Origin of the sequence: Kosakonia sp. CFBP8986, from assembly GCF_034044935.1 — a bacterium.
Classification (GTDB): domain Bacteria; phylum Pseudomonadota; class Gammaproteobacteria; order Enterobacterales; family Enterobacteriaceae; genus Kosakonia; species Kosakonia cowanii.
In genome coordinates this window covers 171,183-286,525 of record NZ_JAXCXB010000005.1, presented here as the reverse complement: position 1 = coordinate 286,525, position 115,343 = coordinate 171,183, and the positions used below count along the sequence as shown (strand labels likewise).

General features: G+C 57.7%; 95 protein-coding genes and 3 pseudogenes (1 of these 98 only partly in view). 49 read left to right on the top strand and 49 right to left on the bottom strand.

Features of this window, described 5'->3' with window-relative positions; translation table 11 throughout:
• A protein-coding gene (locus SOM48_RS13570) for a tagaturonate reductase (RefSeq protein ID WP_320512156.1) crosses the window boundary here: on the top strand, nt 1–661 show its 3' portion. Its footprint begins 791 nt before the window's first position; the window shows 661 of its 1,452 coding nt (coding positions 792–1,452); its start codon lies off the left edge, out of view; it ends in the stop codon at nt 659–661.
• Nucleotides 662–1,182: 521 nt separating this feature from the next.
• Nucleotides 1,183–2,097, top strand: coding sequence for a bestrophin family protein (locus SOM48_RS13565; protein WP_320512155.1), 915 nt, complete (start codon nt 1,183–1,185; stop codon nt 2,095–2,097).
• A gap of 152 nt (nt 2,098–2,249) precedes the next feature.
• Here SOM48_RS13565 and pdxR read toward each other — a convergent pair whose 3' ends face one another.
• On the bottom strand, nt 2,250–3,671 hold the full coding sequence (gene pdxR, locus SOM48_RS13560; RefSeq protein ID WP_320512154.1) for a MocR-like pyridoxine biosynthesis transcription factor PdxR: 1,422 nt from the start codon (nt 3,669–3,671) through the stop codon (nt 2,250–2,252).
• A 91-nt stretch (nt 3,672–3,762) separates the two neighbouring features.
• Between pdxR and SOM48_RS13555 the strand changes: the two genes are divergently transcribed.
• Entirely contained in the window at nt 3,763–4,242 is a 480-nt protein-coding gene (locus SOM48_RS13555; RefSeq protein WP_313161653.1) for a carboxymuconolactone decarboxylase family protein, read from the top strand.
• 106 nt (nt 4,243–4,348) lie between these two features.
• Here SOM48_RS13555 and SOM48_RS13550 read toward each other — a convergent pair whose 3' ends face one another.
• The 3 genes from SOM48_RS13550 to ansP all read right to left on the bottom strand — a co-directional run bounded on the left by SOM48_RS13550 (nt 4,349) and on the right by ansP (nt 9,178).
• A complete protein-coding gene (locus SOM48_RS13550) occupies nt 4,349–5,914 on the bottom strand; it encodes a methyl-accepting chemotaxis protein (RefSeq protein WP_320512153.1) in 1,566 nt (521 codons plus the stop codon).
• Between the two features lie 247 nt (nt 5,915–6,161).
• Nucleotides 6,162–7,400: an EAL and HDOD domain-containing protein gene (locus SOM48_RS13545; RefSeq protein ID WP_128482997.1), complete on the bottom strand. Its 1,239-nt coding sequence runs from the start codon at nt 7,398–7,400 to the stop codon at nt 6,162–6,164.
• Nucleotides 7,401–7,714: 314 nt separating this feature from the next.
• A complete protein-coding gene (ansP, locus tag SOM48_RS13540) occupies nt 7,715–9,178 on the bottom strand; it encodes an L-asparagine permease (RefSeq protein ID WP_076769817.1) in 1,464 nt (487 codons plus the stop codon).
• 461 nt (nt 9,179–9,639) lie between these two features.
• On the opposite strand from ansP, the gene SOM48_RS13535 reads away from it, so the two are divergent.
• The 11 genes and pseudogenes from SOM48_RS13535 (at nt 9,640) to pptA (ending at nt 19,982) form a co-directional block, all read left to right on the top strand.
• Nucleotides 9,640–10,656 (top strand): MsnO8 family LLM class oxidoreductase, encoded by a 1,017-nt coding sequence (locus SOM48_RS13535; RefSeq protein ID WP_320512152.1) that lies wholly within the window; start codon nt 9,640–9,642, stop codon nt 10,654–10,656.
• Complete coding sequence (locus SOM48_RS13530; RefSeq protein WP_320512151.1) at nt 10,653–11,774, top strand: amidohydrolase; 1,122 nt, start codon at nt 10,653–10,655, stop codon at nt 11,772–11,774. Before SOM48_RS13535 ends, SOM48_RS13530 begins: the two co-directional genes overlap by 4 nt.
• Before the next feature lie 64 nt (nt 11,775–11,838).
• Nucleotides 11,839–14,102: pseudogene (locus SOM48_RS13525) on the top strand (NtaA/DmoA family FMN-dependent monooxygenase).
• 10 nt (nt 14,103–14,112) lie between these two features.
• Nucleotides 14,113–14,622: a GNAT family N-acetyltransferase gene (locus SOM48_RS13520; RefSeq protein ID WP_320512150.1), complete on the top strand. Its 510-nt coding sequence runs from the start codon at nt 14,113–14,115 to the stop codon at nt 14,620–14,622.
• 9 nt (nt 14,623–14,631) lie between these two features.
• Entirely contained in the window at nt 14,632–15,555 is a 924-nt protein-coding gene (locus tag SOM48_RS13515; protein WP_054803982.1) for an amino acid ABC transporter permease, read from the top strand.
• On the top strand, nt 15,539–16,312 hold the full coding sequence (locus tag SOM48_RS13510; protein WP_023478647.1) for an amino acid ABC transporter ATP-binding protein: 774 nt from the start codon (nt 15,539–15,541) through the stop codon (nt 16,310–16,312). Before SOM48_RS13515 ends, SOM48_RS13510 begins: the two co-directional genes overlap by 17 nt.
• Nucleotides 16,313–16,321: 9 nt before the next feature.
• Nucleotides 16,322–17,215 (top strand): transporter substrate-binding domain-containing protein, encoded by an 894-nt coding sequence (locus SOM48_RS13505; RefSeq protein WP_320512149.1) that lies wholly within the window; start codon nt 16,322–16,324, stop codon nt 17,213–17,215.
• Nucleotides 17,216–17,500: 285 nt separating this feature from the next.
• Complete coding sequence (locus SOM48_RS13500; RefSeq protein ID WP_313354053.1) at nt 17,501–18,514, top strand: LacI family DNA-binding transcriptional regulator; 1,014 nt, start codon at nt 17,501–17,503, stop codon at nt 18,512–18,514.
• 3 nt (nt 18,515–18,517) lie between these two features.
• The gene (locus SOM48_RS13495; protein ID WP_139568333.1) at nt 18,518–19,045 is read left to right on the top strand and encodes a shikimate kinase; all 528 of its coding nucleotides are present in this window, start codon (nt 18,518–18,520) and stop codon (nt 19,043–19,045) included.
• Between the two features lie 33 nt (nt 19,046–19,078).
• On the top strand, nt 19,079–19,699 hold the full coding sequence (locus tag SOM48_RS13490) for a glutathione S-transferase family protein (RefSeq protein ID WP_312199115.1): 621 nt from the start codon (nt 19,079–19,081) through the stop codon (nt 19,697–19,699).
• Between the two features lie 52 nt (nt 19,700–19,751).
• Nucleotides 19,752–19,982: a tautomerase PptA gene (gene pptA, locus SOM48_RS13485; RefSeq protein ID WP_289747181.1), complete on the top strand. Its 231-nt coding sequence runs from the start codon at nt 19,752–19,754 to the stop codon at nt 19,980–19,982.
• 18 nt (nt 19,983–20,000) lie between these two features.
• Here pptA and SOM48_RS13480 read toward each other — a convergent pair whose 3' ends face one another.
• Complete coding sequence (locus tag SOM48_RS13480; protein ID WP_320512148.1) at nt 20,001–20,573, bottom strand: flavin reductase family protein; 573 nt, start codon at nt 20,571–20,573, stop codon at nt 20,001–20,003.
• Between the two features lie 28 nt (nt 20,574–20,601).
• On the bottom strand, nt 20,602–22,380 hold the full coding sequence (locus tag SOM48_RS13475; protein WP_128482985.1) for a diguanylate cyclase: 1,779 nt from the start codon (nt 22,378–22,380) through the stop codon (nt 20,602–20,604).
• A 231-nt stretch (nt 22,381–22,611) separates the two neighbouring features.
• Here SOM48_RS13475 and SOM48_RS13470 point away from each other — a divergent pair, with 231 nt between their 5' ends.
• The 4 genes from SOM48_RS13470 to SOM48_RS13455 all read left to right on the top strand — a co-directional run bounded on the left by SOM48_RS13470 (nt 22,612) and on the right by SOM48_RS13455 (nt 26,893).
• Nucleotides 22,612–23,313, top strand: coding sequence for an ABC transporter ATP-binding protein (locus SOM48_RS13470; protein WP_320512147.1), 702 nt, complete (start codon nt 22,612–22,614; stop codon nt 23,311–23,313).
• On the top strand, nt 23,310–24,278 hold the full coding sequence (locus tag SOM48_RS13465; protein WP_200133495.1) for an ABC transporter substrate-binding protein: 969 nt from the start codon (nt 23,310–23,312) through the stop codon (nt 24,276–24,278). The genes SOM48_RS13470 and SOM48_RS13465 overlap by 4 nt, the downstream gene beginning before the upstream one ends.
• A gap of 41 nt (nt 24,279–24,319) precedes the next feature.
• Entirely contained in the window at nt 24,320–25,975 is a 1,656-nt protein-coding gene (locus tag SOM48_RS13460) for an ABC transporter permease (RefSeq protein WP_320512146.1), read from the top strand.
• A gap of 75 nt (nt 25,976–26,050) precedes the next feature.
• Entirely contained in the window at nt 26,051–26,893 is an 843-nt protein-coding gene (locus tag SOM48_RS13455) for an arylamine N-acetyltransferase (RefSeq protein ID WP_054803977.1), read from the top strand.
• Here SOM48_RS13455 and SOM48_RS13450 read toward each other — a convergent pair.
• A complete protein-coding gene (locus tag SOM48_RS13450; RefSeq protein ID WP_054803976.1) occupies nt 26,890–27,465 on the bottom strand; it encodes a TetR family transcriptional regulator in 576 nt (191 codons plus the stop codon). The genes SOM48_RS13455 and SOM48_RS13450 overlap by 4 nt on opposite strands.
• 119 nt (nt 27,466–27,584) lie before the next feature.
• On the opposite strand from SOM48_RS13450, the gene SOM48_RS13445 reads away from it, so the two are divergent.
• From SOM48_RS13445 to fdnI, 4 genes are all read left to right on the top strand, one after another.
• Nucleotides 27,585–29,072, top strand: a complete 1,488-nt coding sequence (locus SOM48_RS13445; RefSeq protein WP_320512145.1) for a SmvA family efflux MFS transporter — start codon at nt 27,585–27,587, stop codon at nt 29,070–29,072.
• Nucleotides 29,073–29,389: 317 nt separating this feature from the next.
• Nucleotides 29,390–32,437: a formate dehydrogenase-N subunit alpha gene (gene fdnG / locus SOM48_RS13440; protein WP_312478399.1), complete on the top strand. Its 3,048-nt coding sequence runs from the start codon at nt 29,390–29,392 to the stop codon at nt 32,435–32,437.
• Nucleotides 32,438–32,449: 12 nt separating this feature from the next.
• Complete coding sequence (gene fdxH / locus SOM48_RS13435; protein WP_320512144.1) at nt 32,450–33,334, top strand: formate dehydrogenase subunit beta; 885 nt, start codon at nt 32,450–32,452, stop codon at nt 33,332–33,334.
• Nucleotides 33,327–33,983, top strand: coding sequence for a formate dehydrogenase-N subunit gamma (fdnI, locus tag SOM48_RS13430; RefSeq protein ID WP_094419853.1), 657 nt, complete (start codon nt 33,327–33,329; stop codon nt 33,981–33,983). Before fdxH ends, fdnI begins: the two co-directional genes overlap by 8 nt.
• A gap of 365 nt (nt 33,984–34,348) precedes the next feature.
• Here fdnI and SOM48_RS13425 read toward each other — a convergent pair whose 3' ends face one another.
• Entirely contained in the window at nt 34,349–35,533 is a 1,185-nt protein-coding gene (locus SOM48_RS13425) for an MFS transporter (RefSeq protein ID WP_320512143.1), read from the bottom strand.
• Nucleotides 35,534–35,641: 108 nt separating this feature from the next.
• Here SOM48_RS13425 and SOM48_RS13420 point away from each other — a divergent pair, with 108 nt between their 5' ends.
• Together SOM48_RS13420 and araJ are read left to right on the top strand one after the other, a co-directional pair.
• The gene (locus tag SOM48_RS13420) at nt 35,642–36,553 is read left to right on the top strand and encodes a LysR family transcriptional regulator (RefSeq protein WP_139964783.1); all 912 of its coding nucleotides are present in this window, start codon (nt 35,642–35,644) and stop codon (nt 36,551–36,553) included.
• A 118-nt stretch (nt 36,554–36,671) separates the two neighbouring features.
• Nucleotides 36,672–37,841 (top strand): MFS transporter AraJ, encoded by a 1,170-nt coding sequence (araJ, locus tag SOM48_RS13415; protein ID WP_288882507.1) that lies wholly within the window; start codon nt 36,672–36,674, stop codon nt 37,839–37,841.
• A 589-nt stretch (nt 37,842–38,430) separates the two neighbouring features.
• On the opposite strand, the gene SOM48_RS13410 is transcribed toward araJ, so the two are convergent.
• The 9 genes from SOM48_RS13410 to SOM48_RS13370 form a co-directional block, all read right to left on the bottom strand.
• Entirely contained in the window at nt 38,431–39,522 is a 1,092-nt protein-coding gene (locus tag SOM48_RS13410; RefSeq protein WP_320512142.1) for an alkylhydroperoxidase domain protein, read from the bottom strand.
• A gap of 9 nt (nt 39,523–39,531) precedes the next feature.
• Complete coding sequence (locus SOM48_RS13405; RefSeq protein ID WP_320512141.1) at nt 39,532–40,521, bottom strand: putative FMN-dependent luciferase-like monooxygenase; 990 nt, start codon at nt 40,519–40,521, stop codon at nt 39,532–39,534.
• The gene (locus tag SOM48_RS13400) at nt 40,518–42,125 is read right to left on the bottom strand and encodes an ABC transporter ATP-binding protein (RefSeq protein WP_320512140.1); all 1,608 of its coding nucleotides are present in this window, start codon (nt 42,123–42,125) and stop codon (nt 40,518–40,520) included. The genes SOM48_RS13405 and SOM48_RS13400 overlap by 4 nt, the downstream gene beginning before the upstream one ends.
• On the bottom strand, nt 42,122–42,973 hold the full coding sequence (locus tag SOM48_RS13395; protein WP_320512139.1) for an ABC transporter permease: 852 nt from the start codon (nt 42,971–42,973) through the stop codon (nt 42,122–42,124). The genes SOM48_RS13400 and SOM48_RS13395 overlap by 4 nt, the downstream gene beginning before the upstream one ends.
• A complete protein-coding gene (locus SOM48_RS13390) occupies nt 42,970–43,914 on the bottom strand; it encodes an ABC transporter permease (RefSeq protein ID WP_023478638.1) in 945 nt (314 codons plus the stop codon). Before SOM48_RS13390 ends, SOM48_RS13395 begins: the two co-directional genes overlap by 4 nt.
• A 10-nt stretch (nt 43,915–43,924) precedes the next feature.
• On the bottom strand, nt 43,925–45,547 hold the full coding sequence (locus SOM48_RS13385) for a TIGR04028 family ABC transporter substrate-binding protein (RefSeq protein ID WP_054803970.1): 1,623 nt from the start codon (nt 45,545–45,547) through the stop codon (nt 43,925–43,927).
• A gap of 165 nt (nt 45,548–45,712) precedes the next feature.
• Nucleotides 45,713–46,723 (bottom strand): alcohol dehydrogenase AdhP, encoded by a 1,011-nt coding sequence (gene adhP, locus SOM48_RS13380; RefSeq protein ID WP_042713088.1) that lies wholly within the window; start codon nt 46,721–46,723, stop codon nt 45,713–45,715.
• A 267-nt stretch (nt 46,724–46,990) separates the two neighbouring features.
• Nucleotides 46,991–48,700, bottom strand: a complete 1,710-nt coding sequence (locus SOM48_RS13375) for an ABC-F family ATP-binding cassette domain-containing protein (protein WP_320512138.1) — start codon at nt 48,698–48,700, stop codon at nt 46,991–46,993.
• A gap of 305 nt (nt 48,701–49,005) precedes the next feature.
• Entirely contained in the window at nt 49,006–50,709 is a 1,704-nt protein-coding gene (locus SOM48_RS13370) for an NAD-dependent malic enzyme (RefSeq protein ID WP_054803968.1), read from the bottom strand.
• A gap of 284 nt (nt 50,710–50,993) precedes the next feature.
• Here SOM48_RS13370 and SOM48_RS13365 point away from each other — a divergent pair, with 284 nt between their 5' ends.
• Together SOM48_RS13365 and SOM48_RS13360 are read left to right on the top strand one after the other, a co-directional pair.
• Entirely contained in the window at nt 50,994–51,836 is an 843-nt protein-coding gene (locus SOM48_RS13365) for a DUF3289 family protein (RefSeq protein WP_313354040.1), read from the top strand.
• Complete coding sequence (locus tag SOM48_RS13360) at nt 51,833–52,288, top strand: DUF943 family protein (RefSeq protein ID WP_313354039.1); 456 nt, start codon at nt 51,833–51,835, stop codon at nt 52,286–52,288. The genes SOM48_RS13365 and SOM48_RS13360 overlap by 4 nt, the downstream gene beginning before the upstream one ends.
• Nucleotides 52,289–52,342: 54 nt before the next feature.
• Here SOM48_RS13360 and sra read toward each other — a convergent pair whose 3' ends face one another.
• The 3 genes from sra to SOM48_RS13345 form a co-directional block, all read right to left on the bottom strand.
• Entirely contained in the window at nt 52,343–52,480 is a 138-nt protein-coding gene (sra, locus tag SOM48_RS13355; RefSeq protein ID WP_023478646.1) for a stationary-phase-induced ribosome-associated protein, read from the bottom strand.
• Nucleotides 52,481–52,659: 179 nt separating this feature from the next.
• Nucleotides 52,660–53,736, bottom strand: a complete 1,077-nt coding sequence (locus SOM48_RS13350; protein ID WP_320512137.1) for a mannuronate-specific alginate lyase — start codon at nt 53,734–53,736, stop codon at nt 52,660–52,662.
• A gap of 54 nt (nt 53,737–53,790) precedes the next feature.
• The gene (locus SOM48_RS13345) at nt 53,791–55,329 is read right to left on the bottom strand and encodes a methyl-accepting chemotaxis protein (RefSeq protein WP_320512136.1); all 1,539 of its coding nucleotides are present in this window, start codon (nt 55,327–55,329) and stop codon (nt 53,791–53,793) included.
• A 478-nt stretch (nt 55,330–55,807) separates the two neighbouring features.
• Here SOM48_RS13345 and SOM48_RS13340 point away from each other — a divergent pair, with 478 nt between their 5' ends.
• The 3 genes from SOM48_RS13340 (at nt 55,808) to SOM48_RS13330 (ending at nt 60,652) form a co-directional block, all read left to right on the top strand.
• Complete coding sequence (locus tag SOM48_RS13340) at nt 55,808–57,037, top strand: diguanylate phosphodiesterase (RefSeq protein WP_288882519.1); 1,230 nt, start codon at nt 55,808–55,810, stop codon at nt 57,035–57,037.
• Between the two features lie 88 nt (nt 57,038–57,125).
• Nucleotides 57,126–58,676, top strand: a complete 1,551-nt coding sequence (locus tag SOM48_RS13335; protein ID WP_076769834.1) for a sensor domain-containing diguanylate cyclase — start codon at nt 57,126–57,128, stop codon at nt 58,674–58,676.
• Nucleotides 58,677–58,873: 197 nt separating this feature from the next.
• Nucleotides 58,874–60,652 (top strand): thiamine pyrophosphate-requiring protein, encoded by a 1,779-nt coding sequence (locus tag SOM48_RS13330; protein ID WP_320512135.1) that lies wholly within the window; start codon nt 58,874–58,876, stop codon nt 60,650–60,652.
• 166 nt (nt 60,653–60,818) lie between these two features.
• Here SOM48_RS13330 and SOM48_RS13325 read toward each other — a convergent pair whose 3' ends face one another.
• Nucleotides 60,819–61,640, bottom strand: a complete 822-nt coding sequence (locus SOM48_RS13325; RefSeq protein ID WP_076769836.1) for an alpha/beta fold hydrolase — start codon at nt 61,638–61,640, stop codon at nt 60,819–60,821.
• 168 nt (nt 61,641–61,808) lie between these two features.
• Here SOM48_RS13325 and SOM48_RS13320 point away from each other — a divergent pair, with 168 nt between their 5' ends.
• Nucleotides 61,809–62,300, top strand: a complete 492-nt coding sequence (locus SOM48_RS13320; protein ID WP_288882523.1) for a GNAT family N-acetyltransferase — start codon at nt 61,809–61,811, stop codon at nt 62,298–62,300.
• Nucleotides 62,301–62,336: 36 nt separating this feature from the next.
• Here the strand turns inward: SOM48_RS13320 and SOM48_RS13315 are convergent, their stop codons facing one another.
• Genes SOM48_RS13315 through SOM48_RS13305 form a run of 3 tightly spaced genes read right to left on the bottom strand, consistent with a single transcriptional unit; the run spans nt 62,337 to nt 65,816 of the window.
• Nucleotides 62,337–63,668 carry an MFS transporter gene (locus SOM48_RS13315; protein WP_288882525.1) on the bottom strand — a complete coding sequence of 444 codons (1,332 nt, stop codon included), beginning with the start codon at nt 63,666–63,668 and terminating at the stop codon, nt 62,337–62,339.
• Nucleotides 63,669–63,691: 23 nt separating this feature from the next.
• Nucleotides 63,692–64,609: a hydroxymethylglutaryl-CoA lyase gene (locus SOM48_RS13310; RefSeq protein ID WP_288882527.1), complete on the bottom strand. Its 918-nt coding sequence runs from the start codon at nt 64,607–64,609 to the stop codon at nt 63,692–63,694.
• Nucleotides 64,610–64,619: 10 nt separating this feature from the next.
• On the bottom strand, nt 64,620–65,816 hold the full coding sequence (locus SOM48_RS13305) for a CaiB/BaiF CoA transferase family protein (protein WP_288882529.1): 1,197 nt from the start codon (nt 65,814–65,816) through the stop codon (nt 64,620–64,622).
• Between the two features lie 234 nt (nt 65,817–66,050).
• Between SOM48_RS13305 and SOM48_RS13300 the strand changes: the two genes are divergently transcribed.
• The 3 genes from SOM48_RS13300 (at nt 66,051) to SOM48_RS13290 (ending at nt 69,876) form a co-directional block, all read left to right on the top strand.
• Nucleotides 66,051–67,961 (top strand): sigma 54-interacting transcriptional regulator, encoded by a 1,911-nt coding sequence (locus SOM48_RS13300; protein WP_320512133.1) that lies wholly within the window; start codon nt 66,051–66,053, stop codon nt 67,959–67,961.
• A gap of 371 nt (nt 67,962–68,332) precedes the next feature.
• Nucleotides 68,333–69,367: a hypothetical protein gene (locus SOM48_RS13295; RefSeq protein WP_320512131.1), complete on the top strand. Its 1,035-nt coding sequence runs from the start codon at nt 68,333–68,335 to the stop codon at nt 69,365–69,367.
• A gap of 113 nt (nt 69,368–69,480) precedes the next feature.
• Entirely contained in the window at nt 69,481–69,876 is a 396-nt protein-coding gene (locus tag SOM48_RS13290) for a nuclear transport factor 2 family protein (protein WP_320512129.1), read from the top strand.
• Between the two features lie 324 nt (nt 69,877–70,200).
• Here SOM48_RS13290 and SOM48_RS13285 read toward each other — a convergent pair whose 3' ends face one another.
• The 7 genes from SOM48_RS13285 to SOM48_RS13255 all read right to left on the bottom strand — a co-directional run bounded on the left by SOM48_RS13285 (nt 70,201) and on the right by SOM48_RS13255 (nt 76,214).
• Nucleotides 70,201–71,448 carry a vWA domain-containing protein gene (locus SOM48_RS13285; protein ID WP_128482954.1) on the bottom strand — a complete coding sequence of 416 codons (1,248 nt, stop codon included), beginning with the start codon at nt 71,446–71,448 and terminating at the stop codon, nt 70,201–70,203.
• 213 nt (nt 71,449–71,661) lie between these two features.
• A complete protein-coding gene (locus SOM48_RS13280) occupies nt 71,662–72,237 on the bottom strand; it encodes a TerD family protein (protein ID WP_023478842.1) in 576 nt (191 codons plus the stop codon).
• A gap of 55 nt (nt 72,238–72,292) precedes the next feature.
• Complete coding sequence (terD, locus tag SOM48_RS13275) at nt 72,293–72,871, bottom strand: tellurium resistance membrane protein TerD (protein ID WP_000116676.1); 579 nt, start codon at nt 72,869–72,871, stop codon at nt 72,293–72,295.
• Between the two features lie 48 nt (nt 72,872–72,919).
• On the bottom strand, nt 72,920–73,960 hold the full coding sequence (terC, locus tag SOM48_RS13270; RefSeq protein ID WP_023478822.1) for a tellurium resistance membrane protein TerC: 1,041 nt from the start codon (nt 73,958–73,960) through the stop codon (nt 72,920–72,922).
• A gap of 22 nt (nt 73,961–73,982) precedes the next feature.
• Nucleotides 73,983–74,438, bottom strand: coding sequence for a tellurite resistance TerB family protein (locus SOM48_RS13265; protein WP_042715814.1), 456 nt, complete (start codon nt 74,436–74,438; stop codon nt 73,983–73,985).
• Nucleotides 74,439–74,460: 22 nt separating this feature from the next.
• The gene (locus SOM48_RS13260; protein WP_289743973.1) at nt 74,461–75,633 is read right to left on the bottom strand and encodes a TerD family protein; all 1,173 of its coding nucleotides are present in this window, start codon (nt 75,631–75,633) and stop codon (nt 74,461–74,463) included.
• A complete protein-coding gene (locus tag SOM48_RS13255) occupies nt 75,633–76,214 on the bottom strand; it encodes a TerD family protein (RefSeq protein WP_054804155.1) in 582 nt (193 codons plus the stop codon). The genes SOM48_RS13260 and SOM48_RS13255 overlap by 1 nt, the downstream gene beginning before the upstream one ends.
• Nucleotides 76,215–76,534: 320 nt before the next feature.
• Between SOM48_RS13255 and SOM48_RS13250 the strand changes: the two genes are divergently transcribed.
• The 13 genes from SOM48_RS13250 to SOM48_RS13190 all read left to right on the top strand — a co-directional run bounded on the left by SOM48_RS13250 (nt 76,535) and on the right by SOM48_RS13190 (nt 89,150).
• Nucleotides 76,535–77,593 carry an ATP-grasp domain-containing protein gene (locus tag SOM48_RS13250; RefSeq protein WP_289743976.1) on the top strand — a complete coding sequence of 353 codons (1,059 nt, stop codon included), beginning with the start codon at nt 76,535–76,537 and terminating at the stop codon, nt 77,591–77,593.
• Between the two features lie 9 nt (nt 77,594–77,602).
• On the top strand, nt 77,603–78,745 hold the full coding sequence (locus SOM48_RS13245) for a phosphoribosyltransferase domain-containing protein (protein WP_320512118.1): 1,143 nt from the start codon (nt 77,603–77,605) through the stop codon (nt 78,743–78,745).
• A complete protein-coding gene (locus tag SOM48_RS13240; protein WP_054804158.1) occupies nt 78,738–79,511 on the top strand; it encodes an HAD family hydrolase in 774 nt (257 codons plus the stop codon). The genes SOM48_RS13245 and SOM48_RS13240 overlap by 8 nt, the downstream gene beginning before the upstream one ends.
• A 1-nt stretch (nt 79,512) precedes the next feature.
• Nucleotides 79,513–80,592, top strand: coding sequence for a cysteine protease StiP family protein (locus tag SOM48_RS13235; protein ID WP_320512116.1), 1,080 nt, complete (start codon nt 79,513–79,515; stop codon nt 80,590–80,592).
• Nucleotides 80,592–81,548 (top strand): HpcH/HpaI aldolase/citrate lyase family protein, encoded by a 957-nt coding sequence (locus tag SOM48_RS13230; protein WP_139568621.1) that lies wholly within the window; start codon nt 80,592–80,594, stop codon nt 81,546–81,548. Before SOM48_RS13235 ends, SOM48_RS13230 begins: the two co-directional genes overlap by 1 nt.
• 154 nt (nt 81,549–81,702) lie before the next feature.
• On the top strand, nt 81,703–82,176 hold the full coding sequence (locus SOM48_RS13225; RefSeq protein ID WP_023478861.1) for a hypothetical protein: 474 nt from the start codon (nt 81,703–81,705) through the stop codon (nt 82,174–82,176).
• A gap of 293 nt (nt 82,177–82,469) precedes the next feature.
• Nucleotides 82,470–83,108 carry a vWA domain-containing protein gene (locus SOM48_RS13220; protein ID WP_023478652.1) on the top strand — a complete coding sequence of 213 codons (639 nt, stop codon included), beginning with the start codon at nt 82,470–82,472 and terminating at the stop codon, nt 83,106–83,108.
• A 21-nt stretch (nt 83,109–83,129) separates the two neighbouring features.
• The gene (locus SOM48_RS13215) at nt 83,130–83,771 is read left to right on the top strand and encodes a TerD family protein (protein WP_288881140.1); all 642 of its coding nucleotides are present in this window, start codon (nt 83,130–83,132) and stop codon (nt 83,769–83,771) included.
• Entirely contained in the window at nt 83,771–84,409 is a 639-nt protein-coding gene (locus tag SOM48_RS13210; protein ID WP_320512114.1) for a vWA domain-containing protein, read from the top strand. The genes SOM48_RS13215 and SOM48_RS13210 overlap by 1 nt, the downstream gene beginning before the upstream one ends.
• An 87-nt stretch (nt 84,410–84,496) precedes the next feature.
• Nucleotides 84,497–85,537 (top strand): TerY-C metal binding domain-containing protein, encoded by a 1,041-nt coding sequence (locus SOM48_RS13205; RefSeq protein ID WP_076769847.1) that lies wholly within the window; start codon nt 84,497–84,499, stop codon nt 85,535–85,537.
• Nucleotides 85,537–87,093 carry a PP2C family serine/threonine-protein phosphatase gene (locus SOM48_RS13200; protein ID WP_320512113.1) on the top strand — a complete coding sequence of 519 codons (1,557 nt, stop codon included), beginning with the start codon at nt 85,537–85,539 and terminating at the stop codon, nt 87,091–87,093. Before SOM48_RS13205 ends, SOM48_RS13200 begins: the two co-directional genes overlap by 1 nt.
• Before the next feature lie 26 nt (nt 87,094–87,119).
• Nucleotides 87,120–88,619, top strand: a complete 1,500-nt coding sequence (locus SOM48_RS13195; protein ID WP_320512112.1) for a helix-hairpin-helix domain-containing protein — start codon at nt 87,120–87,122, stop codon at nt 88,617–88,619.
• A 51-nt stretch (nt 88,620–88,670) separates the two neighbouring features.
• Entirely contained in the window at nt 88,671–89,150 is a 480-nt protein-coding gene (locus SOM48_RS13190; RefSeq protein ID WP_128482944.1) for an RES family NAD+ phosphorylase, read from the top strand.
• A 278-nt stretch (nt 89,151–89,428) separates the two neighbouring features.
• Here SOM48_RS13190 and SOM48_RS13185 read toward each other — a convergent pair whose 3' ends face one another.
• From SOM48_RS13185 to SOM48_RS13150, 8 genes are all read right to left on the bottom strand, one after another.
• Nucleotides 89,429–89,941: a GNAT family N-acetyltransferase gene (locus tag SOM48_RS13185; RefSeq protein ID WP_320512111.1), complete on the bottom strand. Its 513-nt coding sequence runs from the start codon at nt 89,939–89,941 to the stop codon at nt 89,429–89,431.
• The gene (locus SOM48_RS13180) at nt 89,938–90,633 is read right to left on the bottom strand and encodes a transporter substrate-binding domain-containing protein (protein ID WP_320512110.1); all 696 of its coding nucleotides are present in this window, start codon (nt 90,631–90,633) and stop codon (nt 89,938–89,940) included. Before SOM48_RS13180 ends, SOM48_RS13185 begins: the two co-directional genes overlap by 4 nt.
• A gap of 50 nt (nt 90,634–90,683) precedes the next feature.
• Nucleotides 90,684–93,317 (bottom strand): nitrate reductase, encoded by a 2,634-nt coding sequence (locus SOM48_RS13175; RefSeq protein WP_320512109.1) that lies wholly within the window; start codon nt 93,315–93,317, stop codon nt 90,684–90,686.
• The gene (gene nirB / locus SOM48_RS13170; protein ID WP_320512108.1) at nt 93,314–97,471 is read right to left on the bottom strand and encodes a nitrite reductase large subunit NirB; all 4,158 of its coding nucleotides are present in this window, start codon (nt 97,469–97,471) and stop codon (nt 93,314–93,316) included. The genes SOM48_RS13175 and nirB overlap by 4 nt, the downstream gene beginning before the upstream one ends.
• Nucleotides 97,472–97,482: 11 nt before the next feature.
• Nucleotides 97,483–98,280, bottom strand: coding sequence for an ABC transporter ATP-binding protein (locus tag SOM48_RS13165; protein WP_320512107.1), 798 nt, complete (start codon nt 98,278–98,280; stop codon nt 97,483–97,485).
• A complete protein-coding gene (ntrB, locus tag SOM48_RS13160) occupies nt 98,281–99,201 on the bottom strand; it encodes a nitrate ABC transporter permease (RefSeq protein ID WP_289744000.1) in 921 nt (306 codons plus the stop codon).
• Between the two features lie 12 nt (nt 99,202–99,213).
• Nucleotides 99,214–100,476 (bottom strand): CmpA/NrtA family ABC transporter substrate-binding protein, encoded by a 1,263-nt coding sequence (locus SOM48_RS13155; protein WP_320512103.1) that lies wholly within the window; start codon nt 100,474–100,476, stop codon nt 99,214–99,216.
• Between the two features lie 255 nt (nt 100,477–100,731).
• On the bottom strand, nt 100,732–101,949 hold the full coding sequence (locus SOM48_RS13150; protein WP_320512101.1) for a nitrate- and nitrite sensing domain-containing protein: 1,218 nt from the start codon (nt 101,947–101,949) through the stop codon (nt 100,732–100,734).
• Nucleotides 101,950–102,067: 118 nt separating this feature from the next.
• Here SOM48_RS13150 and SOM48_RS13145 point away from each other — a divergent pair, with 118 nt between their 5' ends.
• Together SOM48_RS13145 and SOM48_RS13140 are read left to right on the top strand one after the other, a co-directional pair.
• Complete coding sequence (locus tag SOM48_RS13145; RefSeq protein ID WP_320512099.1) at nt 102,068–102,526, top strand: DUF943 family protein; 459 nt, start codon at nt 102,068–102,070, stop codon at nt 102,524–102,526.
• A gap of 86 nt (nt 102,527–102,612) precedes the next feature.
• A complete protein-coding gene (locus SOM48_RS13140; protein WP_312478467.1) occupies nt 102,613–103,941 on the top strand; it encodes a glycoside hydrolase family 10-like protein in 1,329 nt (442 codons plus the stop codon).
• Here SOM48_RS13140 and SOM48_RS13135 read toward each other — a convergent pair whose 3' ends face one another.
• The 9 genes and pseudogenes from SOM48_RS13135 to bla form a co-directional block, all read right to left on the bottom strand.
• Nucleotides 103,942–104,247 carry a hypothetical protein gene (locus tag SOM48_RS13135; RefSeq protein WP_315082392.1) on the bottom strand — a complete coding sequence of 102 codons (306 nt, stop codon included), beginning with the start codon at nt 104,245–104,247 and terminating at the stop codon, nt 103,942–103,944.
• A 27-nt stretch (nt 104,248–104,274) separates the two neighbouring features.
• Nucleotides 104,275–104,826: an RNA polymerase sigma factor gene (locus SOM48_RS13130; protein WP_288881174.1), complete on the bottom strand. Its 552-nt coding sequence runs from the start codon at nt 104,824–104,826 to the stop codon at nt 104,275–104,277.
• Nucleotides 104,816–105,247, bottom strand: coding sequence for a hypothetical protein (locus tag SOM48_RS13125; RefSeq protein ID WP_054803600.1), 432 nt, complete (start codon nt 105,245–105,247; stop codon nt 104,816–104,818). The genes SOM48_RS13130 and SOM48_RS13125 overlap by 11 nt, the downstream gene beginning before the upstream one ends.
• A gap of 141 nt (nt 105,248–105,388) precedes the next feature.
• A complete protein-coding gene (glgX, locus tag SOM48_RS13120) occupies nt 105,389–107,464 on the bottom strand; it encodes a glycogen debranching protein GlgX (RefSeq protein WP_054803601.1) in 2,076 nt (691 codons plus the stop codon).
• A gap of 63 nt (nt 107,465–107,527) precedes the next feature.
• A complete protein-coding gene (gene treY, locus SOM48_RS13115; protein WP_320512094.1) occupies nt 107,528–110,038 on the bottom strand; it encodes a malto-oligosyltrehalose synthase in 2,511 nt (836 codons plus the stop codon).
• The gene (gene treZ, locus SOM48_RS13110; protein WP_320512093.1) at nt 110,035–111,822 is read right to left on the bottom strand and encodes a malto-oligosyltrehalose trehalohydrolase; all 1,788 of its coding nucleotides are present in this window, start codon (nt 111,820–111,822) and stop codon (nt 110,035–110,037) included. The genes treY and treZ overlap by 4 nt, the downstream gene beginning before the upstream one ends.
• 117 nt (nt 111,823–111,939) lie before the next feature.
• A pseudogene (locus SOM48_RS13105) lies at nt 111,940–112,136 on the bottom strand (formate dehydrogenase cytochrome b556 subunit); the annotation flags it as partial.
• Between the two features lie 55 nt (nt 112,137–112,191).
• Nucleotides 112,192–112,395 (bottom strand): annotated as a pseudogene (locus tag SOM48_RS13100) (hypothetical protein); the annotation flags it as partial.
• Nucleotides 112,396–112,442: 47 nt separating this feature from the next.
• Nucleotides 112,443–113,312 carry a class A beta-lactamase gene (gene bla / locus SOM48_RS13095; RefSeq protein ID WP_320512091.1) on the bottom strand — a complete coding sequence of 290 codons (870 nt, stop codon included), beginning with the start codon at nt 113,310–113,312 and terminating at the stop codon, nt 112,443–112,445.
• Nucleotides 113,313–113,417: 105 nt separating this feature from the next.
• On the opposite strand from bla, the gene SOM48_RS13090 reads away from it, so the two are divergent.
• On the top strand, nt 113,418–114,164 hold the full coding sequence (locus SOM48_RS13090) for a metallophosphoesterase (protein ID WP_320512089.1): 747 nt from the start codon (nt 113,418–113,420) through the stop codon (nt 114,162–114,164).
• 40 nt (nt 114,165–114,204) lie between these two features.
• Here SOM48_RS13090 and yncE read toward each other — a convergent pair whose 3' ends face one another.
• A complete protein-coding gene (yncE, locus tag SOM48_RS13085; protein WP_320512088.1) occupies nt 114,205–115,266 on the bottom strand; it encodes a 7-bladed beta-propeller protein YncE in 1,062 nt (353 codons plus the stop codon).
• Nucleotides 115,267–115,343: the final 77 nt, after the last annotated feature.

Here is a 115,343-nt window from a genome sequence, read left to right as displayed (position 1 = left end):
CCCGCTGAACGTGCTGATTGTGGACGACATCAAGCCATACAAAGAGCGTAAGGTGGCGATCCTCAACGGGGCACATACGGCACTGGTGCCAGTCGCATTCCAGGCGGGTATCGATACGGTTGGCGAAGCGATGAGTGATACCGAGATCTGTGCGTTTGTCGAGAAAGCGATTTACGAAGAGATCATTCCGGTGCTGGATCTGCCGCGCGACGAACTGGAGTCTTTCGCCAGCGCAGTGACCGGGCGTTTCCGTAACCCCTATATCAAACACCAACTGCTCTCCATCGCCCTGAACGGCATGACCAAATACCGCACCCGCATTCTGCCGCAGCTGCTGGCAGGGCAGAAAGCCAGCGGTGAATTACCTGCGCGCCTGACGTTTGCACTGGCGGCGCTGATTGCGTTTTATCGCAGTGAGCGTGACGGGAAAAGTTATCCGGTGCAGGATGATGCGCACTGGATTGAGCGTTACCAACAGCTGTGGAGCCAGCATGGTGACCGTCAAATCAGCACCCGCGAGCTGGTGAGTGCGGTGCTGTCGGTGAGCGATCATTGGGAGCAGGATCTGAGCAAAGTGCCAGGCCTGGTAGAGCAGGTGACGCAAGATTTGGATGCGATTCTGCTGCGCGGCATGCGCGAAGCGGTAAAACCGCTCTGCTAATAGATGCCTGTAAAATGCCGGATGGCGCTGGCGCTTATCCGGCTTACATTTTTCACTCCCACACTCCACTCGATCCCGTAGGCCGGATAAGGTGTAGCCGCCATCCGGCAATTCCACACTCCACCCGATCCCGTAGGCCGGATAAGGCGCAGCCGCCATCCGGCAATTCCACACTCCACTCAATCCCGTAGGCCGGATAAGGCGCAGCCGCCATCCGGCAATTCCACTCTCCACTCGATCCCGTAGGCCGGATAAGGTATAGCCGCTATCCGCCAATTCCACTCTCTACTCAATCCCGTAGGCCGGATAAGGTGTAGCCGCCATCCGGCAAAACAGCGATAGCTGAAAGTACCCATCTAGTTACAACATACTATTACTAAGTTGTATAACAGGTTCCAGCGACCTCTGCGCCAATGCCTTGTCGAGCAGGGCGAAATTACGTCACAATCCGTTAGCAAACTTGCAACTGTGACATTGATCACGTTTAATAGCCGCTGCGCTCCTTTTTCCCCTGAATAATTATGATTGTCCGTCCTGAAAAACACTGGCTTGCTCGTCTCTTCGTCTGGCATGGCTCCGTACTGCCGAAAATCGCTTCACGCCTTACCATGAACTTCCTGCTCTCGGTCGCCGTCATCTGGATGCTGCCGTGGTACACCTCGCTGGGCATCAAGCTAACGGTCGCACCGTTCAGCATTCTCGGTGTGGCGATTGCTATCTTTCTCGGTTTTCGCAACAACGCCTGTTTCGCCCGCTACTCGGAAGCGCGTCTATTATGGGGGCAGTTGATGATCGCCTCGCGCTCGCTGCTGCGGGAAGTGAAAACCACGCTGCCAGACGAAAGTGACGTGCGCCACTTTATGCAGCTACAGTTCGCCTTTGCCCACGCGCTGCGCATGACGCTGCGACGCAAACCGCAGGGCGACGTGCTGTCAAAATATCTCTCGGCTGATGAGTTACGGCAGGTCTTAAATGCCCATTCGCCAGCAAACCGTATTCTGCTGTTGATGGGCCAGTGGCTGGGCGAGCGCAGGGCACAAGGAGCGCTGTCGGATATTATGTTCCACAGCATTACTCAGCGCTTACACGATATGTCCGCGGTGCAGGCCGGCTGCGAGCGTATCTTTAATACGCCGCTGCCTTTTGCCTATTCACTGATTTTGCACCGCACCGTCTATCTCTTCTGCATCATGCTGCCGTTTGCGCTGGTGGTGGATCTGCACTTTATGACGCCCTTTATCTCTGTGCTGATCTCCTACACCTTTATCTCGCTCGATACGCTGGCGGAAGAGCTGGAAGATCCGTTTGGCGAAGAGGATAACGATCTGCCGCTGGATGCCTACTGCAATGCGATTGAAATCGATCTGCTGCAAATGGAAGACGCCGAAGATCTGCCGGTCAAACTGACACCGGACAAAAATTACCAATTGACCTAAACTTACAGGGGCGTAAGCCGTAAGATTTTTTCACTCTCCTGGCTCAGGTCATCTAAAAAGAGGGACATGCGATGGAAAAGTCCGATAAAACCTTCTCGTTCGCGCTGACGTTTATCGTTGGCCTGTCACTGCTCGCCACGGCATGGGATATCTCACTCTTCAGTAGCCTGCCGTGAGCCATCTGCCAGCAGCGCCTGCGTCTCTTGCGCCGGGCGCTGCAATAGTGCAATCGCCTCTTCAGCTGACGTGACATTGGTGTAACCGATAATCAAACCGTAACGTGGCGAATCACCCCTGTACCATTCTGAAAGCGGGCTGACCTGCAACTGATGTTGTTGCCAGAGTTGCGCAAGCGCCACATCCTGCGTGCTATCACGCAAAAACGCGATGATGTGCATGCCGCCATCGCGCACCTCTACATCAAAAAGCTGCGGATAGATCTGCGCCAAAGCTGCCAGCACGAACCCGCGCCGTGCAGAGTAAAGATTGCGCATCTTCTTCAGATGCTTATAAAAGTGGCCTTCGCTGAGAAAGGCGGCGAGAATTTTTTGCGTTAACAGCGGCTGGCCGCTCTCGGTGAGTTCAGCTGTTTGCCTGAACTGCGCGAGTAGCGCACGCGGCAGCACCAGATAACTGGTGCGTAAGGAGGGCAACATGGTTTTGCTGAAGGTGCCCATATAGATAACCCGGTCATCACTATCGAGGCTTTTCAGCGCAGGCACCACTTTGCGGGTGTAGTGAAACTCGCCGTCATAATCATCCTCAACAATCCAGCTTTTGTGCTGCGTTGCCCATGCCAGCAGCTGCTGTCTGCGGGGCAGGGAGAGGGTGACCGCCAGTGGGCTTTGGTGTGACGGTGTCACAAATAGCAGGCGGGCGTCATGGTGATGGTGCAACAGCAACTGCATATCCAGACCGTCGTTATCGACCGGCACGCTATGCAGTTGTTGGCACGTATGCTCCAGAATGCGCTTGCCTAAAAAATAACCCGGCTCTTCAAACACCACTTTATGCTGTGAGCCTGCAAGCAGGGTAAGGATCACTCGCAAGTTATGTTGATACCCGCCGGTGATCATCACCTGTTCCGGGCTACAGGTGAGCCCGCGCGAAACATTCAGATAGTGGGCAATAGCGTCGCGCAGAGGAGCGTAGCCCATTAACGGTGGCGTAAGCATTTCGCTTGGATGTAGCGCGCGCACCGCTTTAGCACTGAGCAGCAGCCATTTTTTGCGCGGGAAGGCATCAAGCGCCGGAATGCCGAGGCGTAAGAAACCGCTCTGTTTACGTTCGGCATCGCCAAACGCTGACGCCGGGTTGGAAAGGGGCTTATCGCGAGCTCTATGCTTGACCGGCGACAGCACCAGTTCAGGGTTGACGCGCGTGCCGCGCGCGCCATCGCTGACCAGAAACCCTTCACCGATCAGAATCGACCACGCGGTTTCCACCGTTTTTCGCGCCACGCCCAGTTCGCTGGCCAGCACGCGCACCGAGGGGACTTTCTCGCCGGGCTTAAGCAAACCCTGCGTAATGCTCTCTCGATACTGCGAATAAATAGCTCTGTATCCTGGCTTCATGTCCTACCTGTTTTTCGCGTTTTTGCATCTTTTTCCTGCGACATTGATGCGTAATATAGCCCCCGTTGAAACAATAAACGAGGCAAATAATATGAGCACCCGCATCAATCTCTTCCAGCGCGTTCCTGACCTGATCAAAGCCCTTTCCGATGCCAGCCAGGCCTCGCACCACAGCGGTCTGGATAGCACGTTAAAAAATCTGGTGGATATTCGTGCTTCGCAGCTAAACGGCTGCGCCTTCTGTCTGGATATGCACATTAAACAGGCACGAATTCTGGGCGAGCGGGAGCTGCGGTTGCATCATGTCGCCATCTGGCGCGAATCGCCGTTATTCACCGCGAAAGAGAAGGCGGCACTGGCGTTGACCGAAGCCCTGACCCGGCCCGGTGCTGAAGGGGTAAGCGATGCTATTTATGACGCGGCGCGTGAACATTTTGATGAAGTGGCGTTATCAGAGCTGGCGTTTGCTATCTCGATTATCAATACCTGGAACCGTTTGATGATCGTCTCGCAAACCGCGCCGGGCGCGCTCGATAAAGCCTACGGCCTCGATCGCGCGAATCTCGAATAGTCGTGCGGTTTCGTAGGCCGGATAAGCGCCAGCGCCATCCGGCAATACTCCCCGGCTCAATGAACCGGGGTACTGTATTCGCATCCGGAAAGGGATGACCCAACCATTAATGCGCCAGCTGGAAGAAACGCACCGAGTTACGCAGCGCCTCGCTCTGCTCCGTCATTGACTGCGCGGCCACCGCGGCCTGTTCCACCAGCGTGGCGTTCTGCTGGGTCACCTGGTCCATTTGATCGATGGCGACGCTGATCTCTTTAATCCCCTGGTGCTGCTCGGTTGAAGCGGCGGAAATATCGGCGACAATTTCCGTCACCTTATTCACCGACGAGACAATCTCCTCCATCGCACGGCTGGCGGTATCGGCAAAACGTGAACCGTCGGTGATTTTTTCCACCGTCCCCTCAATCAACTGCTTAATCTCTTTTGCCGCATCGGCGCTCTTCTGCGCCAGGTTACGCACTTCGCCAGCGACCACCGCAAACCCTTTGCCCTGTTCACCGGCGCGCGCCGCTTCCACAGCGGCGTTGAGCGCCAGAATATTGGTCTGAAACGCGATCCCCTCAATTACCGAAATAATGTCGACAATCTTCTGCGAACTGTCAGAGATCTCATGCATGCGCGTCAGCATATCGTTAACCTCTTTGCCGCCTTTGAGTGCGGTTGCAGAGGTCTGGCGCGCCAGCTCGCTCGCTTTACGGGCGTTCTCCGCATTACTCTTCACGTTTTCCGTGATCTGCTGCATGTTGGATGACGTCTGCACCAGCGAAGCCGCCTGCTCCTCGGTGCGCTGCGACAAGTCATTATTACCCTCGGCGATCTCACCGGCGGCATGGGAGATCGATTCGCTACCATCAATAATGCCGCGAATAATCTCCGCCAGCTGGCTGTTCATATATTTAATCGTCGCCAGCAGACTGTTGTTATCACCTTCACGTAAATCGACTGCCGTCTCCAGCTTGCCGGCGGCCACCGCCTGCATAATCGACATCGCATAATCCGGCTCGCCGCCCAGTTGCCGCGCCAGGCTGCGTGAAATAAAGAGGGCGCTCACGCCTGTGGTAATCAGCGCCAGTAGCAGTAAGCCGATCAGCACATAGAGCGCGTGGTTGTAATTATCCTGCGTCGTTTCGCCCATCCGATCGCCGATAGCCACTTCCATATCGACCAGCGTCGCCAGGTCTTTCATCAACTGCGTGCGGTATTTCGCCGACACCACGCCGCTGATCTTCGCCGCTTCTGCCGCGTCGCCGTGGTTCATCGCCTCAATCACTTTCGCGTTGACGTCGATGAAGTTTTTGAAGTTATCAACCACCGTAACAAACAGCGCGTTCATCTCCGGCGTTGCATCGGCAGAGATTTTTGCGTACTGCCGCTGGGCATTGAGGAACGTCTCCTGGTTTTGCAGCAGTTCATTACGATGCTGATCGAGGGAAGCGGGGGTTGTCGAAGCGATGTACTGCACCTGCTGTAAGCGCATTTCCGCTAACACCCCGCGCATCTCAAGGGTGTAGCGAATGCCGGGCATGCGCAGCTGGCGGAATTTATCAATTTGTTGTTTGCTGCCGTTAAGCTGATAAATAGAGACAATGCCAACAATTAACATCATCACAATAAGAATAGAGAAACCAACGAGCAGTTTCGTTAATACCGTCGCGTGCGCAATTTTTTTCATGATCCTGAAGTTTTAAAAAAGAGTGGTACTAGTAATAACGGCAGAAACCGTAGAAAGATTGAGGTTAAAAGTCGATCTGTATCACATATCGCACTGATATTTGGGCAAATATCTCACAGGCGGCATTGGTTTTATTTAAGGGGAGAGGGAGTGTTAAATAATATCGGGAAGCTGTGTTAATTAATTGAAATAATATTTAACTTAAAGCGATAAATATTATTTGCGCACGCCTGACGTGCGCGAATAATTAACCTTTAAGACTCAGCGGCAGCTCATCTGCCCACTTGGTGGCTTGCGTCATTAATTCTGATACTGCGGAGTAAGGCAGGCCAATCTTGTCTGCAATCGCGCTGGTCTCATCCCATAAACGCTGTTCATAGACGCGGGCGAGGTGAACATAGGGGTAGAGTTCGCCGCTCTCTTTTTCCAGCGCTGTTGCCACATCCGGCGAGACGGAGATCTGCTCCATCAGCTCCTCAAGCGGCAGGCCGAGGATCACATCCAGCAGCGAGAAGAGCCCCACCAGGAAAGCGTCATTGGCGACATTATTGCTGGACGTGCGCGCCGCCACCAGTTCGCAAAACTTGGCGCGGATCAGGCTCAGATAGTAGATCTCGGTATTGGTCACGTGCTCAAACGACGTCAGACAGGCCACCAGTACAAAACGGCGCATCTCGTTGATGCCGAGGTAAACCACAATGTCGCGTAAGGACTGGTTACGAAAACCGCTGATCCCGCGTGTGTTATATAAGATGTTCTGCGCATAGCGCATGATCTTAAACGAGAGGGAGACATCGCGTTTCAACAGCTCTTCAATGCGGTTTAAGTTCGGCGACTCGACGTTAACCTCCTGCATCAACCGCAGTGCGAAGGCGCGGTTCTGCACCAGCTTGTTGCGCTTAGATACCACCGGTTTGCTGAAGAAGTAGCCCTGGAAGAGGCGAAAACCCAGTTTCTTATAGGCTTCGAACTCCTCATAGGTTTCCACTTTCTCCGCCAGCAGCACCGCGTGGCGCAGCGCATCGCGGTTGGCGTTGACCCAGGCGTCAATCTCTTCCAGTGAGCTTCGTCTGATATCAAACTTAATCACATCGATATAGGGCAGGAAAGCGTCCCACTGGTTGCCGGGTGCGAAATCGTCAAGGGCGACGCGAAAGCCGAGGTTCTGCAGGCGTTTTACCGTCTCCAGCAGTTGCTTGTCCGGCTGCGCATCTTCGAGGACTTCGATCACCACGCGGTTTTTCGGCAGCGTTTCGGCAAGGCCGTCAATCAGTAACTGGTAGGGGAAATTGACATATACCGTCGTCAGATCGTTCTTACGTCCGACAGGCGCACTGAGAAACTGCTCTTCGATCAGTTGGGTCGTGGCTTGCTCGGCAGAGATCTCCGGAAAACGGTTATCCATGCTATTGCGGAACAGCAGTTCGTAACCGACGGTGTTCAGTTGGTTATCAAAGATCGCCTGTCTGGCCACAAAAGAAAACATTCACCACCCCGTACACCGTGTACTTTTGTATAAGTATTACAAATATATAAGCTTATAACACACCCTGAATAGCTGAAGCGTGCGCCTGATACTAAAAAAGTGACCTTTAGCGCTAAAAATATAGGCCAGCAAAGCGGTAAGTGTACAGGTAATGAGGATATTCTTAAGCGTAACCGCTCAAAGTAGCAGCATCACGCTGTAAAAAACGGCAAATATGCAGGAAAGCGTAAGCGAGGCAGGGGATAAAACAGGCGCTGCGCCTGCGTGACAGTCAAAATCGCTGTCCGGCATGGCGCAGCGCCTAAGGCGCGGGATTAAGTACGCGGCGTCTGTTCAGCCGGCGCGGTGGCATGCACTTCGTTCACGCGCTTACGCACGCCAAACCAGCCAGCAATCAGCAGAACGGCGATCAGCGGAATAGAGCCGATAGTGAAGGTACCGTTCGGATAGTCGAACGCCATCAGCACCAGCACGCTGAGCAGGAACAGCAGCGTCAGCCAGGAAGTCACCGGCGCACCGGGCATCTTGAAGCTGACATCTTCTGCTTTGCCTTCGCGGATCGCTTTGCGCAGGCGCATCTGACACACCACGATAAAGCCCCAGGAGGCAATAATCCCCAGCGACGCGACGTTAAGCACAATCTCAAACACCTGCGACGGCACCAGGTAGTTCAGGAACACGCCCACAATGTAGACGCAGATTGTCGCCAGAATACCGGCATACGGCACCTGCTGGCGGCTCATCTTCGACATAAATTTCGGTGCGGAACCGCCCATCGACATTGAGCGCAGAATACGCCCGGTGCTGTAGAGGCCGGAGTTGAGGCTGGAGAGCGCGGCGGTCAACACCACGATATTCATCACGTCGCCAATATATGGCACGCCAAGCTTCGAGAAGAAGGTGACGAACGGGCTTTGCCCCGCCTGGTAAGCGTTCCACGGCAGCAGAAGCACCAGCAGCACCACCGAGCCAACGTAGAACAGGCCGATACGCCAGATCACGCTGTTGATCGCTTTCGGCACCATGGTCTTCGGCTCTTTACATTCGCCTGCGGCGGTACCGACCAGCTCAATAGAGGCGAAGGCGAATACCACGCCCTGCACCAGCACCAGTGCGGCCATCATGCCGTGGGGGAAGAAGCCGCCGTTATCGGTAATCAAATGGAAGCCGGTGCTGTTGCCATCAAGCGGTTTGCCGGTGCCGAGGAAAACCGTCCCGACCACCAGAAACAGCACAATCGCCAGCACTTTCAGCAGCGCAAACCAGAACTCCATCTCGGCGAACCACTTCACGCCGATCATGTTCATGGTGCCGACAATCGCCAGCGCGCCGAGGGCGAAAACCCACTGCGGCACGTCGCCAAAAGCACCCCAATAGTGCATATAAAGCGCGACGGCGGTGATATCGACAATGCCGGTCATCGCCCAGTTGATGAAGTACATCCAGCCGGCGACATAGGCGGCTTTTTCACCGAGGAACTCACGGGCGTAAGAGACGAAGCTGCCGCTGGAAGGGCGGTGTAACACCAGTTCGCCCAGCGCACGCAGAATAAAGAACGAGAAGATACCGCAAACGAGATAGACGATAGCCAGCGATGGCCCGGCCATTTGCAGTCGCGCGCCGGCACCGAGGAAAAGACCGGTACCGATTGCGCCGCCGATGGCGATCATTTGTACATGGCGGTTACCCATCGCCCGGCTGTAGCCCTCTTCATGAGAGTTCAGCCAGCGACGTTTCGCCGCGTGATGCTCCGTGGTGTTGTTGTTCTCTGTTTTCATTGCATTACCCTGTTGACCTGTCTGACCTTGCGGAATGTCTCAAGCCGCAGCACAAAAACCACACGATTTGCACCGTCGGCTACACGTTCTCTCTTTCCATTGTTTCTGTGTATGGATAAGGGAAAACATGGCGCAGCATCGTAACCGCAATCGTTTACTGACGCAAAACATACCCAGACGTAAACAGCACACTATTAGTCGAAATTGTGAAGTCAACTCCATCAAGCAGAGGAAATGATTCAGGATGGTGAAAAATGCAACAGAAAAAACCACAACCATAGAACGGTGTTTTACCCAGTCCGCACCTGCATTTGTCATCATTCATTTGCAGAACAAATAGCTTCAGCGCCTGGCAACGCTGACTTTGCGAATTTTTTGCTTACCAAATGTAAATTAATTGTTTCACAGCAGATTCCGCGCGCTCCAGTATTGGTCCATCTTCTCTGACACGAGAGCGTGCCATGTCTTACCGACTGAGTTTGCTGGACAAAAGCCCCATCGCGGAGCATGAAACCGCGCAGGACGCGCTCCTGCGCACGCTGCAACTGGCGCAGCAGGCGGAAAACTGGGGCTATCACCGCTTCTGGATAGCTGAACACCACAACACTTCACAGCTGGCGAGCCCGTCGCCAGAGCTGCTGATCGCCTGGATACTCGGCCAGACGCGGCGCATCCGCGTCGGCTCCGGCGGCGTGATGCTGCAACACTACAGCCCCTACAAAGTGGCGGAGAATTTTAACCTGCTGGCGAACCTTGCTCCGGGGCGTGTCGACCTGGGTGTGGGCAAAGCGCCCGGCGGTTTACCGCTCTCCACCCGCGCGTTGCAGCAGGGGGTGAACCCAGACGAGAAGGGGCGTTTTGCCGATCAGCTGGCGCAACTGGATAACTGGCTGTCGCTGACCCCGGACGAAAGCGCGGATGAGTCCTTACTGGCGACGCCGCTTGCGCCAGTGCAGGCGGAGCGTTTCCTGCTCGGTGCCAGCCTTGAGAGCGCAACGCTTGCGGCATCCCTCGACTGGCACTTTGTCTACGCCGCGCATCTGAATGGCGACAAAACCCTCTTGCGTGACGTTGTCACGAAATGGCATCAGCTAAGCCGCCGCGACACGCTGGTTGCTGTGCAGGTGATTGTGGCAGAAACCCAGGCGCAGGCTGACACGCTGGCGCAGCAGGTCGAAGTGTGGGGCGTTGAGCTGGCGAACGGGCAAAAAGTGAGCGTCGCGAGTGAAGCGCAGGGGCAGGCCTTTGCCCGCCAGGCTGGCAGCCCGGCAGTGCGTATTGCACGGCGCGAAAGCGCCATCATTGCCGGCACGCCAGAAAAGGTGCGCGCCGGGCTGGATGGGCTGCATCAGCACTTTGGCATTGACGAATTTATTATCGACACGCCGGTGGCGGAAGGACGCGCGCGCTTAACCTCGCTCCTGCTGCTGGCGCAGGCGGTCGCGCAGACGCAAACCCTACAGGAGGTGGCGGGATGAGCTTTACCGAGCAGTTAATTGCGTGGCGGCGCGAGCTGCATCAGCACCCGGAGCTTTCGCTCCAGGAGTTTGAAACCACGCGGCGCATTCGCCACTGGCTGGAGCATGCCGGGCTGCGCCTGTTGCCGCTCGATCTGCCGACCGGAGTGGTCGCGGAGGTCGGAAGCGGCGAGAAGGTGATCGCGCTGCGCGCCGATATCGATGCATTACCGATTGAGGAGGCGGTTGAATCGCCGTTTGCCTCGCGCAATCCCGGTGTGATGCACGCCTGCGGGCACGATATTCATACCAGCGTCATGCTCGGCGCGGCTTTGCTGTTAAAGGAGCGTGAGCAGCACCTGCCGGGCAGGGTGCGCATCCTGTTTCAGCCGGCGGAAGAGAATTTTGGCGGCGCGAAACGGCTGATTAAGGCCGGTGCGCTCGAGAGTGTGAGCGCGATATTTGGCATGCATAACGAACCCGGCCTGCCGGTCGGCGCATTTGCCACGCGCGGCGGCGCGTTTTACGCCAATGTCGATCGCTTCAGTCTGAAGGTGAGCGGTAAAGGGGCGCACGCGGCGCGGCCGCATGAGGGCAACGACGCCATTCTGCTCGCCAGCCAATTGGTTGTGGCGCTGCAAAGTATCGCCAGCCGCAACGTCAACACCCTCGAATCGGTGGTGTTAAGCGTGACGCGTATTCAGGGCGGCAATACCTGGAACGTGCTGCCAGAGCATGTCGAGCTGGAGGGAACTCTGCGCACCCACGATGCGGCTATTCGCGCGCAGGTGAAAAAACGCGTTGAGGCGATCGCCGCCGGGCTGGCGCAGGCCTTCGATGCCGCTATCGCCGTGACCTGGTTCGACGGCCCGGATGCGCTTGTCAATCACCCGCAGTGGGCAGACTTCGCCCGCGAGGTCGCCAACGAACACGGATACCGTACCGCAGAGGCGGATCTGCATATGGGCGGGGAGGATTTCGCCGTCTATCTCCAGCAGATACCCGGCGCGTTTGTCAGTATCGGCAGCGACAGCCCGAACGGCCTGCATCATCCCGCGTTTAATCCTGATGAAGGGTTGATTGATGAGGCGGCGCGCTACTTTGCCCGCCTGGCAGAAAAAGCCTTACAGCACCCTTAACAAACCTTTAAATGACCTGGGGCGGTGGCTCCGGGCCACCTGTTGCCTGAATTCCGGAGGGAGTATGTCTACAGCACGACAATTGCGGCTTGGCACTATCTTGCATGGCGCATCGGGAAATATGTCCGCCTGGCGACATCCTGCGGCGGTCGCCGACGCCAGTATTAATTTTGACTTTGTGCAGGAGACGGCGCGTATCGCTGAGCAGGGAAAACTCGATTTCTTATTTGTCGCTGACGGCTTATATATCAATGAAAAATCGATCCCGCACTTCTTAAATCGCTTTGAACCGTTGACGGTGTTGTCGGCGCTGGCAAGCGTCACCCGGCACCTTGGTCTGGTGGGCACGCTCTCAACCTCCTATAGCGAACCCTTTACCGTGGCGCGGCAGTTCGCCAGTCTCGATCACCTGAGCCATGGCCGGGCAGGCTGGAACGTCGTCACCTCACCGCTGGAGGGATCGGCGAAAAACTTCTCCCGTGAAAAGCACCCGGATCACGCCTTGCGTTACCGCATTGCCGATGAGTATCTCGATGTGGTGAAAGGGTTGTGGGACTCCTGGGAGGAGGACGCCTTTATTCGTGATAAAGCCAGCGGACAATTTTTCGACCCGGCAAAACTGCACACCCTCAACCACCACGGCGACTTTTTCCAGGTCGCAGGCCCGCTGAACATTGGCCGCACGCCGCAGGGCAGGCCGATTATTTTCCAGGCGGGCGCCTCGGAGGATGGCAAAAAACTGGCGGCGCGCCATGCCGATGCCATTTTTACTCACCATGAAACGTTAGCGGAGGCGCAGGCCTTCTACCGCGACGTGAAGCAGCAGCTGGAACAGCACGGGCGGCGTCACGACGAACTGCACATTTTCCAGGGCGTCAGCGTGATTGTCGGCGACAGCGAAGCGGATGCCGAGCAGCAGTATCAAACCACCGCCGCGCTGGTCTCCATCAATGACGCGCTCAACTACCTCGGACGCTACTTCGAGCACCACGACTTTAGCCAGTACCCCCTCGACGAACCCTTCCCGGAGATTGGCGATTTAGGGCAGAACAGCTTTCGCAGCACCACTGATGAGATCAAACGCAACGCCCGCGAACGCCAGCTGACGCTGCGCCAGGTGGCGCTGGAGAGCGCCTCGCCGCGCCCGCGTTTTTCCGGCACCGCTGAGCAGGTGGCCGACGGCTTGCAGGCATGGTTTGAGAGCCGCGCCGCCGACGGGTTCATCATCCAGGGCGGCACGCCGGATACCTTCCCGCGCTTCGTCGAAAAAGTGGTGCCGATCCTGCAAGCGCGCGGTCTGTTCCGCACCGACTACCCCGGCACAACCCTGCGCGAAAGTTTAGGCCTGGCGCTGCCCGCACATCCCCGGTCAACACAATAGAAGAAGAGAACGCTATGCAGAGACGCACCCTTTTACTGGCGGCAACGCTTGCATTGACGCCGCTGGCGCAGGCCAGCGAGGTGACCATCAACGGCACCGGCGTTAGCCTTGAGGCCAACTCCACGCCGATCCATACGGCGAAAAACCCGCAGGCGATAAGCCAGCTTCCGCAAGGGTACCGCTTTGTGCAGCCGGGTAAATTCACCGTGGCGGTTGCTGCGCTTAACTCACCGCCGCTGACGGTGTTTGCCGCCGATAACAAAACCCTGCTCGGCAGCGAAGTGGATATCGCCCGGCTGGTGGCCGACAGCCTCGGGCTTGAACTGAATGTGGTGCCGACCTCCTGGGAGGACTGGCCGCTGGGCGTGGCCTCCGGCAAATATGATGCCGCGATCAGCAATATCACCGTCACCCAGGCGCGCAAAGCGAAGTTTGATTTCGCTACCTATCGCAAAGACTCCCTCGGTTTTTATGTCAAAACCGCAAGCCCCATCAAACAGATTCAGCAGGCGTCGGATATCGCCGGGCTGCGCATCATTGTTGGCTCCGGCACCAATCAGGAGGCGATCCTGCTGGCCTGGAACGCGGAAAACCTGAAGAAGGGGCTTAAACCCTTTACGCCGGTCTACACCAAAGATGACGCTGCGCAGACGCTGGCGCTGCAATCCGGTCGCGCGGATGCCTTCTTTGGCCCCAATGTGATTGGTGCCTGGAAAGCGGCGCTGACCGGCAAAACCCGGCTGGTGGGTAGCGTCGACGGCGGCTGGCCAAAAGCGGCGCATATTGCCGTGACGTTGCGTAAAGGCAACGGGTTGGCACCGGCGGTACAGAGCGCGCTGAATGGTGCGATGGCGAGGGGCGATTACGACAAGGTGCTCAACCGCTGGGGCGAAGGGGTAGAGCGTATCGCGCAATCAGAAATTAACCCGCCAGGCCTTGGCGATTAAGGAGCAGAGGATGAACGAACGTTTCCGTGATGTCTCGCCCGACGCAGACGAGCTGCAACCGATCCTCGCCGGGCTGTTTGCCGAGTATGCCGCCCGCTACGGGGACTACTTCTCCCGCGACGCCGAAGTGGAGCTGAGCGAGTGGTATGTACCGCCGCAGGGGCTGTTTATCGTGCTCGAGCGCGACGGAAAGATCATCGCCACCGGCGCTTACAAACCTTTTGATCAGCGCACTGCCGAAATCAAACGCATCTGGACCGACGCCTCGCTGCGCCAGCAGGGGCTGGCGGCGCGCGTAGTGCAGGAGCTGGAGCGCCGCGCCGAGCTTGCCGGTTATAGCCAGATCTACCTGACTACCGGCTTTCGCCAGCCGGAAGCGGTACGGCTCTACCTGAGCCAGGGCTATCAGCCGCACTTCGACCTGACGCGCGATACGGAAGAGTACAGCCTGCCGCCGTTTGATGGCCGGCTGCGCTTCAGCAAAGTGCTGTCATCGGCCCGTCTGAGCAAAACCGCCTGAGGAGCGACCATGAAAAGTACCGAAACAATCAAAGTGGTGCCGGCCCGCTACCCGCTGCGCACCGTGGGGGCCATCGTCGCGCTGTTTGTGCTGGCGGCGGTGATCCAGTCCGTGGCTTTCAATCCGCGCTGGGAATGGGGCGTCTTTGCCCGCTGGTTTTTCGACCCGGTGATCCTCGAAGGATTAGGGCAAACGCTGCTGCTGACGCTGGTCGGCACGGTGTTGAGCGTCCTTCTCGGCGGGCTGCTGGCGCTGGCGAGGCTCTCCTCGTCGTGGCTGCTGAGCAGCCTCGCCTGGGGCTATATCTGGCTGTTCCGCTCGCTGCCGCTGATTGTGGTGCTGATCATTTTGTATAACTTCTCCTACCTCTATGACTCGCTCGCCATCGGCATTCCCTTTACCGGAATTGAGTGGGCGCGCTACGAGACGATTAATGTGCTCGGTCAGTTCGCCACGGCGGTAGTCGGGCTGACGCTGGTGCAGAGCGCCTATACCGCAGAGATCATTCGCGGCGGTTTTCTTGGCGTCGATCACGGTCAGTATGAAGCCGCTGCCGCGCTTGGGCTTCCCGCCTGGCGGCGCACGGTGCGCATTATTTTGCCGCAGGCGCTGCGCACCATTTTACCTTCGGGGTTCAACGAAATTATCAGCCTCGCCAAAGGCACGGCGATGGTTTACGTGCTGGCGATGCCGGAGCTTTTTTACACCATCCAGATGATCTACAACCGCACCCAGGAGGTGATCCCGCTGCTGATGGTTGGCGCCGCCTGGTATCTGGTGATCACCAGCGTGTTGTCGGCGATCCAGTATCTGGTTGAACGCTGGCTGGCGCGCAGTGAACGCCGCTCGGCTATCAATCCGTCCGTTTACCGCGCAGCGGCGACGACGCACACCACCCACGCCACGGAGCCTGCTCATGCCCATCTCTCCTGAAGGCCATATCTCGATTAGCGGCGTCAGCAAATATTTTGGCCGCCATAAAGCGCTGGATAATGTGTCGCTGGAGATCCCGCCCGGCACGGTGACGGTGATCCTCGGCCCCTCCGGCTCCGGCAAGTCGACGTTGCTGCGCACCATTAATCACCTTGAGCGCGTCGACGAGGGCTTTATTCGTATCGACGGCGAGTACATCGGCTACCGCCAGCAGGGGGACAAACTCTACGAGCTGAAAGAGAAGGAGATCCTGCGCCAGCGGGTCAACGTCGGGTACGTGTTTCAGAACTTCAATCTCTTTCCGCACCTGACGGTGCTGGAGAATCTGATTGAAGCGCCGATTGCCCATAAAAAGCTGAGCCGTAAAGCGGCGGTCGAGCAGGCTTTTGAACTGCTGGATGTGGTCGGGCTGCGTAACAAAGCCGATGCCTGGTCGCGTCATCTCTCCGGCGGCCAGCAGCAGCGTATCGCCATCGCCCGTGCGCTCTCGCTGCGCCCGCGCGTGATGCTGTTTGATGAGCCGACCTCCGCGCTCGATCCGGAACTGGTGGGCGAGGTGCTGGATGTGATCAAAAAGCTGGCGCGGGCCGGATCGACGCTGGTGGTGGTGACCCATGAGATCGGTTTTGCCCGCGAGGTCGCCGACCAGGTGGTGTTTATGGTCGACGGCAAAATTGTGGAGCAGGGGAGTAGTGAGGCGGTGCTGAATCAGCCGCAGCACGCCCGCACGCGCCAGTTTCTCTCCAAAGTGCTGTAGGGAGTGCGTATGAAAAAGGCATTACTGGCGCTGATATTGTGCAGCGCAGGCCCGGTTGTGGCCGGGCAGATCGATCTGCGCGCCAACGAGCAGCCGATTGTGGCGACGCGGGATGAGGAGGCAATCGCTAAAATCCCGGCGAATTACCGTTTTGTTGAGCCGGGCACGCTGACGGTTGCCATCTCCGCGCTTAACTCACCGCCGCTGGCTTTACTGGCGAGCGATAACCGCACGCGTATTGGCAGCGATCCGGATATCGCCAGGCTGCTGGCGAGCAGTCTTGGTCTCAAAATGAAACTGGTACCGACCGCCTGGGAGGACTGGCCGCTCGGCATCACCTCCGGGCGCTACGATGTGGCGCTGGTCAATATTGCCGTCACCGAGGCGCGTAAGCAGAAGTTTGACTTCGCTACTTATCGCGCCGACTCACTCGCTTTTTCAGTGAAAGCCACCAGCCCGATAAACGCGATTAGCGGCCCAGCCGACCTGGCCGGGCGCAGAGTGATTGTTGGCTCCGGCACCAACCAGGAGCGGATCTTGCTGCGCTGGAATGAGGAGAACCGCGCCGCCGGGCGCGAGGCGGCAAAACCGATCTACCTGACGGATGATGCCTCCGGCAATTTGTATATTCAGTCCGGGCGGGCGGACGTGGTGTTTGGTCCGCAGTCGGTCGCGGCATATAAAGCGGCGCTGAATGGTACAACAAAAGTGGTCGGGCTGGGGCCGAAGAAAACCTGGGTGGCGACCACCAGCAAAAAGGGTAACGGCCTGGTGCTGGCTTTGCAGGCGGCGATCAACGGCGCCATCGCCCGCGGCGAGTATCAACAGGTGCTGGCGCGCTGGGGTGAGCAGGGCGAAGGGGTTGACACTTCGCAGGTCAATCCGCCGGGCGTAAGCTGGTAAAAAATGATAGCGCTAACATGATTATGGTGGGCTTTTGCAGCTTGTTTAGTGCACCAAACTTGTACAAAAAGTGAAAATGCGATCGGCTGCAAAAACTTCCGTCAGGAGGGTGTCCGCTCAGCGGTAACTGGCGTGTTAGTTGATGTTAGCGCTAACATTTTTTAAGCAAAACGGTGAGGTAATGCACTGATTTAAAAGTGAACAGAGGTATTGATTGGAGTTATAGTTATACTACAAAATATAACGTAGCCAATGCTAACGCCTCTGCGGGCTCTGTGAGTGAAGATGGCAAGACCTTCTCGTGCTGTTATCTCCCGCGCGCCGACGCTGGATGACGTTGCCCGCGCCGCCGGGCTCTCCTCCATGACCGTCAGTCGGGCGCTTAACACGCCGGACCAGGTGCGAGCGGAAACCGTGAAAAAGGTGCTCGCCGCGGTTAAAGCGACGGGTTACATTCCCAACGCGTTGGCCGGTGGGCTGGCCTCACGGCGCAGCAAACTGGTTGCCGTGCTGGTGCCCCACATCAACGATCCGCTGTTTGCCGATACGCTTCAGGCAATGGGTGAAACACTCTCACAGCGCGGTTATCAGATGCTGCTGTGCAGCGCCGGTTACACGCCGCAAACGGAAACCGAGCTGGTATCGACCCTGATGTCGCGCCGCCCGGACGGCATTGTGCTCACCGGCATCCACCACGCTAATGACCTGAAAAAGATCATCTTCAACGCCAGTGTGCCGGTGGTGGAGACATGGGATATCACGCCAACACCCATCGACATGCTGGTCGGCTTCTCCCATGAGAAAGCGGGCCTGGCGACGGCAGAGTATCTGCTCGGCAAAGGATACCGGCGGCCGGGGCTGTTATGGACGACAGAGAGAACGGCTGCGCAGCGTAAAAACGGGCTGTACGAAGGGCTGGCGCGACACGGCATTACCGACGCACCTTATGTTGAGTCGCAACTGCCTGCCCGCTTTGCTGATGGTCGGGCGGGTGCGGCGCAATTGCTGGAAACAACAGAACTAGATGTGATTATCTGCGGCTCCGACACCCTTGCGCAGGGGGCGATTAGCGAGCTTCAGGCGCGCGGGCTGCGCGTGCCGCAGGACGTGGCGGTAATGGGCTTTGGCGATCTCGATTTTGCCGCAGCAAATGTGCCCGCCATCACCACGGTTGCTCTTGATCGTTACGCTATCGGCGCGCGGGCGGCGACACTGCTGGCTAATCGCATCGAGGGACGTAGCGACGGCGAGCAGATTATCGATATTGGCTTTCACCTGACTGAGCGGGAATCGGCGTAAAAGATGAGAATCAACATTATTGGTACCAGCGGCAGCGGCAAATCGACGCTGGGTAAGCGTCTCGCGCGCCAGCTTGACGTCCCTTATATCGATATGGACACCCTTTACTGGCGGCCCAACTGGCAGGGGACGCCGGACGAAGAGCTCTACGCGAAACTTGAACAGCTCCTGCAACAGCCGGGCTGGGTGCTGGACGGCAACTATAACCGCAGCCGCGACATCAAATGGCGTAACGTCGATCTGATTATCTGGATCGATTACGGCTTCTGGCGCACCCTGCGCCAGGCGGTGCTGCGGGCGATAAAACGCGCGTGGCACAAACAGGAGCTGTGGCCCGGCACCGGGAATTGCGAAAGCTTTCGCCGCTCCTTCCTGAGCCGCGAGTCGATCATTCTCTGGACCATCAAGACCTGGCGCAGCAACCGCGAGCGTTACGCGCGTGATATGGCCGATCCGCGCTACCAGCACCTGCGCTTTGTGCGCCTGACCTCGCCACAGCAGGCTGACGAATTTCTCGCCACTCTGACCTAAGCTTAAGCCTCTTGTGACGTGCGAGGTAACCCTATGATCACCGTTTATGGCGTACCCGGCTTTGGATCGGCCATCAGCGAAGCGATGCTTACGCTGGCTGATATCCCTTATCAGTTTCACGATGTTAAAGGCTTTGACCAGCCCGGCCCGCAGCAGGAGATGCTGCGCAAGCTCAACCCGCTCTGCCAGGTGCCTACGCTGCAACTGGAAGATGGCAGTGTGATGACCGAATCCGCTGCCGTGGCGCTGATGATCCTCGACAGTCGTCCTGATTTGGCTCCGCCAGAAGGGACGCCGGAGCGCCAGCAGTTCTGGCGGCTGCTGATATGGCTGGTGGCGAATGTCTACCCGACCTTTACCTATGCTGATTACCCGGAGCGCTGGGCGCCGGACGCGGCGGAGCAGTTGAAAGAGAGCTGCATCGCTTATCGCAAAACCCTCTATCTGTGGCTGGAGAGCCAGCTGCAAGCCGCCCCTTACGCCTTCGGTGAACAGCTTACGCTGCTGGACATCTATCTCTGCGTGATGCGGAGCTGGGGGCCGCGCCAGGCGTGGTTTGCCAGCAACACGCCGAAGATGAATGCCATTGCCGATGCCGTCTGCGCGCTGCCAAAACTGGAGGCGGTGCTGCGGCGCAACGACATTATCGGCTAGCGCGCGTGGCCCGCTGTGTTATCGTCATTTTTTATTAAAAAAGGAGCAGACCATGCCGCATATCGATATCAAATGTTTTCCCCGCGATCTGAACGACGAGCAGAAGAGCGCGCTGGCGGCGGATATCACCGAGGTGATTGTTCGCCATCTCAACAGCAAAGAGAGTTCCATCAGCGTGGCGCTCACCGAGATCGCACCGGAAGAGTGGCAGGTGAACGCCTGGGATAAAGAGATTGCGCCGCAGATGGAGAAGCTGATTAAAAAGCCCGGCTACAGTATGTAACGGCTGGCCGGGCAGGCCTTACTGCCCGGCCATCATCGTTTTGCCACTGGCGACAAAGGTACCGCCGCCGAGATGGTGGATAGTGTTCAACTGATCATCATCAAACTGCCAGCGCCCCTGCACAAAAGCGCGCTCATCGGCGGCGGCAGAGACCACTTCGCCAAACAGCGTGTCATATTTCTCCTGCGCGGCGGTCGGCGGCAGCAGGCGACACTCCATCCACGCCAGACACTTCTCTTCCACCACCGGCAGGCCCAGCACCGGCCCGGCAATCGCCGGAATGCCATAACAGTTGAACTTATCCTCATCGCGCCCGGTAATGCTGCCCACGGCGTAAGTCCAGTTCGCGGCGGCAACGCCGGGGATGACAATGCCGAACATGCCGCTGCGCTCAATTAGCTCGCGCGACCAGGTGCTTTTATCCACCACGATGGCGATGCGCGGCGGTGAAAACTCGACCGGCATCGACCAGGCGGCGCTCATCACATTGCGGCGGTCGATCTGCTCATCGCGGCTGGTGATCATCACGGTCGGGCCGTGGTTTAACAGGCGGCTGGCGTGCTCTAACGCCACCGGACGAAAATGGCTCATAACCTCTCCTTTAGCAAAATTTCCGCAACTACCCGGCGTGGCGGGCAACCACAATCTGCCCGCGGCCTTGCTCCTTCGCCATATAGAGCGCGAGGTCGGCGGCACGCACCAGGTTATCAGCCCTGGCGTGGCGCGGCCAAGTGGCGAGACCGATGGAGACCGACACCGGGCCTATATCCTGCGACTCGTAACGCATCGGGTGTTTAAGTATGGTATTTAGCAGCCGCTCGGCGAGCATTTTCGCTTCCGTTTCGCTCTTCCCCGGCAGGATCAGCAAAAACTCCTCGCCGCCGTAGCGGAAGGCGACGCCGCACTCGCCGAGCGTGTCGGTAATAATGCGCGACAGCTCGCGCAGCACTTTATCGCCTGCGTCATGTCCGTGCAGGTCGTTGAGTTTTTTGAAGTAGTCGACATCCAGCATCAGGCAGCTCAGCAGCGTATTGTCGACCATTGCCTGATCGATCATATTGCGCAGCGTCTCTTCAAGGCTGTGGCGGTTACGCAGGCCGGTCAGGGAATCATAGGTCGCTTTTTCGGTGAGCGTATCGCGCAGCATCTGGTTGGCTAACGCCAGCGCGAGGGTTTCCGCCAGCAGTTCAAGATAGATATAGGGCGGCTCTTTGCCCGGCGTGTAGTTATCAAAGGTCAGCAGGCCGATACTTTTGTTCTGGGCATTCAGCGGCACGCAGATCGCCCGGGCGGCGATCTCGGGCACGATGTGATCGCAGGGCATATCAACGTCGCCGTTACCGGGGCTGTGCAGCTGGCCGCGCTTCAGCGCCCAGCAGCTGTCCGGCGCGAAAGGGGAATCTTCACCGGGCGGCAGCGCCCAGCGGGCGACACACTTCATGCGATTAGCGTTGCTGTCCAGCAGATAGAGCCGCGCGCCCATATCGGGAATGATTTGCGGCGCAAAACGGCTCACCACCCGCACAATCGCCTGCAAAGAGTCGCACCCCTGCAAGCGCTGGGTCATGCGCGCCAGCAGGGTGCGCGTCGCCCATTCGGCATCGCGCTCCAGCTCGAGGCGCTGGCGGGCCAGCCCGTTCTCACGAAAAATGCGGATTGCCTGCGCCATATCGCCAATCTCATCGACCTGCGCCAGCACCGGCGCTTCGACGTTGTAATCCTGCGTCGCCAGCCGGTTCACCACGTCGCTTAGCGTCACCACCGGGCGCAGGATGCGGTGTTTAATAATAAAACCGAGCACAAACAGAAACAGCAGGGCGGTCAGGCCGACCATGATCTCAGAGAGGGTGCGCAGGCGCAGGGAGAGGTCGGTGGCGTTCGCAATAGCGCTTTGCGTGCGCTGATCGATCAGGCTGCGAAAGTGCGCGAAGCGATATTCGGTTTCTGAAAGGCGCTCTTCATAGCTGGTGCTAAAGAGCAGGTTCATCGCCTCATCGGTTTTTCCCGCCTCAACGTCGCTGATGGCGATCCGCTGCTCATCTTCCAGTTGATCGAGGGTTGAGAGACCGTCGCGCAGAATAAGCAACTCCTCATCGGAGGCACCATTATCCCGCAGCGCGGCGAGATGATTCTCCAGATCAATATCCTGTTCCGCGCGGGTCTTCCAGCTCTGGAGGATTTCCGGCTGTTTTTTGATCACCGCTTCGCGCGCCAGCTCGCTTAATGCCCAGGCCTCTTTTTCCAGCGCATCGGTGAGGGTGTCGAAGAGGCGACTTTGCGTCACCGCCTCGCGCTCATTGTGTTCCGCGCTGGAGGCCAGAAATAGCGCGACGCCGGAGCTGAGCGTTAACACCACCGTGGCGATATAGGCAAAATTGGTTATCGTGGCGATCCGCACGGGCATCCCTTTTAGGTTAAAAACAGCGTTCTTTTCAGTGTAGACATTCCTTAAAAATCAAGGCGCCATATAAGTGTCATTTCACCGTCACACTCCCTGCCTATAGTCAGCCGCAATCAAATCCCAAAGAGGATAACAAGATGTTTGCTCCCCTGACTTCTGCTCAGGTGGATGCGCCCTGCGGATGCAGACCGCGGGTTTCGCACGGCTTCCTGAAACAGGAGGGCGTCGATGAGCGCATTTACTGACATCCGGCTGCAAGGCGTTTCGTACGCTTTCGGCGCGCACACCGTTCTCAATCGAATCGACTTAGCCATTCCGGCGGGCACCATCGTCGCGCTGCTCGGCCCCTCCGGCTGCGGCAAAAGCACGCTGCTGCGCCTGCTGGCGGGGCTGGCGCAACCGGCTAATGGCGACATCTGGTTTGGCGATCGCTGCGTGGCGAAGGCGGGCTGGTCGTTGCCGCCCGAAGCGCGCGACATCGGCATGGTATTCCAGGATTACGCGCTGTGGCCGCACATGAGCGTGGCGCAAAACGTCGCCTTTCCGCTGAAGATGCGCGCTGTGCCGCGCGACGAGCGTGATGCACGAGTAATGCAGGCGCTGACGCGCGTCGGGCTGGCGGATTTCGCCGAGCGCAAACCCGCCGGGCTCTCTGGCGGCCAGCAGCAGCGCGTTGCGCTGGCGCGGGCCATTGTTGCTGAGCCGGGCGTGCTGCTATTTGATGAGCCGCTCTCCAATCTCGATACCGCGCTGCGCGAAGCGTTGTGCCATGAGATGGCGCGCCTGTTGCGCCAGCTTGGCACCACCGCCGTCTATGTCACCCACGATCGCCGTGAAGCAGAGCTGCTCGCCGACCGCATTGTTCATCTCGCTTCCGGCGAGGTGGAGTCTGTTCGCACCGTTACGTCAACCTCAGGGGAATCTGCATGAAAGGTTTACTGTCTGTGAAAAAAGGAGTCGCCCTCGCTATGGCGCTGTCATCGATGATCATATCCAGCGCGCATGCGCTGACGGTTTACACCGCCGGGCCGGGATCGCTGGCGAAAAACCTCGCCAGCGGCTTCGAGCAGCAGAGCGGGGTAAAAGTGAATATCTTCCAGGCCACCACCGGCAAAGTGATGGCGCGCCTGGAGGCGGAGCAGGCCAATCCGCAGGCGGATATTTTGATCTCCGCCTCGTGGGAGACGGCAGAGGATCTGCATAAGCGCGGCTGGCTGCTGCCGTTTACCAGCGCTAATGCCGAAAAAGTGCCGGGGACGCTGAAAAGTGCGGACTATGTAGCGCAGGGCATTTCGGCGCTCGGCATTGTCTGGAACAGCAAAAGCGGCACGCCGGAGCCGAAAGAGTGGCGCGATCTCACCGCGCCTGCGTTCAAGGATAAAGTCACCACGCCCGACCCGGCGCTCTCCGGCGCATCGCTCGATCTGCTGATCGGGCTGCAAAATGGCATGGGCAATAACGCCTGGCAGCTTTTTGACGATCTGAAAAAGAACGGCATGGTGGTGAGCGGCCCGAACGCGCAGGCGGTGACGCCGGTGATGCAGGGGGCGAAAGCGGCAGTCTTCGGCGCGGTGGATTACGTCACCTATGGCAATATCGCGCAGGGCGAATCGCTGAAGGTCATTTTCCCGGCCAGCGGCACGGTGATTGCGCCACGCCCGATGATGATCCTCAAATCCACCCAGCATGAGCAGGAGGCGAAAGCCTTTATCGACTATGTGCTGTCACCGGAAGGGCAGAAAATGGTCGCCGACGCCTGGCTGATGCCTGCCCGTACCGATGTTGCCGCTAAACGTCCGCTGTTAAGCGAGCTGAAACTGCTGCCGACTCAGAGCGACACCGGCAGTGAGCGCGGCGAGATCCTCAAGCGCTTCAACACGCTGTTCGCCCAGTAAAACCCACTGCGGGGGCAACCCCGCTTTCAGGATCCCTTGCCGTGAATCAGACCGTTATCGCCCGGATAACCACGGTGCTGCTGGTGATACTGGTGGCGCTGCCGTTACTCTTTATTGTGTTACAGGCACTCTTTCCCCACTTCAGCGCAGGCTCGCTGCGCGACCCCTTTTCGGCGATCCCGCACCTGCTCGCCGAGCCGCAGCTGCCGGCGATGTTCAGCGGCACGCTGCAAATCGCCCTTGGCGTTGCGCTGCTTAGCGCTTTGATTGGCCTGCCGCTGGGGGTCGCGCGTGGGCTGTTCGATCTGCCGTGCCCGAAGCTGTGGGATCTGCTGTTTCTGATCCCGTTTCTGACGCCGCCTTACATTGCCGCGCTGTCGTGGATGCTGGTGCTGCAAACCCAGGGCTACCTGATGCAGCTCACCGGGCTGGATCTCAATAATCTGCTGTTCAGCAAAAGCGGCATTGTGCTGGTGATGACGCTCAATATCTTCCCGGTGGTCTACTTTGCCGTCTCGCGCAGCCTGCTTGCCAGCGGTCAGCGGCTGGCGCTGGTCGCGCGGGTACATGGCGCCACACCATGGCGGGCGTTTTACCACATCACCTTGCCGCTGCTGTCACCCGCACTGGCGGCGGGGATGCTGCTGGCCTTCACGCTGGCGATTGAGGAGTATGGCGTGCCGGCGGCGCTGGGCACCCGCTCCGGGGTGGTGATGCTGACGGTCGGCATCGAGGAGAAGCTCGCCGACTGGCCGATCGATCTGCCCGGCGCTTCGCTGCTGTCGCTGGTGCTGATTGCGGTTGCGCTCGGCGGCTGGGCGCTGCAACGCAAACTGACCGGCGGCACCGATGTCACCAGCGTCTCCGGCAAACCCGCCGCGCACGTTGGCGCAAAACTGGGGCTGTTTACCACGCCGGTGGTACTGGCGATGGCGATGGTCGGTCTTATCGCGGTGGTGTTGCCGGGGCTGTCGATGGCGGTGACCGGTTTTAGCGCCACACTTTCTGGCGGGCTGGCGTGGGACAATCTCACGGGCGCTCACTTTGCGGCACTCTTTGCCCAGCGCGGTGATGCGCTGCCTGCGCTCGGCACCAGCGTTTCCCTCGCGTTTGCGGCGGCGCTAATTACCGGCCTGCTCGGGTTATGCGCCGCCTGGCTGGTGGTGATGCAGAGGATAAAAGGTCGCGCGCTTATCGATGCGCTCTCGCTTATGCCCGCCGCGCTGCCGGGCGTGGTGGTCGGGGTAGGGTTGATCCTGCTGTGGAACCGCGCGTTCTGGCCGGTTTCACCCTATAACACGTGGGCAATTTTGCTGCTCTCTTACTGCTGTCTGCTGCTCCCGTGGCCGGTGCGCTACATCGGCAGCGCCATGCGCCAGCTCGGCGGTAATCTTGAACCGGCGGCGCGGGTGCATGGTGCCAGTGCGTTTCAGGCGCTGCGCTTTATTGTGCTGCCGCTGATTTTCCCGGCAATGCTCGCGTCGATGTTGATGGTCTTCGCTATTGCTTCGCGCGAACTGGTCACCTCGCTGCTGCTGTCGCCTGCGGGCACGCAAACCGTGGCAGTCTTTATCTGGCGGCAGTTTGAGCAGGGTTCGGTGGGTCAGGGGATGGCGATGGCGACCCTGACGCTGATTACCGGGCTGGGCTTGATGCTGACGGCGCTGGCCATCATGCAGCGCAGCACAAAGGGATAAAGTGAGGGCACGAAAACGCCAGTGGCAGAAAAAATATGGGTTATAACCAAAGGACATCACACGCAAGGAGCCTGTATGACCCCGTTTTTAAGCGCTTATCTGGATCGCATCGACTGGCATCACACGCCGGATGCCACCCTTGAAACCTTACGCGCCGTGCATCTGCACCATAACGCCGCGATCCCGTTCGAAAACATCGACGTGGTGTTGCCGCGTGAAATCGATCTCAGCGATGAGGCGATTTTCGCCAAGCTGGTCGTGGGCCGGCGCGGCGGCTACTGTTTTGAGCAGAACGGCCTTTTTGAGCGCGCGCTGCGCGAGATGGGGTTTGAGGTGCGCAGCCTGCTGGCGCGCGTACTGCTCGCCAACCCGGAGCAGATGCCGCCGCGCACCCATCGCCTGCTGCTGGTGCAGCTCAACGGGGAGCCGTGGATCGCCGATGTCGGCTTCGGTGGTCAGAGCCTGACGGCGCCAATCCGCCTGCAGGAGGAGATTGAGCAGGCGACGCCGCACGGTCTCTATCGCTTGTTGCGCGCGGGTGAAAACTGGCAGTTGCAGTTCCGCCATCATGAGCACTGGCAGACGATGTATCAGTTTGAGATGGGGGAGCAGTATCAGGCAGATTACGTGCTGGGCAACTTCCACTCCGCACACTGGCCGACTTCCCATTTTCGCCACCACCTGTTGATGTGCCGCCATCTGCCGGACGGCGGCAAAATGACCCTCACCAACTTCCACTTTACCCACTGGCAGCAGGGCAAAGTGGTGGAGGAGACGCATCTGCCCGATGTTGCCGCGCTGTATGAGACGCTACAGCAGCGCTTCGGGCTGGGGGTGAGCGATGCGCAGTCGGGCTTTACCCTGCAACAGCTGCAAACCGTGATGGACGGCTTTGATCTGCAAAGCGGCAAGCGCTAGCAGAGCTCTTTCTCAATCATCCGTGCCAGATGGCGTTTGAAGGCTGATTCATCGACATCTGGCATGCCGAGGATGCAAATCCCGTCCATGCCGCAAACCATCGCGATCAGCCGCCAGGCGATATCCGCCGCCGGATCATGCAGGGTAAATTCGCCTGCCGCCACGCCCTGTTCAATAAGCCTGACAACTTTGACGTGCCACATCTCCATGGTCAGCAGATAGGCGCCTTTGATTTCCGGATCTTTACTCGCCAGCAGCAGCGCTTCGCGCCACAGATGAATATAGGGCTCCAGCCCGCCTTCATCGCTGCCGAGCATGGCAAACAGCTGCTCGCGCCACGGCGCGGTTTCCGGCACCAGTTCAACCTCCAGCAGTTCATCGATCAGCCGAATAAAGGCCTGCGATTTGAGTTCGTTTGACGAGATGAAATGGTGGTGCACCTGGCCCGTTGCCACCCCGGCTTCACTGGCGATGCGGCGCACCGTCATCGCGGAAAAGCCCTCCGCCAGCGCAACACGCATGGCGGCTTGCAGGATCACTTCCCGGCGATCGTCCCGATTTAAATAGCTCATGAAATATTTTCCCCTTAAAACGTGCCGCGGAGTGTAACAAAAAGCTGGACATGTGTTCAACAATCCGTAGGATCGCATTTCTGGACAGGCGTCCAGAACGGATAAAAGAGGAAGAAGTTATGTTTCGTCAGTGGTTAACGTTGGTCATCATTGTGCTGGTTTATATTCCGGTGGCGATTGATGCGACGGTGCTGCATGTTGCCGCGCCGACGCTCAGCACCGCGCTGGATGCCAGCGGGAATGAGCTGCTCTGGATCATCGATATCTATTCGCTGGTGATGGCAGGGATGGTGCTGCCGATGGGCGCGCTGGGCGACAAAATCGGCTTTAAGCGCCTGCTGCTGATTGGCAGCGGTTTGTTCGGCGGCGCATCGCTGCTGGCGGCATTTGCTCCCACCGCAGGCTGGCTGATTGTCACCCGTGCGCTGCTCGCCGTCGGCGCGGCGATGATTGTGCCCGCGACGCTTGCCGGGATCCGCACCACCTTTTCTCAGGCGCACCATCGCAACACCGCGCTCGGCGTCTGGGCGGCAATTGGCTCCGGCGGTGCGGCATTTGGCCCGCTGATTGGCGGTATGTTGCTTGAGCACTTTTACTGGGGCTCGGTATTTCTCATCAACGTGCCGATTGTGCTGGTCGTGATGACGCTTACCGCCCGGTATGTACCTCGCCAGCAGGGGCGTGCCGATCAGCCGCTGCATCTTAACCAGGCGCTGGCGCTGATTGCCGCCATCCTGTTGCTGGTGTGGAGTGCGAAAACCGCCATGAAAGGGACGCTGCCGCTGTGGCTGGTGGCCAGCACGCTGCTGATTGGCGGCCTGTTACTGACCGGTTTTGTGCGCATCCAGCTGGCGGCGAGCCGGCCGATGATCGACATGCGGCTCTTTACGCACCGTGTGATCCTCAGCGGCGCGCTGATGGCAATTATGGCCATGGTGACGCTGGTGGGCTTCGAGCTGCTGATGGCGCAGGAGCTGCAATTTGTGCACGGCTTTACGCCTTTCGCCGCCGGGGTATTTATGCTGCCGGTGATGATTGCCAGCGGTTTTAGTGGCCCAATTGCCGGGGTGCTGGTCTCAAAACTGGGGCTGCGTTACGTGGCGGCAGGCGGGATGGCGCTCAGCGCAATCAGCTTCTTTGGGCTGTCGCTGACCAACTTCTCGACCCAGCCGGTGCAGGCAGCGGTGCTGATGGCGCTGCTCGGCTTTAGCGCCGCCAGTGCGCTGCTCGCCTCGACGGCGGCCATTATGGCTGCTGCGCCGAAGGAGAAAGCGGCGGCGGCAGGGGCGATTGAAACCATGTCCTATGAGCTGGGCGCGGGTCTGGGAATTGCGGTCTTCGGCCTGATCTTAAGCCGCACATTCTCCGCAACCATCCACCTGCCACAGCAGCTGAGCGCCGAGGCGGCGGCACAGGCCTCATCGTCCATCGGCGAAGCGTTCCGGCTGGCGCGGGAGTCCGATCCGGCGCTGGCAGAGGGGATTATTGCCGCAGCGAAAACGGCGTTTACCCACTCGCACAGCGTCGCGCTCAGCACCGCCAGCATGCTGTTAGTGGTTCTGGCAATTGGGATGTGGTTTAGCCTCGCACGCGTTGAGAAAAGCTGATCCCATCATCGCAACAGGGCGCTCTGCCAGCAGTAAAAGCGCGGGGCGCCCATTCTCCTTTTTCCCCGAAATTGTTTCACCTTTCTTTGCCTGACGCCTGACGCCTGACGCCTGACGCCTGACGCCTGACACGGCTGCGAAATCGTCGTTTTCCTCAGCACGACGGGATCTGCGCTACCTCTTAGGAGGCACTAAAACGCAACGGCAGCGACTATTAGGTGTCAAGCACCCGGCGTTATTGATTTACCGCAATTAATTCATCCCGTGAAATGTTTAGTTTCCCCGCCGCAAGCGAAGATTGATTATTGAGGAAAGCAATGAACGTCAACCGCAGACAGTTTTTCCGTATCTGCGCGGGCGGGATGGCAGGAACCACAGCCGCTGTTTTAGGGTTCGCCCCGAAGATGGCGCTGGCTCAGACGCGAAATTATAAATTACTGCGCGCAAAAGAGACTCGAAACTCCTGTACGTACTGTTCCGTGGGTTGCGGGCTATTAATGTATAGCCTCGGCGATGGCGCAAAGAACGCCAGAGAAGCGATTTATCATATCGAAGGGGACCCGGATCATCCGGTCAGCCGGGGCGCGCTCTGCCCAAAAGGGGCGGGGCTGCTCGATTATGTTCACAGTGAAAACCGCCTGCGTTACCCTGAATACCGCGCGCCGGGCTCGGATAAATGGCAGCGCATCAGCTGGGATGAAGCCTTTGACCGTATCGCCCGCCTGATGAAAGCGGATCGTGATGCGCACTTTGTCGAAACCAACGACGCCGGGGTGAAGGTTAACCGCTGGCTCTCCACCGGCATGCTGTGTGCCTCGGCGGCAAGCAATGAAACGGGCATGCTGACGCAAAAATTTGTGCGCTCTCTCGGCATGCTGGCGGTAGATAACCAGGCGCGCGTCTGACACGGACCAACGGTAGCAAGTCTTGCTCCAACATTTGGTCGCGGTGCGATGACCAACCACTGGGTTGATATCAAAAACGCCAACGTGGTGATGGTAATGGGCGGCAACGCCGCTGAAGCCCACCCGGTCGGTTTCCGCTGGGCAATGGAAGCCAAAAACAACAATGACGCGACGCTTATCGTTGTCGACCCGCGCTTTACGCGCACGGCGTCGGTGGCGGATATCTATGCGCCGATCCGCTCCGGGACGGATATCACCTTCCTCTCCGGCGTGCTGCGCTATCTGATCGAAAACAATAAGATCAACGCGGAATACGTCAGGCACTACACCAACGCCAGCCTGCTGGTGCGGGATGACTTTGCCTTCGAAGAGGGTTTGTTCAGCGGCTACGATGCTGAAAAACGGCAGTACGATAAAACGACGTGGAACTACCAGTTTGATGACAACGGCTATGCGAAACGTGATGAGACGCTGACCCATCCGCGCTGTGTCTGGAACCTGCTCAAACAGCATGTCGATCGCTACACCCCGGAAACGGTAGAGAATATCTGCGGTACGCCAAAAGCGGACTTCCTGAAGGTGTGCGACGTGCTCGCGTCGACCAGTGCCGTAGACAGAACCACGACGTTCCTCTACGCGTTGGGCTGGACGCAGCATACGGTCGGTGCGCAGAACATCCGCACCATGGCGATGATCCAGCTGCTGCTCGGCAATATGGGCATGGCCGGCGGCGGGGTTAACGCCCTGCGTGGTCACTCCAATATTCAGGGGCTGACGGATCTGGGGCTGCTCTCGACCAGCCTGCCGGGTTACCTGACGCTGCCGTCGGAAAAACAGACCGATCTGCAACAGTACCTGGCGGCGAACACGCCGAAAGCGATGCTGCCCGATCAGGTGAATTACTGGAGCAACTATCCGAAGTTCTTCGTCAGCCTGATGAAATCGTTCTATGGCGATGCGGCGCAAAAAGAGAACGACTGGGGCTTCGACTGGCTGCCGAAGTGGGATCAATCCTACGACGTCATCAAATATTTCAACATGATGGCGAAGGGTGAAGTGACCGGCTACATCTGCCAGGGCTTTAACCCGGTGGCCTCGTTCCCGGATAAGAACACGGTTGTCAGCACCCTGAGCAAGCTTAAGTACATGGTGGTGATCGATCCGCTGGTCACCGAGACCTCCAGCTTCTGGCAGAACCACGGCGAGATGAACGACGTTGACCCGTCGGCGATTGCGACAGAAGTGTTCCGTCTGCCCTCCACCTGTTTTGCCGAGGAGGATGGTTCGATTGCCAACTCCGGGCGCTGGCTGCAGTGGCACTGGAAAGGGCAGGATGCGCCGGGCGAAGCGCTTAACGACGGTGAGATCCTGGCGGGTATTTACCACCGGATGCGCGAAATGTACCGCACTGAAGGGGGCAAAGGTGCAGAACCGCTGCTTAATATGTCCTGGCACTACAGCCAGCCGCATAATCCGCACTCCGAAGAGGTCGCAAAAGAGAACAACGGCTACGCGCTGGAAGATCTCTATGACACCAATGGTCAACTCCTGGCGAAGAGAGGCCAGTTGCTGAACAGCTTTGCGCTGCTGCGTGATGATGGCTCCACCGCCTCGTCGTGCTGGATCTATGCGGGCAGTTGGACCGAGCAGGGCAACCAGATGGCAAACCGTGATAACGCCGATCCATCGGGGCTGGGCAATACGCTCGGCTGGGCCTGGGCGTGGCCGATGAACCGCCGGGTGCTCTACAACCGCGCATCGGCGGATTTCATGGGTAAACCCTGGGATGCGAAACGGATGCTGATCCAGTGGAACGGTGCAAAGTGGGTCGGGAATGACATTCCGGACTACAACACCGCGCCGCCGGGAAGTAATACCGGGCCGTTTATCATGCAGCAGGAAGGGATGGGGCGTCTGTTTGCGCTCAATAAACTTGCCGAAGGGCCGTTCCCGGAGCACTACGAACCGGTGGAGACGCCGCTCGGCACCAACCCGCTGCACCCGAACGTGATCTCCAGCCCGGTGGTGCGTATTTACGCAGAGGATGTGAAGCGTATGGGGAAAAAAGAGCACTTCCCTTATGTCGGCACTACCTATCGTCTGACGGAGCACTTCCACACCTGGACCAAGCACGCGCGGCTTAACGCCATTGCCCAGCCGGAGCAGTTTGTTGAAATCAGCGAAACGCTGGCCGCAGCAAAAGGCATCCGCAATGGCGATCGCGTTAAGGTCAGCAGCCAGCGCGGTTTCATTCGCGCGGTGGCGGTGGTCACGCGGCGTCTGCAAACCCTGCAGGTGCACGGTCAGCAGGTTGAGACCGTGGGTATTCCGCTGCACTGGGGCTTTGAAGGCGTGGCGCAGAAGGGGTATATCGCCAACACGCTGACGCCTAACGTCGGCGATGCGAACTCGCAAACGCCGGAATATAAAGCGTTTTTGGTCAATATCGAGAAGGCGTAAGGGCGCGACATTATGGCTATGGAAACTCAGGACATTATTAAACGCTCTGCGACCAACCCCGTCACGCCGCCGCCAAAGGCGCGTGACTATAAAGCGGAGGTTGCCAAACTCATTGATGTCTCCACCTGTGTGGGCTGCAAAGCCTGCCAGGTGGCCTGCTCGGAGTGGAACGATATTCGCGACGAGGTAGGGCACTGCGTCGGGGTCTATGACAACCCCGTCGATCTCAGCGCCAAATCCTGGACGGTGATGCGCTTTAGCGAAACCGAGCAGAACGGCAAGCTGGAGTGGCTGATCCGCAAAGATGGCTGCATGCACTGCGCGGAGCCGGGCTGCCTGAAGGCGTGCCCCTCTGCCGGTGCAATCATTCAGTACGCGAACGGTATCGTCGACTTCCAGCAGGAGAACTGCATCGGCTGCGGCTACTGCATCGCCGGGTGTCCATTTAATGTCCCGCGCCTCAGTAAAGAGGATAACCGGGTCTATAAATGTACGCTCTGCGTCGATCGCGTCAGCGTCGGCCAGGAGCCCGCCTGCGTGAAGACCTGCCCGACTGGCGCTATTCATTTCGGCACCAAAAGGGAGATGCTGGAGCTTGGCGAGCAGCGCGTTGAGAAGCTGAAAGCGCGCGGTTACAGCAATGCGGGTATCTACAATCCGCAGGGCGTGGGCGGCACCCATGTGATGTATGTTTTGCATCATGCCGATAAGCCAGCGCTCTATCACGAGCTGCCCAACGATCCGCATATCGACACGGCGGTTGGGCTGTGGAAAGGGGTATTGAAACCGCTGTCGGCGGCGGGCTTCCTTGCCACGTTCGCCGGGCTGATTTACCACTACATTGGCATCGGCCCCAATAAAGAGGTGGATGACGAAGAGGACGATCATCATGAGTAAGTCGAAAATGATTGTACGGACGAAATTTATCGACCGCGCCTGCCACTGGACGGTGGTGATCTGCTTCTTCTTGGTGGCGCTCTCCGGCATCTCCTTCTTCTTTCCGACGCTGCAGTGGCTGACGGAGACCTTCGGCACACCACAGATGGGGCGCATTTTGCATCCTTTCTTCGGTGTGGTGATCTTCCTGGCGCTGATGTTTATGTTCGTGCGCTTCGTGCATCACAACATCCCGGACAAGAAGGACTGGCCGTGGGTGAAAAATATCGTTGAGGTACTGAAGGGCAACGAGCACAAAGTGGCGAAGGTCGGCAAGTACAATGCCGGGCAGAAGATGATGTTCTGGACCATTATGAGCATGATGACCGTACTGCTGGTGACCGGTGTGGTGATCTGGCGCCCGTACTTTGCCCACTACTTTCCGATTCAGGTCATTCGTTACAGTCTGCTGCTGCACGCGACCTCGGCGATTATTTTGATCCACGCCATCCTGATCCATATGTATATGGCTTTCTGGGTCAAAGGTTCGATCAAAGGCATGATCGAGGGCAAAGTGAGCCGCCGCTGGGCGATGAAACACCATCCGCGCTGGTATCGCGACGTCGAACGTCTCGAAGCGAAAAAAGAGAGTACGGAAGGCATTAAGTAATGCGTTTACCGCTCCGGCATCCTGGCCGGAGCGGTTTTTTAGCTGTACCTGATTACGCTGTATTCCGTCGTTGCCGCGTGTCTCAACGCAACGTAATCTTCGCTTTTCCCCATCCATTTCCATCATCTCCTCCCTGGTTCTGTGCAGCGAAAATTAGCAATCCGCCATCATGCAAACAACGTCCTTTCATCAGGCTTATGCAGAAATTGCGAGGTTGCTTCCTGAATAAAGCAACGCCATGCAAACGGTGAAAATCTTTGCGAGGCACCTTCCAGAATCCAGCATTCCCCTTGGTTTTCCTGGTGACGGCGCGCGGCGTTATGACGATGATGGCGCCCGGCGAAGAGCGTGCCGGGCGCTTTTTGTTATGGGTTTGACGCTGCGCTGCGCAAGGCCAGTTTCCTCTGCAATAGCGGCACCAGCAGAGGAAAGAGAAGGGCGCTGAGGGCGCAAATTATCAGTAATGGTTTAAGGGCGTCGAGGGTCAGCGCCCTGGCGGAGAGCAGCCACGAAGAGAGTGAAAATGCGGCGGTGGTGGCGAGGTGCATCAGCGCCGTTTGCAAAGAGCCAAATCCCGCGCGTTGCGCATTATCCGGGAACTGTAGGGTGAGCACCGATGAGGAGACCAGGCGGCTATAGGCCCCTGAGAGAAACAGCAGCATAAAAAGCCAGGCATTAGAGCAGTGCAGCGCGGGAATCAGCAGGCTGGCAACGAACAGGGCGCTGGAGGTCAGCGCCAGCGCAAGGGCGGTATAGCGTTGCGTCAGCAGGCCGGTAAACCGGGTCGCGAGATACCCAGCGATGCCACCGGCAAAAAAGAGCCAGGCAAGCTCCGTGACCGTTGCGCCAAGCAGCTGTAACAGCGGCACCAGTACAGGAATGAGCAGCATTGGGCTGAACTGCACCAGAGCATTACCGGCGGCGAAGAGCAGCGTTTGCGCATCAAGGGTGATCTTCTGCCGTGAGCCTGAGCCGCCCTGCTGCGCGGGAATGACGCACACAGTCAGCACCAGCGCCACAAGGCAGCAGGCGCTGATTGAGAGCAGTGAGGTTTTCCATCCCCAGCGGGAGCAGATAAACAGCACCGCTGGCATACCGACAATGCTGATCATGGAAAACGCGGCGATCACCGTCGACACCATCTTGCCGCGTAGCTGTGCTGGCGCGGCGTTGATCAGCAGGCTGGTTGCCACCCCCATAGTCGTGCCGCCGACCAGCCCGGCAAAAAAGCGCAGCGCCAGCAGCACGCCAAAGTGGGTGGTGAGTGTCGTCATGAGAGTCAATATGCACAGCAGCGCCATATTGCCGATCAAAAAACGCTGCTGATTAATTGCGCCGATAAAGTAGAACGCGATCACTCCGGAGAACATCGCGGCGAAGGTGTAGGCAGCAGAGACATAGCCGGAGAAGGCGAGCGGCACCGCAAAGGACGGGGCCATAAAGGCGAATATTGGATTGAAGGCCATATATTCCAGCGCATTAGCGAACTGGATAAAGGAGATAACGATGGCCATGCTGGTAAGCATCCGGGAGGCGTTTTGTTGTGACATAAGCAACGAGTAAACCTGTAAAAAAGAGGAGCAGGCACTCTAATACCTGGCAGTTTTGAGAATAAGACGGTAAAAGTGACCGTCATTGTTATCAAAAGTGGGATAAATATGCGGGCAGGGCTGGATTTTACCGCGTTGAAGATATTCTGTGCGGTGGTGGATAAAGGAAGTTTTGTGGCGGCGGCGAAGGCGCTGACCATGCCGACATCGAACGTCAGCCGGACGGTTGCCCGGCTTGAAGAGATGCTCAACGTGCAGCTTATTGAGCGCACAACGCGGCACCGGAAACTGACGCCATCCGGGCAGCTTCTCTATACGCGCTCAAAGCCGCTGCTTGAGTCGCTGGAGCAGACGGAGGCGGAGTTGATGTCGCGGCAGGTGCAGCTCAAAGGGCCGCTACGCATTTGCATTCCGAGCGAGATGGGGCCGGCGCTGCTCGGCGATCTGCTGGCGGATTTCGCCTGCCGTTACCCGGAACTGGAGATCAGCTGCATAACCAATCTCTCCGGCTTCGAATCCCTGCGCGAAGAGGTGGATGTCGCCGTTATCGTTACCCGTGGAGATCTGGATGACAGCGATTATATTGCCCGGCCACTGGCGACGTTTCCCTGCACCATTGTGGCTGCGCCTGTGTTAATTGAACGCTACGGCCTGCCGGTTTCCGTCCGCCAGTTTGAAACCTTACCCTGCATTACCACCGTCAGTGCGCTGAACGGCGCGGCCTGGCAATTTGTCGATGCCGCGGGTAAGCATGAGGTGGTCAATGTGAAAGGGCATTACCGCGTCAACAGTGGTGAGATGGCCTTCAAAGCTGCGCTGGCGGGAGTGGGATTTGCCATCCTGTCAAAACAGGCCTGCCAGCAGCCGATTAACGAGGGACGTCTGGTAGAGATCGTCTTCCCGCAGGCGGCAGCGCCGCTGCGTCTGGTTGCCATCTACTCCAGCCGCCGCTATCTGCCGGTCAAAACGCGGGCGTTGATTGATTTTCTGCAGCAGGGGCTGCAAAGCCCCGCAGATTAAGCAGGGGCAGAAAAACTGTATTCATGGATTAAAACGTCAGCGGGCAGGTTTCAACTGGTCTGCCTTACGCGAATGGTCAATAATGCCCGTCGCAAACTTTTAACAAGTGGTTAGTGGTATGAAAAAAACGGTTTTTTCGTTGGCACTTGCGACCTTTGGTCTTGGGATGGCTGAGTTCGGTATTATGGGCGTGTTGACCGAGCTTGCGAATAACGTCGGGATCTCGATTCCGTCTGCGGGGCATATGATCTCCGCCTATGCGGCGGGTGTGGTTATTGGCGCGCCGATAATGGCGATGTTCTCCAACCGCTTCTCGCTGAAAAATGTGCTGCTCTTTCTGGTGGCGCTCTGCTTTGTCGGTAATACGATTTTCACCTTCTCCAGCGCATATCCGATGCTGGTGATTGGTCGGCTGATCTCGGGTTTTCCACACGGCGCTATCTTTGGCGTCGGCGCCATTATCCTCTCTAAAATCGCGCCTCCGGGCAAAGTGACGATGGCGGTGGCCGGGATGATCGCCGGGATGACCGTCGCTAACCTGATCGGTATTCCTCTTGGTACGTGGATCGGCCATCTCTTTAGCTGGCGCTATACCTTTGTGCTGATCTCGCTCTTCTTTGTACTGGTGATGGTGTCGGTCATTTTCTGGGTGCCGAGCCTGTATGACACTGCGCCGACCCGCCTGAGCGAGCAGTTCCACTTTCTGAAGAAACCGGAGCCGTGGCTGATCTTCGCCGCTACGATGTTCGGCAATGCCGGGGTGTTTGCCTGGTTCAGCTACGTGAAGCCCTTTATGGTGAGCGTCTCCGGCTTTTCACAAAATGCCATGACGCTGATTATGATGCTGATGGGGCTGGGAATGGTGCTGGGGAACATGTTCAGCGGCAGAGTGTCGGCGCGCTTCAGCCCGATACGCATTGCGGCAGCGACCGAACTGGTGATCATGCTGGCGATGGTGGCGCTATTTTTCCTCGGCGACAGCAAAGCAGGCGCGCTCTCGTTGGGCTTCATCTGCTGCGCCGGGCTGTTTGCGCTCTCGGCGCCGCTGCAAATCATGCTGCTGCAAAATGCGAAGGGCGGCGAAATGCTGGGTGCCGCAGGTGGGCAGATGGCGTTTAATTTCGGTAATGCGGTGGGGGCATGGTTTGGCGGGCTGATTATCGCTTTTGGCTTTAGCTATAACTATCTGGCGCTGCCAGCGGCGGTGCTGACTTTTGCCGCGCTTACCTCGCTGCTGATTTATAACCGTCGCATCACCAGGCACCAGACAGAAGTGGTGACAGCGTAACGCAACGCCGGATGGCGGCTTCGCCTTATCCGGCCTACGGGTGCCGGTTTGACTGGGCGAGGCTCGATGATGAAATGCCCGATGGCGGCTTCGCCTTATCCGGCCTACGAATGCCGGTTTGACTGGGCGAGGCTCGGTGATGAAACGCCGGATGGCAGCTGCGCCTTATCCGGCCTACGAATGCCGGTTTGACTGAGTGAGGCGCGATGATGAAATGCCGGATGGCGGCTTTGCCTTATCCGGCCTACGGGTGCCGGTTTGACTGGGCGAGGCTCGGTGATGAAACGCCGGATGGCGGCTTCGCCTTATTCGGCCTACGGGTGCCGGTTTGACTGGGCGAGGCTCGGTGATGAAACGCCGGATGGCGGCTTCGCCTTATCCGGCCTACGGGTGCCGGTTTGACTGGGCGAGGCTCGGTGATGAAACGCCGGATGGCGGCTTCGCCTTATCCGGCCTACGGGTGCCGCTTTGACTGGGCGAGGCTCGATGATGAAATGCCGGATGACGGCTCCACCTTATCCGGCCTGCGGGAGATAAAAGGTTGCGGGGTTTTGTAGGTCGGATAAGCGCAGCGCCATCCGACACGAGGCTACGGCAGGAACGGTTCGCCCAGGGTTAACATCAACCGATTGGCCCAGGCAAAAAAGGCAGCGGACTGAATAAGGTCCAGCTGCTCAAGCGTATCCAGCCCCTCGCTTTCAAGGCGCGATATATGGTCTCTGGTCAGCGCTGGCGGGGTCACGGAGAGCGCGGCGGCGGCGTCAATTTCCGCCTGCCAGCGAGCTGATTGCCCCTCATGCAACGCGCCGCCTGGCGCCACCGCCAGCAACGTCTCTACGGCGTTATCCGCCTTTGATAACTGGCTGGTTTTGCGTGCGTGTACCGAGGCGCAGTAGATACAGCCATTCACCTTACTTGCGACCGTCGCGGCCAGTTCGCGCTCGGCACGCGGCAGCCCACCGGGCGTATAAAAGATCCCTTTATCCGTCAGCGTGCGCTGTTCCAGCACCGGCAGGTTGCGTCCCAGCAGACGAAAATAGTCAGAATTGCTGTGGCCAAACCTGGCGAGAACGGCTTGCTCATCCACACTGAACTCTTCCAGCGGTTTTGCGGCGATCCACGGCTCCCAGCCCAACTCCTGCTGCGTGAAACGCACCGGCGCCGCTTTGCCGCTTCGCGTTTGCGCGGTTGTGTGCCAGCTGCCTGCGACAACAGGGGCGTCATTATGCAATACCGGCTTGCCATTCAGGAGACGCAGCCCGGCAAGCAGGCGGCTCTGAAAACTGACAAAGGCGATCAGTTGCGCCAGCGTAACGATATTTTCTGCACTCCAGCCCGCGGCTTGCAGGCTGTTTAGCGCTTCCGGCGTCGCTTTAACCGGCGAGAAGGTGAGCAGGCGCGCAAACTCAATCGCGGGTGCCAGTTGTGCTGACGTCGGATCGGTCAGACCCAGTCCCGCATAGTGCGCGGCAAGATCGTCCGCGTTGTGCCATTTCGCCACCTTGGCCGCCACGCTAAAGCGCGCCTCGGCAGAGAAGGTTTCATCATGGGTGGTAAAAAGTGCGTCGTAACTGCCTTGCGCATGTCGCGTTGCTGCCTCGCGGGTCTGGCGAGCGGCGGCGAGAGCAGATGACGGGGCGATCCCGGCGAGATCGGTGAGAATATCGTGAAGTAAGCTCATGGTGACTCCTTATAAAATATGCGGCGCAATATGCCCGGCAATCAGTTCAATAGAACGCAGCGTGTCCGGATGGGAAGGCTCCACCGAATGCACCTGGAAAGAGATATCCGTGGCGCGAAGCAGCACGGAATCCTGCCGGAGCGAGGCGAGAACGGTCTGCGAATCGCCAATATGCGCGTCGAACTGCTGGATATAATCGGTGACGTTGTCACCGATGAGTGCATGACCTGCGGCGCGATGCTGCTCTGCCTGGCGGGTCAAACCCGGCGTGGCGACCTGAAGCGCATACGCGGTGGTATCAGCAACAAATGCGGTGCGGGAGGCGAGGATGCGCGGCGCAACGCCGGCTGGCAGGGCATCGAGATAGGCATCGATTATCGGATTCTGGATCTCATCCAGCCTTAAGCCGGGCTTATCAGCAGGGCGCGGCTGCGTACGCGAGAGCATCAAACCGTGTCCGGCCCGCGCGGCACGAACCGCGCCCTCAATGGAAAAGGTCGCGATCCAGACCCGCTCCGTTAGCTGCAGTGCCGGTGGGTAAAGGTGATTATCCGGATGGGCGAGCGAATCGCCGCGCCAGGCGCTCTGAATCAGATGCAGCGACTCCTCAAATACCGCGGCGCGCTGATCAATCGTCAGGCCGAACGGCAGAAACGATGTCGGCGTGCCGCCGGAACCAAAACCAATTTCCAGTCGCCCGTCCGCCAGCAAGTCCAGCACCGCCGCATCCTCCGCCACGCGCAGCGGATTTTCCAGCGGCAGAGTGATAATCGCCGTGCCGAGGCGAATGGTCTGGGTATGCGCCGCAGCATGGGCGAGGAAAAGCAGCGGCGAGGGTAATCCACCCTCATGCTCATGAAAGTGGTGCTGGGCGATCCACGCACTGTCAAAGCCGTGACGCTCAGCGTGGCGGATCTGCTCTGTCGCCAGGCGATAGCGCTCTTTGGGCGGCGCGTTATCCAGTAGACGGGTAAAAAAGCCCAGGCGTTTTCGCGTCATGCGAACTCCTCCGTAGCGGGTTGAAAATGGGGAATGGCGTCAATAAGCTCGCGGGTATAAGCATCCTGCGGCGCGGCAAACAGCGCCTCGACGCTGCCATGCTCAACCACGCGACCGTTGCGCAGTACCGTGACGCTGTGCCCGATACGCCGTACCGTCGCCAGGTCATGGGTGATAAACAGATAGGTCAGCCCCATTTGCTGCTGGAGTTGCTGAAGCAGGGCGAGGATTTGCGCCTGCACCGTGACATCCAGCGCGGAGGTGGCTTCATCCAGCACCAGAATGGAGGGCTCCAGAATCAAGGCGCGCGCAATCGCCACACGCTGGCGCTGCCCGCCAGAGAGTTCACGGGCGCGGCGGCTCAGCAGCTCAACGGGTAAGGCAACCCGACCGGCGACCGCCTCGACCCGCGTTCTGCGCGTCGCTTTATCCACCGGCGCGAAATTTTTAAGCGGCTCTTCAATGATTTCAAACAGCGTCTGGCGCGGATCGAGCGAGGCGAAGGGGTTCTGATAAACGAACTGGATCTCGCGTCGCAGCTGGCGTCGCGCCTCGCGGTTCAGGTGCGTCACGTCACTGCCGTTAATCACCACCGTTCCGCTGTCTGCCTGCTCGAAACCAAGCAGAATACGCGCCAGGGTGGTTTTTCCGGAGCCGGATTCGCCCACCAGCGCATGGGTGCTGCCGCGGCGTACCTCAAAACTTACCGCCTCCAGCGCCTGCAATGTGTGGCCTTTACCCAGCGAAAACTGTTTGGCGATCCCCTGCAGGCGAATCGCCGGGGGGGCGAGAGGATCGCCGGACACCGGGGCGATAGTCAGAGCCTCGCCGCGTACATCGCTAAGCAACTGTCGCGTATAGGGGTGGCGCGGCGCGCGAAGGATAGCGCTGGTATCCCCGTGCTCCTGGATCTCGCCATTTCGAAACACCAGTAGCCGGTCGGCGCGCTCGGCGGCCAGCGCCAGATCATGGGTGACAAACAGCACCGCAGTGCCCGATTCGCGCCGCAACGTGCCCAGCAGATCGAGGATCCGTTTTTGCACCGTGACGTCGAGGGCGCTGGTCGGCTCATCGGCAATAATCACTTCCGGTTGCAGCGCAATGGCGATGGCAATCAATACGCGCTGCTTCATACCACCGGAGAGCTGATGAGGATATTGCGCCATGCGCTGCTCCGGGTGACTCAGCCCCACTTTATGCAACAGCGAGAGCACCTGCGCGTTGCGCTCGGCAGCGCTCAGTTGGCGGTGCAGGCGCAGCACTTCGCCGACCTGCTCGCCAATGGTTTTTACCGGATTGAGGGCGTTACCCGGATCCTGCGGCACCAGGCTTATGCGCGCGCCGCGCAGGCTATCGAGACGCTTCGCCGACCAGTGGCTGATGGTTTCGCCATTGAGCACGATCTCGCCCCGATCGCGGCGGGCATTCTCTGCCAGCAGGCCAATGATCGCCTGCGCGGTGGTGGTTTTCCCTGAGCCGGATTCACCGACAAACGCCAGCATCTCGCCGCGCTTCAGGCTGAAGCTGACGTTATGTACCACTTCGCGCCACGCCTGCCCGGTGCGGTAGCTGAGGGTCAAATTTTCTACGGACAGAAGCGTCATGCGTGGCCTCCACTGAGCTGACGACTGATGCGGTTGACGGCCAGCACCACCATGATCACGACCAGCCCCGGGAAGGTCGTCAGCCACCAGGCGGTAGATAAGTAGTTGCGCCCTTCGGCGATCAGCAATCCCCACTCCGGTACCGGCGGCGGGGTACCGTAACCCAGAAAGCTGAGGGTCGAGAGCGCCAGGATGGCCTGACCAAACTGCAGGGTGGCAAAGGCCAACACGGCGGTAAGCGAATTGGGCAAAATATGCCGCCACACCACTGTCCAGAAGGTGCCACCGCTGCCCCAGGCCGCTTCGACATAATCGGTGTGGCGAACGCGCACCACTTCGCCGCGGGCGAGCCGTGCGAAGCTGGCAACAGAGGCGACGCCGACGGCGATGGCCGCATTCACCGTTCCGAAGCCCAGCAAAATAATCACCGTCAGGGATAAGAGCAGGGACGGGATGGCGAGCAGCACATCCACCAGACGCATCAGGATCGACTCCACCCGACCGGCAAACGCGCCGGCCAGCACACCGATCAGCGTGCCCACCACCAGCCCCATGGTGACGGCGGCCAGCGCGGCGGAGAGCGAGTGCCGGGCACCATAAACAATCCGGGCATAGAGATCGCGACCCAACTGGTCCGTGCCGAGCCAGTGCCCGGCCTGCGGCGCAAGCCGCTGCGCACCGGCAACGCCTTCTTCCGGGTTCCACCCGGTGAACAGTGCAGGGAAAAAGGCGGCCAGCAGCGCCGCAATGAGAACCAGCCACGCGAGCCATAAGCCCGGTTGCCAGCGCAACGGGCTGCGTAGCGGTGTGCGTTTTTGGGCCGCCGCCGCATAATCAACCAGACTCATGACGCGCCTCCGGTGACCGTTTGCAACCGCGGGTCAAACCACGGCATCAGTAAATCCACCAACAGATTGATCAGCACAAAGCCGAGTGCGGAGATCATCACTACCGCCTGTAGCACCGCAATATCCTGATTATTGACCGCCTGCTGCGTAAGCTGGCCCAGCCCGGCACGACCAAACACGGTTTCGGTGATCAACGCGCCAGCAATCAGTTCGCCGAGCAGCAAACCGGCGATATTGAGCACCGGCAGCAGGGCGTTGCCCAGCACATGCCGCCACAACACGCCGGTTTCGCTCATCCCTTTTGCCCGCGCCACGCCGACAAAGGGCTGAACCGATACCTGATCGATGCTGCGCATCAGGATCTGCGCCAGCGGCGCGGAGATCGGGATCGCCACGGTAATAATCGGCAGGATCAGCCCCTGCAACGGCGACGGGTTAATCACCGGAATCAGCCGCAGCTGGAAGGAGAAGAGCTGAATAAGTGCGATGCCGAGCCAGAAGGTCGGCAGCGAGATAAAGAGCACCGGCAGGGACTGGAACACGTTGCTCAGCCAGCGCAGCGCCGGCAAGCGCGAGGCGACCGCCAGGGTAAAGGCCAGCACCGCCGCCAGTAAGAAGGCGGGCAGTGCCAGTGTCAGGGTGTCGGGCAGGTTACTGGCGATCAGCTCGCTCACTGGCACCCCGGCCTGTACGGAGTAACCAACATCGCCGCGCAGCATGGCAAACAGCGTGTGGAAATATTGCTGCCACAGCGGGCTATCCGCGCCGTAAGCAACCCGCATCTCCTCGATTTGCGCCGGGCTAAGGCCCAGATCCGGGTTCTGAAATTTAATCAGTACCGCATCGCCGGGCAGCACCTGGAGCAGAAAAAAGGAGAGGGTAAAGGCGGCCCATAGCACCAGCAGCCCTTGCCCGACGCGTCGCAGAAGATAGTGGCTCATCACGATCCCCTTACTCTTTCTCGATCCAGGCGCCATAGAATGAGGGGCGTCCGACGGCTTCAAAGGCAACGCCTTTCACCGATGGCGCACCGGCAAACACCTGCGGCTCTTCAAAGATAGGGATCACATAGGCGTTATCGAGCAGGTAGCGCTGCGCATCGCCGGTGAGTTGCAGCCGTTTTTGCGGGTCAACTTCGGCTGAAATCGCCGTCAGCTTGTCATTAAGCTGGTCGTCGCGGAAATTCTTCACTTTGTCGCTGGAGCCGCCTTTTTGCAGCAGCGCATCGCGGTTTGCCGGGAAGAACATACTTTTCACCACGTCCGGATCGGCACGGCCTACTTCAGAAACGGTTAAGGGCGTTTTCAGCGGGTCGAGGTTATCCAGCGTGCGGCTGCCAGCATCGCCTGCTTTTACGCTCAGAGCCACGCCGACCTGTTTCCACTGTTGCGCCACCAGTTGCAGCACCTCTTTGTTTTGCGGTTGCGGCAGCGACTCATACACCGTCAGCGCCAGCCGCTGGCCCTCTTTTGCACGTACGCCGTCCGCGCCAGTTTTCCAGCCTGCTTCATCAAGCAACTGGTTAGCCTTTGCCGGGTCAAACGCCAGTTTGTCGCTGAGATTGACATACCCGGCAGCGGAGGCCGCGATCACCGAGGTGGCCTGCGGATAGTTGCGGGAGAAGAGGGTTTCAACCACCTGCTTTGCATTGGTGGCATGCAGCAGCGCCTGACGTACGCGCAGGTCGGCGACCAGCGGGTTATCCGGGCGGAAACTGAGGCTGTCATTAACGCCGCGCGTCGGCGCGGCATAGATGGTAAAGCCCTGGTCGGTGGCCTGCTTCTCGTCGTAGGCCTGAACCTGGCGGATAAACCCGGCCTGGCCCGCCAGCAGCGCGCCAATGCGCACGCTATCTTCCGGCGTGACAATGATTTTTATGCCGTCGAGATTGGCCGGGCCTTGCTGAGTGATATTTTTCGGCCCCCAGCGGTAATCTTTACGCGCCGTGAGGGTCACTTCACGGCCGAGTTTCTCATCGCTGACCACAAACGGTCCGGAGCCAATAATATGCCGGGCATCGCCCAGCGAATCGAAGCTGCGTTGCAGCGTGCTAAGGGAGACCAGGCCGGAGCCGATGGTCGCCGTTCCCTGCAGGAACCCCGGCGAGGGCTTTTTAAAGTAGAACTTCACGGTGTGCGCATCGATCACTTCACTGTGGTCGTAGTTGTTGATCACCTCTGAGACCGGCAGGCGCTGCGCTTTATTCCCCAGCCCGTAGGTATCGAAGTTTTTCGCCACTGCTGCCGCATCCAGCGGCGTGCCATCGGAGAAGGTCACGCCGGGGCGAATTTTGAAGGTGTACTCCGTTTTGTCGGCGTTGCTGCTCCAGCTTTCGGCGATCCACGGCTCCACCTCCAGTGTTTTGGGGTTCTGCCAGGTGAGTTTGTCGGTAATTTGATTGAGGATGCCGCCATTCGGGTAGAAACCCCCTGCCGGGGGGTAGAGGTTGGTGTGTGCCTGCTGCTCAAGATAGATCAGCGTGCCGCCTTTAACCGGCGTTTGTGCTGCCTGGCTCAGCAGCGGAGCAGCCGCGATCAACGCCGCTAACAGCGGTATACGAAAAGGGAAGCGCATGGTGAATTCCTTTGTTATCTCTTGTTTTAACGTCGCCTTCATCATCCGGGGAGCGTCAGAACAAGGGAACAAAGGAAATGAGATAAGCTTTTCAGGAAAGCGCAAAACAGCGGGGATGAAGCCGCAAGAGCGGTGCAGGGCGCGAACACCCTGCACCGTGCGCGATCAATGACGTAAATCGATCACCATACGGCCACGGATCTGGCCCTGCTCCATCTCTTTAAAGATGGCGTTGATATCTTCCAGCGGGCGCAGCGCCACTTTCGGCACCACTTTCCCTTCGGCGGCAAACTGGAAGGCTTCGGTAAGATCCTGACGGGTGCCGACCAGCGAACCCACCACCTGGATGCCGTCCAGCACCAGACGCGGAATATCGAGGCTCATCGCTTCCGGCGGCAGACCAACGGCGACCACGCGTCCACCGGCGCGCACGGCGTCGACCGCCGAGTTAAAGGCCGCTTTCGCCACAGCGGTCACCACGGCTGCATGCGCGCCGCCGGTTTTCTCCTGCACCACTTTCGCCGCATCTTCGCTGCGTGAGTTGATGGTCAGATCGGCGCCCATGCTGGCGGCAAGCTTAAGCTGCTCGTCATTCACATCAATGGCGATCACTTTGGCATTGAAGACATTTTTCGCGTACTGCAACGCCAGGTTGCCGAGGCCGCCCAGACCGTAAATCGCGATCCACTGGCCCGGCTTAATCTGCGACACTTTCACCGCTTTATAGGTGGTGACACCCGCGCAGGTGATGCTGCTGGCTTCCGCGGAACCAAGGCCGTCCGGCACTTTTACCGCGTAATCCGCTACCACAATGCACTCCTGCGCCATGCCGCCATCGGCGGTGTAACCGGCGTTGACCACTTCGCGGCACAGGGTTTCATTGCCGCTGTTGCAATATTCGCAGTGGCCGCAGCCCTGGAAGAACCATGCAACAGAGGCGCGATCGCCTGGTTTCAGCGAGGTGACGCCTTCGGCGATCTCCGTGACGATGCCAATCCCTTCATGACCGAGGATCACCCCGGTCTTGTCGCCAAAATCACCGTTTTTAACATGCAGATCGGTGTGGCATACGCCGCAACACTCCATTTTCAGCAGCGCTTCGCCATGTTTCAGCGGACGCAGCGTTTTCTCTGCAATAGCAACCTGGTGATCCTGAGTAACAACGGCAGCTTTCATCTTTAATCTCCTTGCTGGCAAAAGAACGGTGAAGCGCTATCGCCTCATCCCTCAATACCCCTTAAGAGTTAATGGTTTAGGAAAGGGATTCAATAGCCCGGCAACAGAATGACATACTTTGCCGCCATTACCCTTATATCAGGTAGGGTAAATGGCGAGTAATCAAACAGTTAATGTGGTTACAAAACGTGCTGCACAGATGTCATAGATATGTGGGAAATATGAAAAAAGGCACCTTGCGGTGCCTTTGAAGGAGAGATAAAACGGCTACAACAGCAAGCGAAGACGGGCGATCTCATCGCGCCACTGCGCCTGCAGCTGGGGTTTTTGATGCTTCTCTTTGCGCGCCAGATCCTCCTCCAGCCGCGTTTCCAGATCGATTAGCCGCTCAAGCAGAGCGTCATCATCGTCCGGTGGCGCAGCGGCGCAGGATTGCGTGTTAACCGCAGCAACCGGTGAGCCAGCGCGTTCGCGCAGACGGGCAAACACCGTGTCGGCATCATGCCACTCGCTCAGCTCGCCATCTTCCACCAGCCAGAAACGGTTGCAGCTCTGGCTTATCAACTGCCGGTCGTGACTCACCAGCAGCACGCCGCCGCTGAACTGCGTTAACGCCTGCGCCAGCGCCTCTTTACCCGCCATATCAAGGTGGTTGGTCGGCTCATCGAGCATCAGCAGGTTAAAGCGCGCCAGCGACAGCCCGACAAAGAGCAGCCGCGAGCGCTCGCCGCCGCTGAGTGTTGCCACGCGCTGGCCGTGGCGAGGAAAGACAAAACCGGCGCTGATTAAGGCCATTTTCCTGTCACCTGGTGCGGGGGCGAAAGGCTCGAGCGCGTCGAACAGGGTCGACTCGTCCGGCAACTGGTGCAGGCTCTGATCGTAATATCCAGCATGCAGCCGCGGATGCAGGCGCAGAGCGTCATGCTCCGGCTGGTGGTAAACCTGCCAGATAAGCCTCAGCAGGGAGGATTTCCCGCAGCCGTTACGCCCGAGCACCGCCACCCGATCGCCGCTTTTCAAGCGGGCAAGCGGGATGCGGAACAGCGCAGGCAACCCTGGAGCGGGAGAGACCGCCAGGTTCTCCATCTCCAGCAAGCGGTCAGCCGCTAGGGGTTCGCCATGCAGCGCCAGCCGCCACTGGCTGCCGTCGGTCAGTTCCGTCTGGCTCGCTTTCAGGCGATCCACCTGGCGTGCCATCTGTTTTGCTTTACGCGCCAGATCTTCGTTGTCGTAGACGCGACCCCAGGTCGCCAGCCGTTTGGCGCTGGCGGTCACACGGTCAATCTCCTTCTGCTCCGCTTTATGGCGCAGGGCATCGCTCTCATCCCGCTCCTCAAGCGCTTTGCGCGCAGCGGTGCACGGTAAGGCGAAACCGTGCAGCGTGTGGTCGCGCAGGATCCAGGTGCCGTTGGTGACGGCATCCAGCAGCGCGGCGTCGTGGGAGACCATCACAAAACTGCCGGACCAGCTTTGCAGAAACTGCTCCAGCCACAGCAGAGTGGGCAGATCGAGGTGGTTGCCTGGCTCATCCAGTAACAGCAGGTCGGGTTCGCGGATCAGCGCCCGCGCCAGCAGCAGGCGGGTGTGTTGCCCGCCGCTCAGCGTCGCCGCCGTGAGGGCAATCTCCTGTTCGTTCAGCCCCATCGTGGCGAGCAGCGTTTCTGCGCGCCAGCGCTGGGTTTCCCGTTCAGCAGAGGGGAGTTGCGCCAGCACCGCATCAAGCAGCGTCATTGACAGCAGTTCATCGGGGAGGTGTTGCTCCACGCGCGCCAGCAGGCAGTGATGCGCCTGTGTCACCGTACCGGAAAGCGGGGAGATTGTGCCATCAAGCACCTTCAGCAGGGTACTTTTGCCGCAGCCATTGTCGCCAATAAGCCCAAGGCGATCGCCCTTTTTCAGGGTAAAGGAGAGGTCAGAAAACAGCGGACCGAAGGCAGTCTCAACACGGATTGATTGTGCAGATAGTAGTGTGCTCATTGCTTACTCAAGAGTTACAGGCGTGAAAACGCCTCGTCAAACATCGCTGACGACAACCCGGTAAGCCCGAGGGAAGGGGGAGTTATGCTTCGCTCAAGCAGAGGTTATCGCAGCACGATACCGGTAACGCTTGAGCTGGCGCGATCGCCAAATGCATGTGAATAGTCAAACAATTCACAATACAGCATAGGTAGCCTCCTTTTTTATATTCAGTAAGTTGATGGGTGAAAAGGAGTTTAGCGAGGAAGTGAATGATTTACCAGCAACAAAAACCCGGAGCTGCGTGCTCCGGGTTGCGGGGAGAGTTAAATCGAAGTACGGCGATAGTTGCGGTACTGCGGCTCCCAGAAGTTGTCATCAATGGCCTGCTTCAGCGCTTCCGGGGAGGTTTTCACCGCCACACCTTGCTGCTGCGCCATTTTGCCAACCGCAAAGGCGATCGCGCGCGACACTATCTGAATATCTTTCAGTTCCGGCAGTACCAGCCCTTCTCCGTTCAGCAGCAGCGGCGAGTACTCAGCCAGCGTTTCACTCGCCGCCATCAGCATATCGTCAGTGATACGCGACGCGCCGGAGGAGATCACACCAAGGCCAATGCCCGGGAAGATATAGGCGTTGTTGCACTGGGCAATCGGGAAGACTTTATCCTGCCACTGCACCGGGGCAAACGGGCTGCCGGTGGCAACCAGCGCCATGCCGTTGGTCCAGCTGATGATGTCCTGCGGTGTTGCTTCCACACGGGAGGTCGGGTTAGAGAGCGGCATCACGATTGGACGCGGGCAGTGTTTGTGCATCTCACGGATGATCTCCTCCGTGAACAGCCCGGTCTGGCCGGAGACGCCGATCAGGATATCCGGCTTCACGTTGCGCACCACATCAAGCAGGGAGATCGCTTCATTCTGGACGTTGATATCCCAGTTTTGCAGGTTTTCGCGCTTCTGGACTAATCCGGTCTGGAACGGCAGCAGGTTCGGCATGCCGTCGGTCAGCAGACCGAAGCGGTCAACCATAAAGACTTTCTGGCGCGCGGCCTCTTCGCTAAGACCTTCACGCTGGGTCTGGGCAATGATCTGCTCGGCGATACCGCAGCCAGCGGAACCGGCCCCGAGGAAGACAATTTTCTGGTCGCTGAGCTGGCTGCCCGCCGCGCGGCTGGCGGCAATCAGCGTACCGACGGTGACGGCTGCCGTGCCCTGAATGTCATCGTTAAAGGAGCAGATCTCATCCCGGTAGCGGTTCAGCAGCGGCATGGCGTTCTTCTGGGCGAAATCTTCGAACTGCAACAGCACGTCCGGCCAGCGCTGTTTCACCGCCTGGATGAACTCATCCACAAAGGCGTAGTACTCATCGCCGGTAATGCGCGGATGGCGCGAGCCCATATAGAGCGGATCGTTGAGCAGTTGCTGGTTGTTGGTGCCGACATCCAGCACCACTGGCAGGGTGTAAGCCGGGCTGATGCCGCCGCAGGAGGTGTAGAGCGACAGCTTACCGATAGGAATGCCCATCCCGCCAATGCCCTGGTCGCCGAGACCGAGGATGCGCTCGCCGTCGGTGACCACAATCACTTTGATGTTATGGTTCGGTACGTTTTGCAGGATGTCATCCATGCTGCCGCGGTTTTGCCAGGAGATGAACACACCGCGCGCGCGGCGGTAGATATCTGAGAAGCGTTCGCACGCCCAGCCGACCGTCGGGGTGTAGATCACCGGCATCATCTCTTCAAGATGATTTTCGACGAGACGGTAGAAGAGGGTTTCGTTGGTGTCCTGAATGTTACGCAGGTAAATGTGTTTATCGATATCGGTCTTGAAGCCCTGATACTGCAACCAGGCGCGCTCGGCTTGCTCTTCAATGGTTTCCACCACTTCCGGCAGCAGGCCCAGCAGGTTGAAACTGCTGCGCTCTTCAACGCTGAAGGCGCTACCTTTGTTCAGCAGGGGAAACTCGAGCAACACGGGTCCTGCGTAGGGGATATACAGTGACCGATTCTTATTATGTTTGGCATTCATCTAACAGCTCCTTGAGAAACGAACGCGCGCACGGGGGGTGAGGTCGCACGCGGGTACAGCGGCGGGCGCAATTATAAAGCATTGAATGAGCAAATACTTCCCGATTGACCTATTCGTTGATTGAATTTTTATCAACTTTCCTGGTAAGCGGCACGTGGGGAGCTGAAATGTGATGCTGGCGGCATAAACAAAAATCTCCAGTATCCCTGCAACATGAATGGTCTTTGTCGTTATATGTTTGAAAAAATCGATAGCAAGGAACATTACGTTAAGGAGTAACGCTTATGGCTGCGCATTTCCCTCAAAATATTTATTCAACACGAAGGCATTTTGATGACTACGGCGCGGATGACATGCGCTATGGCGATATTACGCAAGAGCGGCTTAAAAATGAGTTTAAATTAATCAATATTTCTAATGTCGCTGATCCTTATACGCTTACACGGCAGACTTCATTCAATAATCCACAATCACGTTTTTCGGGTGTCTATGGTAATCGCCATGGCGGTTCTCTTACGGTGAATGAATGTGCGGCGCTGCTGTTCGATGAGATGCAGGTGACGTCTCTACCCTATGCCATGGTGGGACCGTCGCGGCAGCTTATCAATCATATGCTTGATCATCTTAAAAAAAATGCAGGAACGCCCTTTAAACACCCACAACTTGATCTTGCCTGGCGTCAGCGAATTACTCAGAACAAAGCGCCTAATAGCGCGCTGGCAAACATAAAAACCGCCATTAATCTCAATATTGATTACGAGAATAAATGTTACCCGCAACGCGCCATCCCTGAAATATCAAGACTTATAAATGGCGGAGTGCTTCCAAAATTCGATTCGATATTGCTCGACAAAATCAATGGGTTAGCCATAACCGTGCATGACATCCATGCAGTCAAAATCGACCTTTTGAACCTGGACGTTGGCGAAGCAAATTGGCACGCAACCGTAAGGTTCCAGGGGCAAGATCACTTTGGCCTTGATGTTGAAGATATTAAGAAAAAAATGTTCAACCAGTTTCAATTCTTCAGGATATGGTTTGTACTACAGCGCTATACCCGCTTCGGCTTTCGGCCTTTTTTAACTAATATGGAAGCCATTGTTGATATTGAAGGCGGTACACAATGAAAAAAGGATTTAGCTTGGCGGTGGCCTTTGTTGCGGCAGGTATTGCTACTTATTTTTATCTTAACAATCGCCCAACGCACATTATTGCCGTACATCAGAATGAATTCGTCGCCTCGGTATTGGTTGATCGCTTGCCGCTGTCTGATAGCAAGCGGATTGCCTGGTGGCTAAGGAACAAAGAGACCATCAGTACGCAATACCACATTACCTCTATCCATGAACGGGGTGCGAAAAGTGTTTATATCTATGCCTTTGGTGAGGGTTATCTTCCCGAAGAGGATAAAGACAGGCTCTGCTTTGAGGATATGCCGGGGCCGAAAAACTGTATCGATAAAAATATCCTGATGATGGTGCTGCGCACGCGCGATGGCGCACAAAAATTCATTTTTGATGATGCGGTTTACGTTAAGGGGCGGGACGGGAAGCTGGTGGAAAAAGCACAGAGTGAGTAGCGCGAAGCAAAGCTGGAATAAACACCACCCCGCAGGGTGGTGTGGGAGTGGGTCTTAACCCGCGCGGCGATGACGGCCGGAGCGGTGGGAGACAACGGTCTCCTCGTTGTTGTCTTTGGTGACAACCTTACGGGTGTTCGACACTTTGTAATCCAGTCCCATAAGATGACGTGCCTGACGGTTCGATTTCATGCTTACTCCTTAATCCAGTTGCGTGTTTCAAGGACAAGCCCGGTAAAGGGCCGGGCGAAATACAATCACATCATTGCAAGGTATGTTTCCATACCGAAAGATTATCCTCGGCTATCGCTGCGCAAATCTCAACCCTGATGGGCACTTTTAAGAACAGTCTCGCTGCCTTGTGCGCCGCATCACGCTTTTGGCCCGATTAGCAGCGTCAGCGGCCCACCGAGGCGCCTGTTTTGCAGCGGTCGCAGGCTGGCGAGCCGTGCGCGCAGATCGTTATTGCAGGTCGAGAGCTGGCACCAGGCCTCAAGCCAGGCGAGATTTGTCGGCTGCTGCAAAAAGGCCATATCCTGCTGAGCGCCGCTTCTGTCGGTGAAGGGCTGCGGATTATCCAGCCCGGCAATCACCTGCGTGGCAAGCCGCTGTAATGCAGCCTTATTCTCCTGAGGCATATTGACTCCATTAGCGCGTGCGAAAAGGGCGATCATCACCAGCGGTTGCAGGGCGTAATTGTGATAAGCCAGCGCCCGCTGGCGACGACGCAGCTCATTAGGCAGAAAGCCGTCGGCATCAATCTGCTGCATAGCGGTGCGGTAGATCGCCAGTGACTGGTCAAAGAGATCCTGCCGCCCGGTTGCTACTGAGGTTGCCATTAACGCCCAGGCCGCCCAGTAGCTGTGATTATTGACCTTGCTTTGCGGTAAATCCCGCCATTCGCTGGCGGTTAAATCCCCCATCTCGCCCAGCCAGCGGGTGATGTTTTGCGTCTGCTCAGGCCAGGCGTTCAGCGGATGGCTCGCTGAAAATTGCAGCTGAAGCCAGCCTGATGAGAAGGTAGCCAGCGCCCATTTGCGCATCGATTTGCCAGTGTGGTTTCGCGCCTCGCCGAGCAGCGCCCCGGCCGTAGCCCAGCGATTGAGCGCGGTGACAACACAGGTAACATCGCGGGCATCGCCGCTGCGGTGCCAGGCGGTGATTTGCGCACTGACGAATTTCTCCATATCGGCGATGGCGCGAGTTTGCTCATGGAAAGCCGCTTCTGCCTGCGGATTGAGCGTGGCGCGGGCGCTGTCTGAACCTTCATATTTACTGCGAAAATCGAGTGCGCCGGTAAAGGGCGGTGGCGCGTCGGGGCAGGAGACGGTTTTAGCCAGCGTGTGCGTTGCCGGGGGCTGGCTAAAGCCTGCGGGGGGAACAAGGGGGGCGGCGAGTGTTGCCGTGGTAAAGAGGATAAAGATCAGCCCTGCGCGCAGAAACATCATGCTACGTTCTCCTTCCGCTACTGGAAGGGGGACTATAGCATGGTCGTTTGCTGCTCAGCTGCCGCCAAAAACGTGCACCGCACGATGCAGGCGCGCGGCACGCGCAGAGAGGTTTTCCGCCGCCTGGGTGACATGGTCAACCATGCCGCTGTTGTTTTGCGTCATGCTGCCCACGCGGGAGACCGAGTCGTTAATCAGCGCCAGCGCCTGCGTCTGTTCATGGGTGGCGGTGCCGATCTCTTTAATCATCGTCGACATGGTGACCACATTCTCGATCATCGCCGTCAGGTGGCTCTCCGTGCTGGCAACCATACCGACGCCGCTTTTCACATTTGCCACGTTGAGTTCAATCAGCGTCTGGATCTGTCGCGCCGCCGAGGCGGAGTGCTGAGCCAGATTACGCACCTCGGCGGCCACCACGGCAAACCCGCGGCCCGCCTCACCGGCGCGTGCGGCTTCCACCGCCGCGTTGAGGGCGAGAATATTAGTCTGGAAGGCAATGCTGTCGATCACGCCGATAATATCGACGATTTTGCTGTTATCTGCCGAAACCGCCTGCATCATTTCGATCGCCTGTTTCATCGCCTCACCGCTCTTCACGGCGCCGGCGCTGGTTTCGTCTGCCCGGCTCATGGCCTCTGCCGCCGTTTCCGCCGTCTGTTTCACCGCGCTGGCAATCTCCTCAACCGCTGCCGCCGTCTGGTGCAGGTCAGCGGAGGTTTCTGCCGTGCGGCTGTGCAGCGCGTCGCCTTCGCGGGCAATTTGCTCGCTTACCCCGCGGATGCCGGCAATTTGCGCTGAGACATCGCCGACCAGCGAGTTGAGGTTGAGCCCGGACTGATTGACCAAACGCATCAGAAGCCCAATCTCATCGACGCGATTAAAGTGCTGGTAATCGGCTTTGCGCCCGGAAACGACGCGCTGCATTTGCGCGAGCACAATTTTCAGCGGTCGGGAAAATTGCTGCTGCAAAAAGAGCGTGAGCAGGGCGAAAATAATTAACACCGCTGCGGATTTTTCTACGGCATTAAAATAGATGAATTGCAATACCACTAACAGAGCAGCAGAGGGGATGATGCCGAAATAAATGCGTCCGGCTGCACTGATACGTTGAAATAAAGATAAAAATGAAAGTAAACCGCGGCGAACCAGTAATCCTTTATAAAATTTATAACCTTTAATTTTATTTTCATTAACACGCTGATAAAGCGCCGCGCTGGCGTCAATCTCTTCGCGTGCCGGAATATTACGCACTGAGATATAGCCGGTTAATTTCCCTTGCTGGTAGACCGGCGTGACGTTAGCGCGCACCCAGTAGTGATCGCCATTTTGACGGCGGTTCTTGACGATCCCGGTCCAGCTGTCGCCTTGCTGGAGGGTAAACCACATATCGCCGAAGGCGGCGGGTGGCATATCCGGGTGGCGAATAATATTGTGCGGCTGATCTTTCAGCTGCTCTTCCGTAAAACCGCTGGCCTCAATAAATGCTGTGTTGGCATAAGTGATATGGCTTTGCGTATCGGTTGTCGATAATAGTGTCGAGTCTTCGTTAAGTAAATATTCGTTTTGTGTAACGGGTGTGTTGCGTTTCATAATAACCCCACGGTGGATCGCGCCATCTATTGCCGCAGGCGCAAAGAGCATAGTTATTTTCTTCAGGAAATGTCGTTATTGTTATTGCCCGGGCATTTTCCATTAACTTAGGCGACACGAAAAGCGGTTGGGTTAATTATTTTTTAAGTGACGCTAAAAGAGTGAAACGCATAATTGTTATTATTCTGAAAAATAAAAATGCGCTGCGAAATATCAGCTAGCATTAAGTAAACCCTTAAGCCAAATTGATAGCTGGCGATGCAGGGAGGGGACAAAAAAGCGCAGCGGGGAAAAAGAGGTTTTAACATTGGGCTGCGAAGGGTGCGTGAAGGAATGTGTACCATAAAGTCACTTTAATCTGCGATCACGCTAACAGATTGGCCTCTGTTCAGCCAACGGGACGGGCAGGATCTTGCTAGACTCCCGCGATGGCACCATCCATTCGGGTTCTTTGTGGGCATTTTGAGGGTAGCATCGCGTGTTAGCGACTTTGATATACCGTAGCCGACTGAATCGGGCATTAATTCCCTCTCAACTGACTGCTATTGTCGAGCGAGCAAACCACAGCAACGCAGCGTTGCAGGTGACGGGTATCTTATTGTTCGACGGCGAGTACTTTTTGCAGGTTCTTGAAGGACCGCTGGAGTCGGTTAACAGCGTTTTTGAGCGCATCAACAGCGATATTCGCCACGGTAATATCGTCGAACTGCTGCGGGACTTTGCGCCGCGCCGCCGCTTTGTCGATCGCGGCATGGTGCTGTTTGATCTGCGAACGGTGCAACCTGCGACGGTGTTACGCGCGGTATTGCGCTTTGGCATGGTGCGCTACACCCAGGCGAGCAGCGATCGGGCCTACAAATTTATCCGCAATTTTATCTCTTCGGCAAACAACAACGGCGGCGTGCGCAATACCTCGCCTGACGAGTGGCGCTTTACCCGCAAAGCGTCGCCGTTTAGCCAGGGGACGCTGCCCGTGCTTGAAGGGCAGCCCTGTCAGTTTGCCTTTCAGCCGATTATCGAACCCCTGCGCGGCAAAATCTCCTCGCTGGAAGCGCTGATCCGCGGGCCAGACGGCGGCAGCCCGCAGGATTATTTCGCGACCATTGCGCCGGAGAAACTGCACGAAGCGGATCTCGCCTCCAAAGCGTGGGCGCTGGCGATGGCGCGACGCATTGGTATTGGCAATCACAAAATTGCCCTTAACCTGCTGCCGATGTCGCTGGTTAAGATCCCGGGCGCGGTGGATATGCTCCTTGGGCACGTTGCGCGCAATAAGCTCAGCCCCGGGCAGATTATTGTCGAAGTGACGGAAGATGAGGTGATCTCCAGCTATGACGAGTTCACCTGGGCGATTCGCCAGCTGCGCGCGGCGGGAATTGGCCTGGCGATTGATGACTTTGGTTCAGGGTTTGCCGGGCTGTCGCTGCTGGCGAAGTTTCAGCCCGATAAGCTGAAAATCGACCGCACCATCGTTACCGATATTCATCTTCATGGCCCGAAACAGGCGATTGTTAAGGCTATTCTCGACTGCTGCGCCGAGCTGCAAATCAGCGTTGTCGCGGAAGGGGTGGAGAAGGTAGAGGAGTGGTGCTGGCTTGAAGCCGTCGGCGTCGAGCGTTTTCAGGGCTTCCTGTTCGCCCGCCCGATGTTGAATGGCGTCCCGGCGATTAACTGGCCTGAGCGCGTTCCTCTTACTAAAAGAGCCTGACAGTACGAAACGCTTAACCGGTTTGGCTTATAGATCATCGTGCTTCTATGCTTAACGTATCGACAGTGGATGTGACAAAGGAGCGTGGATGAAATTTAGAAAGCAGCTCGCACGGAAACTGGCACTCGAATCTTCGCTTGGGCGCAGTATCACCTTTTTTATCGTGACATTGCTGCTGGCAGGGGTGGCGACCACCACCTGGACGCTGACCCGCTCCTGGGAGCGCGCGGTCGAGGATATTGAGCGCGATGCGGTTAACCTGTCGATCTCGCAGGCGCGGCAAGCGGAAGATACCTTTCTTCAGGCAGAGTTGGTGCTGCGCGACATTCGCCGTAATCTGCCGGTCGAGAACGTTGACCAGATCAATGCACCACAGTTTGATATCTATCTCGCCGATCTGAAATCCCGCCTGCCGCAACTGCATGGTCTGATGGTCTATGACGCTCAGGGCAATATGAAATCGACGTCGTTTGGCAAAATCCCGGTGATGTCAAACAACAGCGACCGCGAATATTTTATCTATCACCGCCGTAATGGGCACGGTAGCGTGCACATTGGTCATGTGATCCGTAGCCGCACAACCGGCGATTTAGTGATCCCGGTGTCGTTGCGCATCAGCGACAAAGCGGGCGGCTTTGAAGGCATCCTGCTGGCGACGGTGCGGATAGACTATTTCCGTCATTTTTACGCCTACTTTGAGCTCGGCAGCCGCGACATGCTGGCGTTGCTGAATATTGACGGCACCGCGCTCTATGTGCGCCCGTATGGTGACGAGATCATTAACCGCAATCTCTCTGCCAGCCCGCTCTTTACCCGGGAGCTGGCGCGAAAAGATCGCGGTAACGGTACCTGGGTCTCTGCCCTTGATCATGTTGAACGCACCTACGGCTTTGCCCGGCTTGAACGCTATCCGCTGGTGGTTGCTGCCGGTTATGACAGACCGGCGCTGTGGAACAGGTGGTTGCAGGAGAGCCTGCCGGATCTGGTGCTTAACGGCATGCTGCTGCTCGGCACCCTGTTGATGGGGTCGATTATCTTTCGCCAGGTGCGGCTTAATGTACGTAATCAGACCGAGCTTGCGGTGCTGCGTGATGAGCTGACCAGTATCAACCATACGCTGCAACTGATGGCGCTGGCGGATGGGCTGACGGGGCTTGCGAACCGTCGCCAGTTCGATCTCTTTTTAAATAAAAGCCTGAAGGCTTCAGCGCTGACGCAAAAACCGGTGGCGTTGATCATGATCGATATCGACTACTTCAAGCGCTATAACGATTTTTACGGCCATGTTGCCGGGGATAACTGTCTGCGGATGGTGGGCGAGATCCTGCAAAAGCTGAAACTGAGACCGAATGATTTGATTGCTCGCTACGGCGGGGAGGAGTTCGCGATTGTTCTGCCGGATACCGGGCCTGAAGCGGCGCTGTTTGTTGCCCGTCAGGCGGTGACTGCGGTGCGCAATGCGCAGATCCCGCACGTCAAGACCAGCGCGCAGCAGAGCATTGTGACCATCAGCGCCGGCTGTTATAGCCTGGTTGCCGATCAAAATTATGATGATGCCATTCGCCTGAAAGAGGGGGCGGATAAGGCGCTCTACCAGGCGAAAATTGACGGGCGCGACCGGGCGCTTTCCGCCTCCTGATATGCGCCCTTGCCGGGTGGCGCTGCGCTTACCCGGCCTGGGACTGCAAATCCTCGTAGGACTGATAAGACGACGTCGTCATCAGGCATTTTGCCGGATGGCGCTACGCTTATCCGGCCTACAACGACCAAATCCAATACCTGCATCATCATCGACTACCCTTAATGTTTCTAATGAAGCTGCAAGGAGAGAGCACGATGAGCATGAAGACCAGCGATTTCTTCGTCCAGCGCCTGAAAGAGTGGGGCGTGACACGTATTTATGGTTACCCCGGAGATGGCATCAACGGCGTGCTCGGGGCAATTCAGCGCGCGAATAAATCCGGCGACGGCATTGAGTTTATCCAGGTTCGCCATGAAGAGATGGCGGCGTTTATGGCGGTTGGCCATGCCAAATTTACCGGCGAACTGGGCGTCTGTCTCTCGACCGGCGGCCCGGGGGCGACCCATATGCTGACCGGCCTCTACGACGCCAAAATGGATCACGCTCCGGTGCTGGCGATTGCCGGCCAGGCAGAGACTACCGCGCGCGGGGCGAGCTACCAGCAGGAGATGAACCTCGATCGCGTCTTCTCTGACGTCGCCAACTTTGTCCAGGAGGCGGCAACGCCTACCCAGGTGCGCCATCTGGTGGATCGCGGTGTGCGCGTGGCGATGGCGCAGAACGGTGTCGGGGTGGTCATTATCCCGAAAGATGTGCAGGACGAACCCTGGCAGGCTCCGCAGCACGCCCACGGTTTTACCCACTCCGGCTCGGGCTATCAGCGCCCGCGCGTTATTCCTCATCAGGTCGATCTGCAACGCGCCGCGGATGTGCTGAATGCCGGTAAAAAAGTGGCCATCCTGATTGGTGCTGGCGCACGCAATGCGGCGGTGGAAGTGGTGCAGGCGGCGAATGTGCTGGGTGCTGGCGTGGCGAAAGCGCTGCTCGGTAAAGATGTCCTGCCTGATGATGCGCCGTTTGTTACCGGCTCGATTGGGCTGCTTGGCACCGAACCCTCGTGGAAACTGATGCAGGAGTGCGACACACTGCTGATGATTGGTAGCGGTTTCCCGTGGACCGAATTTTTGCCGGCGGAGGGCAGCGCCCGCGCCGTGCAGATTGATATCGACCCGGCGATGCTGGGGCTGCGCTATCCCTGCGAAGTCAATCTCCACGGTGACTCAGCAGAGGCGTTACGCGCCTTGCTGCCGCTGCTGGAGCAGAAAACCGATCGCAGCTGGCAGGAGTCGATTGCTAAAAATGTGCAGAGCTGGTGGGAGCTGATGGAGCAGCGCGCGATGGCACCGGCGAACCCGGTTAACCCGCAGCGCGTGGTGTGGGAGATGTCTCCGCTGTTGCCAGATGACGCGATAGTCACTTCCGATTCCGGTTCCTGCGCCAACTGGTTTGCCCGCGATTACCGCGTTAAGCAGGGACAACGCGCGTCGCTCTCCGGCGGGCTTGCCTGTATGGGTGCTGCCGTGCCATATGCGATTGCAGCGAAATTTGCCGCACCGGAGAAGGTGGTTGTCGCGCTGGTGGGTGATGGGGCAATGCAGATGAACAATATGGCAGAGCTGATTACCATTCAGAAGTACTGGCAGCAGTGGGCGAACCCGCGGCTGGTGATTTGCGTCTTCAATAACCAGGATCTTAACCAGGTAACCTGGGAGCAGCGGGTAATGGAGGGCAATCCGCGCTTTGAAGCAACCCAGCAACTGCCGGATGTGCGTTATGCCGAGTTTGCGCAATCGCTGGGGCTGGGCGGGATTTTTGTTGATAACCCGGACGCGCTCTCAACCGCCTGGCAGCAGGCGTTGCAGTCCGACCGCCCGGTGGTGCTGGAGGTGAAGACAGACCCGGAAGTGGCACCGTTGCCGCCGCATATTACCTTTAAGCAGGCGAAAGCCTTTATGGCCTCAATGGCGAAGGGAGATCGTGGTGCCGTGCAGGTGATTAGCGATACCGCCAGCCAGTTGTTCCATAAGAAGTGATGAAAAAGCCCGGTGAGAATGATCTCACCGGGCTTTTGTCAGACTGCCTGATGGCCGCTCCGCCTTATCAGGCCTACGCGGTGTTGCAGGCCGGGTAAGCGCAGTGCTATCCGGCAAGCAGCGCCTGATGATGGCTACGCCTTATCAGGCCTGGAGAGTGTGTAACTCAAATCTTCTGCAAAAAGGCCAGCAGATCGTTATTGAGCTGATCCTGGTGGGTAACGGCAAAGCCGTGCGGACCATTGTCATAAACCTTCAATTCGGCACCGGGGATCATCTCGGCTGAGAGCTTACCGGTCGCTTCGAACGGCACCACCTGGTCATTGCTGCCATGAATCACCAACGTCGGCACATCAACTTTTTTAATGTCTTCGCGGAAGTCGGTTTCCGAAAACGCGGTGACGCAATCAATCGTCCCTTTCAGCGACGCCAGCAGGGCGATATTCAGGGTCTGCGTCAGTACGCCGTCAGACACTTTCTGCCCGGCGTTAAGCCCATAAAACGGCGTGGCAAAGTCGCTAATAAACTGCGCGCGATCTTTACGCAGACCCTCTTTGATCTCATCAAATACGCTCTTATCAACGCCTTCTGGGTGGTCGTCCGTTTTGCCAAAAATAGGCGTAACGGCGCCCAGCAGCGCCAGACCAGCCACGCGCGAGGTGCCATAACGGCCAATGTAGCGCGCCACGTCGCCGCCGCCCATGGAGAAGCCGACCAGCGTGACATCATGCAGATCCAGCGCAGTGATCAGATCGTTGATGTCGGAGGCAAAGGTATCGTAGTCATAGCCGTTCCACGGCTGCTCGGAACGGCCAAAGCCGCGACGGTCAAAGGCGATAACCCGGTAACCGCGCTCGGCGAGGAAGTTGAGCTGGCTGTCCCACATATCACCATCCAGCGGCCAGCCGTGGCTGAACAGCACCGGTTTACCTGAACCCCAATCTTTGTAGTAGATCTGCGTTCCATCTTGCGTTTTGATAGTACTCATTGCCTTACCTCATCGTTGAGTGGTGACACATTCTTGCTGGTTATTCATAAACGTTCGTATCGCGGCTGATTCGCCTCGCGTTTCGAATCACTACCGTAAAACTGTAGCAGCCCATCGCGCGCGTGCAGAGCATGCGGAGGGAATCGGAGAATACGTAAGGAGATAAGGATGAAGATCAGGCTGGCACAACCCGATGAAGCACCGGCTATCTGGCGGGTACGCAATGCGGCGATCCGCCACGGCTGCAAAGGGGTCTATAGCGATGAGATTATTGCCGCCTGGACGCCGGAGACGATGCCGCAGGGGCAGGTAATGATGATTAACGAGAACCCTTTTTATATCGCGCTATCTGAAGAGGGGCAGCCGGTAGCGACCGGCTTTCTCGATATTGCCACTGGCAGCATCGAAGCAATTTTTACCCTGCCGGAGTGGGAAGGCCACGGACTGGCGACGCGCATTATGGATGCTCTGAAACAGGAGGCGCTCAGCCGTGGCTTTAGCCATCTGACGCTTGCGGCAACGCCCAATGCCTGCAACTTCTATCAAAAGCGCGGGTTCGCGGTGGTGCGGGAGAGTGTTTATCACTCGAAGCTGGCGGGTGCGGATCTGAAGTGCATTGATATGATCTGCTATTTGGCTGAAACCTCGTGTAAAACATAAGAGGGCGAAAAGGGGCGTTGCCGCCCCTGATCGTGCTTATCTGATGATTTTTATGCTCTTCGACAGGGGTTCAATTACCGTCGAGACCATAATAAAGCAGAGCGCGCAGAAGCCGGTCATTGCCATAAACACCGCGTCCCAGTTCCAGGTGTCGAGAATCACGCCAACCAGCAGCGGCATACACATCCCGCCGAGCTGCCCGCCCATGTTGATAACGCTGTAGGCCACCGGATAGATCTCTTTACTGGCGCGGCCCATGGCGTAAACGGAGTAGGCCGAGTAGCCCAGCGACAGCATTAACCCCAGCATAAAGAGCATCAGCGAGAGGACTATTTTGCTCTCTGGCGCATAGACCAGCGAATACATGGTGAAGATAGTGGCGCCAGCGCTTAGCAGCATCAGCGGTTTGCGGCGTTTATTTAACACCCGGTCCGACAGCACGCCGCCGAGAAAATTGCCTAATACCGTGCCGAGGAACGGTGCCGCCGCCAGCACGGCGGAGCTGGTTAAATCAAACCCACGTTCAGTGATCAGATATTTGGGCAGCCAGGACATCAACACGCTGACGATGCCGACCATCGAAAAGTAGCCCAGCGCCACGCCATAGATATCCCAGCAGCGAAACACCTGTTTCGAGGTGGTGAGTTCCTCCACCTGCTGTGTGCGAATCAGCTTATCCAGCCAGCCATATTTCAGCGTCTCCTGTTGCGCACTCTGGGTAACCGCCGTCGACTCTTCGCGAATATAGGCCACCTCCTGCGCATTCACGAAACGGCTCTCTTCCGGCTTGTTACGTACCATGAGATACCAGAACAGTGAGAGCAGGATGCCGGGAATGGCGAAGAAGACAAATATATATCGCCAGCCCCAGGTCATGATTATCCAGGCGCAGAGTGCGGGCACAATCAGTGGGCCAAACTTGGATCCCGCGAGAAACAACCCGGTTGCGGTGCCTTTCTCTTTCGCCGGGAACCACTGATTGATGGTGGCCGTGGAGCCAATCACCACCGGCGCTTCGCTGATTCCTACCAGGCAGCGCAGTAGCTTCAGCAACCAGACACTATTTACGACGCCCATAAAGCCGGTAAATATCGAGGTGAGCAGCATGCCGAGAGCGAAAATATTGCGCATGCCATAGCGTTTAATTAAATAGCCGGCGGGAATTTGAAAGAAGGCATAACCGGCAAAGAACAGGCTGATAAGCACGCCTGCCATGGTGTTGGAGAGGTTAAACTCCTCCTGAATAAAAGGGATAGCGAAGCCAATATTGGCGCGATCCGCATTGGCGACGGTGTAGATGACAAAAATAAAGCTCATCACCCACCATCTGTAGTGCGTCATTTTTGGTCTGACTGTTTTGTTATCCATAATAGGTAATTCCGTAGGGTTTATTATTTTTTATCGCCGCAAAAATCAAATTCGCTGTAAGGACGCGCGCGTGAAAGGGCGCTTAAAAGCTGCGGCTCAATGGTTTCCCGTATACCAGAGGCGACGGTTAACAGTGCTTCAAGAGAAATTCCGGTGTTGACGCCCATGCGGTTAAACATATTTACCGCATCTTCCGTGGCGCAATTCCCGGCCGCGCCCGGAGCGAAAGGACAACCGCCCAGCCCGCCCACCGCCGTTTCGAAACGCCTGATTCCGTTCTGATAACCGACCAACATATTGGCGAGCGCCATGCCGTGGGTGTTGTGCATATGCAGGGCGAAATCGACGTCCGGGAAGCGCAGCTGTACGCTTTGCAACACCCGCGCAGTCTGGCGCGGATTGGCAACGCCAATGGTGTCGCACAGGGTGACGCGGCGGATGCCCAGTTGCTGGGCGGAGTCGATGATCTCCAGCAGGGTGTTGCTATCTGTTGCGCCAATAAAGGGGCAACCGAACGCTGTCGCCAGCGACAGCGCGATCGTTAATTCCGGCCAGCGGTGGCGAATCGCACGCAGATCCTCCAGTGACTCCTGATGGCTGCGATTGATATTGGCCCGGTTATGCGCCGGGCTGACCGATATCACATAGTTGATGTGCTTAATCTGATGCTGGTGCGCTAACTGCGCGCCTTTACTGTTAGGCACTAATACCCAGGGTGTTATCTGCGGATGTTCAGCAAGTACGTGTTCAATAACCCTACCGGCGTCGGCCATTTGCGGGATCGCTTTTGGGCTGACCAGCGAGGTTATTTCGATCTGAGTTAAGCCTGCGTCAACGAGTTTATCGATAATCAACGTTTTTAAATCCGTGTCGATAAACGATTTAATATTTTGAAAGCCATCGCGCGGGCCTACTTCGGTAATCTGAATAGCTGTTGGCATCGTTATCTCCTTATAAAACGCCTGTCTGAATAAGCTCTGCGATCTTTTCATCGGAGTAGCCCAGCAGCTCTTTTAATACTTCGTGGTTGTGCTGGCCGAGAGTCGGGGCAGGGAAGCGAATCGAGGCTTTTTTATTGGTGAATTTGACCTGGTTTCCGGTCATGGTGATTTTTCCGGCGACCGGATGGTCAATATCGACGAACATCTCGCGCGCTTTGGCAATATGCGGATCTTGTGTGACGCGATCGATGGTATTAATCGGTGCGGCGGGAATACCGGCTTCCAGCAGGCGCTCGACGATGCGGTCAATAGGCAGCGTGCGCGTCCAGGTCTCAATGATAGGTTTCAGTTCTGCATGATGAGTGACGCGATCGATATTGGTGCGGAATTGTTCATCTTCCAGAGCCGGAATATTGAGCGTCTGTTTTAGCAGGCCATAGAGTTTGTCGTTGCCGCAGGCGATGATGACGTAGCCATCTTGCGCTTCGAAGGAGTCGTAGGGATAGATGGCTTCGTAACGGTTGCCGATACGTGTCGGAATACGCCCCGTATTCAGGTAGATGATATTGATGATCTCAAGGGAAGAGACCATCGAGTCAACCAGCGCAATATCGACTTTGTCTCCAACGCCGGTTTTCAGGCGGTTCGCATAGGCCGCCAGCACGCCGATGGCGCAGCTCATACCGCCGACGACATCCGCAATCGCCGTGCCGGTACGGGTTGGCGGCGTGTCTTGCCAGCCAGTGGTGCTCATCAGCCCGCTCATCGCCTGGCCGATAATGTCGTAACCTGCGCGCCTGGAGTAGGGGCCGGTATGGCCAAATCCAGAGACGGCGCCATAAATAATCGCCGGGTTAACTTTGCGCAAATCTTCGTAACCGAGACCCAGCTTTTCCATTACGCCGGGGCGATAATTCTCAAGAACAATATCGCTATTGCGCACCATATCGAGAAAAATAGCACGGCCTTCTTCTGATTTTAAATTAAGTGTGATGCCGCGCTTGTTTCTATTTAAGTTCATAAAGTAGGCGCTTTCGCCATTTATTTGCGGTGCATTAGCGCGTGAATCATCGCCTCTGCCCGGTAATTCAACTTTAATCACATCGGCACCAAAATCCGCCAGCATCATTCCGCAATAGGGACCTGCTAATACGCGTGTCAAATCGAGAACCCGCACGCCGGACAATACACCTGCCTGATGACTCATAATTGATTCCTTTAATGTTAAGAATGAATGTGTGGGTGTTTATTACACCCATCAAAGAGTAATCAAGATGTATGCCAGAAATGATGTACATTAATATTCTCTTTAACTCATTGATAGTTCTGTATTTTTAAGAGCGGTAATGATCTGAGTGGCGTAATGGGTCCATAGCAATTGTGTTAGCAATTTCAAATGTGTTATTCAGTTAATAAGATAACAACAAACCAGACTGAAAATATGAAACATAAATCATTGCCAAATTTAGCGTTAATTACGCCTTATCCTTATTTAGCGGATGTCGTAATTGCACAGTGCGCCGGGCTATTCAATAGTCATGTCTATCATGGCAGCCTGGAAAAAGCGGCGACCATTGCGCGCACGCTCGATAAAGAGTATTACGATGTAATTCTTAGCCGGGGCGGAACCGCAGAGTATATTGCCCGCGCGACGGATATTCCCGTCGTCACTATTCAGATGTCGGTTTCTGATTTACTGAAAGCATTAATTCCGCTCAAAGATTGTCAGCGTCCGATTGCTTTTTTCAATTACCAGCGCTATTTACCCGATGTTGTGCTGCTGGCATCCTCCCTGAATATCGTTATTGATGAGTTTGTCTTTATTTCTCATGAGGATATGACGTCACAACTGGAGCAGTGTTATGCCAGGCACTACACCATCGTGGCGGGGGGATGCCCGGTGACCGAAACGGCACGACACTATCAAATGCAGGGGATTTTGATTGAAAACGGCGTGGAGTCAGTTAATAGCGCCCTGCGAGAGGCGCTGGCCATCGTTGAGACGACCAGACGCAAAATGCTGGATATGACGCGGCTGGAGATTATTTTGTCCTCCATCACCGAGGGGATTATCGTCACCAATGAAAATAATGATATTCAGCTCTTCAATAAAGCGGCTGAAAGCATCATCGGGATAAGTGCCCCGCATGCTCTGGGAAAACAGATTGATGCCATTATTAAAAACACGCGCATTAATCAGGTACTGCTATCGAAGTCACCGGAGATCCGCGAACTGCAGGAGCTGGAGAACACCTCAATCATTACCAGCCGCGTACCGATGTTTATGGGGAAAAACTGTATCGGCGTGGTCTGCTCATTTACTGATACGCCGCAGATCCAGAAAGTTGAGCGCATTATTCGCGGCAAATTACAGAAGAAGGGCTTTAATGCCCGCTATACCTTCGATCATATCCTGACCGCCGACAGCGCAATGCAGGCGGTGAAAAAACTGGCGCAGGTCTATGCGCGAACCGATTCGCCGGTGATGATCTATGGCGAGTCCGGCACCGGTAAGGAGTTGTTTGCCCAAAGTATTCATAACCACAGTAACCGCAAAAGCGGCCCGTTTGTGGCCATCAACTGCGCCGCCATTCCGGAGAGTTTACTGGAGAGCGAACTGTTTGGTTATGAAGGCGGATCCTTCACCGGCGCAAAGCGGGAAGGGAAGGAGGGCCTGATTGAGCTGGCGCATCGGGGCACGCTTTTTCTCGACGAAATTGGCGAGCTGCCGCTGCCGATCCAGAGCCGTCTGCTGCGCGTTCTTCAGGAGTATGAGATCATGCATATCGGCGGGAAAGATATCATTCCCGTTGATGTAAGAATTATTGGCGCGACCAATCGCGCGCTCTCCAGCATGGCCGGGGAGGGAAGTTTTCGCCGCGATCTCTTTTACCGGCTCAATGTTTTGCCTTTGACCGTGCCGCCGTTGCGCGAACGTGCAGGTGATTTCCGTTACCTGGCGAGTAAGTTTTTGTGTGACGCGGCGGCAGAACATCTGCTCGGTCAGTTTGTCGATTTTTTCGCGACGTACGCCTGGCCGGGTAACGTGCGCGAGATGCGGTTTATCATTGAGCGGCTGGCGCTGCTCTCCGTCGGGTTTCCGCATTACTCATTGCCGGAGATGCTCTCGCTTACCGGCTCGGCTTTTTCCGCTGCGCCAGCGCCGCAACCCAGCGCGCCGCTGCAGGTTGATCTGACCAAAAGCTCACTGAAAGAGATAACCAAAGATGTGGAGCGCCAGGTGATACGGTTTTATCTTGACCGGTATCAGCAAAACCAGGAGCAAGCCGCGGCTACGCTTGGCATCAGCAAAATGAGTTTATGGCGAAAGCTGAAGGGGATTAATCATTAATCCTGCGGATGGTTGCGCGTGGTGGGTATGGAGCGATAATACACAAGCGCCGCATGGAGGCGGCGCTGGCGTGTGCGATTAACGCTTACGCTTGCTTATTGCCATAACGATAACCACCACCAACGCGGCACCGCAAATCATTCCTAAAGTGTGCATCTCTTCCTCTTATCTCTTTATAACACCTGTTTCAGCTAAGCGACGAAGTATAGCCAGTCACGCCTTAAGATAATACCTGGCCTCCTATAATTAGGGGGTATCCGCAATTATGTTTTTTTGCAGATAGTGACGCGGCGTAATTAAACCCCTCTGGTCAGGTTGCCACCAGAAATATTCCGCTTTAAGGTTAGTTTTTTCTGACAGAAGGGAAGGTCATGTTCGTTTTATTGCATAAACTGTCGCGGCAGATACCCGCGCTAATTCTTTTCTGGTGCATTAACTGGGTCATTACGCTCATTCTGCTCGCCATTGCCAATAAAACCCATCATCCGTCCCTTGTCGGCGTGGTGGTCTGGTTCAATATGCTATGGCTCTGTGCGTATATTATCGAATACAGAGGGAGCACGCTGTTTCATGCACAGGAGAGCAAACGTCTGAAGCGTTTTTTGCCGCGCCAGCAATACAGCAAAGTGAAAGTGCTTGTGTCGATGGCGCGAGCAACAACGCTATTGCTCTCGGCATGTTTTCTGCTGGCGATCGCCCATGCCAGCGCCACTATTGTCTGGTTTCTGGTCGCACTTTGCTGCGCCCTGGGCTTTGCTTGTCTGGTGCGTTTCTATTTGCTGTGCATATCGGTGTTGTCAAAGCAGGCCGCCTCGCTGCTTGGTAAAACCTGGCCATTGGTGCTCGCGTTGGTACTTTTTTTCGCCAAAATGTCTGCCAGCGCTATTTTGCTTGAGTCCTGGGATATTTCCGCCGCGCAAATGCCTTACACCACCTGGTGCCTGACGCTATTTATGGCGGCCTTTATCGCTTTTAATATTGCCTATTTTTTAATTACGGTGATTTCAGGGGTGATGGAAACCAGCGTGCGGCGACGTAAAAAGCGCGTCGCGCTGCCGATGAGCAGCCAGATATTTTTGGTGGTTGCGTTTGCCTGCGTCATGCCGGGATTAATGATGGCCAATGTCCGTACTCTTGGCGGTGCGCTGATGAATACATTTTATCAATTCGATACGCGCAGCACGTTTCGGTGCGGCGATCGCTATCAGACGATTGATGAACTGGGCGAAAAAGCGCGTTATTTAGCGGTGGGTATTAATCAGTACCGTGGCTTTTTCCTGAAGGACGGGGATTTACACGGCGTGGTCGTGAGATGCACCACTGGCGATAAATTTACCCGTTATCGGGTTTTAAGCCGCGAGGAGCTGGGAGAAGCCAAAGAGAAGGGCGATAAGACCGCGCAATAAGGCTAAAAGACGCTGCGGGATCGCCTCCCGCAGCGGCCTGGTTACTGCTGATTTTCAGCTTCGCGAAATCAGTGACGAATTTAATAACTGGTTTTTAAACCATGCCGCGTTTTATGAAACTGGAGCAGATGATGGACGACAACCAAACGCTGTGCGCGAAGCTTCGCGAACGTGAGCGGCAGTTACATTGCCTGGAAACCCGTAACCAACTCAGCGTGATCGACGAATTGTTGCATGAACAGTTTTTTGAGATTGGTCGCTCAGGTAGACGTTACGACAGAGCGCAGGTTGTTGACGCGCTGATCAACGACACGCCGGAAGATGAAATCCACGCGGAGGATTTCGCAGTCACGGTGCTGAGCGAAGGATGCGCATTATTGACGTATCGCAGTTTTACCCTTGATACACAAGGCGCTATGGCAAAACCAACGCTGCGCGCATCGATATGGATAAAAACAGGTGAAGAGTGGCAAATGCAGTTTCATCAGGGTACGCCAGAGGCGTGTTGACCAGCTCGGTTGAGCAAGCTGATTCTCACCGAGAAATGTCGGATTGGGCTTTTGGTTCCTTTGGTGCGTATAATGTATATTATGTTAAATGACATATTTGGTATCCATCCAGACTCTCAGTGGTCTCACGCTTATCGCCCCGGCCATGTTGTTCCCTGCTCCACTCATCCTTCCGGTCAGCAATGAGCAAACCTCATATCAGCCGACTGGTTACGCACTCCATAATCAAAGGTGCTTCTCTTTACTGAATCCGCCTCACCGCTGCCGTGGAAAACGCCACCATAAAAAAAGCCGGGAGGATCCCCGGCTCTTTTATGCGTATTGTCAGAGAATCCCCATCTTCCTGGTCTCATCGATCCAGGGCCTGAACTCTTCCAACAAGTTGTCATAGAGTTTTTCGTCACTCATGGTGCCGAAATCATCCATCGCAAAGAAATCGGTGTTATCTACCCGGCGATCGGTAAAGTCATCAAGGTTTTCGAGAATGCCGTAGTTCGACCCGCCAAGGCCGACGAACTTCCAGAAGATCGGATAGTTTGCGGAGCGACGAATCGCCTCTTTAATCTCACGCGTCTTGCTGATGCCGCCATCGGTAATGAAGACCACGTAAACCGGCAGTTTGGACTCTTTGAAGTATTCGACGATCTCTTCCATCACCGGCGGCTCATTATTCACACCGCCCAGCCCCGGCAGGATCTCAAACATCGTACGCTTGCCGTTCTTGCGTATTGTCTCGATGTAATCGTCAAGATTATCCAGCGTGACGTTCGGGTATTTTTTATGTTTCTTGCCGAAAGCCCACAGATCCATCTCGCCGTCATCATCAAACTGAACGGCAAGCACCGCGATGCGATCGAGTACAGCCTGAACGTTACCTTTGTGGAATTGCCCGCTCATTGAGCCGGAAGCATCCAGAACAAACGCAACGCTTGCCTGGAGCGTATCCAGTTTATTCTTCGTCAGGCTGACCGTGGCTTTCTTCGCCAGGCTAACCAGCCGCGGCGATTTATCTTCCAGCTTTTTCTCGAGGCTGATGCGCGTCGGTGCCGGCGTTGAAGGCTGCGCGGCAGGCTGGGCAACATCCACGCCATAGCTGACGGCTAATGGTTCAAGCCCGCCGTTAAAGCCCTGCCCCATTGCCCGTAATTTCCAGTCGCTATTGTGACGATAGACTTCCGCCAGAATGATCGCTTTTTCGCTGCGTCCTGCGGTTTCAACGTGAAAATCCGCAATGCCTTGAGCTTCAATGCTTAACTGGCTCAGTGCATCAATGCTTTCGCTGCCGTCAATGACGACCGTGATGCTAATCTTGCTGACGCTGGCGGGAACACGATCGAGCGCGATCGTTACGCTGGATTGCTGCTGCCCGAGCGCCAGTTTGACCGCGCCCTCCGCAGAGGTGAGATTATTGAAGAAGATAAAGTCGGCATCGCCGCTCACTTTTCCCCCGGCATTGAGCATAAACAGACAGGTATCGACTTCGCTCTTAAACCCTGCCCGTCCCGTGTAGTTGAGGTTCAGAGTGATGACGCTCTCCGCCAGCGGCGTGTTTTGTCCCGGTTGTAATCTCATACGTGTTGTCCTTATCAATAACCCTGCTCCCTGCCCTCAGACATGCGGGTGTGCCTGAAGCGCTGAAGCGGATTCATCTCTTTTGCGTCGTTAAGGAAGTGATAGCGCGGATACCACAATAGCCATAAAAATTGTAAAAGCGGCAACGCTTTAAATATAAGAAGCAAATAAAAACCCCGGCTTACTCTCCGGGGTTTTATATTTTTATATCTTTTAGATATTAACGCCGTGTTGGGAAGCAAGCGCAGCCAGACCGCCCGCGAAGCCCTGCCCAACGGCTTTGAATTTCCACTCGGCGCCGTGGCGATAGAGTTCGCCAAAGATCATCGCAGTTTCAGTAGAAGCATCTTCAGAGAGATCGAAGCGAGCAATTTCAGTGCCGTTGTCGTTGTTGTAAACGCGCATGAAGCTGTTGCTCACCATACCGAAGTTCTGTTTACGCGCTTCGGCTTCATAGATGGTTACTGCGAACACCAGTTTTTTGATGTCAGCAGAGACTTTGGTCAGATCGATTTTGACCTGCTCATCGTCGCCGTCGCCTTCGCCGGTACGGTTGTCACCCTGGTGCTCGATTGCGCCGTCAGGGCTGGTTTTGTTGTTGAAGAAGATGAAATGGGCGTCTGACAGCACTTTACCGTCATCACCAACTGCGAATACGGAGGCGTCCAGGTCGAAACCCTGACCGTCAGTTACACGTGCATCCCAACCCAGACCGACCATGGCGATATTCATGGTAGGTGCTTCTTTAGTCAGAGATACGTTACCGCCTTTAACGAGAGAAACTGCCATTTTTAGCTCCTGCTAACAGTTGTGTTTGGGCTGAATAATCAGCCCATGTATGAGATCAAGATGCGTTGATGCCGTACTGAGCACAAACGGATGCCAGGCCACCAGCATAACCTTGGCCGACCGCGCGGAATTTCCACTCGCCATTGTGACGATAGAGTTCACCAAACAGCATCGCGGTTTCGGTTGAGGCATCTTCAGTCAGATCGTAGCGCGCCACTTCAGTCTGGTTATCATCATTAACCAGGCGAATGAACGCGCCGGAAACCTGTCCGAAGCTCTGGCGACGCGCCTGCGCGTCATGAATTGTCACTACGAAGATGATTTTGTCGACGTCAGACGGCACCGCATCCAGTTTGATTTTCAGCGATTCATCATCACCGTCGCCCTCACCGGTGCGGTTATCACCGGTATGGGTTACGGAGCCGTCAGAAGAGGTTAAGTTGTTATAAAAAATGAAATCGGCGTCACCGCGCACTTTGCCGTTAGCGGCCAGCAGAAAAGCTGACGCATCCAGGTCAAAGTCCTGACCATCAGTCGAGCGCGCATCCCAGCCAAGGCCCACCAGGACATTTTTCATTGACGGCGCGGCTTTACTCAGGGATACGTTCCCACCTTTGGAAAGAGAAACACTCATAAAATAACCTCTCAAATTGTTATGGATTTAGCGTAATACGTGAGGGGATTAACTCCCCTTTTCCTCTGAATCGGGTTTCGCCGGGAACATCACGCTGGCGATAATGCCCAGCGCCAACACACCCAGTACAACATACAGGCTGGTCGTCGCCGAAATGCTATAGCCATGGTGCCAGATGTGGTCGGTGGCATTGAGGCCAAGCTTCGCTGCGATAAAGAACAGCAGAACGATAACCGCCTTCTCCAGATGAACCAGGTACTGCTTCAGCGCTTCGAGCACGAAGTAGAGCGTACGCAGGCCGAGGATAGCAAACATCATGGCGCTATAAACAATCAGCGGTTCACGGCTAACAGCAATAATGGCCGGGACAGAGTCGAATGCAAACATAACATCCGAAAGTTCAACGACGGCCACACACAGGAACAGCGGTGTTGCATACAGGGCAGCTTTCTTACCGCGGCCGATGGTCACATCACTGTTTTCTGGTTTTGCCAGTTCCGCATCCACTTCCTTCTGATTAAGCAGGAAGGCATGACCCTTCAGCTTTGGCCAGATCGGGAAGAAGCGTTTCACCATGCGGTACGCCAGATGCTGGGAGTAGTCCTCGATTTCATCATCGTCGTCGCCGCTTTTCAGCATCATCACCGCAGTCCAGGCCACAATAATGGCGAAAACCACTTCAACGTATGGACCAAGGCTCAGCAGACTGGTACCAATCGCAACGAAAATACCCCTGAACACGATGGCACCAATTACGCCCCAGTAAAGCACGCGGTGACGGTAACGATCCGGCACGGCGAACCAGGAGAAGATGGCCATCATCACGAACAGGTTATCGACGGAGAGCACTTTCTCCAGCGCGTAACCGGTCACAAACAGGCTGGCGACTTCCGCGCCGTGATGAATATAGAGGAAACCGGCAAATGCCATCGCAACCGCAACCCAGAAGAGCGACCAGAGCGCGGCACTCTTCAGGGATATTGGCTTGTCGTCACGGTGCATAAACAAGTCAATAAAGATGGCACCGACTGAGAGCGCGATAAAAACAATAACTGTTTCAGTCGGAAAACCGATGTGTGTTGAAACCATAATTTACCCTTAGGGATGCAGATCAGAGGCCAAATTCAGCCGGGTCGAAGCCCAGCGCGAGAGCAATTTCGCGCACGGCAGTTTTCTCATCCTGGTCAAAGTTGCCGTCACTCTTCGCAACAGCAATACCAACACGCAGAGCCAGCTGCGCTGCTTCCGGTTGGTCTTTTAACGCCAGGATGTATTTCATGGTTTCGCCTTTACCGATTTCGATATCGAAATCAAAGCTCGAGACCAGTTTGTTAAAGAACTCGATCACCTCATTGGTATCGAAAACTTTCAGTTCTTCGGAAGAGCGCAGAAAGCCCATCATCTTCTGCTTCTCTTCAGAGCTTACGCCGTCGCTGGAGACGGCGATCCGCGCGCATACTGCCACGGTGCCCTGCATAAATTTTTTGTTTTTGAAACGGCCAACCTGTCGGGTCAGTTCATCACGACTGGAGTTGATGGCGCCTTTTACTTTGTCAAAAAAACTCATAGTGGTGTCCTTTATTGCTGTGTTATTTAGAGCCGGCACTCCAGCGAAACCCCCAGCCAAATGCCCGGTCCATTTCATCCTGGCCTTTGAAGTACTGGTTAATTCGCTCGACTTTGATTGCACCGTTTTCGTTTACCAGCCTGGCGATAGCGCACAGCGTTTGGCGGTTTTCACCTTCGGTAAGACGTGTCTCGATGGGCGGTTGATCCGGCATATGGATCGTGACAACACCATCCGTCTTATCCCAGCTCGGCACGCCCTGGTAGATAAAAGCGTAGATCAGGACTTCACGGATCTGCTTCCATTCACGGCCATTAATGTGTAACCACTCGCCATCCGACACTTCACCGGTACGATCGTCGCCCTGTAACTGAACGTACGGCTCGCCCTGATAGTTGCCGAAGGCGTTACCGAGCGCCTGGATAACCGACTTATAGCCATCCTGCAGCTCAACAAACGCGCCAAGATCGAGATCGATGCCCTTCGCGCCGAAAATGCCGGCCAGACCCGATTTTCCGTTGCCACGGTGCCAGTTGAGGTTAATGCGGATCTCGCCAAAGTTATCCCGTTTGGTCAGACTGATCGCCGGTTTCTCTTTGGTGAGCGACACTTTGCTCAGGCTGATTTTGCTCTCTTTCGGCGGAGCCGGAGGCGCCACAGGCGGTGCGGGTGGCGGCGAAACTGGCACTGGCGCAGGATCGTCGGCGATGTTGACACCGAAATGCTCCGCCAGCGGTTTCAGGCCGCCGTTAAAACCCTGCGCGACAAAGCGGAATTTCCACTCGTCGTTACGGCGATAGAATTCGCCCAGGATCAGCGCGGCTTCCTGACGACCGTTGACATCGACAACGCCGCTCACCACGCTGGTTGCGCCCTGCTCTACATCAATAGTCAGCGTGCGCAGCCCGGCAACCGTCTGCCCTCCGTCACAGGTGACGGTAAAAGCGACCTTCTGAACATCAGGCTTCAGGCGATTAAGCGCCACAGTAAAGGTGGAGTACTGGCCTTCGCTGGCGAGGCTGATTGAGCCATCGTCGTTGCGCGGCTGGCCGTAGAAGACCATATCCGCATCGCCCTGTACTTTACCGCTGGCATAGAGGCGAAACGCTGAGGCATCAACCGCGCCGCCAGAGGTGACGCGAACCCGAAGCTCTTGTGCTGGAACGGGGGCATTGCCCCCCGGCGTCAGGTTCATTAGCGTACGACCGTTGCGACGATATCAGTATGCATATCGTCAATGGTACGACCGCGGCAGGCGTGACCGTGGGCCGTAAAGTCCCAGTTGCCGCCGTTACGGCGCAGCGAGGAGATAACAATACCGGTATGGGAGCCCTGCTCGGTCAGTTTGTAGCGGGCAAGCTCTTTGCCAGACTGATCGACCACGCGGCAGAAAGCATTTTCAACGTCATTAAAGGTCTGGCCACGGAAGCTGTTTACCGTGAAGGCGAGGTATTCAACGTTGCCAGGTAACCGGGTGAGATTAACGGTGATGACCTCATCGTCACCATCGCCTTCCCCGGTGAGGTTGTCTCCGCTGTGGACGACGGAGCCGCAGCTGGAAGTCAGTTTGCGAAACCAGATGGTGTCGATGGTATTGCCGGAGCTGTCCATCAATACGCAGCCCGCATCGAGATCGATAGAGTCGCTGCCGCTAAACAGCCCGCCGAACAGGCCCTTTTTCTTAATCGGATCCCAACCGAGACCAAACTGAAGCTGACTGAGTGCCGAAGATTGTTTGCTGAGTGATACCGTCTGGTTCTTCGTTAATGAAACCATGCTTTATTCCTTAAATTGGTAATGGTCATGACAATCAAAGGTAGGCTAATCGCGAACGAAAAAAATCATATCATGATGAAGTTCTCTGACAAGGTAAATATTGGTAGGTTTTGGCGAAAAGGCAACGTGACTGCGCTGGAATACTCTTGTAAAAACAAGTCAACCAATTGAATTTATTATTTATTTTTGCGTGATAAATTTTTAGTGAAATGCAATCTGATGCCAGTTTTACTCATCATATTATGATTGACATGCTCTGATGACATTCTTAGACTCACCCATCACCTCTTGCTGCATGCTTTTTCGGGTAATAAAAAAATATGAATAACAAAATTTGGCTCATGGAAGGTTTGTCATCCCAAAAAGATATTATTCAGGGAATTAAAACCTTCGCCGCAGCGCAACATCTTCAGTTGACCGTGTATGCCTCACACCGCCATGAGCGCAATGAGATCTTATCCGTTGCAGACCACGCGCTGATCGAGCCACAAGAGGCCTCTGAGCGCCTGTCGTTTATCACCGATATTGTGGCGACACATGGCATTCACCATATTCACGCTGGCCGCAATACCCTGTGGTTTGAAGAGCACCGCGCCGCCATTGAGGCCACTGGCGTTACCCTCACTACCGGTTCCACCAGCGCAGAGTGGCTCGCATTAGCTGAAGATAAAGTCGCTTTTGCCGGACTGATGCAGCAGCACGCGCTGCCGGTCGTCCCCTCATGGCGGGTTGATTCCGTGAGCGATCTGCAAACTTATCTCGCGTCGCCGCCCTTCTCTGACAGCCCAGTCTGCGTAAAACCGGTAACCGGCATTTATGGCATGGGTTTTTGGCGTTTTGATGACACCGCAGCGGCAATGGATCTCTTTAACCATCCCGAAAACCGCACGGTTAACCCGCAGCACTATCTTGCCGCGCTCGCCAGCGCCGAATCATTTAAGCCGCTGGTATTGATGCCCTACCTGCCAGGCCCAGAGTACTCCGTCGATATTTTTGCCGACAACGGCGAAATCCTCGCGGCCGTTGGTCGCAGAAAAGAGGGAGCGATTCAGTATCTGGTTAATGAAGGGGCCGCTTTCGAGCTGGCCTGCAATTGCGCCCGCGTGATGAAAGCAGATGGGCTGGTTAACGTGCAGACACGCAACGATCATCAGGGAACACCACTGTTGCTGGAGATTAACATGCGCCCTTCCGGCGGGATCGGTTATACCCAACATAGTGGCGTCAACTTACCGGGCCTGTTTGCGGCGTTTAAGCTTGGCCTGCTGACAAAAGATGAGGTCATTGGGCGTGCAGCATCCGCCTTTTCCTCCGTCGCCGTGAGAGCGGTGACAGACGTGCTGCTCTATCCGCAGACCCTCTCTAACCGACTGAACTAAGGCTGGATTATGTCTTTAGTGCCTGAAGATGCACTCTATCGCCGTACGCTCTCCTGCGGCGTCATCCAGGTGACGCGCAACCAGGGAGAGATCGCGCTGCAAAACCTGTTCGAAATCGCCGAGCGACGCAACCCTAAACGGGCGTTTCTCTTTGTCAGTAAAGTGCTCGGCCGCCATATTCCCGTTTCGCCTGCCATCATGCGCCAGGCTTACAGGCAGCTTGCCAGTCAGTTCCCGGCCGATCTGCCGGGCCCGGTGCTCTTTATCGGCATGGCGGAAACCGCCGTTGGTCTGGGCGCTGGCGTATTTGACGAACTGCGCCATACCTATAGAGAGTCGGTTTATCTCACTTCGACCCGCCACCCTGTCGAGGGCGAACTGCTCTGCGAGTTTAAAGAAGAGCACAGCCATGCCACCGACCATCTGATCTACTGGCCGGATGATGAAAAGAAGCGCCGCCGGGTGAGCGAGGCGCGCACGCTGGTGATGATTGATGACGAAGCGACAACCGGCAACACCTTCATCAACCTGCTGGCGGCGCTCCGTGAAACCGGCCACCTGCCGCAGCTGGAGCAGGTAGTCGCCATTACGCTGACCGACTGGAGCAATAATGCGTTACCGGCGCGCTGCCCACTGCCGGTAACGGCGGTCTCCCTTGTCAGCGGCGAATGGAGCTGGACTCCGTTTCCCGATGCGCCTGTACCAGTCATGCCCGCCGTGAATGTCACCTCCCGCGGCACGTGGGAGATCACCGGAAAACAGAGCTGGGGCCGTCTCGGGATGATCGCGCCAGCCGCCGATCTGGGCCGTGAGATCCGCGTTGCGCCGGGTGAGCGCGTGCTGGTTCTCGGCAGCGGTGAGTTTGTCTGGGAGCCGTTCCTGCTGGCCGAGCGTCTTGAAAACGCCGGCGCGCAGGCCTTTTACAGCTCCACGACCCGCTCCCCGATTGCGCTCGGCTTTGCCATCGAGTCGGTTATCTCCTTTACCGACAATTATGGTCTCGGCATTGCCAATTTTGTCTATAACGTCGGCCACCAGCGGTTTGACCGCGTGCTGCTCTGCACCGAGACGGCGGCTGAGAGTATCGATACCCAGTTGCTGACGGCGCTGGCGGATGTTGCCCCTGTCGTTGAGGTTGTTACCTATGAATAAGCCCGTCGTATTGAGCGATCTTGATGACACCCTGTTCCAGACCCGCCGTAAAATGGTTGACGAGCTGGCGCTGGAGCCTTTTCGCACCGGTGCCGTGGACCGTTCGCTGTCGCCACGCAGTTTTATGACCGAAGAGCAGGCGATGTTAGTGGACTGGCTACTGGAGCAGGCCGAGCTTATTCCGGTTACCGCCAGGGGAACGGAAGAGATTAGCCGCGTGCAGATCCCCTTCCGCTCCTGGGCCATTACCACCCACGGTGCGGTGATCCTGACGCCAGAGGGCAAGCCCGATGAGGCGTGGAAAGCCCATATGCTCGATAAATTGTCTGCCTATGGGGAAAGACTCGTCACCATGCAGCGCCTTATCACCGAAATGATGGAGGCAAAGGGCATCAACGCCTGGGCGAGACTCAATTATGAGTATGATGGCACGCCGATCTATATGGTGATGAAACACCGGGACAGCACGCGCCTTGACGAGCTGAATGCCATCGCCGATGAGATCGAGCAGCAGTTCCCGACCGACGGTTTCTACATTCACCGCAACAGTAACAATGTCGCCTGGCTTCCGCAGCCCGTCGAGAAGGGGCTGGCCGTGAGCTGGTTGCTGGAGAAGCTGCGCGCCGAGCGCGGCATTTTCCCGGTGCTGGGTCTCGGCGACAGCCTGAGCGATCACCGTTTTATGCAGCTCTGCAGCTGGTTTGGGATGCCGCGTCAGAGCCAGTTTGCCGACGCCATTGCGCAGCGCATTTTTAATGAGGGTTAACATGCAGCCACAAGCGAGCTTTTCCGGTTCCTACTTACCCGGCGACGTGGAGTTCCTGCTTCAGCCTGTTGAGATGGAGATGACCCCGGTCGATCAAAAAGAGGCGTTGATCCAGTCAGGCAAAAAGCACTACTCCGACATGCTCAGCCAGGAGCCAGCCCCGACACCGTGGCACCTCGATCTGTTTAAGCGGGCGCTCGACAGCGGTGCTGAACGGCTCGCCAGAGAGGTCACGCAGCTTGCCCGCGAACTGGCGGCACGTTTTGGCGACGAACCGGTTATTCTGGTCAGCCTTGTTCGCGCGGGCGTCCCGCTCGGCGTAATGCTGCACCAGGCGCTGCGCGATATGGGCAAAACTTCTTTTCACTACGGCATCAGTATCATCCGTGACCGTGGCATCGACGGCGAAGCGCTGAAGATTATCGAGGGTCAGCACGGCACGCGCGGCATTGTGTTTGTCGATGGCTGGACAGGTAAAGGGGCAATCACCGGGGAGCTGATTCGTACCCTCAAAGGACGCGAGGGTTATCCGCCGCAGCCGCGTCTGGTGGTGCTGGCCGATCCCTGCGGCTGCTCATGGCTGGCGGCGAGCGACGACGACTGGCTGATCCCCTTTGGTATTATGGGCGCGCCGGTATCGGGTCTTATCTCCCGCTCGGTGTGGACTGAAGAGGGGCTACACGGCTGTGTGGTCTGCGATCATCTGCGTGAATATGAGTGCAGCCGCATTCTGGTCGATACCGTTGCGCAGTTTCGTAAAACGCTGCAACCCGCGAGCCTCCCTGCCCTGCACTGGGATCTGGATGCCGCGCAGGCGTTATGGCAAAAGAGCCGCGAGGTGATCGCCGATCTCGCTGAGCAGTTTAACGTCGACAGCGTCAACCGTATCAAACCCGGGATTGCGGAGGCGACCCGCGCGGTGCTGCGCCGCGTACCCGATCACGTTTTTGTGCGTGCAACAGACGATCCGGACGTTGCCCTGCTCGTCGGGCTGGCGCGCGAAAAAGGCATTGCCGTTACTGAGATGGGCGCGCAGCTCGGGCAGTATCGGGCCGTCACGATAATCAAGAAGGTACTCTGATGACTACACGCCTCTCCCCCTGGCATCTGGGCGCGACGCTCTACATGCCCGCCACACGTAACGATATTGCCGGGGCGATCCTCGACGGAAAAATCCCCGGCCTGCGCTCGCTGGTGATCTGTCTGGAAGACGCGGTCAGCGAAGCGGATATGCCGGATGCCCTTGCCAACCTTGCGCAGCTGTTACACACCCTCAACGCTGCCAAACAGGCTGGCGGCAATGGTGACTGGCCGCTGGTGTTCATTCGCCCGCGCCACCCTGAGATGGGGAAATGGCTGACGGAGCACCTCGATCTCTCTGCCGTTGACGGGTTTGTACTGCCGAAATTCACCCTCAGCGCACTGCCGCAGTGGTGGGAGATCATGGGCAATACGCACCTCTGCATGATGCCTACTCTCGAAACCGAAGAGGTGTTTGACGTTGTTCAGATGCGTGAGCTGGCTATCGCCCTGCTCGCCCACCCCTGTCACAGCCGGATTATTGCGCTGCGCATCGGTGGCAACGATCTGATGAACGTGGTCTCCCTGCGTCGTCCGCGCGATCTGACGCTCTACGACAGCCCGATGGGGTACGTGATCAAAATGCTGGTGTCGGTATTTGCACCGCGTGATTTCGCGCTGACCGCGCCCGTTTGCGAACACATTGACGATCATGATGTGATGGCGCGGGAGCTGGCGCTCGATATGGCGCATGGCCTGGTCGGTAAAACGGCGATCCACCCGCGGCAGATTGCGGTCATTGAGCGAGCGCTGATGGTCACTCAGGGAGAGCACTCCGACGCCCTGCGCATTCTCAACTCGACCCAGGCGGTATTTAAATCCCAGGGGTCGATGTGCGAACCGGCGACGCACCGTCGCTGGGCCGTCGGTATCCTCGAACGCGCGCAGGTGTATGGTCTGGTGAATGAGCAAAGCGCAGATGGCATCAGGCTGCTTCCCGCGACTCAGCATCAATAAGGCGCGCGTGATTTAGCTCATATTGAGGATCGGCCTGCTAGCATTGATGGCCATTTTGTTCAGGGAAGCGAACTGAGAGAAGAATAGCGCAACGTTAATGTCAGACGTTTGAACGCACTTGATCCACTACCTTTGAGGCAGGCTAAACCTAACGATGCAATTAAACACCAGACAGGAAAGGATTTTTAAGCTCGCCAATTTACTGGGTTCCGGTAAACCCGTCGCCGCGGCTGATATTATCACCAGCCTTGAATGCTCGGAGCCGACGCTTACCCGGGCACTGAAAGAGCTGCGTGAATCCTACTCCGCGGAGATCAAGTACAGCAAGGCGGCGCACTCTTACCATCTTGTTAATCCGGGGCATCTGGATAAGAAGACCTTGCGTCGTATGAATGAAGCCCTCGCGGCGCACGCCGAGCTGAAAACCAGCGAAACGGGCGGCAGAGTGTATCTCGATAAGGATAAAAAAACCGCCGTCTCGCTCTCGCTGCGTATGCGCATCTTGCGCAAAATCGACCGCCTGGCGAATCTGAGCGGTACGACGCGCAGTGAAGCCGTCGAAAAGCTGGCCGAACGCGCCGTCGACGATCTGATTAAAGAGTTCAACGCCAAAAAGCTCGCGCGTTAATTCTCGTGCCCCGGCAGCAGGCCGGGCGCCCCTTTTTGCCCATCTTCTTATCTTTCCCTGTTGATGCCTATAAAAGTTGGCGTCTTGACACGCATTGCGCATGGTCGCCACGCTGAATGCGGACTAAACTTCGCAGAGGCCGCGCGGCATAACGCTATGTAGTTGTTGAAAAAGCGCTAATTTCATTTAAGGCTCTCTTTTTTTTCCTGCGCTTCGCTGCAATTCACAGTCTCTCCCGGCTTTCTCTGCTATTGCTGGATACAAACCTTTCATACCTCTAACAGGATTAGATAATGCGAAGACTACCCGTTTATCTGTTGCTTGATACCTCTGGTTCGATGCATGGCGAACCGATCGAAGCCGTTAAAAACGGCGTGCAGACCCTCCTTACCACCCTTAAGCAAGATCCCTATGCCCTGGAAACTGCCTATGTTTCGGTGATCACCTTTGACTCATCGGCACGCCAGGCGGTACCGCTAACCGATCTGCTGAGCTTCCAGTTACCGACACTTGCCGCCAGCGGCACAACCTCCCTTGGTGAAGCGCTCTCCCTTGCCGCCAGCGCCATCAGCAGTGAAGTGCAGAAAACCACCGCGGATACCAAAGGTGACTGGCGACCGCTGGTGTTTCTGATGACCGACGGTTCCCCGACCGATGACTGGCGCAAAGGGTTGCAGGATTTTAAATCGGCGCGCACCGGCGTCGTGGTGGCCTGCGCAGCGGGTCATGATGCCGACACCAGCGTGCTGAAAGAGATCACCGAAGTGGTGCTGCAGCTTGATACCGCCGACAGCTCATCCATCAAAGCCTTCTTCAAATGGGTCAGCGCCAGCATCTCGGTAGGCAGCCAGAAGGTGGAATCCAGCAAAAAAGAGGTGATTGGCCTCGACGATCTGCCGCCACCGCCGCCGGAAGTGAATGTCGTTTTATAACTCATCGATTAAGGGGACGTTATGTCTGTCAGTCTGAGCAAAGGCCAGGGCGTGAGCCTGAAGAAAAATGAGCACGATCTCTCCTCCGTCACCATTGGTCTGGGTTGGGATATCAACGAAGAGAAGAAAGGTTTGCTGGGCGGGCTGTTTGGTAAGAAAGAGGAGGAGTATGACCTCGATGTGATCGCCTTCCTCTGTAACGCCGCAGGAAAGGTGACCGATCTCGGCAAGGTGGAGAATGGCAAACCGACGCTGGTCGATGGCGACATTATCTTTTTCAACAGCCTGCGCCACAAAACGGGCGATATCTGGCTGACGGGCGATAACCGCACCGGCGCGGGTGACGGCGACGATGAGCAGATCATCGTCAAGCTCAATGCGCTGGACGCCAGATATGAAAAAATTGTCTTTATCGTGCAGATCTATAACGGGGAAAAATTGCAGCAGCACTTCGGTAAAGTGCAGAACGCGTTTATCCGTGCCGTTGATGCCCGTAACGTTGAGATGGCGCGCTTTGATCTCTCCGGCGGGCCGAACTTTACTCACCAGCGCTCCATGGTGTTTGCCGAGCTGGTGCGTGAACCGACCGGCTGGAAGCTGAATGCCATCGGCGAGCCGTCGCCTTCAGACTCCTTTGTCGCCCACCTGAGGAACTATATGTGATGCGCCGCTTACCCGTTTACCTGGTGATCGACACCTCCGGCTCGATGCGCGGCGAGTCGATTCACGCCGTTAACGTCGGTATCCAGGCGATGCTGAGCGCTCTTCGTCAGGATCCCTACGCCCTTGAAAGTGTCCATATCTCCATCATCACCTTCGATAATGCGGCGCGTGAGTTTATTCCGCTGACGCCGCTGGAGGATTTCCAGTTCGCCGACATCGTGGTGCCAAGCGCGGGAGCCACCTTTACCGGTGCGGCGCTGGAGTGCCTGATCGAGTGCGTCGACCGGGATGTACGTCGCGCCGATGGCGACCAGAAAGGTGACTGGCGACCGCTGGTCTTTCTGATGACTGACGGCACGCCTTCAGATGCCTTCGCTTATGGCGAAGCGGTGAAAGGGATTCGCAGCCGCGCATTTGGCTCGATCATCGCCTGTGCGGTTGGCCCGAAAGCGGGCCACGAGCACCTCAAACAGCTGACAGATAAGGTGGTATCGCTCGAAACCCTCGATTCAACGGCCTTCGCGGGCTTCTTTAAATGGGTCTCGGCGAGCGTCTCATCGGGCAGCTCCAGCGCGGGCGTGAATAACGACTCGGATAACCTTCCGCCGCCACCGCCGGAGATCCAGCTGGTGCTGTAAGGAACAGGAGAGGCAACGCGCTGGCGTGCCGCGCCTCTCTGTCACTCCCCTTTTGTTCGCGTTACACGGCCCTCACGAGGATAAGCAATGAGACGCCTTCCGGTATTTTTTGTCCTGGACTGCTCAGAGTCCATGATTGGTGAAAACCTGAAAAAAATGAACGATGGTCTGCAAATGATCGTCAGTGATTTAAGAAAGGATCCCCATGCGCTGGAGACGGCCTGGGTCTCGGTCATCGCCTTTGCAGGCATTGCGCGCACCATTGTTCCGCTGCATGAGATCGCCTCGTTTTATCCGCCGCGCCTGCCGATTGGTGGTGGCACGCACCTTGGCGCCGCGCTGCGGGAGCTAAGTGTGCAGATCGACACCCAGGTGAGGGTCACCACCCATGAAGTTAAAGGGGACTGGAAACCGGTGGTCTACCTGCTGACCGACGGCCGCCCGACGGATGATCCCAGCGCGGAGATCAAACGCTGGAAAGAGCACTACGCCCGCAAAGTTAACCTTATCGCGGTCGGTCTTGGCCCCTCGGCGGATCTCAATATCCTCAGGCAGCTGACGGAAAATGTGATGCTGTTTACCGAGTCCCGTGAGGGTGACTTTACCCGCTTTATTAAGTGGATCACCGCCTCGGTCACCGCCCATAGCCGCAGCGTGGGTGAAGAGAAACCGCCGGAACTCAACCAGACGGAGTATATCGTCCGGCTGGCGAAAGAGGACGTTGTCCGCGCCTATGATGAGAATTGCGTGACGCTCACCGGGCGCTGCAGCAAAACCCGCCGCCCCTATCTGATGAAATATGAGCGCCCGCCGGTGAACGTCTCCGGTCTCGATTTCCGTCTTAACCTGAATAACTTCAATATTGCCGGTTGCTACCCTATCGATGAAGAGTACTTCGACTGGTCTGACGCATCGACCTACAACGTGCAGGTAAACACCCGTGATCTGCACGGTGTGCCGGGCTGCCCCCACTGCGGTAACGCCAGCGCGTTTGCCATGTGCGCCTGCGGCAAACTGCTCTGCATCGATGGGCCTGATGAGGTGGTCTGCCCATGGTGCGAAAGAGTGCTCTCCTTCAGAGATAACGGCGGAGATTCCGATTTTGACGTGAGCAGAGGACGAGGCTAATGAGCGCTGAAAAAGAGATTATTGGCTTTATTCTGCAGTCGCGCGGGCATGAAGTCGGCGAGGCAGAGTTAACCGCGTTATCCGGGGAGCCTGCGCTGCGGGACAAACTCGACGCGTTATTCACCGAGCTGGAAAACCAGCTCGCGGCCGTCGAGGGTAAAGCCACAACACCGCAGGCTGAGGAGAGCGCTGAAGCGATCGCATCAGCAGAAGACACGATAACAGAGCCCGACGCTGAACAGGCCGCGCCGCGCCCGGAGTTGTGGAAGCTAATGCCCTATTACGAATTTGAGACCCCGGCAAAAGCGACCCTTGACCCAATGCCGCCGGTGTTGAAACCTGGCCAGGTGCCGCCAGCGCGATCCGCCGAAGCGGAACGTCCACGCCCTGTGCCCTGCGCGCGTATCAGCGTGCCGAATGCCCGTGCAGGCGAAGCCTTTTGTGCCCCGCTGGTGATTACCCTTGATGATGGGCAGACGGCAACCATTAATGATGTTGTGATCCCTGACGCGTGCGGGCTTCATTTCGACAAGGCGCAGCAGGTACTGAGCGGCGTACCGTCACAGAGCGGCGATATCGAGATGCTGGTGCGCTGGTCCTGCGCTTCGCACACCAATGGTGAAACACCGTTGCTGTTTGTGGTGAACCCGGATCCGCGCAGCCTGTGGAAAATCATTGAGCCGCCAGCGGATGCCCCCTACCCGAAAGCGCATGTCGAACATGAAGGGATTGTGCGTGATGGCGTGAGGATCGCCGGGGCGAGCCGCCGCGGGCGTTCTCATGAGCATGCGGGCAGCTTCCGCGATGATGACTTCTATCTCAACCACAGCGAAGAGACGGGCTGGAGCGTAATGCTGGTGGCCGATGGTGCGGGCAGCGCAGCAAACTCCCGCGAAGGATCGCGAATTGCCGCCGAAGTGGCCGGGGAGTATCTCTTCAGCCAGTTACGCGGGCCGCGAGGCGCGGAGTTAAAGCAGCAGATCGCGCGCTGGGGAACAGAGGAGCAGCAAAACACCATTAACGCGATGCTGCACCACTTTAAGCAGGCGGCAACCCTTGCGGTTAACAGCATCTCAAATGAGGCTATTCGCGCGGAGCAGCCGGTAAAAACCTACTCCACCACGCTGCTGGCAACCGTCTCACTGCGGCTCGGCGAGCAGCTGTTTGCCGCCGCGTTCTGGCTGGGCGACGGCGCAATTGCGGCTTACAGCCCCTCGGGCAAAGTGCGCGTGTTAGGCAATCCTGACAGCGGCGAGTATGCCGGGCAGACGCGCTTTCTCGACGCGTCGATTATTGCCGACCCCGCCTTCTCCGGACGCATCAGCGTCGGCAAGTGGCAGGATGTCTCGCATCTTATCCTGATGACCGATGGCGTCTCCGATCCCCGCTTTGAAACGGATAACGGCCTGCGCAGCGACGAGAAGTGGACGCAGCTGGTCAACGAGCTTTCACCCCTGCTTGAGGATGCCGGGCAGGCACCGGAACGTCTCGCCGAGTGGCTCAACTTTTTCTCTCCAGGCAACCATGATGACCGCACTCTTGTGCTGGCATGGTGACTGACACGCGTTACGGGTGACTGAATATGGCAAATATCGTTACATGTACAACAAAAGATGGGCAGACGGTGCAGTACGTCGACGAAGTCATCGGATCGGGTTCGATGAAAGATGTCTACTTCTCACCGGACAAGTCCTATGTGGTGGCCTTCTACCACAAGCCGCAAAACGCCCAGGCGAGAGAGCGGATTGATATGATCACCGGGCGTTACCGGCAGAATATCTTTGAGCAGGCGGGCGGAGATTACTGGAAAGATCTCTTCTGCTGGCCGACGCATGTCGTGGAACACAACAATAAAATCGGTATTGTCGTTCCCGTCTATCAGCAGCACTTCTTCTTTAAGTATGGCTCGAAGAATGATGACTTCCTCGGCATCAAAGGGCGTGAAAAAGAGGGAAAATGGTTCGCCAGCGCCAGTAACCAGAACAAATTCCTCGATCCGCGCGAGCGCGGCAACACCCTCACCTATCTGAAGGTGTGCCTGCTGCTGACCCGTGCGGTGAGAAGGATGCATGCCGCAGGCCTCTGCCACAGTGATTTGAGCTACAAAAACGTGCTGGTCGATCCCGAGCAGGGCCACGCCTGTATTATCGATGTCGATGGGCTGGTCGTGCCGGGAAAATACCCGCCTGACGTGGTTGGCACCCCCGATTTCATCGCGCCGGAAGTGGTGGAAACCAGCCACCTCGCGAAAGAGGATCCTAAGCGCGTGCTGCCGAGCATCGCGACGGATCGCCATGCGCTGGCGGTGCTGATCTATATGTATCTCTTTTTCCGCCACCCGCTCAGAGGTGGAAAAATCCACGATCTCGATGATGAGACACGGGACGAAACGCTGGCGATGGGCGAGCGGGCGCTGTTTATCGAACACCCGACGGACAGAAGCAATGCCGTCAAGCTTAACCAGATCTCCCCGTTTGCGCTGCCCTGGGCCGACCCGGAAAAAATTCCCTATACCATTATGGGGCCCTATCTGACGCCACTGTTCGATCGTGCGTTTATCGAGGGGTTACATAACCCCACCCGTCGCCCGACGGCTGATGAGTGGGAAAGCGCACTGGTGAAAACCGTAGATCTGATCCAGCCCTGCCAGAACAGCAGTTGTGATCAGAAATGGTATGTCTTCTCCGGTAAAACCAAACCGGTCTGCCCCTACTGCGCAACGCCCTACAGTGGGAAATTGCCGATTCTTAACCTCTACTCCTCCCGTAAGGCAGGCAGCTTCCGGCCTGACGATCACCGGTTAATGGTGTGGAGCGGTCAGTCCCTTTACGCCTGGCATGTGAACCGGCTAATTGCGCCGAATGAGCGCACCACCGCGGAGCAGAAAAAGCGTGTTGGCTACTTTGTTTACCATAACGATCAGTGGTGGCTGGTGAATGAAGGGATTGAGGGGCTGATGTCGCTCCCGGATAAAAGGCCTATCCCGATTGGCGACAAAATCGAGCTGACGGACAACGCGCAGTTCGTTCTCTCCCAGGAAGAAGGCGGCAGGCTTGTGGTGGTTCAGCTCCTTTCCAACTGATTAACATCAACGGCAGGCAGCCTTTGCCTGCTTTTTTTCATGGAGTTCATCATGCTGCCAACGCTTACCACCATCAGTGGCATTTTTTACCGGGCAATCGATCCTGCTTACCGCGATCTGGCACTGGCGGGGTCGCGAAATGCGGGCAGATATTCGCGGGCCGATCAACCGACGCTCTACCTGAGTTCCTCGCCCGAGGGCGTCGACGCGGCGATGCAGGCGCATAAAGCGAACCGCAGCGCGCAGCAGGAGATCATTCAACTGCGCGTTCAGGCCGCCCGCATTTTCGATTTACGCAACGCTGCTGCCTTAACGGCCGCCGGTATCGATCTCGCTGATGCCGTTGCGCCGTGGCAGGAGATTGTAGCCGCAGGCGGCACGCCCTCCTCCTGGCGCGTGCGCCAGCAGCTGGAAACGTTGGGTGCGGCGGGTTTAATTGACCCTTCGCGCAAAGCGCCGGGTCTCTGGCATCTGGTGCTGTTTAGCTGGAATAGCGGCGCCGGGCAGCCCGAGGTGGAGATCGTGACGTGAAGCCTGTGAAGATAACAGATTGTTTATCAATGTAAAAAAGTATGAGAGAACGCGCTTTTTGAGCACAGATAAATCTCAGATCATTGCAAAACCATTAATTATGGTAGGCAATTATTGTTGATGGATACTATTTTTATGCGATATTTACTCTTGTCTTGACGGTGTCTCCTGCCTAATCAAGACCCGCTCGTGACTGAGCAAACTGATGATGTACTAAAAGAAAAAATAGTATTTTGACTCTGCTGCCCTCCCGTGAGGGCATTTTTTTCGCCTGCGTTTTAGTAACAACGCTGCATCGCAATCCGCCGGCTTGCATCAAGTCCGCTTGCCGCTTCTGCGCCAATCAGGCTTTTAAGCCGTGGCGAAAGCGCCTCCTCTTTGATCGGCTCAAACCCCAGTGAGGCGTAAAACGCGGCGTTGAATGGCGCATAGCGATCGGTGGTCAGCGACGCGCCCGCTAAACCGCGCCTCTCTCCTGCGCTCAGCAGCGCCCGCAGCAGCTGGCGACCAATCCCCTTGCGCTGCCACGCCGGGTGAACATCCATTTCGGCGATATGCAGCCAGTGATCCTCGATCTGCGCCCCGGCAAAGCCGACCGGCTGTTGGTCGGCAGTCAACGCCACCAACAGCACTCCTTCGCGGGATAAATGTTCGAGATCTTCAAGGCTGGTTGCCGCCGGTTCACCGCTTACCGCCCCGGCGGCCCGCAGCGTTTCAAAAGCGGCGAGTTCAATCTCTCTTAGCGCGGCGAGATGCCCGGTGCGGGCTGTCGCAATGGTGATGTCATTCATTGGGTTACTGAATTATTCGAGGCAATCAGTTCGCTATCGATTATCTCTTTAACCACCCCTTCTGTCTGCCAGCGCGTCAGCTTCTCCACTACCGTGTGATAGAGCGCATCCTGCTGGCGCGGCAGACAAATCGCCTGGGCAATCTGCATAAAATCATCCTCCAGCACGCGGTAGCCGGGATGTTCTGCCGCCGTTTGCTCCAGGGGTTGGCGGATCCCGGCGACCATATCGCCCTCACCATGTAGAAAGGCTTCAATCGCCGCCTGCGATGAACTCAGTCGATTAAGCGTGGCGTGATCAAGCTCGCGGGTTAAGTAGAGATCGTACGCCGCGCCCCTGCCGACGTTTATCACCACGCCGGGTTTATCCATCTGCGCCACGCTCTGCCACGGGCTTTGCGCCTTTACCAGCGCCGTGCCCTGAATAGTGATATAGGGCTGGGTGAAACGTAATGTCTCTTCGCGTTTCGGATCGACGGCGAGGAAAGCGATATCCCAGACGCCGTTCTCTGCATCCTCCACCACTTTTCCGGCGGTCGGATAGGTAATAAATTGCGCCTCTTTTGCCATATCGGCGGCAATCCGCCGGGCAAGTTCTACGGTGATCCCGGCAGGTTCACCCGCCCCGGTCTGGCGGGCAAGCACGGCATTGCCTAAATTGATGGCGAAACGAAGCGGTTGACTGGCTGACATAGTGCTTCTCCTGAAAGCAGTTTATGCCTTCAAAAGATAGCAGACGCGCGTCACTGCGGGCGGGCAATCAACCTTTTCAGTTCGGGAATACAGGAGCCGCAGTTAGTGCCGCACTTAAGCTTTTCACCAAGGCGCGAAACGCTGTTGCACCCTGACTGAATCGCCTCGCTGATCGCCCGCTCACCGACAGCAAAACAGCTACAGATTGTCGCACCGGCAGGCGCTTTGCCGCTGGCGCTGCGCCCGGCCAGCAATGCCAGCCGTTGTGCGGCGTTTTGCGGCGGTTGGGCAAATGCGGCGATCACCGCTGCCCGGTCCGGCTGCGGGCGCTGGCGGTGCGCGTAAAAGGCCAGTTGCAGTTCGCCATCCGCCCAGGCGAGCAGATTAAAGCCGTCGCTGCCAAGAGTGGCAGGCTGGCACAGCCACGCGTCGGCCAGAAAATGCTCGCGCAGCCACGCCATCCACGATGTTGGCCACGCACTGTCGGCCAGCGCAAAGTGCGTGACGCCGGGCTGAGTAATGCGGCTCCAGTAGGCGGTTTTCGGCGCTGAAAGCGTATCTTCACGCAGAAAGAGTTCGCCCTGCCAGGCGGCCTGCCAGCGCTGAATATTAACCGGCATCTGTTTGCTCTCCGGCTGACCGGAAAGGGGATCGGTCTCGGCGGCAATCAGCGCATCGACCCGCGCCTGCTGGCTGAAGGTGCTGTTCCAGTGCATCGGCACAAACACCCTGCCGCGCGGTTGCAGCGCATCCGGCTGCGCGCGCAGCAGCAGCCAGCCGTGAGTTGATGAAACACGCACAAGATCGTCTGCGCCGATCTGCGGCGCATCGTCGGGGTGAAACTGGCAAAACGGTTCGCTGATGTGCTGCATCAGCCGGGGGGATTTAGCGCTGCGCGTCATGGTGTGCCACTGATCGCGGATGCGCCCGGTGTTCATTACCAGCGGCCAGTGCGGCGTCGGCGGGTTGGCGGGCAGACGCGGCGTTACGGCAATCAGGCGTGCCTTCTCATCGGCAAAAAAGAAGCGGTTATCGGTAAACAAGCGCGCCGTGCCGTGGGGATGCAGCCCATTCACCGGCCACTGAATGGGCTTAAGATCGTCCCACTGCTGGCGGGTGAGCGTCGCGAGGCCGCTGATATCAAACGCCCGCGTGCCCTCATTTTCAAACCCCGACAGCGCGGCATGTTCGCAAAAGATCTCCGCCGGGTGCTGCCAGCTAAAGGCGTCGGCAAACCCCATGCGCTGCGCCACCTGGCTTACGATCCACCAGTCGGCGCGTGCCTCGCCCGGCGGTGGTAAAAAGGCGCGCTGGCGGGAAATGCAGCGCTCAGAGTTGGTAACGGTGCCGTTTTTCTCGCCCCACGCCAGCGCTGGCAGGCGGATATGCGCTGCGCGAGTGGTATCGGTGTCGCGCATCACGTCCGAAACAATCACCAGCTCGCAGCGTGCCAGCCCGGCGCGCACCCGATCGGCATCCGGCAGCGAGACCAGCGGGTTAGTACCCATAATCCACACCGCTTTTATCTCGCCCTTTTCCACGGCGCGAAAGAGTTCGACGGCATTCAGTCCGGGACTTTTTGTGACGTTGTCACTCTTCCAGAAGCGCCCTACGCGGTCGACCTCCTGCGGCGAGAAGCCCATATGTGAAGCCAGCTGGTTTGCCAGCCCACCCACTTCCCGCCCGCCCATGGCATTTGGCTGACCGGTTATCGAAAACGGCCCGCAGCCTGCACGGCCGATTTTCCCCGTTGCCAGGTGGAGGTTGATAATGGCATTGCACTTATCAACGCCGGAAGTGGATTGATTGATGCCCATTGAGTAGAGCGTCACCAGCGTACCGCTGGCGGCAATCATCTGGTAAAAGGCCAGCAGCGCTTCCTGCGGCAGCTGGCAATAGTCAGCGGTGCGCTCAGGCGTCCACTCCTCGACCGCCGCCAGCGTCTGCGCTGCGCCAGTGGTGTAATGATTGAGAAACTCCCGGTCGAGCTTGCCCTGCTGCGCCATAAAATGGAGTGCGCCGCAAAACAGCGCCGCATCGCTGCCGGGGCGCAGCGGCAGGTGGAGGTCGGCGAGATCGCAGGTGGCGGTGATGCGCGGGTCGATAACGATAATGCGCATCTCCGGGCGCGCCTGTTTGGCTCTCATCAGCCGCTGGTAAACTACCGGGTGCGCCCAGGCAGTGTTTGAGCCGGTGAGGATCACGCACTCTGCAAGTTCCAGATCCTCATAGCTGCACGGCACCGCATCGGCACCAAAGGCCCGTTTATAGCCCACCACCGCCGAGGCCATACAGAGGCGCGAGTTGGTATCCATGTTTCCACTGCCGATAAAGCCTTTCATCAGCTTATTGGCGACATAGTAATCCTCCGTCAGCAACTGGCCGGAGCCATAAAAGGCCACCGCCTGCGGGCCGAACTGCGCAATCACCCGCTGCAACCCTTCCGCCACCGCATCCAGCGCGCGCTCCCAGCTTACCGGCTGCTGGTCGATCTCTGGCTGCAACAGTCGCCCGGTGAGATCCAGCGTTTCACCCAGCGCGCTGCCTTTCACGCAGAGCCGCCCGTGGTTCGCCGGGTGCAACGTATCGCCCTGGGCGCTAAACCCTTGCCCTTCAGCCTGCATACGTACTCCGCACCCGACGCCGCAGTAAGCGCAGGTGGTAGAAACCGCCGCGCCCGTCACAGGCTCACCGTGGCGATGCGCTGTTCGCGCCCTGCCGCGACGCTTTGCGGCTGCGCCAGCACCCACACGCGCCCGCCCTCCACTTTCACCGGCCAGACGCTGAGCGCGGTCTGCTCATCATCGAGGCTGCGGCCATCGCGCAGGCGAAAACGCTGCTTATAGAGCGGCGAAATCACCACCGGTTCACCGTTAACGTCCCCCAGCAGCCCGCGCGCCAGTACATTCGCCTCGCTATCCGGTTCATGGTTGCTGAGGGCAAACACCTGCTGCGGGTGATCCGGCAGATGGAAGAGCGCGATTTGCTGATGACCGAGCCGTGCCGCCATCCCCGCATGGTGCGGGATCTCCGATAATGCGCAGAGATCGACCCAGCCCTGCGGCAGCGGGTTGTGTCCAGAAGAAGGCAGCGCGGCGCGCTCCTGCGCGGTTGCCGGGCGGATCTGCTGGCGCTCCGGCACCATCACCACTCCCTCATCGGGCTGATTGCTGTTGACAAACGGGCGGAACAGCGCCAGCCGATCCGGGTCCGAGAGCGTGGTTTGCCATTCACACTGATAAGCGTCGATCACCGTCTGCATCTCGCTCTCCAGCTCGGCGGCGATGTTCAGGCTATCCTCCAGCACCACCTCGCGCAGGTAAGCCATGCCGCCGTCGAGATTATCCATCCAGGTGCTGGTGCGTTGCAGGCGGTCGGCGGTGCGGATGTAGAACATTAAAAAGCGATCGACGGTGCGGATTAACGCCTCAGTGCTCAGATCCTGCGCCAGCAGATCGGCGTGGCGCGGCTTCATGCCGCCATTGCCGCAGACATAGAGGTTCCAGCCCTTTTCGGTGGCGATCACGCCAACATCCTTACTCTGCGCTTCGGCGCATTCGCGGGTGCAGCCGGAGACCGCCATCTTGATTTTGTGCGGCGAGCGTAGCCCTTTGTAACGGTGCTCCAGTTGCAGCGCCAGCGCGGTGGAGTCCTGCACACCGTAGCGGCACCAGCTGGATCCGACGCAGGATTTCACCGTGCGCAGGGATTTGCCATAGGCGTGCCCGGTCTCAAAACCGGCTTCAACCAGTTGCTGCCAAATCTCCGGCAGCTGTTCGAGGCGCGCGCCAAACAGGTCGACGCGCTGGCCGCCGGTGATCTTGGTATAGAGGTTATAGCGCCGCGCAATCTGCCCGATGGCAATTAGCCCGTCCGGCGTGATTTCCCCTGCGGGAATGCGCGGCACCACCGAGTAGGTGCCATCTTTCTGGATATTGGCAAAAAAGCGGTCGTTGGTATCCTGCAACGGCAGGTGTTGCGGCTTCAGCAGGTACTCGTTCCAGCAGGAGGCGAGCACCGAGCCGACCAGCGGTTTGCAGATCTCGCACCCGTGGCCGCGCCCATGTTTCGCCAGCAGTTCGTCAAAGGTGCGGATATTGCCCACCCGCACCAGGTGGTAGATCTGCTGGCGCGAGTACGGGAAGTGTTCGCAGAGATCCTTTTTCACTTCGACGCCCATCTCTTCAAGCGCGAACTCCATCACCTGCTTGGTGAGCGCTGCGCAGCCGCCGCAGCCGGTCGCCGCTTTGGTGCAGGATTTGATCGCTGCCATATCGGCACTGCCGCTGTTCACTGCCGCACAGATATCTGCTTTGCTGACGTTATGACAGGAGCAGATCTGCGCGCTGTCGGGCAACGCCGCAACGCCGAGCGTTGGCGCTGCTTCCCCACTGCTGGCAGGCAGGATCAGCGTCTCGGGCCGCGCGGGCAGCGGCATATCATTGAGCATCATCTGCAACAGCGCGCTGTAAGACTCGCTGTCACCAATCAGCACCGCACCAAGCAGCTTTTTGCCATCCTCTGAGACGACGATTTTTTTGTAGATCTCAGCCGGGCCATCAACCCAGCTGTAGCTCTCACTCCCCGGCGTGCGGCCGTGGGCATCGCCAATCGACGCCACTTCAACGCCAAGCAGCTTCAGCTTGGTGCTCATATCCGCGCCGGTAAATGCCGCTTCACCGTCCGCCAGTGTCTCCGCCAGCGTGCGCGCCATCTGATAACCTGGCGCGACGAGGCCGAAAATCTGCCCATTCCACAGCGCGCACTCGCCGATGGCGAAGACGTCCGGATCGGAGGTGCGGCACTGGTCATCAATCACAATGCCGCCGCGCGGCCCAATTGCCAGCCCGCAGTCGCGCGCCAGGTTATCGCGCGGGCGAATGCCTGCCGAGAAGAGCACCAGATCGGTTTCAAGAAAGCTGCCATCGGCAAAGTTCATGCGATAGCGGCTGGTCTCTCCGGCGACGATTTCGCGCGTCTCTTTGCCGGTATGCACCTGCACGCCAAGGGCTTCGATTTTGCGCCGCAGCATCGCCGCCCCGCCCTCATCCAGTTGTACGCCCATCAACCGCGGCGCAAACTCCACCACATGGGTTTGCAGGCCGAGGTTTTGCAGCGCGTTCGCCGCTTCCAGCCCCAGCAGGCCGCCGCCGACTACCACGCCACGCTTGCCCTCCTCGGCACAGGCTTTGATCGCCACCAGGTCGTCGAGGGTACGGTAGACCAGGCAGCCTGGTGCGTCGTTACCTGGGATCGGCGGAACAAACGGCGATGAACCGGTGGCCAGCACTAGCCGATCCCAGGCCGTCTGGCGACCGAGCTTATCGACGACAAAACGGTGCTGAAGGTCGATCTGCGTAATCCCCTGATTCAGGCGCAGCTCAATGCCGGTGGCCTCGAAAAAGCCCTCTTCGACCATCGACAGCGACGCGGCGCTGCGCCCGGAAAACCAGGCGGAGAGATGCACGCGGTCATAGGCCGGTACCGACTCCTCGGCAAAGACAATCACCTGGTAGCGCAGATGCAGTTCACGCTCCACCAGCTGTTGCAGAAAGTGGTGGCCGACCATGCCGTGTCCGGCGACAACTAAAACAGGTTTTGACATCACATCGCTCCTCGCTACCTCAGTGGATAACGGCTGGTTCAGAATGGGGGAAAGATCCTCTTCAGGGGCAAAGAGGCTCGGCTGGCCGGGGGTAGTAAGCCGGGCGAAGTACCCCGGCCCGTCGCTGATATCGCCCCACAGCAGCACGCCGCGCAGCTGGTTATTGCTTATCACCAGGCGGCGGTAATCGCCGGTAAACGGATCGGTCGCGGTGTAAACCGCATCGCCGTCGCGCGCCCCGGCGCAGTAGAGATCGAGGCCGCTCACTTTCAGGCGCAGCGGCACCTCTTCAAGCGCGAACGGCGCGCCCGCTTCACCAACAAGCCTGGCGGCAAGGGTCTCCGCCTGCCGCCAGCAAGGTGCCACCAACCCGAAGGTGATCTCACCGAACTGGCAGCACTCGCCGATCGCTGAAATCGCCGCATCGTCAGTACGCAAGTGTCCATCCACCAGAATGCCGCGATCGCACGCCAGCCCGGCAGCCTGCGCGAGGGCGATATTGGGCCGCACCCCAGCGCAGACCACCACGCCCTGCGCCGGGATCTGCCGTCCATCCTGCAACTCCACCGCGCTAAGTCGCCCCTGCGCATCGGCGCAGCAGGCGCGCGTCTCTGCCGCCAGCAGCGTGTCGATGCCGCGTGCGTTGAGGCTCGCTTGCAGCAGCGTTGCCGCGTGCGCATCCAGCTGTTGATCCATCAGGTGCGGGCCGCGATGCACAATCACGCTGTGAATACCGCGCTGCGCCAGCGCCGCCGCGGCTTCAATTCCCAGCACCCCGCCGCCCAGCACCACCGCCGTCTCTTTGGCGCTGAGCTGGCTCAGCATCGCCTCAACATCCGCCTGCTGGCGAAAGGCGTAGACGCCAGGTAGATCGATGCCGGCAAGCGGCGGCATAAAGGGGCGCGATCCGGTGGCGATCACCAACTGGTCGTAAGCGAGTGATTCCCCGCCAACGCACACGGTGCGGGCGGCGCGATCGATCGCCGTCACCGGCTGCCCCGCAAGCCGCGTCACACCGTGGCGGGCATACCAGGCCTCGTCATGCATCACGATCTCATCGAAGGTTTTCTCGCCCGCCAGCACCGGCGTCAGCAGAATGCGGTTATAGGCCGCTCTCGCCTCCTCATCGATCAGCACAATATGAAAGCGGCCAGGCGCGCGTTCGCAGAGCTGTGCGACCAGCCGCGCACCCGCCATGCCGTTGCCAATCACTATCAGACGCGGTTTCTCCATCGGCATATTCCTCAGGCCACGGCTTTATGTTTTTCATGCAGGAAGTGCAGCACCTGCTGGCGGTAGTGATGAAACTGCGCATCGTTAGCCAGCGCCAGCCGTGAGCGCGGACGCGGCAGTGTGACCTCCAGCACCTCGCCCACTTTCGCCGCCGGGCCGTTGGTCATCATCATTACCCGGTCAGAGAGCAGCACCGCTTCGTCGACGTCATGGGTGATCAGCACAATGGTGGTGTTGAGCTGGGTCTGGATCTCCATCACCGCATCCTGCAAATGGGCGCGCGTCAGGGCATCGAGTGCGCCGAAAGGCTCATCCATCAGCAGCACTTTGGGCTTCATCGCCAGCGCGCGGGCAATGCCGACACGCTGCTTCATGCCGCCGGAGATCTCGCTGGGGCGCTTATGCATCGCATGCCCCATATGCACCAGTTCAAGGTTGTGGGCGATCCACGCCTGCATCTCGCTTTTGCTCATCTCGCCTTTAAACACCTGGTGTACCGCCAGCGCGACATTCTCCGCTGCCGTCAGCCACGGCAGCAGGGAGTGGTTTTGAAACACCACCCCGCGTTCGGGGCCGGGGCCGACGATCTCCTGGTTATCACACAGCAGCACCCCCTGTGTCGGGCGGCTCAGCCCGGCAATCAGGTTTAAGAGCGTTGACTTCCCGCAGCCGGAGTGGCCAATCAGGCTGACCGTCTCCCCCTGGGCGATGGTAAAGCTGACATCATCAAGGGCGACAAACGGCCCGCTGGCGGTGGCAAAGGTTTGGGTCACGTTTTCGACCCGGATAATGGCGTGTCTCTTTTTCATTTATGACTCCCGACGAGTGTCGTAGCTAAAACGGCGGGCAATGGCCATCAGCCCCTGCTCCAGCGCCATCCCCACCACGCCAATCAGCAGAATGGCGATGATGATGTTTTGCACATTGAGGTTGTTCCACTCATTCCAGATCCAGAAGCCGATGCCGACGCCGCCGGTCAGCATTTCGGCAGCGACAATCACCAGCCAGGCGATACCGATCGATAAGCGCACGCCGGTGAGGATGTGTGGCAGCACGGCGGGAAAGAGGATTTTGCGCATCACGGTGAATTCGCTGAGCTTCAAAACGCGCGCGACGTTGAGGTAATCCTGCGGAATACGCATCACCCCTTCGGCGGTGTTGAGGATCATCGGCCAGATGGAGCAGATAAAAATCGTCCATGTCGAGGCCGGTTCGGCGCGCTGAAACAGCAGCAGGCCAATCGGCAGCCAGGCCAGCGGGCTGACCGGGCGCAGCAGCGCGATCAGCGGGCCAAACATGCGGGCGATAAAGCGAAAACGGCCAATCAGAAAGCCGACGGGAATGCCGACCAGCGCCGCCAGACCAAAGCCGAGCGCCACGCGCTCAAGGGAGGCGAGCACGTTCCAGCCAATGCCCATATCATTCGGCCCGTCGATATAAAACGGCTCGGCGAAGAGGGTTTTCGCCGCTTCCCAGGTTTGCAGCGGTGTCGGAAAGCCTTTGCTGTTGAGCGCTGCCACCTGCCAGAGGGCGATCAGCACAACTGCGCCGAGCAGGCCGGGGATCGCGGCGCTAATAACGCGCTGCATCATCTTGCGCAGGCGGTTTACCGGCGCGCGTTTCGCCACTTTAGGTGCAGCCTGTGGCGCGGCGGCTTTCAGCGGCACAATCGCCGCGCTCTGCGGCGTTGGCTCCAGCGGGATCACTTTCGGTTGGGTATTCACAGACATTCTTGGCCTCACTTAGCGGTGGATGGCAAAACTGTTGGCGTAGGCCGCAGGATCGCTGCCGTCCCACACTTTCCCGTCAATCAGGGTGCTGCTGCGCATTTGGCTGGTGGGCACGCTGATGCCGCCCACCGCCGTCGCGGCCTGTTTGTAGAGGTCGCTGCGGTTGATCTGGCGCGCGACGGCGAGGTAGTCGGGATCGCTTTTCAGCAGGCCCCAGCGTTTTTGCTGAGTCAGAAACCAGATGCCGTCGGAGAGCCACGGGTAGCTGACCGCGCCATCGTTGAAGAAGCGCATCGCATGGGCGTCCTGCCACCTCTTCCCTAATCCGCCTTCATAGTGGCCGAGCATCCGGCCTTCGATGGTCTCAACGGCGGTGTTGATATAGGCGCGCGCGGCGATGGTTTTTGCCGTTTCGCGGCGGTTTTCATCGGAGGCGTCGATCCAGCGCGAGGCCTCCAACACTGCGGCGGTCAGGGCGCGCGCCGCATTGCCGTTTGCCGAGACCCACGCCGAGGTAGTGCCGAGCACTTTTTCCGGGTGATCGGGCCAGATCTGCTGGCTGGTGGCGGCGGTAAAGCCGATGCCGTCGAGAATGGCGCGCTGGTTCCACGGCTCGCCAACGCAGAAGCCGCTCATATTGCCAATCTTCATGTTCACCACCATCTGCGGCGGCGGCACCACGACATTGCGCACATCGGCAAAGGGATCGATCCCGGCATTCGCCAGCCAGTAGTAGAGCCACATGGCGTGGGTGCCGCTCGGGAAGGTCTGCGCAAATGTGTAGGTGCCCTGCGGGCTGGCGGCAATCACCTTTTTCAGCGATGCGCCATCGGTAACGCCCGCTGCTTTCAACTGGTTCGATAAGGTGATCGCCTGACCGTTGTTGTTGAGGGTCATCAGCACCGCCATCTCGCGCTGTGGGCCAGAGACGCCGAGTTGCAAGCCGTAGACCATGCCGTAAAGCACATGGGCGGCATCGAGTTCGCCGGAGAGCAGCTTGTCGCGCACCGAGGCCCAGCTCGACTCTTTACTCGGGATAATGGTGATGCCGTACTTCTCATCAAACTTCTTCACCGCCGCCATCACCACCGGCGCGCAGTCGGTGAGCGGGATAAAGCCGACGCGCAGGGTCTTCTTCTCCGGCGCGTCTGAACCTGCCGCCCACACGCTGTTCATCAGGCCCGGGATCAGCAGGCTGCCGCCCAGCGCCGCGCTGCCCGCCAGAAAGCGGCGGCGCGAAAGTTTACTCACGGTGTTGTCATCGTCTTGCGTCATTGCGGCATCCTGTCATTTGAAAAGGGGCAAAAAAAAAGCGTCCGGTTAGCGCTCAGTCTCCTGAACGCTAACGGACGCCTTTATCCGGGAAGTGATGCTGGCCGCCATTAGCCAGCACCTTCTTAAATGAGATAAGCAGAATGTGTGCCAGGTTTCTGATGCCTGTAAAAACAGGGGATTAGCGATTTGGCTCACAAAATTTGCACCGCAACGGGCGGCGAAATGCACACCTGCGGTGCAGCTACTCCTTTGGGGTTAGGTGGGTTTTTTACCCATTACGGCGGCGACGGAGAGCATCGCATCGGCGATCTCCGCCAGCTTCTTGTTCTGCTGCATCGCCATCTCGCGCAGGGTTTTGTGCGCCTGCGGCTCGCTCATCGCGTGGTGCTGCATCAGCAGGCTTTTCGCCCGCTCCACCAGCTTGCGCTCGGCAAGGGTGGCGCGCAGCCCGGCGAGTTCCGCATCCAGCGCCTGCAACTGGCGGGACTGCTGCTCAACCAGCTCCAGCACCGCGCGGCTCAGTTGCGGCGGGATCAGCGCCGTAAAGTGTTCCTCAGCCTGCGGCAGCTGGGCGATCTCCTGGCGCTGCTGCTCGGCGTCGCGCTGTGCCGCAGCAATACGCTGGCGACAACACTGCATCACCCCTTTTTCCAGCGCATCTTCAATATGTTTCATGGCATCGATACGCATTGTGGTGACCTCAAACCAGCGCAGTGCGGCCTCCGTTGGCTCGCCCGGCGGCAGCGTGCGGCTACAGGCGAGGCGGCGAAAGCGCTCCAGCTCGCGGCTCTCCTCCTGCTGCTGTTGCTGCCACAGGGCGAGGCTTGTGGCATCGGCAAACTCGCTGAAGGTGTGAAAGCAGCGCTCCTGGGCATCAATCAGCTCCACCAGTTGCTGGCTCGCTGACTCATCAACCGAACCAATGGTAAAGCCTGCCGCCACCAGCGCCCGCTCCTGCCCGGCCAGCTCTTTGCCCTGCATAAAGCTGAACAGCGCCAGCAGCGCGCGCGAGACGCTGGGATCGCCGGAGGTGTCGGCAGTTTCCACGATCAGCGCCAGATGGCAGCGGATCACCTCGTTGTAGCGCTGCATCGCTTCCGGCTGGGCAATGGCGAGCTGCTGCACCTGCTCGCGCAGCGGCGGCAGCGTGCTCAGGCTGTGCAGCACGCTGGCGATGCGGCTAAAAAGCCGCGCGGCGTTGCCCCGCGCCAGCCCCTCCTGATCGAGCGTTGCCAGCTGCTGATGCACCGCCTGTGCGGCGTGCTCTACCTGCTCTGCCCGCTCGCGCAGCCGCCCGCCCCATGTTTTCCCCTGCGAGCAGAGAAAAATATTGGCCGTACCGCGCTCACGTTGCAGCAAATGAATAAGCTGGCTCACCGCGCCGACCAGCTTGCCCATCTGCAACAGCTGTTGCAGGCCGGTGATTTCGCTGCGCCGCGAGGCGAGCACAAAATCGAGAGCTGAAAGCGTCATCGCACACCCTTCTCCAGAAAACCGTAGGCTCACTAAAGCAAGAAGTGTGCCGCCGCGATTGACATCAGGCGCGGGCGGGTGAGAATGCCACTTCACATCACAGGGAGAGGGTCAGGATATGGTGAAGAAAACGGCGGCACTGCTGTTACTTATCGGTGTGGTCTGGCTGGCGTGGCTGTTTCTGCGCACGCCGCAGGCGATCAGAGCCGATGACAGCGCGCTCTACGTGAAAAACCTGCCGTTAAGCGATAGAGGCAAAGTGAACTGGTGGCGCGACAACCGCGCGGCGCTACAAAAGCAGTTTCCCCTGCTGGTGCGCCCAGGTAAGGCCGTAGTGATCATCATGAACTTTGACCGCTACGATCGCCTGCCGACAGGCACCCGCGATGGCAGTATTGATGACTACAACTGCTTCACCGATATCAGCGCGCCGGAAAACTGCATCTATAAAGAGATGGTGATGTTAATTTTCATCCATCCCGGCAAGAAAACCGTTTATAGCTTTGGTGAAACAAGTTACGAGGAGAGGCCGGACGGCACCCTGAAACGTGTTCACGAGACCTTTAGCATTCGCTAGATATATTCACTTACCGAATTGTTTGACTTAGCCGGTAATCCGACCAGAATGTATTTGCCCCGTATCTCGCTGAAAAACAGAAACCTATGACCACACACTCGCGTTGTGTTACCCGCACAGGCCGCCTGAAAAAGATGGCCGTGCTGATGGCTGCATTGCTGCTTGCCAGCTGCGCGTCGAAACCGCCAAAATCCCTTGTGACGCCGAACCCGCCGGTGAGCAAACAGCCGCTGCCCGATGGCGGGCTGAGCCAGCCGCAAACCATGCGCGGCATCTGGCTGGCGACGGTTTCCCGTCTCGACTGGCCGCCGATCAACTCGGTAACCCTCAGCCCGGCGCTGCGCGCAGAGCAGCAGAAAGCGGCGCTGACCGCGAAGCTCGATAAGCTGCAACGCCTCGGCATTAACACTGTCTTCTTCCAGGTAAAACCGGACGCTACCGCGCTATGGCCGTCAAAGATTTTGCCGTGGTCAGATACCCTCACCGGGGTGATTGGTCAGGATCCCGGGTACGATCCGCTGCAATTTATTCTGGATGAGGCGCACCAGCGCGGCATGAAGGTCCACGCCTGGTTTAACCCTTACCGCGTCTCGACCAATACCAAACCCTCCACGGTTGCGGAGCTTAACCGCACCCTCTCCCTGCGCCCGGCGTCGATTTTTGTCCTGCACCGGGAGTGGATCCGCACGGCGGGCGACCGCTATGTGCTTGATCCCGGTATTCCGGAGGTGCGCGACTGGATCACCAGTATTGTCGCGGAAGTGGTAGCGCGCTACCCGGTGGATGGCGTGCAGTTTGATGACTACTTCTACAGCGAAACGGCCAGTTCAGCGCTGAACGACAGCCAGACGTTTCGCCAGTATGGGCAAGGTTTTGTCGCCAAAGCCGACTGGCGGCGGCACAACACCCAGCTGTTGATCGAGCAGGTGTCGCGCACCATCAAGCAACTGAATCCTAACGTGCAGTTTGGCGTCAGCCCGGCGGGCGTCTGGCGTAACCGCTCGTTCGATCCGGCAGGTTCCGAGACGCGCGGCGCGGCAGCCTATGATGAATCCTTTGCCGATACCCGTCGCTGGGTGCAGCAGGGGCTGCTCGACTATATCGCGCCGCAGATCTACTGGCCCTTTACCCGCGATGCCGCGCGCTACGATGTGCTGGCGAAGTGGTGGGCGCAGGTGGTGAAACCGACAAACACTAAGCTCTATATTGGCGTGGCGCTCTATAAAGTGGGTGAGCCGTCCAGAATGGAGCCAGAGTGGACGCGCGACGGCGGCGTGCCGGAGCTGAGAAAGCAGATTGAGATGAATGAAACCCTGCCGGGTATTGCGGGGACGATCCTGTTCCGCGAAGGTTACCTGGCGCAGCCGCAGACCCGCCAGGCGGTGGACTATCTACAGGGGCGCTGGGGGCGGTAATTACGGGATCCATTTCCAGTAAAAATCGCCAAGAAATCGTATTACGCGCGCGGTTTTGTCCATAGCCCTCTCCAGCCAGAGCGCATAGCGCGGGCGTTGCACCGGCTCCTTGAGTGCCACGCCCCGCTCGCTTAACGCTTCCCATGCCGCGTGGCGCACGGCGAAGACAAAATCCTCTTTCGCCAGCGTGACCAGCGCTTCGGTGCTGCGCGCACTCTGCTCCTGTTGCAGGCGGGCAATCAGATCCAGCCGCTTGCGGTAGTCGCTTTTGTCATGCACGAGCCGAGTTAGTTCCTCATCCGTCACGCCCTTCTCCTTACTGGTGGCCGTCAGTTACTCCCCGGTCAGCGCGTCATAGAGCGTCTGCATCCGCGCGCGCAGATAGAGCACCGCTTTATGCTTGCGCGACAGCAGAGTCTGCACGCTGACGCCCAGCTCCTGCGCCAGGGCTTTGCAAGTGTAACCCTGTAACTCGGTTTTTTCGAACACCTCGCGCTGCGCCTCCGGCAGTTCCGCCAGCGCCTGACCCAACTCCTCCCACAAAAGCCCCTTCAGATACTCCTCTTCCGGCGTCTGCGCGATGCCAAACAGCGTTTCGGCTACCTCATCTTCAACGAAGTCTGACTCCTCATCACCCTCAGCAAACAGGCCCGATAATGGCACTTCGCGCTTTTTACGCGCCCGGTCGGTCATCTCATTGCGCGCGGCGCGAAACAGCCAGGCGGCGACATTCTCTACCGGCTGCTCGACCTTCATTAACTGCCAGCTGATCTCCTGCAGGATATCTTCGCTCTCCTCTTTCACCGGCGAGCGGCTGCGGATAAAGGCTTTCAGCTTTGAGCGGCAGGCGTTCAGCGCCGTGATAAGTGCAGACTCAGTCGTCATGACGCGGGTCATCGCGCTCACCCGCGTTCGGACGCTGCTGCTCCGGCTCACCGCGACGTTCGTGCCAGCCGCAGTGGCCGTGGCGACGAAAACCTTCGCGGCGCTTCTCGACAAACTCTTCACGCTGCTCCGGCGTCATCGCCATCCAGCGCTCGTGCATACGACGGTGGGCGCGCCCCATGCCGAACATGCCGGGGCGAAAACCGAGACCGCCAAAGAGAATGCGCGACAGCACCAGGATCCCGAGCGCCTGCCAGAAGCCGATGCTTTTCACGCCGAGGATCGCTGGCAGCAGTGCGTTCCACAGCGACATCACCACCAGACCGAGTACCACAAACAGCGCGGCGCCAATGATCAGCGGCTTTGCGCCGCGATGGCGACCAAAACCGTGCTGTGGTTCATTCATATGAAAATCTCTCATTGTTTTTCTTCCTCATCAGATTAGCGAATAAATGCCTGTGATGAAGTAGACGAATGAGCGCAGGAAATATTGCTAAAAAAGTGAAATAAAAAAACAGGCGCAACGAGTGCGCCTGAAAAAGTGCGGAGTAACAGGAAGTTATTACGGGCGGCGGAACAGCGCGATGCTGCGGCCTTCCAGCTCGAAATCCTTCTCTTTGGTGATAACGATCCCGCGTTTCACCGTATCGGAGGTGGTCAGCTCCAGTACCCAGCCGCCTTCGCCAAACTGCGGAATGCGGAACGGCACGTTGCCTTCAAACGGGTTGAACAGCATCAGCACGTCGTGCCAGATGCCCTCTTCCTCTTGCAGATCGGCGCGGCCAATATAGACGCCCAGCGTGGTTCCCTCTTCCCACTGCTCCGGCAGCTGCTCGCCGCCGCCGGCGTTGTACCACTTGATCTCCATCCCGTCGCGCCAGTTTTCCCGGCGCAGCAGCGGCTGCGCGGCGCGCAGTTCAATCACCTGGCGGGTAAACTCGCGCAGCGCTTCGTTCGCGCCGTTTAAGGTGTCCCAGTGAATCCAGGAGATCTCGCTGTCCTGGCAGTAACCGTTGTTATTCCCGGACTGGCTGCGGCCAAATTCGTCGCCCGCCAGCAGCATCGGTGTGCCGTGGGAGAAGAGCAGCGTGGCGAGGAAGTTGCGTTTCTGGCGCTCGCGCACGGCATTGATGCCTTCATCGTCGGTCGGGCCTTCCACGCCGTAGTTATAGGAGCGGTTGTCGTTGTGACCGTCGTTGTTATCTTCGCCGTTCGCCTCGTTATGTTTTTCGTTGTACGACACCAGGTCGTTAAGCGTAAAACCGTCGTGGGCGGTGATGAAGTTGACGCTCGCCCACGGGCGACGCCCGCGCAGATCGTAGAGATCGCCGGAGCCGAGCAGACGGGCGGCGAAATCGGTCGAGACGTTATCGCCCTTCCAGTATTCGCGCAGCGTATCGCGGTATTTATCGTTCCACTCTGCCCAGCCCGGCGGGAAGCCGCCAACCTGGTAGCCACCAGGGCCGATATCCCACGGCTCACCAATCAGTTTCAGCTTCGACAGCACCGGATCCTGGGTGATGGCGTCGAAGAAGCCGCCGCGCTGGTCAAACCCTTCCGGCTCGCGGCCAAGAATGGTGCCGAGGTCGAAGCGGAAACCGTCGATATGCATCGATTCCGACCAGTAGCGCAGGGAGTCCGTCACCATTTGCAGCACGCGCGGATGGGAGGTGTTCACCGTGTTGCCGGTACCGGTATCGTTGATGTAGTAACGATGCTGATCCGGCAGCGTGCGATAGTAAGAGAAGTTGTCGATGCCCTTAAAGGAGAGCGTCGGGCCGAGTTCGTTGCCTTCAGCGGTGTGGTTATAGACCACGTCGAGGATCACCTCGATACCGGCATCGTGGAAGGCGCGCACCATGTCGCGGAAACCCTGGATGCCGCGCGGGCCATAGTAACGCGAGGCAGGCGCAAAGAAACCGAGGGTGTTATAGCCCCAGAAGTTGTGCAGCCCTTTATCGAGCAGGTGCTGATCGTCCGGGAACCAGTGCACCGGCAGCAGCTCCACGGAGGTGATGCCGAGGCTCTTGATATAGTCGACCGTCGCCTTGTGCCCCATCCCTTCAAAGGTGCCGCGCAGATCCTGCGGGATGCCCTGATTAAGCTGGGTGAAACCCTTAACGTGGGTTTCGTAAATGATGGCGCTCGGCCAGGCGATATTCGGCCGGTTTTGATCCTGCCACTCAAACTCGTTGGGATCGATAACCCGGCACTTCGGCGTAAACGGCGCGCTGTCGCGCTCGTCAAAGGTTAAATCTTTATCTTCGTGGAGCAGATCGTAGGCGAAGTGCGCTTCGTTCCACTCAATATCGCCAACCAGCTCACGCGCATACGGGTCAACCAACAGTTTGTTGGGGTTGAAGCGATGGCCGTTTTCCGGGTCGTACGGGCCATGCACACGGTAGCCATAGAGGGCACCGGGTTTCAGGCCTGGCACATAGCCGTGCCAGATTTCATGGGTATATTCCGGCAGTTCCAGGCGGGCAATCTCCTGTTTGCCGCTCGGATCGTACAAGCAGAGTTCCACGCGATGAGCGTGAGCTGAAAAGAGCGCAAAGTTCACGCCCTCACCGTCGTAATTCGCACCGAGTTGCTGGCCGTGCCCCGCCGTGATGTGATATGGCTTACCGTTAGACATGATCCCTCTTTCTCTTATTTAGAGCGTCACCTGACTTAACCCAACCAGACGCATAAAGTCGTTTTATGCGCTGACCAGTACTGCAAACGTAAAACCGCCAATCGACCGCAAATTGACGCGATCGTTGAGCAACACATCCTCTCCGCTAAGCATATCCCGGTAATGGCGATGCGCCAGCCGCTCCGGTAACGGGATCACCGCTCCGTTCAGGCTGCCATCCAGCGCGCCAAACAGCAGGCGCGGTGCCAGCACAATCAGCGCGTCGTCCTCGTCAACTCGCGCGAAGGCGATGACATTATCCGCCTGCTCGCCGTCGGCGTTCAGCGGCAGATAGTCGCCGTGGCGGAACAGCGCCGGTTTCTCCTGACGCAGGTGCAGCAGGCGCGCGATAAAGGATTGCTTCAGTTGACCGCTCGACCACCCCTCCTGCAAACGCGGGTCGGCATGCTCCTGGGCATCAAGCAGGCGCTCCAGTTCCGGGTAGTCCGGCTCAAGGCGGTTGTCGGGGTCAACGAGGCTGAAATTGAGCGCTTCGCTGCCCTGGTAGATATCCGGTACGCCCGGCGCGGCCAGCTTGATCAGCGTCTGGGTCAGGCTATTCACCAGCCCGGCGCGGATAAATGGCAGTAAAGATGTGGTGAAATCCTGTAAAAATGGCTGATTATCCGGCGAAAGCAGGTGGCGAACGTAGTCCAGCACCGCGCTTTCATAGGCATCGTTGCTGTCGACCCAGTCGGTACGCTGCTTCGCTTCGCGCAGCGCCTTCTCGACAAACTCAACAAAACGCCCCTCCAGCGCTTTCAGCCCTTCGGCATCGTCCGGCTGCAACGTCACCGGCCAGACGCCTGCCAGCGCCTGGTAGATCATCCACGCCACCGCCGGACGCGGCGCGGGGCCATCCTCCAGCATGCTCACTTTATCTTTATTCATTTCACGCCAGCGGGTAACGCACTCGGCCCAGCGTGCGGGCGCTTCCGTCAGGGTATAGAGCCTGGCGCGGGCATCTTCGCCGCGCTTGGTGTCGTGGGTTGAGGTGCCGGAGAGCGCATCTGGCTGTTTCTCAAGCCGTGTCTGCATCTCCTGGTGGAAACGGGCAAGAGAAAAGTTACGGCGTAACGGCTCGGCCCCCACTTCGTTAAGGGCGAGATCCATGTTCTGGCGGAAGAAGAGCGTGTCTTCCACCGATTTGGCCATCAGCGGCCCGGTCAGTTGCTGGAAGCGGGTGCGGAAACGGGCAGCCTCTTCACGCGCGCTGTCAGGCAGATCGCCGGTCAGAATGCGGGTGATAAAGTCGAGAGCGGTTGGCTGCGGAGCAAAGCTGCTGGCCTTCACCTTGGAGACCACTTTTTGCAGCAGCGCCAGATCGGCAGGCGGCAGACCCTGCGCTGTGCCGTAGGTGCGATAGACCGGGAAAGCGATCAGCAGCTCGCGCAAGGCCTGGCGCAGCGCCTCTTCAGCGGGTGCAGAAGCTTCATGCCCGGCGATGTCACCGGCGAGTCGCAGCAGCACGCTGAACTCACCGGCGAAGTTACGATCAACCATCAATAGCTTCGCCGAGCGCAGCTCCGCTTTCATGTCGACCGGTTTGCCGACCACCTGATCGTAAGCCTCGCGCAGGCCGTCGAGATTCTCATCATCAACCAGCACATCGGAGAGCGCAGCGATAAACTCATACCCGGTGGTGCCGGAAACCGGCCAGTCGTCGGGCAGATGCTCACCTTTACCGAGGATCTTCTCAACGGTGATATGGCAGTCATCGCCCGCTTTCTGCCGCAGGCGCATCAGGTAACCGCGCGGGTCGGCAAGGCCGTCGACGTGATCGACGCGCAGGCCATCCACCGCGCCGCTGTGCACCAGTTCGAGGATCAGTTTATGGGTGTCATCAAACACCTGATCATCTTCCACCCGCATGCCGACGAGACCGGTGATTTCAAAGAAGCGGCGATAGGAGAGATCGCTTGCTGCATCGCGCCAACTCATCAGCCGCCAGGGCTGCTGCTCGTGCAATTCGGCAATTTTCGCCGCATCGGTCAGGCCAAGAATTTCCTGCTCGCGCCCCTGCCAGCTCGCTTCCACCAGCGGGTAAACGCTTTCGTAATAGACAAATGCCGGTTTACCGGTTTGCGGGTCGGCTTCCACTTTCAGCTCGCCCTTCTCCACCACGGCCTCAAAATCCTCGCCGAGGAACGGCAGCGTCAGGCGGCGCGACCAGTCGATATCAAAATGGCGCGCCCATGGGCTCTTTTCGCCTTTAGCGATCACATCGCGCCACCAGGCGTTCTCCAGCGAGGCGGCCATATGGTTTGGCACGATATCAATGATCAGCCCCAGCCCGGCGGCTTTCAGCGCCTGCGCCAGCTTGTCGAACCCTTCCCGACCGCCAAGAGTCGGATCGATCTCGTTAGCGTCGGTGACGTCATACCCGTGCGTGGAGCCGGAGGTAGCAGTAAAAATCGGTGAAGCATAAAGGTGGCTGATGCCCAGCTTTTTGATATAGGGCACCAGCGCTACGGCGCGCTCAAAGGTCATGCCGTTACGAAACTGCAGGCGGTAGGTTGCGGTTGGCGTGCTCACTCGGCTTCTCCCTGCGATAAACGAACAATAATGGCATTCTGCGCCAGTTCGGCACCCGCCTCAGGCCAGGCAAAAAGCGTTTCGCCCGGCAGTTCCGGTAACGGCTGGCTGGCCGTACCGATATTCAGCGCCATGGAGAGCGTGCCCTGCGGCAGCGCCCAGCGCACGGCGATAAAACCGGGCGCGGTGGCAATAATCTTTCCCTGCTGGCGGGTTGCGCCGCGTAGCAGCGGCACAATGTGCTGCTGGCGCAGTGCGAGCAGTTCACGGCTGAACGCCAGCCAGCGCTGCCCTTCCACGCTGTGAGGACGCGTCCAGTCGAGCTGCGAGCGGGTAAAGGTTTCCGGATCGTTCGGATCGGGCACATCTTCCCCTTCATGCCCGGCGTGGCCTTCAAATTCGCGCGTGCGCCCTTCGCGCACCGCTTTTGCCAGGTCGCCGTGGAAATCGGTAAAGAAGAGGAACGGGTTGGTTTCGCCATACTCTTCGCCCATAAACAGCAGCGGAATATGCGGTGACAGCAGCAGGGTCGCCAGCATCACGCGGGTGCGATCGGCTCCGGCTAATGAGATCAGGCGATCGCCCTGCGCGCGGTTGCCTACCTGGTCATGGTTCTGGATAAAGTCGACAAACGCCACCGGCGGCTGCTGGGTGCTGTCGACGCCGCGCGGTTCGCCCGCGTGCTGCGACACTTCGCCCTGGTAGGCAAAGCCTTCAGCCAGCACGCGCGCTACCCATTTTTCCGGGCTGTCGGCAAAATCTTCGTAATAGGCGTGCGTCTCGCCAGTGGCGAAGACGTGTACCGCGTTGTGGAAATCATCGTTCCACTCGCCGGTAAAGAGCGTGGCGGTGCCGGATTCATCGCGCGGATGCAGCGAGACGATATTGCGGCTGTCTTCGGTGGTGAGATGGATGGGGCGGTCGGTGATCTCCTGGCGAATGCGTTTGGCGATCTCGACCAGGATATGCGGCTCGTTGGTGTCCTCAATCTGGTCGATAGCGTCGAAACGCAGGCCGTCGAGGTTGTACTCATGCAGCCAGTAGAGCGGCGCTTCGCTAATATAGGCGCGCGCGGCGTCGACATCATAAGCAATGCCCGCGCCCCACGGCGTCTGGCGTTCTTTGTGGAAGAAATCGGGCGACAGCAGCGGCAGGTAGTTGCCCTCCGGCCCAAAGTGGTTAAGCACGATATCGAGCACCACCGACAGGCCGTAGCCGTGGGCAGCGTCAACAAAAGCTTTGAAATCATCCGGCGTGCCGTACGCAGAGTGCGGCGCATAGAGCAGCACGCCATCATAGCCCCAGCCGCGGGTGCCGCCAAATTGCGAGACCGGCATCACCTCAACCATGGTGACGCCAAGCTCAGCGAGATAGGGTAATTTTTCGATCGCCGCCTGAAAGGTACCCTGCGGCGTAAAGGTGCCGATATGTAATTCGTAAACCACCGCCTCTTCCCACGGGCGGCCCTGCCAGTCAGCGTGTTGCCACTGATAGCTTTCAGGATCGACAACCAGCGACGGGCCGTTAACCTCTGCCAGCTGGCCGCGCGAGGCGGGATCGGGGATCGCCATACCGTCGGCGAGGACAAATTGATACTGCGCGCCTGCATTCACGCTCGAGACGGTGGTTTCAAACCATCCCTCTTCGCTGCGCGTCATCGGCTTCTCTTGCCCGTCAAGACGTAGCGTTACGCTCTGCTGACCGGTGGCCCATAAACGGAAGCGAACCGCGCCGTCGGCCAGTCGCTCTGCACCCCATGTTTTTGAAAACGTTTTGGTCGCCATGCAATTACCTCTCCACGATGCCACGATGAACAATCATAGACGATAATTGGCAACCCGATGGGCGCAGGTCGGCGGTGTACGTCGCCCGGTACAGCGCTGTATACCGGGCGATGGCGGTTATTGTCTCTGCTTGTCCTCCTGCGCTTCGACCTCACGGTACCAGCGCGGATGGTGCTTTTTAGCCCAGCGGCGGCTGATTCCCCCTCAATCATCCCGGTGATCGAGCCTTTCACCCAGAAGGCCATGTAGATATGCACGAGGATGGCGAGCAGCAGAATAATCGCTGCGGTAGCGTGAAGCAGCAGGCACCAGCGCGACGGGGAAAAGAGCGCGATGCCCGAGAGCGCCACGAGAAAAGGCGAGCATCATTGTCCAGTGGCGGAACAGCTCGGTAATCGAGTAAGTGGTGGCGACATAGGGAAATGTTTCCGCGTTGCCCATGTTGTTTCGGTCACTGGCAAAGATCCTTGCCAGCGGGCTGGAAACCACTTGCGGGCGCAGCGGGTTGGTGCCAATCGGCAATTTGATGGGTTCGTTTTGTTCCGGGAACGGGCCGTCGTTCATCTTGTCGAGGCAGAGATAAGATTTAACTTAAGCCGGTTTTATCTCTGCCCGTCTATTTAGCGCGTTGCCTCAAATATGCTTTTACCGATGCGCGCAATGGCATCGTTGCTTTGTGCCAGCGTCGCTTCTGTTTGCGTAATATAGACAGAGACAATTATTGGCTGCCCTTTTTTCGGCCACACGACGCTGATGATTGAGCGCGAACCGTGGGCACTGGCGCCGGTCTTATCACCGATTTTCCAGCCCGACGGCAGCGACGCGCGCAGCAGCGCATCGGCAACCTTGTCATCCTTCATCCACTGCACCAGCTGCGCACGGCTTTCGGGTTTGAGCGCGTCGCCGAGCGTTAGTTTCTCCAGCGTGCGGCTGACGGCGAGCGGCGTGGTGGTGTCCTGCAAATCGCCGGGCACGGCGCTGTTCAGCTCCGGCTCTTTCCGATCCAGTCGCGTGACGTTGTCACCTAAACCGGCAAAGAAGGCGGTGACCTTCTGCGGGCCGCCCAGTTTCTGCGCTGCCAGATTAGCGGCGGTATTATCGCTGTAGCTAATCGCCGCGCTGCACACCTGCTGCCAGCTCATGCTTTTTGGCGCGACAAATTTGCTGGTTACCGGCGAATAGTCCACCAGTGTCTCTTTGCTGAACTGCGTGGTGTCGCTGAGGGCGAACTCGCCCCGGTCGACCTTGCTGAGCAGCGCGCCGCAGAGCAGCGCTTTATGGGTGCTGTTCAGCGGAAAACGTTCATCACCGCGGTAGCTGACGCTCTTTCCCGATGCGGTATCGATCACCGCGATACCGATGCGCGCGTGCAGCTTCTCCTCCTGCAAACGGGCAATGGCGGTGAGGGTTGCCGCATCGATGGTGGCGGCGTTGGCGGCAGAGGCGCCGAGCAGCAGCAGCGCGAGAAATGATTTAGCAGGCAGATGCATAGGGATAGTCCTTGTTAAGCGGTGAATATTATATCTGCCGGATTATGCCTGATGGCGCAGCGCTGCCATACTGCTGAGTGAAAACTCATTTCATCCGGGGACACGATGCGCATTGCTCAACTTAGCGATATTCACGCCGCAGCTGATAACGACAACCTCGCCCGGCTGCGTGCCGCTATTGCATGGCTGCACGCCTTCCCGCCCGATATCGTGGTGGTGAGTGGCGATCTGGCGGACGATGGCTGGGCTGAGGGGTATCGCGACATCGCCGCACAGCTCAGCCGTTTGCCCTGCCGCACCCTGCTGCTGGCGGGTAATGCCGATGATAAAGCGGTGATGTGCGCGACGATGCCGCAACTGGCGGGATATTCAGCCGATGAACCGCTGCATTTCAATGAAACGGTTGAGGGGGTTTCGCTGATTGGCGTCGATGTGACGGTTGCCGGAAAGAGCGGCGGCGATATTACGCCCCATCTGCCGTGGCTGGAGCAGGCTTTGCGCGAGCAGGCGCAACCGGCAGTGCTGTTTTTGCATCAGCACCTCTTCCCGAGCGGCATTGCGCCGCTGGATACGGCAATGTGCGAAGGTGGAGAGGCGCTGGCGGCGCTGATTAACCGCCTGCCGCACCCGCCGCTGGCGATCTGCTGCGGGCATGTGCACCGCGCGATGGCATCGACTTTCGCCGGTGTGGCCGCCTACTGCTGCGGCTCAATCTGCCCGGCAAATCCGCTGCTGCTGGATGAGAAAAACGTGCCGCCGATTACCGATCCCGTCTCCCTAATGCTTCACGACATCGGCCCGCAGAGCCGGGTCAGCCATTTTATTGGCGTAGAAACGGTTGAGGATCGATGAAAAAAAAAGCTCCCCGCAGGGAGCTTGTTGCCTGTGGCTGTTACAGCGCAATACGAATGATATCGTCCGGCTGCGTAGCCTCTTTTTCACGGCTCGATGCCTGTTTTACGCTGACGTAGAGCGTTTTGCCGTCCGGCGACAGCGCCAGGCTGTTCGGGTGCGTCGGCGTGTCGAAGCTCTTCACGACCTTGTAGCTCTTCGCGTCGATAACGCTCACTTTACCCGCCTCACGGTGCGTGACATAGACTTCGTTCCGCGCCGGATTAAACAGCACCGCCAGCGATTCCGGGGCGGCGACGCGTTGCAGTACCTTGCCGGAGCGGGTATCGACAACCAGCACTTCCGCCGCTTTCGAGTCGGTGATAAAGGCGCGGTGACCGGCGGTATCAAGACTCAGGTTAAGGTAGAAGTGCTCTTTCCTGTCATCCTGCAACTTCTTGCGGTCGATAATCTTGTTAGTCGCGGTATCAATGGTCAGCAGTTCGCCATCCCCGTTGGTGCTGTAAAGACGTTTCGCGGCGGCATCAAGCGCCAGCCCGGTGTTGTATGTGCCGGTATTCGCAATTGTGCTTTTCAGCGTCATCGCTGCGCCGTCAACCACCCAGATGGCGCTCTCTTTACCCACGCCGGTAACGTAAAGCGTATTGGTGGTGTCATCTACCACCAGTTCTCGTGGGCTAAGCGGACGCACGGTGTCGGAACGTTTACGCCCATCAAGCACTACGCGGCCTTTGATATCACCGGTTTTTGCATCGACGGCGGTGACTGAACCATTCAGGGTATTGCCGAACCAGAGCGTCTGCGTCTGCTGGTTGATTGCCGCGCCAAAGGGTTTCACATCGCTGTGAATGGCCTGGGTGATATCCAGGTTGGCCGGGTCGAGGCGGTAGATCACGCCGCCTTTATCGGTTTTGCGGCTTTGCGAGGTGGCAACCCATAAGGCGTTCTCCTGTTGGCTGACGGCCATCTCATACGCGCCCTTACCGACCGCTTTGCGCAGCATCTCTTCGGCTGCGTGGGCGCTGAATGAGCCTGCCAGCAGCAATGAACCGAGGAACAGCGCGCGGTGCAGGCGTGACGGAGAAAAATGAGCTAAAGACATAACGACTCCCTTTGTTGAAATTATGATTACGTATTCACAAGCATCCAGTGCACGAAACTGCGGTTTCGCTTATTGTT

Bases quoted from the DNA above. Each gene is read 5' to 3' on its own strand.
- SOM48_RS13565 (WP_320512155.1), top strand. From the start codon at position 1,183: ATGATTGTCCGTCCTGAAAAACACTGGCTTGCTCGTCTCTTCGTCTGG.
- pdxR (WP_320512154.1), bottom strand. From the start codon at position 3,671: ATGAAGCCAGGATACAGAGCTATTTATTCGCAGTATCGAGAGAGCATT.
- SOM48_RS13555 (WP_313161653.1), top strand. From the start codon at position 3,763: ATGAGCACCCGCATCAATCTCTTCCAGCGCGTTCCTGACCTGATCAAA.
- SOM48_RS13550 (WP_320512153.1), bottom strand. From the start codon at position 5,914: ATGAAAAAAATTGCGCACGCGACGGTATTAACGAAACTGCTCGTTGGT.
- SOM48_RS13545 (WP_128482997.1), bottom strand. From the start codon at position 7,400: ATGTTTTCTTTTGTGGCCAGACAGGCGATCTTTGATAACCAACTGAAC.
- ansP (WP_076769817.1), bottom strand. From the start codon at position 9,178: ATGAAAACAGAGAACAACAACACCACGGAGCATCACGCGGCGAAACGT.
- SOM48_RS13535 (WP_320512152.1), top strand. From the start codon at position 9,640: ATGTCTTACCGACTGAGTTTGCTGGACAAAAGCCCCATCGCGGAGCAT.
- SOM48_RS13530 (WP_320512151.1), top strand. From the start codon at position 10,653: ATGAGCTTTACCGAGCAGTTAATTGCGTGGCGGCGCGAGCTGCATCAG.
- SOM48_RS13520 (WP_320512150.1), top strand. From the start codon at position 14,113: ATGAACGAACGTTTCCGTGATGTCTCGCCCGACGCAGACGAGCTGCAA.
- SOM48_RS13515 (WP_054803982.1), top strand. From the start codon at position 14,632: ATGAAAAGTACCGAAACAATCAAAGTGGTGCCGGCCCGCTACCCGCTG.
- SOM48_RS13510 (WP_023478647.1), top strand. From the start codon at position 15,539: ATGCCCATCTCTCCTGAAGGCCATATCTCGATTAGCGGCGTCAGCAAA.
- SOM48_RS13505 (WP_320512149.1), top strand. From the start codon at position 16,322: ATGAAAAAGGCATTACTGGCGCTGATATTGTGCAGCGCAGGCCCGGTT.
- SOM48_RS13500 (WP_313354053.1), top strand. From the start codon at position 17,501: ATGGCAAGACCTTCTCGTGCTGTTATCTCCCGCGCGCCGACGCTGGAT.
- SOM48_RS13495 (WP_139568333.1), top strand. From the start codon at position 18,518: ATGAGAATCAACATTATTGGTACCAGCGGCAGCGGCAAATCGACGCTG.
- SOM48_RS13490 (WP_312199115.1), top strand. From the start codon at position 19,079: ATGATCACCGTTTATGGCGTACCCGGCTTTGGATCGGCCATCAGCGAA.
- pptA (WP_289747181.1), top strand. From the start codon at position 19,752: ATGCCGCATATCGATATCAAATGTTTTCCCCGCGATCTGAACGACGAG.
- SOM48_RS13480 (WP_320512148.1), bottom strand. From the start codon at position 20,573: ATGAGCCATTTTCGTCCGGTGGCGTTAGAGCACGCCAGCCGCCTGTTA.
- SOM48_RS13470 (WP_320512147.1), top strand. From the start codon at position 22,612: ATGAGCGCATTTACTGACATCCGGCTGCAAGGCGTTTCGTACGCTTTC.
- SOM48_RS13465 (WP_200133495.1), top strand. From the start codon at position 23,310: ATGAAAGGTTTACTGTCTGTGAAAAAAGGAGTCGCCCTCGCTATGGCG.
- SOM48_RS13455 (WP_054803977.1), top strand. From the start codon at position 26,051: ATGACCCCGTTTTTAAGCGCTTATCTGGATCGCATCGACTGGCATCAC.
- SOM48_RS13450 (WP_054803976.1), bottom strand. From the start codon at position 27,465: ATGAGCTATTTAAATCGGGACGATCGCCGGGAAGTGATCCTGCAAGCC.
- SOM48_RS13445 (WP_320512145.1), top strand. From the start codon at position 27,585: ATGTTTCGTCAGTGGTTAACGTTGGTCATCATTGTGCTGGTTTATATT.
- fdxH (WP_320512144.1), top strand. From the start codon at position 32,450: ATGGCTATGGAAACTCAGGACATTATTAAACGCTCTGCGACCAACCCC.
- fdnI (WP_094419853.1), top strand. From the start codon at position 33,327: ATGAGTAAGTCGAAAATGATTGTACGGACGAAATTTATCGACCGCGCC.
- SOM48_RS13425 (WP_320512143.1), bottom strand. From the start codon at position 35,533: ATGTCACAACAAAACGCCTCCCGGATGCTTACCAGCATGGCCATCGTT.
- SOM48_RS13420 (WP_139964783.1), top strand. From the start codon at position 35,642: ATGCGGGCAGGGCTGGATTTTACCGCGTTGAAGATATTCTGTGCGGTG.
- araJ (WP_288882507.1), top strand. From the start codon at position 36,672: ATGAAAAAAACGGTTTTTTCGTTGGCACTTGCGACCTTTGGTCTTGGG.
- SOM48_RS13410 (WP_320512142.1), bottom strand. From the start codon at position 39,522: ATGAGCTTACTTCACGATATTCTCACCGATCTCGCCGGGATCGCCCCG.
- SOM48_RS13405 (WP_320512141.1), bottom strand. From the start codon at position 40,521: ATGACGCGAAAACGCCTGGGCTTTTTTACCCGTCTACTGGATAACGCG.
- SOM48_RS13400 (WP_320512140.1), bottom strand. From the start codon at position 42,125: ATGACGCTTCTGTCCGTAGAAAATTTGACCCTCAGCTACCGCACCGGG.
- SOM48_RS13395 (WP_320512139.1), bottom strand. From the start codon at position 42,973: ATGAGTCTGGTTGATTATGCGGCGGCGGCCCAAAAACGCACACCGCTA.
- SOM48_RS13390 (WP_023478638.1), bottom strand. From the start codon at position 43,914: ATGAGCCACTATCTTCTGCGACGCGTCGGGCAAGGGCTGCTGGTGCTA.
- SOM48_RS13385 (WP_054803970.1), bottom strand. From the start codon at position 45,547: ATGCGCTTCCCTTTTCGTATACCGCTGTTAGCGGCGTTGATCGCGGCT.
- adhP (WP_042713088.1), bottom strand. From the start codon at position 46,723: ATGAAAGCTGCCGTTGTTACTCAGGATCACCAGGTTGCTATTGCAGAG.
- SOM48_RS13375 (WP_320512138.1), bottom strand. From the start codon at position 48,700: ATGAGCACACTACTATCTGCACAATCAATCCGTGTTGAGACTGCCTTC.
- SOM48_RS13370 (WP_054803968.1), bottom strand. From the start codon at position 50,709: ATGAATGCCAAACATAATAAGAATCGGTCACTGTATATCCCCTACGCA.
- SOM48_RS13365 (WP_313354040.1), top strand. From the start codon at position 50,994: ATGGCTGCGCATTTCCCTCAAAATATTTATTCAACACGAAGGCATTTT.
- SOM48_RS13360 (WP_313354039.1), top strand. From the start codon at position 51,833: ATGAAAAAAGGATTTAGCTTGGCGGTGGCCTTTGTTGCGGCAGGTATT.
- sra (WP_023478646.1), bottom strand. From the start codon at position 52,480: ATGAAATCGAACCGTCAGGCACGTCATCTTATGGGACTGGATTACAAA.
- SOM48_RS13350 (WP_320512137.1), bottom strand. From the start codon at position 53,736: ATGATGTTTCTGCGCGCAGGGCTGATCTTTATCCTCTTTACCACGGCA.
- SOM48_RS13345 (WP_320512136.1), bottom strand. From the start codon at position 55,329: ATGAAACGCAACACACCCGTTACACAAAACGAATATTTACTTAACGAA.
- SOM48_RS13335 (WP_076769834.1), top strand. From the start codon at position 57,126: ATGAAATTTAGAAAGCAGCTCGCACGGAAACTGGCACTCGAATCTTCG.
- SOM48_RS13330 (WP_320512135.1), top strand. From the start codon at position 58,874: ATGAGCATGAAGACCAGCGATTTCTTCGTCCAGCGCCTGAAAGAGTGG.
- SOM48_RS13325 (WP_076769836.1), bottom strand. From the start codon at position 61,640: ATGAGTACTATCAAAACGCAAGATGGAACGCAGATCTACTACAAAGAT.
- SOM48_RS13320 (WP_288882523.1), top strand. From the start codon at position 61,809: ATGAAGATCAGGCTGGCACAACCCGATGAAGCACCGGCTATCTGGCGG.
- SOM48_RS13315 (WP_288882525.1), bottom strand. From the start codon at position 63,668: ATGGATAACAAAACAGTCAGACCAAAAATGACGCACTACAGATGGTGG.
- SOM48_RS13310 (WP_288882527.1), bottom strand. From the start codon at position 64,609: ATGCCAACAGCTATTCAGATTACCGAAGTAGGCCCGCGCGATGGCTTT.
- SOM48_RS13305 (WP_288882529.1), bottom strand. From the start codon at position 65,816: ATGAGTCATCAGGCAGGTGTATTGTCCGGCGTGCGGGTTCTCGATTTG.
- SOM48_RS13300 (WP_320512133.1), top strand. From the start codon at position 66,051: ATGAAACATAAATCATTGCCAAATTTAGCGTTAATTACGCCTTATCCT.
- SOM48_RS13295 (WP_320512131.1), top strand. From the start codon at position 68,333: ATGTTCGTTTTATTGCATAAACTGTCGCGGCAGATACCCGCGCTAATT.
- SOM48_RS13290 (WP_320512129.1), top strand. From the start codon at position 69,481: ATGAAACTGGAGCAGATGATGGACGACAACCAAACGCTGTGCGCGAAG.
- SOM48_RS13285 (WP_128482954.1), bottom strand. From the start codon at position 71,448: ATGAGATTACAACCGGGACAAAACACGCCGCTGGCGGAGAGCGTCATC.
- SOM48_RS13280 (WP_023478842.1), bottom strand. From the start codon at position 72,237: ATGGCAGTTTCTCTCGTTAAAGGCGGTAACGTATCTCTGACTAAAGAA.
- terD (WP_000116676.1), bottom strand. From the start codon at position 72,871: ATGAGTGTTTCTCTTTCCAAAGGTGGGAACGTATCCCTGAGTAAAGCC.
- terC (WP_023478822.1), bottom strand. From the start codon at position 73,960: ATGGTTTCAACACACATCGGTTTTCCGACTGAAACAGTTATTGTTTTT.
- SOM48_RS13265 (WP_042715814.1), bottom strand. From the start codon at position 74,438: ATGAGTTTTTTTGACAAAGTAAAAGGCGCCATCAACTCCAGTCGTGAT.
- SOM48_RS13260 (WP_289743973.1), bottom strand. From the start codon at position 75,633: ATGAACCTGACGCCGGGGGGCAATGCCCCCGTTCCAGCACAAGAGCTT.
- SOM48_RS13255 (WP_054804155.1), bottom strand. From the start codon at position 76,214: ATGGTTTCATTAACGAAGAACCAGACGGTATCACTCAGCAAACAATCT.
- SOM48_RS13250 (WP_289743976.1), top strand. From the start codon at position 76,535: ATGAATAACAAAATTTGGCTCATGGAAGGTTTGTCATCCCAAAAAGAT.
- SOM48_RS13245 (WP_320512118.1), top strand. From the start codon at position 77,603: ATGTCTTTAGTGCCTGAAGATGCACTCTATCGCCGTACGCTCTCCTGC.
- SOM48_RS13240 (WP_054804158.1), top strand. From the start codon at position 78,738: ATGAATAAGCCCGTCGTATTGAGCGATCTTGATGACACCCTGTTCCAG.
- SOM48_RS13235 (WP_320512116.1), top strand. From the start codon at position 79,513: ATGCAGCCACAAGCGAGCTTTTCCGGTTCCTACTTACCCGGCGACGTG.
- SOM48_RS13230 (WP_139568621.1), top strand. From the start codon at position 80,592: ATGACTACACGCCTCTCCCCCTGGCATCTGGGCGCGACGCTCTACATG.
- SOM48_RS13225 (WP_023478861.1), top strand. From the start codon at position 81,703: ATGCAATTAAACACCAGACAGGAAAGGATTTTTAAGCTCGCCAATTTA.
- SOM48_RS13220 (WP_023478652.1), top strand. From the start codon at position 82,470: ATGCGAAGACTACCCGTTTATCTGTTGCTTGATACCTCTGGTTCGATG.
- SOM48_RS13215 (WP_288881140.1), top strand. From the start codon at position 83,130: ATGTCTGTCAGTCTGAGCAAAGGCCAGGGCGTGAGCCTGAAGAAAAAT.
- SOM48_RS13210 (WP_320512114.1), top strand. From the start codon at position 83,771: ATGCGCCGCTTACCCGTTTACCTGGTGATCGACACCTCCGGCTCGATG.
- SOM48_RS13205 (WP_076769847.1), top strand. From the start codon at position 84,497: ATGAGACGCCTTCCGGTATTTTTTGTCCTGGACTGCTCAGAGTCCATG.
- SOM48_RS13200 (WP_320512113.1), top strand. From the start codon at position 85,537: ATGAGCGCTGAAAAAGAGATTATTGGCTTTATTCTGCAGTCGCGCGGG.
- SOM48_RS13195 (WP_320512112.1), top strand. From the start codon at position 87,120: ATGGCAAATATCGTTACATGTACAACAAAAGATGGGCAGACGGTGCAG.
- SOM48_RS13190 (WP_128482944.1), top strand. From the start codon at position 88,671: ATGCTGCCAACGCTTACCACCATCAGTGGCATTTTTTACCGGGCAATC.
- SOM48_RS13185 (WP_320512111.1), bottom strand. From the start codon at position 89,941: ATGAATGACATCACCATTGCGACAGCCCGCACCGGGCATCTCGCCGCG.
- SOM48_RS13180 (WP_320512110.1), bottom strand. From the start codon at position 90,633: ATGTCAGCCAGTCAACCGCTTCGTTTCGCCATCAATTTAGGCAATGCC.
- nirB (WP_320512108.1), bottom strand. From the start codon at position 97,471: ATGGAGAAACCGCGTCTGATAGTGATTGGCAACGGCATGGCGGGTGCG.
- SOM48_RS13165 (WP_320512107.1), bottom strand. From the start codon at position 98,280: ATGAAAAAGAGACACGCCATTATCCGGGTCGAAAACGTGACCCAAACC.
- ntrB (WP_289744000.1), bottom strand. From the start codon at position 99,201: ATGTCTGTGAATACCCAACCGAAAGTGATCCCGCTGGAGCCAACGCCG.
- SOM48_RS13155 (WP_320512103.1), bottom strand. From the start codon at position 100,476: ATGACGCAAGACGATGACAACACCGTGAGTAAACTTTCGCGCCGCCGC.
- SOM48_RS13150 (WP_320512101.1), bottom strand. From the start codon at position 101,949: ATGACGCTTTCAGCTCTCGATTTTGTGCTCGCCTCGCGGCGCAGCGAA.
- SOM48_RS13145 (WP_320512099.1), top strand. From the start codon at position 102,068: ATGGTGAAGAAAACGGCGGCACTGCTGTTACTTATCGGTGTGGTCTGG.
- SOM48_RS13140 (WP_312478467.1), top strand. From the start codon at position 102,613: ATGACCACACACTCGCGTTGTGTTACCCGCACAGGCCGCCTGAAAAAG.
- SOM48_RS13130 (WP_288881174.1), bottom strand. From the start codon at position 104,826: ATGACGACTGAGTCTGCACTTATCACGGCGCTGAACGCCTGCCGCTCA.
- SOM48_RS13125 (WP_054803600.1), bottom strand. From the start codon at position 105,247: ATGAGAGATTTTCATATGAATGAACCACAGCACGGTTTTGGTCGCCAT.
- glgX (WP_054803601.1), bottom strand. From the start codon at position 107,464: ATGTCTAACGGTAAGCCATATCACATCACGGCGGGGCACGGCCAGCAA.
- treZ (WP_320512093.1), bottom strand. From the start codon at position 111,822: ATGGCGACCAAAACGTTTTCAAAAACATGGGGTGCAGAGCGACTGGCC.
- bla (WP_320512091.1), bottom strand. From the start codon at position 113,312: ATGCATCTGCCTGCTAAATCATTTCTCGCGCTGCTGCTGCTCGGCGCC.
- SOM48_RS13090 (WP_320512089.1), top strand. From the start codon at position 113,418: ATGCGCATTGCTCAACTTAGCGATATTCACGCCGCAGCTGATAACGAC.
- yncE (WP_320512088.1), bottom strand. From the start codon at position 115,266: ATGTCTTTAGCTCATTTTTCTCCGTCACGCCTGCACCGCGCGCTGTTC.